This window comes from Marinobacter sp. EN3, assembly GCF_000475315.1.
Classification (GTDB): Bacteria; Pseudomonadota; Gammaproteobacteria; order Pseudomonadales; family Oleiphilaceae; genus Marinobacter; species Marinobacter nauticus.
In genome coordinates, this window is record NZ_AXCC01000052.1 from 57,672 (window position 1) to 173,014 (window position 115,343).

The 115,343-nt window shown below is 58.8% G+C and carries 105 protein-coding genes (2 of these 105 cut by a window edge); 51 read left to right on the plus strand and 54 right to left on the minus strand.

Going from position 1 to position 115,343, the window contains the following annotated elements; translation table 11 throughout:
• From Q675_RS32870 to mobI, 8 genes are all read right to left on the minus strand, one after another.
• On the minus strand, window positions 1-540 hold the 5' end (the start) of the coding sequence (locus tag Q675_RS32870; RefSeq protein WP_023011720.1) for a DNA-processing protein DprA. The gene continues 843 nt to the left of window position 1, outside the view; 540 of the gene's 1,383 nt are visible here — the first part of the coding sequence; the start codon lies at window positions 538-540; its stop codon lies beyond the left edge, outside the window.
• A 3-nt stretch (window positions 541-543) separates the two neighbouring features.
• Entirely contained in the window at window positions 544-2,640 is a 2,097-nt protein-coding gene (locus tag Q675_RS32875) for a RecQ family ATP-dependent DNA helicase (protein ID WP_023011721.1), read from the minus strand.
• Window positions 2,641-2,781: 141 nt separating this feature from the next.
• Window positions 2,782-4,452 carry an ATP-binding protein gene (locus tag Q675_RS32880; protein WP_023011722.1) on the minus strand — a complete coding sequence of 557 codons (1,671 nt, stop codon included), beginning with the start codon at window positions 4,450-4,452 and terminating at the stop codon, window positions 2,782-2,784.
• Window positions 4,453-4,492: 40 nt separating this feature from the next.
• Window positions 4,493-8,074 (minus strand): BREX system P-loop protein BrxC, encoded by a 3,582-nt coding sequence (gene brxC / locus Q675_RS32885; RefSeq protein ID WP_023011723.1) that lies wholly within the window; start codon window positions 8,072-8,074, stop codon window positions 4,493-4,495.
• A gap of 43 nt (window positions 8,075-8,117) precedes the next feature.
• The gene (locus tag Q675_RS32890; protein ID WP_011784100.1) at window positions 8,118-8,708 is read right to left on the minus strand and encodes a DUF1788 domain-containing protein; all 591 of its coding nucleotides are present in this window, start codon (window positions 8,706-8,708) and stop codon (window positions 8,118-8,120) included.
• A 17-nt stretch (window positions 8,709-8,725) separates the two neighbouring features.
• Window positions 8,726-9,340, minus strand: a complete 615-nt coding sequence (locus Q675_RS32895) for a DUF1819 family protein (RefSeq protein WP_022988852.1) — start codon at window positions 9,338-9,340, stop codon at window positions 8,726-8,728.
• Window positions 9,337-9,546: a helix-turn-helix domain-containing protein gene (locus tag Q675_RS32900; RefSeq protein WP_008174223.1), complete on the minus strand. Its 210-nt coding sequence runs from the start codon at window positions 9,544-9,546 to the stop codon at window positions 9,337-9,339. Before Q675_RS32900 ends, Q675_RS32895 begins: the two co-directional genes overlap by 4 nt.
• Before the next feature lie 249 nt (window positions 9,547-9,795).
• Window positions 9,796-10,386 (minus strand): conjugative transfer protein MobI(A/C), encoded by a 591-nt coding sequence (mobI, locus tag Q675_RS32905; RefSeq protein WP_227499589.1) that lies wholly within the window; start codon window positions 10,384-10,386, stop codon window positions 9,796-9,798.
• A 758-nt stretch (window positions 10,387-11,144) separates the two neighbouring features.
• Between mobI and Q675_RS32910 the strand changes: the two genes are divergently transcribed.
• Genes Q675_RS32910 through Q675_RS32920 form a run of 3 tightly spaced genes read left to right on the plus strand, consistent with a single transcriptional unit; the run spans window position 11,145 to window position 13,307 of the window.
• Window positions 11,145-11,336: a helix-turn-helix transcriptional regulator gene (locus Q675_RS32910; protein WP_031209892.1), complete on the plus strand. Its 192-nt coding sequence runs from the start codon at window positions 11,145-11,147 to the stop codon at window positions 11,334-11,336.
• 11 nt (window positions 11,337-11,347) lie between these two features.
• On the plus strand, window positions 11,348-13,072 hold the full coding sequence (locus Q675_RS32915) for a DUF927 domain-containing protein (RefSeq protein WP_023011725.1): 1,725 nt from the start codon (window positions 11,348-11,350) through the stop codon (window positions 13,070-13,072).
• Window positions 13,065-13,307, plus strand: coding sequence for a helix-turn-helix transcriptional regulator (locus Q675_RS32920; protein WP_023008356.1), 243 nt, complete (start codon window positions 13,065-13,067; stop codon window positions 13,305-13,307). Before Q675_RS32915 ends, Q675_RS32920 begins: the two co-directional genes overlap by 8 nt.
• A gap of 10 nt (window positions 13,308-13,317) precedes the next feature.
• On the opposite strand, the gene Q675_RS32925 is transcribed toward Q675_RS32920, so the two are convergent.
• Complete coding sequence (locus Q675_RS32925; protein ID WP_022987607.1) at window positions 13,318-14,559, minus strand: tyrosine-type recombinase/integrase; 1,242 nt, start codon at window positions 14,557-14,559, stop codon at window positions 13,318-13,320.
• Between the two features lie 185 nt (window positions 14,560-14,744).
• Window positions 14,745-15,614 carry a YicC/YloC family endoribonuclease gene (locus tag Q675_RS32930; RefSeq protein ID WP_023011726.1) on the minus strand — a complete coding sequence of 290 codons (870 nt, stop codon included), beginning with the start codon at window positions 15,612-15,614 and terminating at the stop codon, window positions 14,745-14,747.
• Window positions 15,615-15,796: 182 nt separating this feature from the next.
• On the opposite strand from Q675_RS32930, the gene rph reads away from it, so the two are divergent.
• Complete coding sequence (rph, locus tag Q675_RS32935) at window positions 15,797-16,513, plus strand: ribonuclease PH (RefSeq protein WP_011784093.1); 717 nt, start codon at window positions 15,797-15,799, stop codon at window positions 16,511-16,513.
• 157 nt (window positions 16,514-16,670) lie between these two features.
• On the opposite strand, the gene Q675_RS32940 is transcribed toward rph, so the two are convergent.
• Window positions 16,671-17,477, minus strand: coding sequence for an exodeoxyribonuclease III (locus Q675_RS32940; RefSeq protein WP_023011727.1), 807 nt, complete (start codon window positions 17,475-17,477; stop codon window positions 16,671-16,673).
• Between the two features lie 81 nt (window positions 17,478-17,558).
• On the opposite strand from Q675_RS32940, the gene pyrE reads away from it, so the two are divergent.
• Complete coding sequence (pyrE, locus tag Q675_RS32945) at window positions 17,559-18,197, plus strand: orotate phosphoribosyltransferase (protein WP_011784091.1); 639 nt, start codon at window positions 17,559-17,561, stop codon at window positions 18,195-18,197.
• A 3-nt stretch (window positions 18,198-18,200) separates the two neighbouring features.
• Window positions 18,201-18,848, plus strand: a complete 648-nt coding sequence (locus tag Q675_RS32950; RefSeq protein WP_023011728.1) for a DUF4124 domain-containing protein — start codon at window positions 18,201-18,203, stop codon at window positions 18,846-18,848.
• 65 nt (window positions 18,849-18,913) lie between these two features.
• Here Q675_RS32950 and Q675_RS32955 read toward each other — a convergent pair whose 3' ends face one another.
• Complete coding sequence (locus tag Q675_RS32955) at window positions 18,914-19,333, minus strand: hypothetical protein (protein WP_011784089.1); 420 nt, start codon at window positions 19,331-19,333, stop codon at window positions 18,914-18,916.
• Between the two features lie 263 nt (window positions 19,334-19,596).
• On the opposite strand from Q675_RS32955, the gene Q675_RS32960 reads away from it, so the two are divergent.
• Window positions 19,597-20,094, plus strand: coding sequence for a fibronectin type III domain-containing protein (locus tag Q675_RS32960; RefSeq protein WP_023008362.1), 498 nt, complete (start codon window positions 19,597-19,599; stop codon window positions 20,092-20,094).
• Window positions 20,095-20,107: 13 nt separating this feature from the next.
• On the opposite strand, the gene Q675_RS32965 is transcribed toward Q675_RS32960, so the two are convergent.
• Complete coding sequence (locus Q675_RS32965) at window positions 20,108-20,446, minus strand: DUF2782 domain-containing protein (RefSeq protein ID WP_011784087.1); 339 nt, start codon at window positions 20,444-20,446, stop codon at window positions 20,108-20,110.
• Between the two features lie 85 nt (window positions 20,447-20,531).
• Here Q675_RS32965 and polA point away from each other — a divergent pair, with 85 nt between their 5' ends.
• Both polA and Q675_RS32975 read left to right on the plus strand, forming a co-directional pair.
• Window positions 20,532-23,258, plus strand: coding sequence for a DNA polymerase I (gene polA, locus Q675_RS32970; protein WP_023011729.1), 2,727 nt, complete (start codon window positions 20,532-20,534; stop codon window positions 23,256-23,258).
• A gap of 199 nt (window positions 23,259-23,457) precedes the next feature.
• Window positions 23,458-23,826 (plus strand): hypothetical protein, encoded by a 369-nt coding sequence (locus tag Q675_RS32975; protein WP_023011730.1) that lies wholly within the window; start codon window positions 23,458-23,460, stop codon window positions 23,824-23,826.
• A 37-nt stretch (window positions 23,827-23,863) separates the two neighbouring features.
• On the opposite strand, the gene Q675_RS32980 is transcribed toward Q675_RS32975, so the two are convergent.
• The 3 genes from Q675_RS32980 to Q675_RS32990 form a co-directional block, all read right to left on the minus strand.
• Window positions 23,864-25,300, minus strand: a complete 1,437-nt coding sequence (locus Q675_RS32980) for an OmpP1/FadL family transporter (protein WP_023011731.1) — start codon at window positions 25,298-25,300, stop codon at window positions 23,864-23,866.
• Between the two features lie 146 nt (window positions 25,301-25,446).
• The gene (locus tag Q675_RS32985) at window positions 25,447-26,568 is read right to left on the minus strand and encodes a PilT/PilU family type 4a pilus ATPase (protein ID WP_023011732.1); all 1,122 of its coding nucleotides are present in this window, start codon (window positions 26,566-26,568) and stop codon (window positions 25,447-25,449) included.
• A 17-nt stretch (window positions 26,569-26,585) separates the two neighbouring features.
• Window positions 26,586-27,620: a type IV pilus twitching motility protein PilT gene (locus Q675_RS32990; protein WP_022987595.1), complete on the minus strand. Its 1,035-nt coding sequence runs from the start codon at window positions 27,618-27,620 to the stop codon at window positions 26,586-26,588.
• Window positions 27,621-27,672: 52 nt separating this feature from the next.
• Between Q675_RS32990 and Q675_RS32995 the strand changes: the two genes are divergently transcribed.
• The 10 genes from Q675_RS32995 to Q675_RS33040 all read left to right on the plus strand — a co-directional run bounded on the left by Q675_RS32995 (window position 27,673) and on the right by Q675_RS33040 (window position 36,745).
• Window positions 27,673-28,386, plus strand: coding sequence for a YggS family pyridoxal phosphate-dependent enzyme (locus Q675_RS32995; RefSeq protein ID WP_031211612.1), 714 nt, complete (start codon window positions 27,673-27,675; stop codon window positions 28,384-28,386).
• A 61-nt stretch (window positions 28,387-28,447) separates the two neighbouring features.
• The gene (gene proC, locus Q675_RS33000) at window positions 28,448-29,281 is read left to right on the plus strand and encodes a pyrroline-5-carboxylate reductase (RefSeq protein ID WP_023011734.1); all 834 of its coding nucleotides are present in this window, start codon (window positions 28,448-28,450) and stop codon (window positions 29,279-29,281) included.
• 22 nt (window positions 29,282-29,303) lie between these two features.
• Window positions 29,304-29,888 carry a YggT family protein gene (locus Q675_RS33005; protein ID WP_022987592.1) on the plus strand — a complete coding sequence of 195 codons (585 nt, stop codon included), beginning with the start codon at window positions 29,304-29,306 and terminating at the stop codon, window positions 29,886-29,888.
• 218 nt (window positions 29,889-30,106) lie between these two features.
• Window positions 30,107-32,071, plus strand: a complete 1,965-nt coding sequence (locus Q675_RS33010; RefSeq protein WP_023011735.1) for a dynamin family protein — start codon at window positions 30,107-30,109, stop codon at window positions 32,069-32,071.
• Window positions 32,072-32,243: 172 nt separating this feature from the next.
• The gene (metX, locus tag Q675_RS33015; protein WP_023011736.1) at window positions 32,244-33,392 is read left to right on the plus strand and encodes a homoserine O-succinyltransferase MetX; all 1,149 of its coding nucleotides are present in this window, start codon (window positions 32,244-32,246) and stop codon (window positions 33,390-33,392) included.
• Window positions 33,389-33,991 carry a methionine biosynthesis protein MetW gene (gene metW, locus Q675_RS33020; RefSeq protein ID WP_022987589.1) on the plus strand — a complete coding sequence of 201 codons (603 nt, stop codon included), beginning with the start codon at window positions 33,389-33,391 and terminating at the stop codon, window positions 33,989-33,991. The genes metX and metW overlap by 4 nt, the downstream gene beginning before the upstream one ends.
• A complete protein-coding gene (locus Q675_RS33025) occupies window positions 33,988-34,437 on the plus strand; it encodes a DUF4426 domain-containing protein (protein WP_022987588.1) in 450 nt (149 codons plus the stop codon). Before metW ends, Q675_RS33025 begins: the two co-directional genes overlap by 4 nt.
• Window positions 34,438-34,441: 4 nt before the next feature.
• Window positions 34,442-35,041: an RdgB/HAM1 family non-canonical purine NTP pyrophosphatase gene (gene rdgB / locus Q675_RS33030; protein WP_023011737.1), complete on the plus strand. Its 600-nt coding sequence runs from the start codon at window positions 34,442-34,444 to the stop codon at window positions 35,039-35,041.
• A gap of 4 nt (window positions 35,042-35,045) precedes the next feature.
• Window positions 35,046-36,194 carry a radical SAM family heme chaperone HemW gene (gene hemW, locus Q675_RS33035; RefSeq protein WP_023011738.1) on the plus strand — a complete coding sequence of 383 codons (1,149 nt, stop codon included), beginning with the start codon at window positions 35,046-35,048 and terminating at the stop codon, window positions 36,192-36,194.
• Window positions 36,194-36,745, plus strand: coding sequence for a hypothetical protein (locus tag Q675_RS33040; RefSeq protein ID WP_011784072.1), 552 nt, complete (start codon window positions 36,194-36,196; stop codon window positions 36,743-36,745). Before hemW ends, Q675_RS33040 begins: the two co-directional genes overlap by 1 nt.
• 2 nt (window positions 36,746-36,747) lie before the next feature.
• On the opposite strand, the gene trmB is transcribed toward Q675_RS33040, so the two are convergent.
• The 3 genes from trmB to Q675_RS33055 all read right to left on the minus strand — a co-directional run bounded on the left by trmB (window position 36,748) and on the right by Q675_RS33055 (window position 39,386).
• Entirely contained in the window at window positions 36,748-37,464 is a 717-nt protein-coding gene (trmB, locus tag Q675_RS33045) for a tRNA (guanosine(46)-N7)-methyltransferase TrmB (protein ID WP_011784071.1), read from the minus strand.
• 71 nt (window positions 37,465-37,535) lie between these two features.
• Window positions 37,536-39,068 carry a YifB family Mg chelatase-like AAA ATPase gene (locus tag Q675_RS33050; RefSeq protein WP_023011739.1) on the minus strand — a complete coding sequence of 511 codons (1,533 nt, stop codon included), beginning with the start codon at window positions 39,066-39,068 and terminating at the stop codon, window positions 37,536-37,538.
• Window positions 39,069-39,134: 66 nt separating this feature from the next.
• On the minus strand, window positions 39,135-39,386 hold the full coding sequence (locus Q675_RS33055) for an accessory factor UbiK family protein (RefSeq protein WP_011784069.1): 252 nt from the start codon (window positions 39,384-39,386) through the stop codon (window positions 39,135-39,137).
• Between the two features lie 378 nt (window positions 39,387-39,764).
• On the opposite strand from Q675_RS33055, the gene glnK reads away from it, so the two are divergent.
• Entirely contained in the window at window positions 39,765-40,103 is a 339-nt protein-coding gene (gene glnK, locus Q675_RS33060; protein ID WP_011784068.1) for a P-II family nitrogen regulator, read from the plus strand.
• A gap of 67 nt (window positions 40,104-40,170) precedes the next feature.
• Window positions 40,171-41,442 (plus strand): ammonium transporter, encoded by a 1,272-nt coding sequence (locus tag Q675_RS33065; protein ID WP_011784067.1) that lies wholly within the window; start codon window positions 40,171-40,173, stop codon window positions 41,440-41,442.
• A gap of 63 nt (window positions 41,443-41,505) precedes the next feature.
• Here Q675_RS33065 and speE read toward each other — a convergent pair whose 3' ends face one another.
• Window positions 41,506-42,387 carry a polyamine aminopropyltransferase gene (gene speE, locus Q675_RS33070; protein ID WP_011784066.1) on the minus strand — a complete coding sequence of 294 codons (882 nt, stop codon included), beginning with the start codon at window positions 42,385-42,387 and terminating at the stop codon, window positions 41,506-41,508.
• Between the two features lie 138 nt (window positions 42,388-42,525).
• Between speE and speA the strand changes: the two genes are divergently transcribed.
• Window positions 42,526-44,439: a biosynthetic arginine decarboxylase gene (gene speA / locus Q675_RS33075; RefSeq protein ID WP_023011740.1), complete on the plus strand. Its 1,914-nt coding sequence runs from the start codon at window positions 42,526-42,528 to the stop codon at window positions 44,437-44,439.
• A 27-nt stretch (window positions 44,440-44,466) separates the two neighbouring features.
• On the opposite strand, the gene Q675_RS33080 is transcribed toward speA, so the two are convergent.
• Window positions 44,467-45,504 carry an AraC family transcriptional regulator gene (locus Q675_RS33080; RefSeq protein WP_031211617.1) on the minus strand — a complete coding sequence of 346 codons (1,038 nt, stop codon included), beginning with the start codon at window positions 45,502-45,504 and terminating at the stop codon, window positions 44,467-44,469.
• 235 nt (window positions 45,505-45,739) lie between these two features.
• On the opposite strand from Q675_RS33080, the gene Q675_RS33085 reads away from it, so the two are divergent.
• Window positions 45,740-46,339, plus strand: coding sequence for a sigma-70 family RNA polymerase sigma factor (locus Q675_RS33085; RefSeq protein ID WP_014420382.1), 600 nt, complete (start codon window positions 45,740-45,742; stop codon window positions 46,337-46,339).
• The gene (locus tag Q675_RS33090) at window positions 46,336-46,974 is read left to right on the plus strand and encodes a ChrR family anti-sigma-E factor (RefSeq protein WP_023011742.1); all 639 of its coding nucleotides are present in this window, start codon (window positions 46,336-46,338) and stop codon (window positions 46,972-46,974) included. Before Q675_RS33085 ends, Q675_RS33090 begins: the two co-directional genes overlap by 4 nt.
• A 34-nt stretch (window positions 46,975-47,008) precedes the next feature.
• On the opposite strand, the gene Q675_RS33095 is transcribed toward Q675_RS33090, so the two are convergent.
• Window positions 47,009-47,743, minus strand: a complete 735-nt coding sequence (locus Q675_RS33095) for an SDR family NAD(P)-dependent oxidoreductase (protein ID WP_023011743.1) — start codon at window positions 47,741-47,743, stop codon at window positions 47,009-47,011.
• Between the two features lie 176 nt (window positions 47,744-47,919).
• On the opposite strand from Q675_RS33095, the gene Q675_RS33100 reads away from it, so the two are divergent.
• The 3 genes from Q675_RS33100 (at window position 47,920) to Q675_RS33115 (ending at window position 52,637) form a co-directional block, all read left to right on the plus strand.
• Window positions 47,920-49,695: an acyl-CoA dehydrogenase C-terminal domain-containing protein gene (locus Q675_RS33100; RefSeq protein WP_023011744.1), complete on the plus strand. Its 1,776-nt coding sequence runs from the start codon at window positions 47,920-47,922 to the stop codon at window positions 49,693-49,695.
• Between the two features lie 260 nt (window positions 49,696-49,955).
• On the plus strand, window positions 49,956-50,747 hold the full coding sequence (gene tcdA, locus Q675_RS33110; RefSeq protein WP_023011745.1) for a tRNA cyclic N6-threonylcarbamoyladenosine(37) synthase TcdA: 792 nt from the start codon (window positions 49,956-49,958) through the stop codon (window positions 50,745-50,747).
• Between the two features lie 21 nt (window positions 50,748-50,768).
• On the plus strand, window positions 50,769-52,637 hold the full coding sequence (locus Q675_RS33115) for a cation:proton antiporter (RefSeq protein ID WP_011784056.1): 1,869 nt from the start codon (window positions 50,769-50,771) through the stop codon (window positions 52,635-52,637).
• A gap of 15 nt (window positions 52,638-52,652) precedes the next feature.
• On the opposite strand, the gene Q675_RS33120 is transcribed toward Q675_RS33115, so the two are convergent.
• From Q675_RS33120 to Q675_RS33135, 4 genes are all read right to left on the minus strand, one after another.
• On the minus strand, window positions 52,653-53,633 hold the full coding sequence (locus tag Q675_RS33120; RefSeq protein ID WP_023011746.1) for an NADP-dependent oxidoreductase: 981 nt from the start codon (window positions 53,631-53,633) through the stop codon (window positions 52,653-52,655).
• An 81-nt stretch (window positions 53,634-53,714) separates the two neighbouring features.
• Window positions 53,715-54,185: an acyl-CoA thioesterase gene (locus Q675_RS33125; RefSeq protein ID WP_023011747.1), complete on the minus strand. Its 471-nt coding sequence runs from the start codon at window positions 54,183-54,185 to the stop codon at window positions 53,715-53,717.
• Window positions 54,182-55,270, minus strand: a complete 1,089-nt coding sequence (locus Q675_RS33130; RefSeq protein ID WP_031211619.1) for an SMP-30/gluconolactonase/LRE family protein — start codon at window positions 55,268-55,270, stop codon at window positions 54,182-54,184. Before Q675_RS33130 ends, Q675_RS33125 begins: the two co-directional genes overlap by 4 nt.
• Window positions 55,271-55,371: 101 nt before the next feature.
• Window positions 55,372-56,166 (minus strand): alpha/beta fold hydrolase, encoded by a 795-nt coding sequence (locus Q675_RS33135; RefSeq protein WP_023011749.1) that lies wholly within the window; start codon window positions 56,164-56,166, stop codon window positions 55,372-55,374.
• Window positions 56,167-56,550: 384 nt separating this feature from the next.
• Here Q675_RS33135 and Q675_RS33140 point away from each other — a divergent pair, with 384 nt between their 5' ends.
• The 3 genes from Q675_RS33140 to Q675_RS33150 all read left to right on the plus strand — a co-directional run bounded on the left by Q675_RS33140 (window position 56,551) and on the right by Q675_RS33150 (window position 59,748).
• Complete coding sequence (locus Q675_RS33140) at window positions 56,551-57,591, plus strand: AraC family transcriptional regulator (RefSeq protein WP_022992139.1); 1,041 nt, start codon at window positions 56,551-56,553, stop codon at window positions 57,589-57,591.
• Entirely contained in the window at window positions 57,588-59,024 is a 1,437-nt protein-coding gene (gene cls, locus Q675_RS33145; protein WP_023011750.1) for a cardiolipin synthase, read from the plus strand. Before Q675_RS33140 ends, cls begins: the two co-directional genes overlap by 4 nt.
• Before the next feature lie 64 nt (window positions 59,025-59,088).
• Complete coding sequence (locus tag Q675_RS33150; RefSeq protein WP_023011751.1) at window positions 59,089-59,748, plus strand: GntR family transcriptional regulator; 660 nt, start codon at window positions 59,089-59,091, stop codon at window positions 59,746-59,748.
• A gap of 12 nt (window positions 59,749-59,760) precedes the next feature.
• On the opposite strand, the gene Q675_RS33155 is transcribed toward Q675_RS33150, so the two are convergent.
• Window positions 59,761-62,007 carry a patatin-like phospholipase family protein gene (locus tag Q675_RS33155; protein WP_051995633.1) on the minus strand — a complete coding sequence of 749 codons (2,247 nt, stop codon included), beginning with the start codon at window positions 62,005-62,007 and terminating at the stop codon, window positions 59,761-59,763.
• Entirely contained in the window at window positions 61,985-62,593 is a 609-nt protein-coding gene (locus tag Q675_RS33160; protein WP_023011753.1) for a hypothetical protein, read from the minus strand. Before Q675_RS33160 ends, Q675_RS33155 begins: the two co-directional genes overlap by 23 nt.
• 239 nt (window positions 62,594-62,832) lie before the next feature.
• Between Q675_RS33160 and Q675_RS33165 the strand changes: the two genes are divergently transcribed.
• Complete coding sequence (locus Q675_RS33165; RefSeq protein WP_023011754.1) at window positions 62,833-63,198, plus strand: hypothetical protein; 366 nt, start codon at window positions 62,833-62,835, stop codon at window positions 63,196-63,198.
• A 13-nt stretch (window positions 63,199-63,211) separates the two neighbouring features.
• Here the strand turns inward: Q675_RS33165 and Q675_RS33170 are convergent, their stop codons facing one another.
• Complete coding sequence (locus Q675_RS33170; protein WP_023011755.1) at window positions 63,212-65,959, minus strand: ATP-binding protein; 2,748 nt, start codon at window positions 65,957-65,959, stop codon at window positions 63,212-63,214.
• A gap of 117 nt (window positions 65,960-66,076) precedes the next feature.
• On the opposite strand from Q675_RS33170, the gene Q675_RS33175 reads away from it, so the two are divergent.
• Entirely contained in the window at window positions 66,077-66,310 is a 234-nt protein-coding gene (locus tag Q675_RS33175; protein WP_023011756.1) for a DUF2789 domain-containing protein, read from the plus strand.
• A 9-nt stretch (window positions 66,311-66,319) separates the two neighbouring features.
• Here Q675_RS33175 and Q675_RS33180 read toward each other — a convergent pair whose 3' ends face one another.
• The 7 genes from Q675_RS33180 to Q675_RS33205 form a co-directional block, all read right to left on the minus strand.
• On the minus strand, window positions 66,320-67,705 hold the full coding sequence (locus Q675_RS33180; protein WP_023011757.1) for a GGDEF domain-containing protein: 1,386 nt from the start codon (window positions 67,703-67,705) through the stop codon (window positions 66,320-66,322).
• Between the two features lie 11 nt (window positions 67,706-67,716).
• Complete coding sequence (gene xerC, locus Q675_RS33185; protein WP_011784042.1) at window positions 67,717-68,691, minus strand: tyrosine recombinase XerC; 975 nt, start codon at window positions 68,689-68,691, stop codon at window positions 67,717-67,719.
• Window positions 68,688-69,437 (minus strand): DUF484 family protein, encoded by a 750-nt coding sequence (locus Q675_RS33190; RefSeq protein ID WP_023011759.1) that lies wholly within the window; start codon window positions 69,435-69,437, stop codon window positions 68,688-68,690. The genes xerC and Q675_RS33190 overlap by 4 nt, the downstream gene beginning before the upstream one ends.
• A gap of 18 nt (window positions 69,438-69,455) precedes the next feature.
• Window positions 69,456-70,382, minus strand: a complete 927-nt coding sequence (dapF, locus tag Q675_RS33195) for a diaminopimelate epimerase (RefSeq protein WP_031211627.1) — start codon at window positions 70,380-70,382, stop codon at window positions 69,456-69,458.
• Between the two features lie 14 nt (window positions 70,383-70,396).
• On the minus strand, window positions 70,397-71,647 hold the full coding sequence (gene lysA / locus Q675_RS33200; protein ID WP_011784039.1) for a diaminopimelate decarboxylase: 1,251 nt from the start codon (window positions 71,645-71,647) through the stop codon (window positions 70,397-70,399).
• 35 nt (window positions 71,648-71,682) lie between these two features.
• Window positions 71,683-71,877 (minus strand): LPS translocon maturation chaperone LptM, encoded by a 195-nt coding sequence (lptM, locus tag Q675_RS0119350; protein WP_022992130.1) that lies wholly within the window; start codon window positions 71,875-71,877, stop codon window positions 71,683-71,685.
• Window positions 71,878-71,948: 71 nt separating this feature from the next.
• Window positions 71,949-74,798, minus strand: coding sequence for a class I adenylate cyclase (locus tag Q675_RS33205; protein ID WP_011784037.1), 2,850 nt, complete (start codon window positions 74,796-74,798; stop codon window positions 71,949-71,951).
• A gap of 127 nt (window positions 74,799-74,925) precedes the next feature.
• On the opposite strand from Q675_RS33205, the gene Q675_RS33210 reads away from it, so the two are divergent.
• Window positions 74,926-77,370 carry an EAL domain-containing protein gene (locus Q675_RS33210; protein ID WP_023011761.1) on the plus strand — a complete coding sequence of 815 codons (2,445 nt, stop codon included), beginning with the start codon at window positions 74,926-74,928 and terminating at the stop codon, window positions 77,368-77,370.
• 72 nt (window positions 77,371-77,442) lie between these two features.
• Here the strand turns inward: Q675_RS33210 and Q675_RS33215 are convergent, their stop codons facing one another.
• The 3 genes from Q675_RS33215 to argH all read right to left on the minus strand — a co-directional run bounded on the left by Q675_RS33215 (window position 77,443) and on the right by argH (window position 81,701).
• Window positions 77,443-78,045 (minus strand): DUF2931 family protein, encoded by a 603-nt coding sequence (locus Q675_RS33215; protein ID WP_023008373.1) that lies wholly within the window; start codon window positions 78,043-78,045, stop codon window positions 77,443-77,445.
• A complete protein-coding gene (locus tag Q675_RS33220; RefSeq protein ID WP_023011762.1) occupies window positions 78,045-80,147 on the minus strand; it encodes a T6SS phospholipase effector Tle1-like catalytic domain-containing protein in 2,103 nt (700 codons plus the stop codon). The genes Q675_RS33215 and Q675_RS33220 overlap by 1 nt, the downstream gene beginning before the upstream one ends.
• Window positions 80,148-80,291: 144 nt before the next feature.
• Window positions 80,292-81,701 carry an argininosuccinate lyase gene (gene argH / locus Q675_RS33225; RefSeq protein WP_023011763.1) on the minus strand — a complete coding sequence of 470 codons (1,410 nt, stop codon included), beginning with the start codon at window positions 81,699-81,701 and terminating at the stop codon, window positions 80,292-80,294.
• 119 nt (window positions 81,702-81,820) lie between these two features.
• Between argH and Q675_RS33230 the strand changes: the two genes are divergently transcribed.
• From Q675_RS33230 to Q675_RS33255, 6 genes are all read left to right on the plus strand, one after another.
• Window positions 81,821-82,879 carry a sensor histidine kinase gene (locus Q675_RS33230; protein ID WP_023008376.1) on the plus strand — a complete coding sequence of 353 codons (1,059 nt, stop codon included), beginning with the start codon at window positions 81,821-81,823 and terminating at the stop codon, window positions 82,877-82,879.
• Window positions 82,876-83,634 carry a LytR/AlgR family response regulator transcription factor gene (locus Q675_RS33235; protein ID WP_014420353.1) on the plus strand — a complete coding sequence of 253 codons (759 nt, stop codon included), beginning with the start codon at window positions 82,876-82,878 and terminating at the stop codon, window positions 83,632-83,634. Before Q675_RS33230 ends, Q675_RS33235 begins: the two co-directional genes overlap by 4 nt.
• An 85-nt stretch (window positions 83,635-83,719) precedes the next feature.
• On the plus strand, window positions 83,720-84,661 hold the full coding sequence (gene hemC / locus Q675_RS33240; protein WP_011784032.1) for a hydroxymethylbilane synthase: 942 nt from the start codon (window positions 83,720-83,722) through the stop codon (window positions 84,659-84,661).
• On the plus strand, window positions 84,642-85,454 hold the full coding sequence (locus Q675_RS33245; protein ID WP_023011764.1) for a uroporphyrinogen-III synthase: 813 nt from the start codon (window positions 84,642-84,644) through the stop codon (window positions 85,452-85,454). The genes hemC and Q675_RS33245 overlap by 20 nt, the downstream gene beginning before the upstream one ends.
• Window positions 85,455-85,464: 10 nt before the next feature.
• Window positions 85,465-86,580: a uroporphyrinogen-III C-methyltransferase gene (locus Q675_RS33250; protein WP_206769614.1), complete on the plus strand. Its 1,116-nt coding sequence runs from the start codon at window positions 85,465-85,467 to the stop codon at window positions 86,578-86,580.
• The gene (locus tag Q675_RS33255) at window positions 86,577-87,818 is read left to right on the plus strand and encodes a heme biosynthesis HemY N-terminal domain-containing protein (protein ID WP_023011766.1); all 1,242 of its coding nucleotides are present in this window, start codon (window positions 86,577-86,579) and stop codon (window positions 87,816-87,818) included. Before Q675_RS33250 ends, Q675_RS33255 begins: the two co-directional genes overlap by 4 nt.
• Window positions 87,819-87,897: 79 nt before the next feature.
• Here Q675_RS33255 and Q675_RS33260 read toward each other — a convergent pair whose 3' ends face one another.
• The 3 genes from Q675_RS33260 to rho form a co-directional block, all read right to left on the minus strand.
• The gene (locus Q675_RS33260; RefSeq protein ID WP_023008379.1) at window positions 87,898-88,890 is read right to left on the minus strand and encodes a CDP-6-deoxy-delta-3,4-glucoseen reductase; all 993 of its coding nucleotides are present in this window, start codon (window positions 88,888-88,890) and stop codon (window positions 87,898-87,900) included.
• A gap of 14 nt (window positions 88,891-88,904) precedes the next feature.
• Window positions 88,905-90,392 carry a 4-hydroxy-3-polyprenylbenzoate decarboxylase gene (gene ubiD, locus Q675_RS33265; protein WP_023011767.1) on the minus strand — a complete coding sequence of 496 codons (1,488 nt, stop codon included), beginning with the start codon at window positions 90,390-90,392 and terminating at the stop codon, window positions 88,905-88,907.
• A gap of 165 nt (window positions 90,393-90,557) precedes the next feature.
• A complete protein-coding gene (gene rho / locus Q675_RS33270; RefSeq protein ID WP_023011768.1) occupies window positions 90,558-91,820 on the minus strand; it encodes a transcription termination factor Rho in 1,263 nt (420 codons plus the stop codon).
• A gap of 355 nt (window positions 91,821-92,175) precedes the next feature.
• On the opposite strand from rho, the gene moaB reads away from it, so the two are divergent.
• From moaB to Q675_RS33290, 4 genes are read left to right on the plus strand one after another with little or no spacing between them, the layout of a single operon-like run.
• On the plus strand, window positions 92,176-92,748 hold the full coding sequence (gene moaB / locus Q675_RS33275; protein WP_014420345.1) for a molybdenum cofactor biosynthesis protein B: 573 nt from the start codon (window positions 92,176-92,178) through the stop codon (window positions 92,746-92,748).
• Between the two features lie 12 nt (window positions 92,749-92,760).
• On the plus strand, window positions 92,761-93,975 hold the full coding sequence (glp, locus tag Q675_RS33280; RefSeq protein WP_022992120.1) for a gephyrin-like molybdotransferase Glp: 1,215 nt from the start codon (window positions 92,761-92,763) through the stop codon (window positions 93,973-93,975).
• Window positions 93,976-93,977: 2 nt separating this feature from the next.
• On the plus strand, window positions 93,978-94,238 hold the full coding sequence (moaD, locus tag Q675_RS33285; protein ID WP_022992119.1) for a molybdopterin converting factor subunit 1: 261 nt from the start codon (window positions 93,978-93,980) through the stop codon (window positions 94,236-94,238).
• Between the two features lies 1 nt (window position 94,239).
• The gene (locus tag Q675_RS33290; protein WP_022992118.1) at window positions 94,240-94,686 is read left to right on the plus strand and encodes a molybdenum cofactor biosynthesis protein MoaE; all 447 of its coding nucleotides are present in this window, start codon (window positions 94,240-94,242) and stop codon (window positions 94,684-94,686) included.
• A gap of 171 nt (window positions 94,687-94,857) precedes the next feature.
• Here Q675_RS33290 and mobA read toward each other — a convergent pair whose 3' ends face one another.
• Both mobA and trxA read right to left on the minus strand, forming a co-directional pair.
• Window positions 94,858-95,448 (minus strand): molybdenum cofactor guanylyltransferase MobA, encoded by a 591-nt coding sequence (mobA, locus tag Q675_RS33295; protein ID WP_022992117.1) that lies wholly within the window; start codon window positions 95,446-95,448, stop codon window positions 94,858-94,860.
• A gap of 57 nt (window positions 95,449-95,505) precedes the next feature.
• Entirely contained in the window at window positions 95,506-95,832 is a 327-nt protein-coding gene (gene trxA / locus Q675_RS33300; RefSeq protein WP_011784020.1) for a thioredoxin TrxA, read from the minus strand.
• Between the two features lie 249 nt (window positions 95,833-96,081).
• Between trxA and ppx the strand changes: the two genes are divergently transcribed.
• Complete coding sequence (ppx, locus tag Q675_RS33305) at window positions 96,082-97,632, plus strand: exopolyphosphatase (protein ID WP_413771519.1); 1,551 nt, start codon at window positions 96,082-96,084, stop codon at window positions 97,630-97,632.
• 12 nt (window positions 97,633-97,644) lie between these two features.
• On the opposite strand, the gene Q675_RS33310 is transcribed toward ppx, so the two are convergent.
• Window positions 97,645-99,591 carry an ATP-binding cassette domain-containing protein gene (locus tag Q675_RS33310; protein WP_031211634.1) on the minus strand — a complete coding sequence of 649 codons (1,947 nt, stop codon included), beginning with the start codon at window positions 99,589-99,591 and terminating at the stop codon, window positions 97,645-97,647.
• Window positions 99,592-99,633: 42 nt separating this feature from the next.
• On the opposite strand from Q675_RS33310, the gene Q675_RS33315 reads away from it, so the two are divergent.
• The 3 genes from Q675_RS33315 (at window position 99,634) to Q675_RS33325 (ending at window position 101,415) form a co-directional block, all read left to right on the plus strand.
• Window positions 99,634-100,176, plus strand: a complete 543-nt coding sequence (locus Q675_RS33315) for a DUF2390 domain-containing protein (protein ID WP_011784017.1) — start codon at window positions 99,634-99,636, stop codon at window positions 100,174-100,176.
• Entirely contained in the window at window positions 100,167-100,547 is a 381-nt protein-coding gene (locus tag Q675_RS33320; protein WP_023011771.1) for a DUF4124 domain-containing protein, read from the plus strand. Before Q675_RS33315 ends, Q675_RS33320 begins: the two co-directional genes overlap by 10 nt.
• A 136-nt stretch (window positions 100,548-100,683) precedes the next feature.
• Entirely contained in the window at window positions 100,684-101,415 is a 732-nt protein-coding gene (locus tag Q675_RS33325; RefSeq protein WP_022992112.1) for an FKBP-type peptidyl-prolyl cis-trans isomerase, read from the plus strand.
• Between the two features lie 93 nt (window positions 101,416-101,508).
• Here Q675_RS33325 and Q675_RS33330 read toward each other — a convergent pair whose 3' ends face one another.
• Together Q675_RS33330 and Q675_RS33335 are read right to left on the minus strand one after the other, a co-directional pair.
• Complete coding sequence (locus tag Q675_RS33330; protein ID WP_011784014.1) at window positions 101,509-101,988, minus strand: Rsd/AlgQ family anti-sigma factor; 480 nt, start codon at window positions 101,986-101,988, stop codon at window positions 101,509-101,511.
• A 105-nt stretch (window positions 101,989-102,093) separates the two neighbouring features.
• Window positions 102,094-102,600 carry a disulfide bond formation protein B gene (locus tag Q675_RS33335; RefSeq protein WP_011784013.1) on the minus strand — a complete coding sequence of 169 codons (507 nt, stop codon included), beginning with the start codon at window positions 102,598-102,600 and terminating at the stop codon, window positions 102,094-102,096.
• Between the two features lie 102 nt (window positions 102,601-102,702).
• Here Q675_RS33335 and fliL point away from each other — a divergent pair, with 102 nt between their 5' ends.
• A complete protein-coding gene (fliL, locus tag Q675_RS33340) occupies window positions 102,703-103,158 on the plus strand; it encodes a flagellar basal body-associated protein FliL (RefSeq protein WP_011784012.1) in 456 nt (151 codons plus the stop codon).
• Window positions 103,159-103,188: 30 nt separating this feature from the next.
• Here fliL and rmf read toward each other — a convergent pair whose 3' ends face one another.
• The 4 genes from rmf to Q675_RS33360 form a co-directional block, all read right to left on the minus strand.
• Window positions 103,189-103,404, minus strand: coding sequence for a ribosome modulation factor (rmf, locus tag Q675_RS33345; RefSeq protein ID WP_011784011.1), 216 nt, complete (start codon window positions 103,402-103,404; stop codon window positions 103,189-103,191).
• 111 nt (window positions 103,405-103,515) lie between these two features.
• Window positions 103,516-105,072 (minus strand): glutamate--cysteine ligase, encoded by a 1,557-nt coding sequence (gene gshA / locus Q675_RS33350; RefSeq protein WP_011784010.1) that lies wholly within the window; start codon window positions 105,070-105,072, stop codon window positions 103,516-103,518.
• Window positions 105,073-105,137: 65 nt separating this feature from the next.
• Complete coding sequence (locus Q675_RS33355) at window positions 105,138-107,462, minus strand: Tex family protein (protein WP_011784009.1); 2,325 nt, start codon at window positions 107,460-107,462, stop codon at window positions 105,138-105,140.
• A 52-nt stretch (window positions 107,463-107,514) separates the two neighbouring features.
• Window positions 107,515-109,248, minus strand: a complete 1,734-nt coding sequence (locus Q675_RS33360) for an EAL domain-containing protein (protein ID WP_023011772.1) — start codon at window positions 109,246-109,248, stop codon at window positions 107,515-107,517.
• Between the two features lie 146 nt (window positions 109,249-109,394).
• Between Q675_RS33360 and rep the strand changes: the two genes are divergently transcribed.
• Window positions 109,395-111,413: a DNA helicase Rep gene (gene rep / locus Q675_RS33365; protein WP_011784007.1), complete on the plus strand. Its 2,019-nt coding sequence runs from the start codon at window positions 109,395-109,397 to the stop codon at window positions 111,411-111,413.
• Window positions 111,414-111,463: 50 nt separating this feature from the next.
• Here the strand turns inward: rep and Q675_RS33370 are convergent, their stop codons facing one another.
• Window positions 111,464-111,877, minus strand: a complete 414-nt coding sequence (locus tag Q675_RS33370; RefSeq protein ID WP_011784006.1) for a c-type cytochrome — start codon at window positions 111,875-111,877, stop codon at window positions 111,464-111,466.
• Between the two features lie 197 nt (window positions 111,878-112,074).
• Here Q675_RS33370 and Q675_RS33375 point away from each other — a divergent pair, with 197 nt between their 5' ends.
• Window positions 112,075-112,416, plus strand: coding sequence for a hypothetical protein (locus tag Q675_RS33375; RefSeq protein ID WP_011784005.1), 342 nt, complete (start codon window positions 112,075-112,077; stop codon window positions 112,414-112,416).
• Window positions 112,417-112,425: 9 nt separating this feature from the next.
• Window positions 112,426-113,523: a phospholipase A gene (locus tag Q675_RS33380; RefSeq protein ID WP_011784004.1), complete on the plus strand. Its 1,098-nt coding sequence runs from the start codon at window positions 112,426-112,428 to the stop codon at window positions 113,521-113,523.
• A gap of 177 nt (window positions 113,524-113,700) precedes the next feature.
• On the opposite strand, the gene Q675_RS33385 is transcribed toward Q675_RS33380, so the two are convergent.
• Together Q675_RS33385 and bfr are read right to left on the minus strand one after the other, a co-directional pair.
• Window positions 113,701-115,053: a phosphomannomutase/phosphoglucomutase gene (locus Q675_RS33385; RefSeq protein ID WP_023011773.1), complete on the minus strand. Its 1,353-nt coding sequence runs from the start codon at window positions 115,051-115,053 to the stop codon at window positions 113,701-113,703.
• Between the two features lie 180 nt (window positions 115,054-115,233).
• Window positions 115,234-115,343: the 3' end of a bacterioferritin gene (gene bfr, locus Q675_RS33390; RefSeq protein ID WP_011784002.1), read on the minus strand. The gene runs 367 nt beyond the window's last position; 110 of the gene's 477 nt are visible here — the last part of the coding sequence; its start codon lies beyond the right edge, outside the window; its stop codon occupies window positions 115,234-115,236.

A 115,343-nucleotide genomic window follows, 5' to 3' on the forward strand; every position in this document is an offset into this window, starting at 1 on the left:
AAGGGCACCCAGCATGGCGGCTTCATCGACGCCTTTTGCACCGCCCGATACGACAGATCGCCCATCGTTTGCGGACTTAGCTCCAAGATCGTGGCTAAACTGAAGGTCCGCGTCAGAAGTCTTACGGGAGCCGATGACAGCAATGCCACCTTGGCTCAGGAGATTGCGGTTGCCACACCCGAAAAAGACAGGGGGGGCATCATTGCCGAGGCGTGCTTTAAGGCGTTTGGGGTAGTCACTGTCTGAGCGCGTCAACACCCATAAGCCGGAGCGGGTCCATTTTTCCATCGCCATTGCCAGGGCGGACCCACGATTGAGCAGGGTTTGAATGCGGTCGGATGTAATCTTGGAGTCTGTCCATCCCGCCAGTTTTTGACTGAGGTCCCCTGTCAGGAGATCCTCGGGGACCATTTCCTGGTTCTTCAACCAGAAGGCAAAACGCCCCCACTCTTTATTCGTGAGAGGCTTTGCTTCTGAGCTTGTTGACCTGGAAAAATAGGCGGTCAGCAACAGGATTGCCTGTGTTTTAGCAGCGAGCATTCATCAATCTCCCGTTGCAGAAGAGGCAAGAGCGACCGGATAGACTTCGCCACTGCCTTGTTGCCGAAGTAAGGCTGCCAGAACGGTCATGGTCCAACCGGAATCGACGACATCGTCCACCAATAGGACTGGGCCGGAAGGGAGGCCTGCATCAACCGCGAACACGCCATCCAGGTTGCTGCACTGGTGATAGCGGTTGTTCTGTAGTTTTTGTGGTTCGTTATCCTGCACTTTGGAAATTACCGGGTGGAATGGCAGACCCAGTTTATTCGCCAGCCGCCGCGCAAAATCCGGCACCAGTTCCGGGTGCTTGAGCGAGGGTACGCAGGTGACCCACTCAGGCCGTGGCGTTGGCTGCCAACGCTGCTGAATCATTTCCGCCATGGCGTCCACTAATTCATCCCGGAAATAGCCCCCATGTTTGTCCTGTTCGACCAAACCGCCCCATGCTGCGTCAGCCCACCGACTAAGTACTCTGCCTTCCTGCGCTCTGAGGTTTTGTGGCAGGTTCCCGCGCAATCCGTATTGCGGAAACCCATTGGCGGCCACTTGAACCTTGGGTTTGAAAACAAATTCTGAGTGGCGAAGGAACTGCGCTGCAGCAATGACTCTTTGGCGATCGGGCGAGGCACTGACCAGCGGCGCACCAAGACAGTTAGCGCACTTGCCACAGGGTTGCGCCTCCGGGTCATCAAGAGACCTTCGCAGATATTCCATCAAGCAGCCCGAAGTTGTCGTGTACTCCTGGATTTCTTGCCACTCCTGCTCTCGCATATTCGTGAGCCGCTGGACTTGGTCATGATCCAGCTGGTAAGCAACCGGTGTTCTTGTCCATTGGCTGCCCGCTTTGTATACAGGCGCAGGGTTCTCCACGCTCAGAAATTTAAGGACTTTTTCGATTTGCCCTTTACGCATATTCAAGTGTTCTTCCAGTTTCGGTACAGATAAGCCATCACTGTCTTCGAGAACGGAAAGCACCTGGTTAATTTGGGATTGATTCGGGAATGCGGAGCGACGGAAGAAGTCGTGAATACGCTCATCCTCCGCCCCTGAAAGCAGAATGCCGAGAGATTGATCAATACCGCGTCCGGCCCGGCCTACTTGCTGGTAATAGGATACGATGGAGCCGGGTGTTTGGTAGTGAATAACAAAGTGAAGATCGGGTTTGTCGTAACCCATGCCCAGTGCCGTCGTGGCTACAAGCACCTTCAGCTGATTGTGGAGCAGCAAATCTTCCAGATGCTCCCGGTACTGATCGGAGTTCTCGAAATCAGAATGCTCAATGCCGCTGTAGTAGGCCTTGGCATCAATTCCCTGACTCAACAGCCAGCTTTTTACCTGTTCTGCATCTCGCTTTGTAAGCACATAGACGATTCCAGCCCCCTGCAGAGTCGGTATTGTTTCAGACAGCCAGGCGAGACGACTTGCCTGATCTGCAAGGGCAATGTTTTGAAGGGACAAGCTATCGCGAACCAAAGGGCCGCGAAGCACCTCGATATCACCCAACTGATCAACAACATCTGTAATGACCCGATTATTGGCGGTGGCCGTTGTACCTAATACCGGCATGTTGGGGGGCATCTGGCGCAAAATATTGAGCAGGCGACGATAATCCGGTCTAAAGTCGTGTCCCCAGTCCGAGATACAGTGCGCTTCATCCACAACCAATAAGCCTACGTTATCCAGAATAGGGTGGAGCGCTTGCTCAACAAACTGCTCGTTGGCCAGCTTTTCCGGTGAGATCAACAAACAATCCACCTGGTTTGTATGTACCTGCTGGATCAATGCTTCCGCTTGATCACGGTTGGTAGAGTTGATGGTGATCGCGTGAATACCCAGTCTTCGAGCTGATTCAATCTGATTACGCATCAAGGCCAGCAAAGGCGAAACAATGATGGTGGGCCCATAGCCCTGATCACGCATGATTCGGGTCGCTATGAAATAGACAGAGCTTTTGCCCCACCCGGTTCGTTGAACCACCAGTAGCTTTTGGCGCTGATTTACCAAAGCATCAATGGCTTCCCATTGGCCACTACGGAAGCTTGCGGCTGCGTTTCCCACCGCAGTACGCAGCAATGCTTCAGCATCGGTTCTGTTCATACGTCATCCTTATGTAGCGTTGGGAAGTCAATTCGCTCAAATATCACTATGGGGCTCGGCTCCAAACAATGGTGCTGACAGCACGAAAATACGCGCGGCGCTCGTATCCGCTCGTATATTTCGTGCGCCGCACGTATTTTATCAGCTTCGCTCATATCGGGTCCCCTTCCCCTGGCCTACCGGGCGTATCACGCCCTTGTCTTTCAAGCGTTTGAGCAGTCGGGTGGCCTGGTAGGGGCTGATATGGCACAGATCGGCGGCATCCGCTCGTTTGATGCTGCCGTGGGTATCGATGAAGTTGAGCACCATCTGCTCCTGCTGGATAGCATCGAAGCCCGCCTGGCGTACATAGGCGGCCTTTTGCCCCGCCCCCCGGTAAACCTTGGCGCTCAGGGTGTAAGTGCGGCCCTTGCCGGTGCCGTAGGCTTCCACCATACCGGCTTCCACCAGTTTCTCCAGCGTGCCCCGGACCACGGTTTCGGGCTTTTGCACGGATTTGGCCAGGTCCGCCGTTCTTAAGCGCCGCTCATTGCGCAGCCGGGACAGGATAATCAGGCTGTCGATGGGCATGGCGGCACCAGTCTGTTCCTCGCGCTCGACGATCATGCGCAGGAATTCGGCGTCCGCGTCCGCTGCGCTCATGCGCACGGAGACGGTGTGAGCGGACGACATGGAGTAGTCGGGGGCGGTGCGCCCGTAGCGGAGCATACCCTCGAAGATGCGGTCGATGCCCCGGCCAGTGCGTTCGGCCAGGCCGATGCGCTTGATAATGTCAGCCAGCAAGGGGTTACGGGAGCGAGGGTCAGCCACCAGCAGGTTGTCCAGGTTGACGCCCTCCACAAAACCACCGGGATTGCTGATGCTCAGGCCGTCATCGTCCAGTTTGACGTGTACGGCGCCCAGGGCGCTGTAGTCGCGGTGAACCAGGGCGTTCACAAAGGCTTCCCGGAAGGCCCGGCGGTCGAAGTTGGGGATGGGCACGCGAAACAGCCCGACCTGAATTTCCTCTTCCTCCACCCGGGCGCGGAATAGCAGCTCTACCTCTTCAAACGTCTCTAATAGCGGCTTGCGGTAAAACTCGTTGACCAGCACGTCGGTGCCGCGTAGTACCTGGAAGGCTACCTCGTGGGAGGGCAGGTGTTGCCGGAGCTGCATTTCGTTCCCCAGCAGCAACAGGCCTGCAACCGTGGGGCGGCGCATGCCTCCCACGCTCACAGTCAGCCCCAGGGCGCCGTCCAGCTCATCGTCCGCCAGGGGCATCAGGCTCTGGTCGCCGCCGTACTTCTTGATGGCGTTGCGGATCCGGATGCGCTGAATCGGGTCCAGGTCGTCAACCGCCAGGTTTTCCACCGGCAAGGCCGAGGGGTCGGTTACCCCCAGGCTGGACTGGCGCTGAACAAACTCATGGGGGTAGAAGGGCACGGCCTCCGGAGTACCGTCCATTCTCAGACGCCGACGTTGCAGCAGACCATCCGAGGTGGACACCAGCTGCCGGGACTTGGGCACCTGGATCCTGGCAATAGGTTGCCCTTCCAGCTCTAGGGACTCAACGCGCACGGCCAGCGAGGGAATGGTCTTGTTGGCAATCAGCGCGGGCAGGCCGGCGAGGTTGCGATGATTGGCATGCAGCCCAGTCGGGGTGCCATCGTCTTCAACGCCCAGGAACAGGTCGCCGCCCTCGGTGTTGGCCAGGGCCACCACCGCACCTACCAGATCCCGGTCCGGCAGGCTTTTGACGTCGCTCTTGAACTCGACGGCAAGGCTTTCGCCACCGCGAATGAGCGCCCGGATTTCCTGTTCGGCTTCGTGCATGGCTATCCCCAACTTTGACCGATTAGACGGTTCGGCACGCTTAGATCTGGACCTTGCGCCCTTGCTGGACTTCAACCAGCAGGGCCTCGCGCAGGGCATTCAGATAGCGCTCCACATCCCCCTCGTCGGCCAACCAGGCCTTGTCGAACGCGACACGGAGGTTGCGGGTGTGAACGTAGTCGGCTGCCGATTCCTTGACCTCATGAGGCCCCCGGTTATCCTGGTCTTCACTCTGGCTACCTGGGTGCTGATCGGGGTCGTCTGCCGGTGCTGATTTCTGATTGGCCAGCGCCACCATTTTGCCCAGCAGCTTCTGGTAGCCCTCTTCTTCAAAGTACCGGGTACGGTCCTTGATCACGGCAATCAGGCGCTCCTGCCCGATGTAGTCGACCAGATCCCGGAACGGTTTGTTGAGCTCCTCCTGACGGGGCTCCGGCAGGGACTGATATTCGTCCATGCTTTGCATGCGTTCCTGCATGGTATTCAGGGAGGTTTCTGCCTGAGCTCGGGTTTGCTGCACTTTCTCGTCGATGCGCTCCTGCAGGCTATCCAGTTGGCCCTTGAGCTGCTGAATGCGATTCCCTTTGTAGCAGTTGGGGTCGTTCAGGATGGTGCGGATCTGCTCGATCTCGTCCCCGGACACATAGATGAAGTTGGGCTCCTGGCTCTGCAGGAAGGACCGAGCCTGGTTATAGATGTCTTTTTGTGATCCGCCCATAAACTTGCGGATGGGATCGATGACATCCTCTTTCAGGTCCAGCAGCTGGTCTTCCTGCTTGCCCAATTCCGTCAGGTGCCAGGTGTAGGGCTTTCCGGCGACCTCTTTCAGCGTCACCAGGGCAGGTTTCAAGGCATTAAGAAACGGGTACTGGTCGACCTGTGCTACCCGCCGGTCCAGGTCGTGGTACATGTCCTGGAAGGCTTCGCCGGCCTCTTTGCCCAGGGCCTTGGCTTCGCTGCTGCGGGGCGGGCTGTCGAAGAAGTCCTCGTAGAATGACTTGAGGGCTCGGACCTGAGAGGCGGTGAACTCAATCTGTGGTTCCAGCACCACGTTGCCGTGGCCGTGAGTGTTACGCAGGGCGCGCTCCAGCTCGCTGTCCTCCAGGATATTCCCGTCGAGACGAACTTCCACCTTGCCACGGGCACACAGGTTGGCCAGGGTGCAGAGAATCGCGGCGTAATACCAGCCATAGGGTTTGCGTTCGAACTTTTCCAGCAGGCTCTTGAGGGTGGTGCGGACACCGCCCCGGTTGTTGCTCTGAATGAACGCCAGCACTTCCTGCTCGGATTCCGCCAGGGTCGTGGCGTCGTTACCGAAAAGGCCATCGTCTGTACGGTTGAGGCAATTGCCGATGTCGTTTTCCGTGTAGGAAACGCCGCGCAACATGCGGAGGTTGGGGTAAGCCCGTGAGATCAGCTCATGGAAGCCCCGAATAATACGGGTCTGGGCGTCCTCATTCGCCACTTCCACATCGGCGCCGCCGATAAGCAGCCTGGACTTGCCAATAAGGATCTGAACCTGCTGCCGGAGCCTGGCCTCGCGCTCACGGTTCTGGAACCCCTTGTCATTCAAAATCCGCTTGACAGCTTCCTGCTGGGTGACCGACATATTCTGTGAGATATATTTTTCGGTGCGCTTGAGCATAAGCAGCTCCCGCACCAGCCGCTCGTCCTCCGGCATGAGCACGAACAGCTCGTCCGCCTTGTAGGTCGAGGCTGTACGTAGCATCTGTTCATTGTCGGTATGCTCGTGGAAGGGGCTGATCACATTAATGGAGAGCTCGTATTCACGCCCATGCAGGCGATCATCCAGTTTGCGCGAATAGGAGTAATCCTGCCCCTGGTTCTGGGAGGAGCCGGCGTCATAGCGAATCTTGCGCTGCTTGATGACAAAGTCGAATACGATTTTTGCGAGTTCGTCCGCAACGTCCGATGACTCGACCTCTGTGTTCTTGATCTCCTGTTCGACGTCTTTCTCTTCGTCCGTCAGAAACTCGTACTGATCGCCATTGCGCTGGATGTAGGTCTGTTGCTCCAGAAGACTCAGGGCTTCTTCCACCTTATTGCGAAGCGCCGGCAGATCCTGATCGAAGGCATCCAGCATCAGCACGCAGAGGTTGCGCACCGTGGGCTTGAATTCCTTGACATATTTGACCAGGAACAGGGCCTTCAGCAACCGGATGGCGAAGGCATTATCGAGGTGGTTTTCGGCCTGAATAATCGCCCGCTGTATTTGTGATTTCAGTGCGGAGCGGATGCCTTCAAACATCAGGTCAAAGGTGGCCAGCTGGCCCACCTCATGGTTGCCGATGTGGATGGCCACCTGTTGGAAAACCCCTAGCATGGAGCGCTCACCGACGGAGCTGTGCTTACCCTCGAAGGCGTTGTGCTGTGACAGGTTCTGGATCGCCGATTGAAACAGCGCGAACTGGTAGGGAACGAAGGGGTAGCTGTGGATGAAGTGGTCCCTGTCCCGGAAGTTCCGGTAGGTGGCCGATCCATCCGCGAAGTCAAACAGGGTTTTGAAGTTGTTCGCCTGTGCGTGATAGACGTCCGACAGCTGATTGACGCCTTCTTCGGTCTTGGTTAGCAGGCGCTTCTGGATGACCTCTGCCACGTCCGCGCTGGACAGCTTCATACGGTTATTGAACCGTGCCTGAATTTTCGAGAAATCGTTGCCTTGCTGCTTGCCCATTTCGCCAACCACGTTTTTCATTTCTTCCTGGGCGGTGACGATAATCCAGGCCCGCCCACGACACTTGGTGGCGAGGCTCTCGGCAATGGTTTGCAGGTTGGTCATCAGCTTGGTGTTGTCGGCAATGTACTGGCCAACCTCGTCCACAAAGAAGTTCAGGCGGAACTCTTTGTGGCCACCCTCTTTTGCCTGCTTCTCGATATAGGTGTTCACATTGTCCGCGAAGTCCTCTATCGAAACTCGGTATTCGCTGCGGTACTTGTCCAGAATGCCCGCTGCCGACTGCGGGTCGCCACCGGTCACAGCGGCGTAGGCTTTGGCGATATTCGCGCCTTCCAGGAGGGCCTGCTCCCGGCCTTTCTGCCAGGGGCGGCCGGCGATGGTCTCGTACTCGGCTTTGAATTGTTCGTACAGGCCACGGCCGTCCAGATCGCGCTCAAACTGGGCAATGTGCCCTTGTTTGCCGTAGTAGCCGCACATTTCGTCGAAGACTTTAACGAACACGGCCAGAAGCGCATCGATTTGGGTTTTGCTGATGACATCGGCTTTCTGGTCGATGTTGAACAGAATGCTCTTCGCCGGAATTGAGACAGCTCGCTTCAGGTCGCCCCGGAGAATTTCATTCTCACTGCACTTGGGAAGGAACAGGTCCAGGGTAGTAGCACCGTCCATCTCCCGGTTTTCAAGCAGAAGGGCCAGCATCTTGAGGAGGTGCGACTTACCTGAGCCGAAGAAGCCGGATACCCAGACCCCGTTCGCCCCTTCGTAGTTATTGTAGGCGTCCAGGAACTCTTCGAGGCGTTTCTCGACTTCGTTGGTCAGTACGTATTCTTCAATTTCGAGGCGAAGACTGGCTTCATCGTCGGCTTTGATAACGCCTTCAATGGGGCGGTCAACGGGCTTTAGAAAAATATTCTTCAATGTCATTGTACTTTCCCTTAATGATTACGCCTCGAATCGTATCGTCCGCTCAGGCTTCGTAATGAAAGATGTTGAACGCACGGTAGTACTTGTCGTCATGCAGCCTGCCGAACAGATCCAGCGATGCACCGGTTTCCAGCGAGTGGGTATAGGACCCCGGAAAGAACATCACCGTTGGCTGGTCTTTGGCGGTGCTCTGCAAGTTGTTGAGCACGTTATGGGAGCGTATGTAGGGGAAAACCTCGCCCACCCCTGAGAGAAACAGCACGTCAAACTCAACGGACTGGAGTTTTGCCGCAATAGCGGGCACCAAATGGGCTTCCGGGTCCAGCACTCCCTGTAGCAGTTCTTTCAGCTGATCCTTTGAGACCGTGGGCTCGAGCTCCAACACCTGCTCCCAGATGTCTCTTTCTTTCAAAATATCGACGGCCAGGTCGTACAGATTGATACTCAGGATCCGGATGCCCGCCTGCTCCAGCCGGTTAACCAACTGCCGCTGAAGACGCTCCATCTCGACCGCTTCTTCAGGCCGGTAGGGACAGATGAAGAAAGGCACTTCATTACCCAGTCCCTGTTTGTTCAGGAACCGCTGGCCGGAAACCACGCTAAACAGGTGCTGTAGTCGCTCCTGCATCGGCATTTTGGCAATGTCCTTTTTCAAGCTGACATCCCCCTGATATCGGATTCATAGACTGGGAAGTAGAAAAACTCGTCAGGATTGTTCTGACGCAGCAACTCAACCAGCCTGGGGCTGAGCAGAACTGCGTTTATGGTTTTGTCCTTAGCTAACAACCCTGCCTCCCGCAGCATTCTGAACAGGACCTGCCGCAATTTATCGCGCGTTGAGGCGCTGGCATTATCCAGTTCGTCATGCCATTCCGATTTACGGTTATAGAAGGCATCGAAATCCTCAAAACTGAGATCCAGCTTCATCGCGACAAACCGTTCGTGTAGCACTTCCACCGCAAAGTCCGCGATAAAGCGGTACAGGCGGCACACGGCAACCCACAGAAGGTGAGCCTGGTCCTGGTGGTTTGCCTCGGCCAGGAAAGTCAGTTCGCTTTCGGTCAACGTCTTCAGGCGTGCAATCGCCTCTCTACAGGTGCGCTTTGCCGTGCTTTCTGTTCTGGCCTGTAGCAGGTTGTCATGTAGAGCTTGAGTCCGCACATCTTCCCAGTCACGGAGCGACAGGTACAGCTCGGCCAACTTCACCGATTCGCGGTGATACAGGCTGCCGGACGTGAAGGAGATGCGATACCGGCCTTGGGTCATTCGGAACGCTCACCTTTGCTCGTCTCAGCGGCTCCACCGCCCTTGACCCACTCATCCACTTCGACTTTTTTGAACTTCCAAAATCGCCCCATGCGGTGGGCGGGCATTGCGTGCTTGTCGATCCAGCGGTACACGGTGTCATTGCTGACACCGAGGTGCTTGCCAATTTCGTCTACGGATAACCAGCGATCTTCCATCTCGGCCATGTTTTCGCTTCCTATGGGCGATGGTGTTGCCACCTTATCTGAGGCGGCACGGTCTCATGGGCGGAACAGCCCTACACTACATTGACTGATCAATATATAGAGGTACCACGCTGCATTCAACCGATTTGACCCGGATAGACCAGCAAAGAACGGCATATATAGCCACCTGAAATCTGGGCGATCCCATCAATAGCCCCACGCAATCAACACCTGCGGTGTGAGCGGCATGCCTTTTACCGCCAACAGCCCTCATCCCTCCTCGTTGGAGGGGCTTGAACTCCCGCTGGTCGCCTCCTTCAGTCCACCGAGGTGCTCCTCCAGATTTTTCAGGAGGCGCTCGCTTTTCCGCACGATTCGACAAAGCTCCGCCTGGTTGGCATTGAGCCTTCGCAACATTTCAAAACCGTCCTCAGTTTCCATGATGAGCGGTTTCTCCCAGTCCTGTGCCCGCGTGAAGGCCGGTTTGTGATAGCGGAACCGACCTTCTTTGCGGATGTACTCACTGAAAACTGATCGGCCCTCGCCACTCTTCTTCGGGATAAAGCGGTTGTAGTACCAGGACAATTCCAGTTTTCTTTTTCTGAGTCGAACGCGGCAGCCGAAGTGCCCGGGATAGCCGGGTGTCTTGTCGGTACGATGAGCCATGTTGTGGGACCAGAAGTGATCACAGAGCCGCTGCGCCAGATAGCGGTACCTTGCTTGCTCCACGTCCGCTTGCTGGTGAATCGCCGTCAGAAACTGACGGCATTGCGTTATGGCGGCTTTGATACCACGTTGGTGGTTCACATTTTGGGCTCGGCTGACCGCCTCCCACTCTTCGCAGATTTCCTGGTGAGTCATTCGTTTGCTCATGGCTGGCTCCTCGCTATGGATTTGCCAACAATCGTAATCCGTCGAGTGCTTTGAGCTGCCATGTGCTTTTGTCCTTTTTGGACACAAAGGCGGGGGCGGAGGCAGATTCCTTCCTCCAAGCCATGGGACCTTTCCAATTCCTGTCCACGTGACTACCTGATTTGGGACTTTGCCGCTGCGCTCCCACGCGCCATGAAATAGCTCGCATGGGCTGAAGGATCCGCGCTCCATTATTTATTTGGGACCCTGGCCTCCCACCTCAGTGAAAACACCGGTATCCGGTGGCTTGATGGAACCGGACTGACTGTCGTCGCTACGACAATTCCCGCTACTTCCTCGGGGCACTTACAAAGGGCTTGGAAGAGACCTTTTGGAGCCCCGTTGTGATATGGACATGCCCCGTAAAATAACAGGGCCTCGAAAAGGCTCTTTAAGAGGCTGTTTTGATCACGTCCAGCATTGACTTTCACATGTGAAAGTCAATGCGCATTACCGCTTCACAAAATGATGCCGTGATGGTGGCGGGTAACAGCGATTGCTTACATTTCGCCAGATTTTGCTCGTAAACCGATGAGGCTCCCATGAAAATCGCCTTAATGACAGAAGTTAACCTTTAATTTCATCTAGTTATAATTTTTTTCTCTTTGCGCCCAAAATGGCCAATTTCACGGTTCTGGTCCTGACTCCTGATTACTAATAATCACTCCTGCCGTTAATCAACGAACCAGGAGTAGATAATGAAACACATGTTTTCTAGCGAGACCAACGAGCGCTTGCTCACATACGAAGAAGTGTGCGCCGTCACTCAGCTATCGCAAGCCACGCTACGTCGATACGTCCGATCAGGTCGCTTCCCCGCCCCCATCAAGCCAAACCCGCAAGGTCGAGCCGTCAGGTTTCGGATCCAGGATGTTAGAAACTGGCTGGATCGGTTGTGACGGAGGGGCAAATGAAATTTCAATTGAGAGACTCTGGCCTGTACTGCTTCAGCTCTGATGAATGGCAAAGAGTTGGTGGATGGATTGAGGTTATTGCCAGAACCCGACTCTCCAACAAGAAGCACGGTCACGGTGCGCTGCTGCAGTGGAAAAATATGGACAACGTCCTGCTCCGCGAGGTGGTGTATGCGCGCAACCTGAACGGCGATAACGCCCGACAGATACGGGAGCTGCTCGTGGACAGCGGCTATCCGCTGGAGCCTGGCAATATCAGTTGGGCACGACTACAACGCTACCTGCTTGAGGAAATGGCAAAGGCGCCGCCGGCCACAACCGTCGACCGTACAGGTTGGCACGGCCCCATCTTCGCGACGAGTAGCTGGACGGCAGGTCAGGCGGATGAGCAGCACTACTTCGTCGGGCAGCTATCAACCTCCCCTCTACTTCAGGAAAACGGTTCTCTCCAGGATTGGCAAGCTCAAGTGGGGAAGCTGTGTGAGGGCAACCCGCTGGCGATGTTCAGCATTGGGGTAGCCCTTGCGGCACCACTGCTGAAGCATGCGGAGATTGAAAATGGGGCTTTTCACTTCGGCGGCAATAGCTCCAGCGGTAAAACGACACTACTGCAGGCGGCCGCGAGCGTGTGTGGTGCACCAACGTTTGTGCGGAACTGGGTATCGACTGCCAATGGCTTGGCAGCCGTGGCTGCTGAGCACAATGACATGTTGCTGGCATTGGATGAAATTGGCCTGGCGCGCCCGGAAGATGTCGATGTAGCGACGTATCATATAATGACCGGTGCCAGTAAGTTGCGTGCGAATATATCAGGGGACCTTACTGCACAAACGCACTGGCGAACTCTGGCTTTAAGTACCGGTGAGGTATGGCTATCGGAAGTATTTCAGGAAATAGGCAAGTCGGTTAAAGCCGGCCAAGAAACCCGACTTGTCGAGATTCCGATTTTTGGGAGGTTTGGAGCCTTTGACAAGTTGCATGGATTCAACAGTGCCCAAGAGTTCGTGGACACGTTGAAAAGCCGTACCGGGCACTACCACGGCACACTGTTCCGGCACTGGCTCGAGCGTCTTACAGAAGATGTGAATGACCTACCCAGCTACATCCAGAATGAGGTTGCCCGGTTGACGGAGCAATGGAAGACCCCTCATATGGCTTCGCAAGTCGTCCGAGTGATCAGGCGGTTCGCACTGATCACCGCTGCACTATGCCTGGCATGTCGGAACTATCTCCTCCCCTGGACGGAAGCGGAGTCGGTTCGAGCAGTACACCAAGTCGTTGGAGCCTGGCTTCGGAGCCGGGGTCACATCTTCAATTCGGAGGAGTACCGCCTGTTGGCCCGCCTTCGCGATGCTATTTACAAATGGAATCACCGTCTCGTTGACATAGAGCGGGGGGATTACGGAAGAGCAATTGGTCTGCGACGCAAAATGGCCGGTGAGACGCAGTGGCTGATACCCAAAAATACTCTTATCAAGGAGCTTGGCCTTCGAAGTCGATACACCCGGGAAATTGAGCCGCTGATCCAGAGAGATTTCCTGGAAACCAATGAACAGAGCCGTGGCACCATGAAAATCAAGCTACGGGATCGATCGGAGCGTTTTTTCGCCCTGTGGCCTGATCGCATCAAGGCGTATTGGGAAGCGCTACCGGATGGAGATGGACTTTCCCAGTTTCCCACTTATCCCAGTGTTGATTCGGAGGTAACGGAGAATGAGTAACAAGACCTTCAGTCCGCCTTCGGAGGAGGTGCGCGCCAAGCTGCTGGCTCGTTCTGGACAGTGTGAGCGGCTGGTTCGGGAGTCGGACCGTCGAGCGATTACAGCCGTCAGCCGGACGCAGTGGTGGACCTTGGAACGAAAGCGAGTGGCTCCGGCACGACTCAAGCTGGGATGCAACTCAGTGGCCTGGCGCCTGTCGGATCTGTTGGCCTGGATTGAGCAACAAGGGGCCTGATCTGGCCCCTTTACCCTCCAGAGCTGACTTCACCTCTCACGATGGGCGCCAGCCACTCGCAGAGCGCCTCGTGAGCCGCTCTTCGCTCTTCAAAGTACGCATGCTTGTTATAAACCCGGTCCGTCCGGTTGCCGGGCAGTTGATTCAGGCAGCGCTGAGCCAGATTGTCATCAAAACCAAGCTTGCCCAGCTTCGTCCTGGCCGTGCCACGCAGATCGTGGACGCGGCGCTTGTCGAACGAAAAGAACTTTTTCTCAAAGAGTTTCTTGAGCGCATGGTTCAGCGTGTTTTCACACACAAACGGCGTCCGTGCTTTTTTACTGATCCTGCGAGCTGGAAATACCCACTCACTACCGCAGGAACGTACCTTCAGCTCATTCAGCCATTCCACGGCGGGCTCCGCCAACGGGATATCGATGGCCCTTCTCTTTTTGGTCCTTTCCTCGGGCAGGTACCAGATACGGTTCTCCAGATCGAATTCCGACCAAGGCGCTGCCAGCAGCTCCATTTTTCTCGTACAGGTCGCAATCAACAAAGCACAGGCCAGGTAGTTTTCACGGCTGAACTGCGCCGGAATCACCCGGAGTTTGGTGAAGAACTCGGTGACTTCGTCTTCATTCATTGGGTAGTTGGCGGCCTTCTCCTCCCCGCCGGCGTCCCTGGGACGGAATGGCGAGGCTGGATTGAACCTGGTGACGTCCAGTTTGATGCCATGATCAAACAGGTTCCTCAGCAGGCGCATCAAATCATTTGATAGGGTTGGGCGGGGCTTATTGTCGTCATAGCCAGTGGCCACGTCCCGCAGGATTTCACTGATATCCACTGGTCGGATCTTTTCAAGTTCCACCTTTCCGATGCGCCAGGCGACCTCACGCTCGTACAGGCTCTTCTCTTTATGGTGGGACGCGATTTCTCGTTTGCGAAGCTCGTAGTAGTCCGCGTACAGGTCATTGAGCGTTTTGAAGGGGTTTTGGTTGACCTTCTGCCGCTCCTGAACCGGGTCAGCACCCTCACGCTTGATCGCCAACCTCAGCTTCGCCGCCTCATCACGGGCGTCGGCCAATGACCAGTCGTCCACCTTGCCGATGGTGTATTCGCGCCGGAGCTTGGTAGCTGGGGTGGTATAGCGCAGCATCCAGTAGGCATCGCCGCGCTTCGGGGTCATGAGGTAGAGACCATTGCCATCGGCATGCCGCACGGATGGCTTCTCTTTGATCAGTTTCTTGACGGTCTTGTCGTGTAGCTTGCCCACTTTCCTGCCTTAAAAAAATTGGGGAGTACAATCTCGCCGATACAATATAGCGAGAAAATACTCCCCAATCTACTACCCATCACTACCCAAACTTGGCAGAACTTACACGAACATTATGAGCGTCAAAATTACATAACTATTTGATTTATAATGCCATCAAGAACAACGTCGAACCCCCAAGAACATCACTCAATATTCTGCACCTGCTCCCGCATCTGCTCGATCAGCACCTTCAGGTCCACCGCTGCACGGGTGACGGCGGCATCGATGCTCTTGCTGCTCAGGGTATTGGCTTCCCGGTTCAGCTCCTGCATCAGGAAGTCCAGGCGCCGGCCGATGGCATCGTCGTTTTGCAGGGTGTCGGTGACTTCGCTGATATGGGCATCCAGGCGGTCCAGCTCTTCGGCCACGTCGCTCTTCTGGGCCAGCATGACCATTTCCTGGGCCACGCGCTCCGGGTCCAGCTCCACTTTCGCCTTCTCGAACCGGTCTTTCAGATTCCGCTCCTGGGCGGCCAGCAGTTGCGGCATTTTCTCACGCACCTCAGCCACCAGCTTACCCATGGTGGCCAGACGATCCTCGAACAACGGCCTCAGGCGCTCGCCTTCCCGTTCGCGCACACTCGTCAACTCAGCCACGGTATCGGCAAACAGATCTGCCGCTGCCTCCTTCGCCGCGCTGTAGTCCTTTTCGGGCAGAGACATCACCCCCGGCCAGCGCAGAATATCGAGCGCATTGATGTGGGCCGGGTTATCCAGCATACGGTTGATATGATTGGCCGCCTCGTTCACAGCTCGGGCCATCTCATCACTGATTTCAAAGCCCTGGACATCACTCTCGGCCGACTGCAGGCGCATGGAGACATCGACCTTGCCCCGCTTCAAGCCCTGCTTGCGCAATTCCTCCCGAAACCGGTTCTCAAGCTCACGAAAAGCCTCCGGCAATCGGAACGAAGGTTCCAGATAGCGGTGATTCACGGTACGAATCTCACAAGTAAGAGTACCCCAGTCACCCTGGGCGTCCTTGCGGGCAAAAGCAGTCATGCTGCGGATCATAGTGACTCCAGTGTTCGTCAAAGGAACATCGAGTTTAACAGGCAAACACCCGGAGCGGCGAACCCGACCAAAGGGGCACGCAGCCTCCCCCGCCGGGCGCTTGCTACGTGCTATACTCGTTGCCCTTTCAAAACGCCCGACCGGCACCAGCCGGACATTCATATTCAAAAACAGGACACACTATGCGACCAAGCGGCAGAACGCCTGAGCAACCCAGAGACGTCCGCATCACCCGGAACTACACGCGCCACGCCGAAGGCTCGGTATTGGTGGAATTCGGCGATACCAAGGTGATCTGTACTGCCTCTGTCGAAAACAAAGTGCCACCGTTCCTGCGCGGCGAAGGCAAAGGCTGGATCACCGCCGAGTACGGCATGCTGCCCCGCTCCACCGGCAGCCGCATGGGCCGGGAAGCTGCCCGTGGAAAACAGGGTGGCCGCACCGTGGAAATCCAGCGCCTGATCGGCCGCAGCCTGCGCGCCGCAGTGGACCTCGAAGCGCTGGGCGAACACACCATCACCATCGACTGTGACGTGATCCAGGCCGACGGCGGCACCCGCACTGCTGCGATCACCGGTGGCTGCGTGGCCCTGGTAGACGCGCTGAATCACCTGGTAAAAGAGAAACGCCTGAAGAAATCACCTCTCAAACAGATGGTGGCGGCGGTATCTGTCGGTGTCTACAGGGGCACCCCGGTAGCCGATCTGGACTACCCGGAAGACTCCGAAGCTGAAACTGACATGAACGTGATCATGACCGATCAGGGCGGCTTCATTGAAATCCAGGGAACTGCGGAAGGTGCGCCGTTCGAGCAGGCAGAACTGGACGCCATGCTGGCGCTGGCAAGGAAAGCGATTGATCAGTTGTTTGAACTGCAGAAAGAAGCTTTGAGCGCATAGGCCTGACGGCCTACTGAAAGCTAGCGGGTTCGGAGGGGGAAGCCTTTCCGGGACCGTCTCCGGCCAGGGATGGCCGGAGTCGAGCGCACAGGGATGTGCTTGTAGCGTGTTCCGGAAAGGCTTCCCCCTCCGGACACGCGACCGACTATCCCAAAGCTCAGAAGCCGATTTCGATATCGTAATCCATGATCACCGGGGCATGATCAGAGAACCGGGTCTCGTCATCAATCCAGCCATCGCGAATGGTCTTTCGAATACCCGGCGTCAGCAGGTGATAATCCACCCGGATACCCGCTTTCTTACGGGAACCCTCAGTCTGCTCCGGCCACCAGGTGAACTGATTGCTCTGCTTGTTGATCTCGCGGAACGCATCAATACAGCCCATTTCATCAAACAAACGATCCAGCCATGCGCGCTCATGGGGCAGGAAACCGGAGAAATCGGTCTTGTGATAAAGCGGGCTTGCGTCGGTTACATGGTGAGCGGTCTGCAGGTTCGCGCATAGAATAAACTGACGACGTTTGCGCAGGGTTTTCTGCATATGGATGCCGAAGGCTTCCATAAACTCGTCTTTGTGATCGAGCACTGTCAGGTCGTCTTCACCGATCAGTTCTTCCTCGCGGCCGAGGGCGCAGGGCGCGAGCACGCAGGCAACGGAAACCTTGTCGAAGTCGGCCTGGATAAAGCGGCCTTCCCGGTCTGCCTGCTCATTGGCAAAGCCATACATGATGGCCTTCGGAAAATGACGGGTGTAGATGCCGACACCACCATGTTCGTTCAGTTCACCATCAATGAAGTAGGCCTCGTAGCCTTCCGGAACCAGGTTCCTGTCTTCAATTTCGTAGGCGCGCATGCGGTGGTCCTGCACACAGACCACATCAGCGTCCTGTTCGGCAAGCCAGTCAAAAAAACCCTTTTCAACAGCCTGCTCAAGACCATTGACGCTGATTGATACTACCCGCATACGTGTTCCCTGATTCGGTTTGTGTGTATGATACCGTTTTTACGCTTTAATTAAAGATCAAACCCCGCCAGAAGCCTTGCCATGCATGACTATCAGCAAAAATTCATTGAGTTTGCCATCCAGCGGAATGTGCTGCGTTTTGGAGAATTCACACTCAAATCCGGGCGCACCAGCCCCTACTTCTTCAATGCCGGACTGTTCAACACCGGAAACGACCTGCTTGAGTTAAGCAAGGCCTATGCCGCTGCGATAGCACGCAGCGGGCTGGATTATGACATCATTTTCGGGCCTGCCTATAAGGGCATTCCGTTGGCCACGGTAACTGCCATGGCACTTGCAACAGACGGTAACAGCAAACCTTTTGCCTTTAACCGCAAAGAAAAGAAAGATCATGGTGAGGGTGGCAATATTGTTGGCGCCCCACTACAAGGTAAGGTACTGATTGTTGACGACGTGATTACCGCAGGCACGGCCATCCGGGAATCTATCGACATCATCCGGGCCGCCGGAGCCGAACCGGCCGGCGTGCTGATTGCCCTGGACCGACAGGAAAAGGGCAACGGTGAACTGTCCGCCATCCAGGAAGTCGAGAAAGAGTTCGGCATCCCCGTTGTCAGCATCATTCGTCTTGAACAGGTACTGGACTACCTGAAGTCCAATCCGGAATTTGCCGGCCATGCGGAGAACGTGGCCAGCTACCGGGACCGCTACGGAGTCTGATGAATGCGTCACCATCTGACCGTTTCTCCTGTTGTTGCCGGCGTTGCGGCCTTCGGACTGCTGTTTGCGGCCGGCGCCCAGGCAACCATGTACCGTTACACGGATGAAAACGGACGGCTGGTTATCAGCAACACCATTCCCCAGGAAGCGACCAAACGTGGTTACGATATCCTGAGCAACAACGGCCGGGTGGTCGAAACCATTGCCCCCGCCCCCACCGCGGAAGAAATCGCCGCCCGGGAAGCCGAGAAAGAGCGCCAGAAGCAACTGGAACTCCAGCAGGAGCAGGATCGTCTGCTCCTGAAACGCTTCAGCCATCCGGATCAGGCTGTGCGCGCCATGCATCGCAAGATCCGCGAACTGGAGGGCATTATCCAGCTGAAGCGCGGGAACATTTCAGCAATTTCCAGCCAGCTCGACAGCGAGCAGAGCCGCGCGGCGGATATGGAGCGCGCCGGCCGGGACATCCCGGAAACGACGCTGGAAAAAATCCGCAGGCTCGAAGCCCAGATTCGAGATATCGAGCGGGAGATTTCCGCTCAGCGGCAGGATATCGGCGAAATGAAAAGGGCCTACGAAGAAGACATCAAGCGTCTGGAAGAAATCACCGGGGAGACACGAACACTCCCCCTGGAGCCGGAAGAAAACTAAGCTCCACTAATGACAAAGGGCGCTCAACCGAGCGCCCTTTGCGTCTGACTCACCAACTCGTCGAATCAAGCAGTGGCGGCAGTGGTTTTCTTGGCCGCAGGCTTGCGAGCAGTGGTCTTGCGCGCAGCCGGCTTCTTGGCCGTTACGGACTTCTTGGCATCCTGAGCGGCTTCTGAAACATCGTCGGCTGCTTCAGAAACGGCGTCCGCACCTTCGGCAGCTTCTTTTTCCAGCTTCGCAACCAGCTCAGCGGCGAAATTGCCAAAGCGGGAGTTCAGCGAACGCAGCTGCTCGAACAGGTTCTCGGAGTAGCCGTTGTAACGCTTGCGCAGGGTCTTTACGCTGTACTCACGCGCTTCCGCTTCCAGCTTTTCTGCATAATCAAACGGCTTGGACGCCAGCTTCTTCTGCTGCTCTTCAGCCGCGTTGATGCCTTTCTCAACGATGTCTTGCAGCTGTTCCTGATAGGATTTCAGTTTACCCATGGTGGTTCTCCCTGTTTTCCGAGTCGTTTCGGCACCGCGTTTTGCAGAGCCTTTGGTAACTTTCACCTATCAAAGTACGGCTAAAAATTAGAATGTTCATACTAAACACAGATAGGGGTTTTTACCGATTATTCACTTGATCACAGAATACTCGCTGGCATAATCGCACACTGTTTTAACGAAGCCCGTCTCCCGGTTGTATTCAGGCTCCATACGAACGAATACCAGAAGGCGCACCTGCAGCGCCCCGTATGCGAGTAGTTATGAAGAGAACGCTTTATCCCAGTCCGCTGTCACGAACCGCGGCCACACTCCTTTGCCTGTTTGCCATAGTTCTGGCCGGCTGCCAGGAAGACACGCGAGCCAGTAAACTGGATTCGAAACGCGCTTCGGAGGTGGCAGACAGCCGCCTCAAACAGGCGCAGGGCGACCTGCTTGCCACGCTCGGCCAAAGCCAGCCGGACGACCAGGAAACGCCACAGCCACCTGGCGCCGACATCCCGAAAACCCTGGTCTGGAATCCACCGCTCACCCGTGAAGACGGCTCAGCACTGACGCCTGGTCAGATTGCCGGTTACCGCATCTATTACCGACTGAAACATCAGGAGAGCTTCAGCGTCATTCCGCTGAACGATGGCAGCAAAAACCGATACACCCTGTCGGAGATGGAGCCCGGCGCCTACGAGTTCTCGATCACAACCATTGATGTGGATGGCCTGGAAAGCAGGCGATCAGATCCGGTTGAGGTCAACCTGATCTGACCGGAAGGACGGGTTACCAGCGGAAGATCACCCAGCTGGGCACAAGCAGGTCGGACTCGGTATCCTGAACCCAGCCACCGCCGTCGGCCGGCACCAGGTAGTATTCCGGGCCAATTTCAGGCACCACTTTGATCTCCATCAGCTGGCCATTCACCCGATACTCATAAAACACTTCTTTCTCGCCGGGGCGAATAACAATCTCCGCACCACCCTCCGGCGGCTGGTAATCGGAAATAACCACAGGTTCCTGAGGGGTAACCACCGGGGTGGCATCCAGAGCCCCTTCATCCTGGGCCAGCAACGGCGCGGAGAAGCAGCCCCACAGCAGGGCGGAACAGGCGAATCGTTTCATTTTCGTGGTACCCTTTGGTTCATCTTTCTGGCTAGAGTTGCACAAGCTAATCCACGCTTCAATCAGAATCCGGACCTGTTTTGATATGACTGAACAAACCAACCCTCCCGTGGTTCTGGTGGACGGATCGTCTTACCTGTTCCGTGCCTACCATGCCCTGCCGCCACTGACTACCAGCAAGAATCACCCGACTGGCGCCATCAAAGGCGTAATCAGCATGTTGCGGCGGATTGAACAGGACTTTCCGGGCTCAAAAACCGTGGTGGTATTTGATGCCAAGGGTAAGACTTTCCGGCACGACATGTATGAGGAATACAAAGCCAATCGCCCCCCCATGCCGGATGATCTGGCGGTACAAATTGAACCCATTCACGAGATTGTCAGGGCGATGGGCTTACCACTGTTGATCGTGCCCGGCGTCGAGGCCGACGATGTCATCGGCACCCTGGCCCATGAAGCCACCAGCAAGGGCATCGATGTGGTCGTGTCTACCGGCGATAAAGACATGGCTCAACTGGTCAGCGACCACGTTACCCTCATCAACACCATGACCGAAACCGCCATGGACCGGGACGGGGTCGTTGAAAAGTTTGGTGTTACCCCGGAGCAGATCATCGATTACCTCGCCCTGGTGGGTGACAAAGTCGACAACATTCCCGGTGTAAACAAATGCGGCCCGAAAACCGCCGTCAAATGGCTACAGAGCTACGACAACCTCGACAACCTCATTGAGCATTCCGACGAGATCAAAGGCAAAATCGGCGAATACCTGAGGGAAGCAACCGACACCCTGCCCCTGAGCCGGGAGCTGGCCACCATCCGGACCGATGTGGAACTCGAATTCGGGCTGGAGGATCTTCAGGAACGCCAGCAGGACGACGCCAGTCTGTTGGAGCTCTTCAAAGAGTACGAATTCCGCACCTGGATCGCGGAACTGGAAAACGGCTCCTCATCAGACGAAGGCTCCCAGAGCAGCCAACCACAGCCGAAACCTTCGGTGGAAAAGCAGTATCAGGTCATTACCGAGCAGGCGGACCTGGACCAGTGGCTGAAGAAACTCAAAGATTCCGATCTGTTCGCCTTCGACACCGAAACCACCAGCCTCCGCTACATGGATGCCGAAATTGTCGGCGTTTCGTTTGCTGTTGAGCCGGGAAAGGCCGCTTACGTGCCACTGGGCCATGATTATATGGGCGCGCCGGAGCAACTGGACCGCGACTCTGTGCTGGAACAGCTGAAGCCGTTGCTTGAAGACCCGAAACACAAAAAGGTCGGGCAGAACCTCAAGTACGACAAAAACGTGCTGGCCAACCATGATATACAGCTGGAGGGCATCGCCGAGGACACCATGGTGGAGTCCTACGTACTGAATTCGGTCGGCACCCGCCACGACATGGACAGCCTGGCCCGAACCTATCTTGATGAAGAAACCATCACCTACGAATCGATTGCGGGCAAAGGCGCCAAGCAACTGACGTTCAACCAAATCGATCTGGAAAGCGCGGGGCCCTATGCCGCCGAAGACGCTGACATCACCCTGCGCCTGCACCAGACTCTCGCCCCGAGGCTGAAAGACACCGGCAAGCTGGAATCCGTCTACCGGGAAATCGACCTGCCGCTGGTGCCGGTGCTGTCCCGGATGGAACAGCGGGGCACCCTGATCAGTGCCAGCACGCTACGCCAGCACAGCCAGGAACTTGCAGAGCGCATGGCTGAACTGGAGAAGGAAGCCCACGAGGTTGCCGGCGAAGCTTTCAACCTGGGCTCCACCAAACAATTGCAGGCCATCCTTTACGACAAACTTGGCCTGCGGGTCATCAAGAAGACACCAAAGGGCGCGCCATCGACGGCCGAGCCGGTTCTGCAGGAGCTGGCCCACGAGCACGAACTGCCCCGGCTGATTGTCGAGCACCGCAGCCTGAGCAAGCTGAAGTCCACTTATACTGACACCCTGCCCGAGCTTATCCACCACCGCACCGGGCGAGTGCACACTTCCTATCATCAGGCGGTGACAGCGACAGGACGCTTGTCTTCATCGGAACCCAACCTGCAGAACATTCCGATTCGGACCCAGGAAGGCCGACGCATACGCCAGGCATTTATTGCCCCGAAAGGCTACAAGTTGCTGGCCGCTGACTACTCCCAGATTGAGCTTCGCATCATGGCTCACCTGTCTGGCGATAGAGGTCTACTGACCGCGTTCGAACACGGCGAAGACATTCACAAGGCCACCGCAGCCGAAGTCTTCGGCGTGACAGTGGATGAGGTAACCGGCGACCAGCGTCGGAGTGCCAAGGCGATCAACTTCGGGCTGATCTACGGCATGTCGGCGTTCGGCCTTTCGCGCCAGCTGGAGGTGGACCGAAAAACCGCCCAGGAATACATCGACCGGTATTTCGAGCGTTACCCCGGCGTACTCAAATACATGGACAACATCCGCAAACAGGCCCATGACGACGGCTACGTGGAAACGCTCTACGGCCGCCGCCTGTACCTGCCGGAGATCAACGCACGTAACAAGCAGCTGCAGCAGGCTGCCGAGCGCACCGCCATCAATGCGCCCATGCAGGGCACGGCCGCCGATATCATCAAGCGGGCCATGATCGAGGTAGACAACTGGCTGCGCAGCGAACACGCGAGCGATGCCTGCATGACCATGCAGGTCCACGACGAACTGATCATCGAAGTTCGCGAAGAAGCCGTAGACAAAGTCAAAGAAGGCCTGGTCAAGCGCATGTCCGCCGCCGCCAGCCTGGATGTGCCACTGCTGGTGGAAGCCGGTGTGGGTGACAACTGGGACCAGGCTCACTAAATACTCCGCAACTTCGGATAACGCCCTGTTTCTGAACAACATCCCGCCTCCGGGCACAGAAACAGGGCAGACTCTCCGCTCACACTCTCGCAGACACCAGCAAAGACGGCTATCGGCACAGAGGCACGAATTCTGCATTATCCTTCGCTGTCTCGGGGCCCTTCGCCCCATGCAGTGACACCAATGCGAGGTCCAAGCGATGAATTCCGCAACCAGCGAACGCAACTGGCTGTTCGACCCCAGTCTCCTGAAACTCGTGCATCAGTGCCGCCGGCTTATCCAGTCAGAATTCGGCGTGAAACTGCATCTTAATGAAGACGGCCTGGAGCAACACCTGGCCGAGTACGCCCGTAAAACCCGTTCAAAGCATCTGGTTCATACCTGGGAAGCGTTGAAACAGCGAGTGCCGGAGCTGAATACCGACCATATCGACGAGGAGCCTGCGCCACGGATGTACCGCGGACAACCCATAGCGGAGGAAGGTGCCAAAAAAGCTACAGAGGAACTGTCGGAACCTGACTGCCCCCGGCAGAAAAAGGTGATCTACCGGGGCCAGGTGGTGGGCTGATTCCGGAAGGAATCAGCCTCAGAGGGCTATTCGAGAATCAGAAGGCTTTGCTGACTTCGAATGCGGCGCTCCAGGCGCTGAGTTCATATTCAGCCTGGTAGTTTGCATTTGAGATCGGCTGGCCCGTCGGATCAGCGTGACTGTACTCACGATCATCAACCTTGGCGTCGTCGGCAAAGATCAGCGTGCCTACCGCCACATCAACCGTCCAGCCACTTTGCACGTCCTTCCACTGAGTACCCAAGGTGAGCCAATGGCGATCTTCAGAGGGAATACGAGCGGTAACATACTGGTCGACCGGTGATTCATCAAAGGCATAGCCAGCCTTGAGAGCCCACTCGGGCGTAGCCTGCCAAATACCACCCACGTTGAACTGCCACGTGTTCTTCCACTCTTCGGTGATGTGGGTGATGGGCATATCACCTACTCGACCAATCTCAGCCGAAACCTCACCCGATTGCCCCTCACGACTGTTGATGTCGAGTTCTTCGAATCGACTCCAACGGGCATAAGTAGCACCCGCCAAAAGGGTAACATTATCAGTCAATCGATGGCGCAAGCCCAGCGTGGCGCTTTCAGGAATCGCGAGAGGTACCGTAACGTTTTCGGTCAGGGTCTGCGGTGCCAAACCAAAGGGAGACTGAGCACTCGGAGCCGGATAGCCCTCAAGCTCAATTTCGCCTTCAAGCTCGAACTCGGTGCCTGTTTGAGCAGTCAAACCGATTTGAGTCTGCTCAGACAGCTCGTACAAAAAACCAACCCGGAAATTGATTGCAACATCATCGCCCTCAATATCCGCATACGGAGCTCCAAATGCTTGCTCATACTGCGTTGCAAGCCCGTTGGCTTGAGCTGGTGGCAACCCCCGTTGAACCAACCCACCTCGAATATCCTGGAACTTACTGAGTCGGCCCTCGGCGTACATGATGTTCAGCGTTGCCCCCATTGAAAGGCCTTTGCCGTTATTAATGGCAATAGAGGGCGTAAAGGCAATCGCCGTCAGCTCGGTCTTGTCGGCAAAGTAACGGCCCACAAAGTCATTGTCGTAGTCTGCCGCCAGACCGTATGGCGCATGGATGCCGAAGCCTACATCGATGGAATCGTTGATTTCGTGGGTCAGATAGAAATTCGGCAGAACCGCAGGATCAGCAATATCACCACCGCGGGATCCCTCTACGTCACCGCCGAGCTGGTTAACCGCTTTCGCACCACTTTTCGCCTCAGCATCAATATCCAACACCGCCGCACCAAACGAAATATTGGTGCCAGAAAGCTGGCTCATACCGGCCGGGTTGAACAGAACCGTGGTGGCGTTCTCGGGGTTGGCGGCAGCGCCGGCATTGGCCACACCCATCTGGCTGGCGCTCTGCTCGTTCAGGGAAAAACCGCCGGCCAGAACACTGGCTGGTGCTGCTACGGCTGCCAGCGTCGCCAAACGGATCGCTTTTACGAGTGCGTTGGTATTTTTGTGCATGGTGTCTCCTTTTTTAGAATCGCGCGGAGTATACGCAGCACATGGCAACTGCCTCAAATGCCAAAGCTACTGGTTCGCGCCGCTAACCAATTACAACTTTGGTATTAGATGTCGCCCCCGGTGAACGGGGGCGGAAGACGAGGACGTCAGTCGTCCTGAATGGTGAGTTTGTCGACGGAGGAAGACAGCTTGTCTGCACCCTGGGCGTCGGCACCCAGCTTGATCATCAGGCGCAGATCGTTGGCGGAATCTGCGTGCGCAAGGGCATCTTCGTATGTGATGGAACCCTCAGCATACAGTTTGTACAGAGCCTGATCGAAGGTCTGCATGCCAGACTCGTTCGATTTTGCCATCAGCTCTTTGAGTTTGTGCACTTCGCCCTTGCGGATCAGGTCAGCCACCAGCGGGGTGTTGATCAGCACCTCGATAACGGCCTTCCGACCTTTGCCATCCGGTGTGGGTACCAGCTGCTGGGCCACAATAGCCTTCAGGTTGAGGGACAGGTCCATCCAGATCTGGTTGTGCTGCTCGGGCGGGAAGAACTGGATAATCCGGTCCAGGGCCTGGTTGGCGTTGTTGGCGTGCAGGGTGGCCAGGCACAGGTGGCCGGTTTCGGCGAACTGCACGGAGTATTCCATGGTCTGGCGGGTACGCACCTCACCGATCAGGATCACATCCGGCGCCTGGCGCAGGGTGTTTTTCAGGGCCACTTCGAAACTTTCGGTATCAATACCCACTTCCCGCTGGGTCACGATACAGCCCTGGTGCTGGTGCACAAATTCGATCGGGTCTTCGATGGAAATGATATGGCCGCGACTGTTGCGGTTACGGTGCCCCAGCATGGCCGCCAGCGAGGTGGACTTACCGGTACCGGTGGCGCCCACAAACATGATCAGGCCCCGCTTGGTCATGGCCAGGTCCTTGACGATTTCCGGCAGTGCCAGGTCGTCAATCTGCGGGATCTTCACTTCTATACGCCGCAGCACCATGCCGCAAAGGTTGCGCTGGAAGAAGGCGGACACACGGAAACGGCCGATACCCCGGGCGCTGATGGCAAAGTTGCATTCGTGGCTTTCGTCGAATTCGGCGCGCTGCTTGTCGTTCATGGCGCCGTACACCAGCTCGCGGGTCTGTTCCGGTGTCAGCGCGTTCTTGGTGACCGGCAGAACCTTGCCGTTCACTTTCATGCTGGGTGGTACGCCTGCTGTAATGAACAGGTCTGAACCACCCTTCTCGACCATCAACCGCAACAGTTTTTCGAATTCCATCTTGCTACCTACTTATCTCAGAAGTTATCCGGCATCTTGGCCTTGGCACGGGCCTGTTCGCGAGAGATGAGGCCCTTCTGCAGCAAACGCTCCAGGCACTGGTCCAGGGTCTGCATGCCAATGGAGCCACCGGTCTGGATAGACGAGTACATCTGGGCGATCTTGTCTTCCCGGATCAGGTTCCGGATAGCCGGGGTACCGATCATGATTTCGTGGGCCGCAATCCGGCCGCCACCCATTTTCTTCATCAGGGTCTGGGAAATAACCGCCTGCAGGGATTCCGACAGCATGGAACGAACCATGGATTTTTCTTCCGCCGGGAATACGTCTACCACCCGGTCAATGGTCTTGGCCGCGGAGGTGGTGTGCAGGGTGCCGAATACCAGGTGGCCGGTTTCGGCGGCGGTCAGGGCCAGGCGGATGGTTTCCAGGTCCCGCAATTCGCCCACCAGGATGATGTCGGGGTCTTCCCGCAGGGCCGAACGCAGGGCTTCGTTGAAGCCCAGGGTGTCCCGGTGCACTTCCCGCTGGTTCACCAGGCACTTCTTGGATTCGTGCACGAATTCGATCGGGTCCTCGATGGTGAGGATGTGCTCGTAACGGGTGTCGTTGATGTAGTCCATCATCGCAGCAAGGGTGGTGGACTTACCGGAACCGGTGGGGCCGGTGACCAGCACCAGGCCGCGGGGCACCGAGGAGATATCCTTGAAAACCTGGCCCATGCCCAGATCTTCCATAGTCAGAACCTTCGAGGGGATGGTCCGGAACACTGCGCCGGCACCGCGGTTCTGGTTGAAGGCGTTAACCCGGAAACGGGCCACGCCGGGCACCTCGAACGAGAAGTCGGTTTCCAGGAACTCTTCGTAATCCTTACGCTGCTTGTCGTTCATGATGTCGTAGATCAGCCCGTGCACTTCTTTGTGCTCCATGGGCGGAAGGTTGATACGACGAACATCGCCATCAACACGAATCATCGGGGGCAAACCGGAAGACAGGTGCAAATCCGACGCACCCTGTTTGGCCGAGAAGGCAAGCAGTTCAGTAATATCCATAGGATTCCTCGGAGGGCTTTTTCTTTTAGTCCAGAAGCGGCAAACTCACACTATGAGCAGCATAGCAGACAACATCGGGAGCGTAACCCGACGCATACAAAAAGCAACACTGAAGGCGGGGCGCGACCCCGACAGTGTGCGCCTGTTGGCAGTCAGCAAGACCCGGCCACCGGAAGACCTGCGCGCCGCATTCGAAGCCGGCCAACAGGCATTCGGTGAAAACTACCTTCAGGAAGCGCTCGACAAGATCGGCGCGCTGGAAGACCTGGATGGCATCGAATGGCACTTCATCGGGCCTATCCAGTCCAACAAAACCCGGCAGATGGCCGAGTCCTTTGCCTGGGTACACAGCGTGGATCGCCTGAAGATTGCCCGCCGGCTGAGCGAACAGCGGCCGGAGTTTTTGCCGGCCCTGAACATTTGCCTGCAGGTGAACATCAACAACGAAGACAGCAAGTCCGGCTGCACGCTGGACGAACTACCGGAGCTGGTATCGGCAATCAGTGACCTGCCAAACATCAGCCTGCGCGGGCTGATGGCCATTCCGGACCCGGACCAGCAGGAATCGGAGCTGCGGCTGAGTTTCCGAAAACTGGCCGGCACCCTGAAACACCTGAAACAGGACCACCCGGACGCCGGCCCGCTGGATACCCTTTCCATGGGTATGTCTGACGACCTGGAACTGGCCATTGCCGAAGGTGCCACCTGGGTTCGGGTGGGCACCGCCCTGTTCGGAGCCCGGGCGAAGCAACAGAGCCTGAGCTGACCGGCCCGGTTCCTGCTATCATCCGGATCAACGAATCCATCGACCAAGCCCGGAGTTTACCGTGAGCAACTCATCCACCATTTCCTTTATCGGTGCCGGCAATATGGCCAGTGCCATCATTGGCGGCATGCTTGATAACGGCTACCAGGCCGGGAACATCTGGGTCAGCGCGCCCGACGACAGCCACCTGCAGGCCCTGCGCGACCGCTTCGGCGTAAGCGTGACCACCGACAACCGCTACTGCGCCCAACAGGCCGACATGGTGGTGCTGGCGGTGAAACCCCAGGTGATGGCCGAGGTTTGCCGGGATATCGCCCCGGTGGTGCAGAACACTCGCCCGCTGATGGTGTCTATTGCCGCCGGCCTGGGGTCTGACACCCTGGACAGCTGGCTCGGTGGTGGCCTGCCCCTGGTGCGGGCAATGCCCAATACGCCGTCACTGGTTGGCAAGGGCGCCGCCGGCCTGTTCGCCAATGCGGCGGTAACAGCCGAACAGAAAACCATGGTGCAGTCGGTATTTGAAAGCATCGGCTCTGCCCTGTGGGTAGACGATGAAGAACAACTGCATGGCGTAACCGCGCTGTCCGGCAGTGGCCCGGCCTACTTCTTCCTGATGCTCGAAGCCCTGGAAGCGGCCGCCACCGAAGCCGGCATTGCCCCGAAAACAGCCCGGGAGCTGGCCATCCAGACCATGGCTGGTGCCGCCGAGATGGCTGCCCGCAGCGAACACGACCCGGCCCAGCTAAAACGCAATGTGATGTCGCCCGGCGGCACCACGGAGCGGGCGATCAATACCTTCGAAGACGGCGGCATGCGAGACCTGGTGCAGAAAGCCTATAATGCCGCCTTCGAACGCTCGCAAGAAATGTCCAAAGAACTGGCAGACAAACAGTAACCGATAACGGAGACACAGCTTCATGCTGGCAGACATTGTCATTACCATCCTGCTGATCGCGTCCACCTTCTACATGACCATCGTGTTGCTGCGCTTTCTGCTGCAACTGGCGCGGGCGGATTTCTACAACCCCATTTCCCAGTTTGTGGTGAAGGCCACCAACCCGCCGCTGCGCCCCCTGCGCCGATTCATTCCCGGCTGGGGCGGCATTGACGGCGCCGCGCTGGTACTGGCGGTCATTATCCAGGCCATCACCTTCTTCCTGATCCTGGTCGCCCTGAACGGTGGCATCCCCGCCATCAACCCCATCACCCTGCTGGTGTGGGCGGTGCTGAACGTGCTCAGCCTGATTGTGAAGATCTACTTCTGGTCAGTTATCGCGGTGGTTGTGGTGAGCTGGATTGCGCCCCAGAGCGGTCACCCGGCTATCCAGCTGGTGGCGCAGATTACCGAGCCGGTGATGCGCCCGGTCCGCAACATGATGCCCTCCATGGGCGGGCTGGACCTGTCTCCGATCATCGTGTTCCTGATCCTGAACGTGATTACTGTGGTGATCGATCACATGAAGGTGGCTGCCGGCCTCGGCTCGATCGGCCTCGGGATGTAAAACAGGTCTCGAAAATACATTTTGTTACACAAAAGTCGAAACACAGACTTTTTGAGAGCCGGAAGATCAACCTTTTGATTTTCCGGCTTTTTTATTTTGTCATTCTGTGCCTTCCGCCTTGATCCGCGACAGGTTCAGGCGCCAAAAACCGGCAAAGCGGTTATGATTAACGGCATTTAATCTGAGAGCACCCGGAAGTCGCGCAGAAGGATAAACCGATGAAAATGCAGGGAACTCTGTCGCAGCAGGTTGAGGCCTATCATAACTGGAAGAAGGAACTCATCCGGCAGATCGGCCGTTACCGGCTGTGGCTGCAGGACAACGACCTTTTCTCAGAAGACGTCAGCACCCGAATCCGTAACGGCCTGGAGCTGCTCATTGAAGATGAGCTGACCATCGCCTTTGCCGGGGAATACTCCCGTGGCAAGACCGAGCTGATCAATGCCCTGTTCTTCTCCGGCTATGGCCAGCGCATGCTGCCGTCCCAGGCGGGCCGCACCACCATGTGCCCCACCGAGCTGTTCTACGACCGCAGCGCCAACCAGAACTACCTGCTGTTGCTGCCGATCGAAACCCGCACCGGCGAGCTCTCCCTGCAGCAACTGCGCAAGCAACCGGAGCACTGGGTCCGGCACGACCTGGACGAACACGACCCCGAAGTGATGCGAGAAGTGCTGGCCGAAGTTGCCCGCACCAAGAGCGTAACGCCCCAGCAGGCCCGTAAACTCGGGTTCGATGAAGACATGCTGGAGCACGACCGCAGCAACCCCGGCAACGTACTGGTACCGGCCTGGCGTAACGCCCAGATCAGCATTCGCCACCCGCTGTTCGAGCGCGGCCTGCGTATTCTCGATACCCCGGGCCTGAACGCACTGGGTTCCGAGCCGGAACTGACCATCAGCATGCTGCCCCGGGCCCACGCCATTATCTTTGTGCTCAGTGCCGACACCGGCGTAACCGCCAGCGATATGGCGATCTGGAACGAGCACATCGACACCGAGTACGCCGACCACCGGGCCGGCCGCTTCGCGGTACTGAACAAGATCGACGTACTCTGGGACGACCTGCAGGGCGAGCAACATACCAACGATGCCATCGAACGGGTGCGCGGCTACACCGCAGACCACCTGGGCATCCGCCAGCAGGACGTGATTCCGCTGTCTGCCAAGCAGGGCCTGATCAGCCGTATTCGTAATGACGATGCCCTGTTTAAACGCTCCAACATCGACCAGCTCGAGCAACTGATTGTCCGCCGCATACTGATGCACAAGGAAGAGCTGATCACCCAGAACCTGATCAACGATCTCCTGGGGATGCTGCAGAACAGCCAGGCGGCCATGCAAATCCGGCTGTCGGCCCTGGAAGAGGAACGCACGGCCTGTACCGGCGCCACCGTAGACAAGGCCTCCATTGCCCGGCTCGCCGAACGGGCCCACAAGGATTACGACTTCTACTACAAGAAGCTGATTACCCTGCGCTCATCCCGGCGGCTGATGGACTCCCAGGGCGAGATGTTGCGCAAGCTGGTGAGCGAGGAACGCTTTGAAACCCATGCCGCGCAGGTGCGGCTGAAAATGTCGAAAAGCTGGACGACCGCGGGCATGAATGCGGCGATGGATCACTTCTTCGAGCTGCTGGAAGCCGACCTGACCAACCTGCTCAGCGAGGGCCACCTTGCGGAAAAAATGGTTGGCGCCATCTACCGCCGCTATAACGAAGATAACCGGGCACGGCACCTGGAGCCTATCCCCCTGCGGGCCGGCCGCCATGTGATCGCAGTGCGGGAATTACGCAAGAAAGCCAGGCGGTTCAGGGTCAGCCCCAAGAACCTACTGACCGAGCAATCCCTGCTGGTTCGCCGGTTCTTCAACGTGATGGTGGGTGAAGCCCGCACCCTGCATGCCCGGGTACGAGCTGACGTGGAGCGCTGGCCCCATGAGGCCTTGCTGCCGATCATGCAGTACTCCATGGAGCAGAAGCAGTTGCTGGAGCACCAGATCCGCCGCCTGCGCGACATGGTGCGAACCGACCGCGACACCCGGAGTGAACGGGAGCGACTGGACCACACCATTGCCGACCTGCGCAAACAACTGGAGCTGGCCGATGCCATGATGCGGCAAATCCGCAAACCGGCCCCCACCCTGTTGCAGCAGAAGGTGGTCAATATTTCCGGAGCTGTCTGACATACCGGAGCCCGGGCAGCACACCCCCGGGCTCCGGGCCTTGCTCGCCGGCACCGCGCCGGTTGCAGCAACCACCCCCCGCCTTTAAACTGCAGTGCTGGCGCGTTTTTTCCGCGCACCCCATGGCCTATGGCCAGAACCTTGTGGACCGGATCAGGAACTCAACACACCCATGCCCGATTCCCTGCCCTCGGATTCCGTTGGCCTTGTCAGCCCGCAGACCATCCATTTTGACGCCCCGATCGATCTGGCTTGCGGCCAGTCCCTCGAGAACTACGACCTGGTGGTGGAAACCTACGGCACCCTGAATGCCGATGCGAGCAACGCGATCCTGATTTGCCATGCCCTGAGCGGGCACCACCATGCCGCCGGCTACCATTCGATGGAAGAGCGCAAACCCGGCTGGTGGGACAGCTGCATTGGCCCCGGCAAACCGATAGATACCAACCGCTTCTTTGTGGTCAGCCTGAACAACCTTGGCGGCTGCCACGGCAGCACCGGGCCCGGTTCCGTCAATCCGTCCACCGGCAAACTCTACGGCCCGGACTTTCCGGTTATTACCGTAGCAGACTGGGTAAAAAGCCAGGCCCGGCTGGCCGATCATCTCGGCATCCAGCAATGGGCGGCGGTTGTGGGCGGCTCCCTGGGCGGCATGCAGGCCCTGCAATGGAGCCTGGATTTCCCGGAGCGGGTGCGGCATGCAGTGGTGATTGCCTCGACCCCCCGGCTCAGCGCCCAGAACATCGCCTTCAACGAAGTGGCCCGCCAGGCCATCACCTCGGACCGGGAATTCCACGAAGGCCGCTACTACGAACACGACGTCCTACCTCGCCGCGGGCTAATGCTGGCGCGCATGGTCGGCCACATTACCTACCTGTCCGATGCGTCCATGGGTGAGAAATTTGGCCGGGAACTGCGGGAAGAGGCCTACAAGTTCGGCTTCGATGCCGAATTCCAGGTGGAAAGCTACCTGCGCTACCAGGGCGAGCGTTTCTCCGAAAGTTTCGATGCCAACACCTACCTGCTGATGACCCGGGCGCTGGACTACTTCGACCCGGCCTACGAGCACGGCGGCGACCTGTCAAAGGCCCTGGCACCGGCACAGTGCGAATACCTGGTGCTGTCATTCAGCACCGACTGGCGGTTCTCGCCGGAACGGTCGGAAGAGATGGTGAATGCCATGATCTCCGCCCGCAAGAAAGTCAGCTACGCGGAAATTGATGCACCCTGGGGCCACGATGCGTTCCTGATCCCGACACCCAGATACACCGACATCTTCACGGCCTACATGGACCGTGTTGCCAGGGAGGTTGGCGCATGAGACCAGACCTCGAAATCATCCAGCAATGGGTTGAACCCGGCCACCACGTACTGGACCTCGGCTGCGGCGATGGCACCCTGCTTGATTTCCTTCAGCGGGAACGGGGCGCCAGCGGCTTTGGCCTGGAGATCAACCCGGACCACATCACCACCTGCATGGGCAGGGGCGTGAGCGTGATCGAGCAGAACCTGGACACCCAGGGCCTGGATAACTTCGATGACGGCATGTTCGATGTGGTTTTGATGACCCAGGCCCTGCAAGCCGTTCGCCGGCCAGACAAGGTCATCGAAGAAATGCTGCGGGTAGGCCGGGAAGGTATTGTCACCTTCCCCAACTTTGCCCACTGGCGACTGCGCTGGGGCCTGGCCCTGAGCGGCCGCATGCCTGAATCCAATGCGCTGCCGTATAAGTGGTATAACACGCCGAATATCCGGCTGTGCACCTTCAAGGATTTCGAGGCCCTGTGCCGCCAGAAAGGTATTCGAATCAAGAGCCGGCGGGTGGTCGACGGCCAGCACCAGAACAGCTGGCTGGCCAGGCTGTGGCCGAACCTGCTGGGAGAAATTGCCATCTACCGCATCACACGGGAGAACCCATGATGATCACACGTACTGTTTCAAAACTGGTGTTTCTGGCCTTTGCCCTGTTGATGGCCGTGCAGGCCCAGGCCGGGGAGAAAGATTTTGGCGACTACCAGGTTAACTGGAGCGTTTTTCCCAGCACCTTCCTGGACCCGGAAGTTGCCAAGGCCAACAAATTGCAGCGCAGCAAGGGCATCGGCATCGTCAATATTTCCATCATGGCCGAGAACGAACACGGCCAGCCTGCGCCTGTGGGTGGCCAGGTTGAAGGCCAGGTGTCCAACGACATCCAGCAGGTAAACTTCCTGGCGTTCCGGCGCATCCAGGAAGGCGATGCGGTGTACTTCATCGCCCAATACCAGTACCGGTCCGGCGACCTGATGACTTTCAACATTACCGCCCGCCCCACCGGCCACCAGCAGGACCTGCCGGTGCGGTTTTCCCACACGCTGTTTAACGACTGAGCCTATGTCACAGAAACTCGTCATCGCCAGCAACAACAAGGGCAAGATCGCCGAACTGACTGATCTGCTCGCGCCACTTGGCTTGCAGCCGGTCGCCCAGGGTGAGCTTGGGGTATCAGAGGCCGAAGAACCGGCCGTTACCTTCGTTGAGAATGCCATTATCAAAGCCCGCCATGCAGCGAGAGTCACTGGCCTGCCTGCGCTGGCCGACGACAGTGGCCTGGCCGTGGATGCCCTGGACGGCCGCCCGGGCGTTCGCTCCGCCCGCTTTGCCGGCGAAGAGGCAACCGACAATGATAATGTCGAGGCGTTGCTGGCAGCGTTGAAAGACACGCCGGAAGCAGAGCGCAGCGCTCAGTTTCACTGCGTTCTGGTTTATCTCCGCCATGCTGACGATCCCACGCCGATCATCTGCCATGGTCGCTGGCCAGGCCGCATTCTTGCCGAGCCGCACGGGCAAGGCGGCTTCGGTTACGACCCGGTCTTTCTGGTACCGGAGCATGGATGCAGCGCTGCCGAGCTGACACGGGAGCAGAAAGGCAGGATCAGCCATCGGGGACGGGCTCTGGTCAGCCTTCTGGACCAACTCAGGGCGGAGCTTTAATACTGTGACCGCCACCCTGCCCGTGGCGGTCTGCCCGCCCTTGAGTCTGTACATTCACGTGCCCTGGTGCGTGCGCAAATGCCCGTACTGCGACTTCAACTCCCACGCTGTCAAGGGAGAGATTCCCGAACACGCCTACCTGAACGCCCTTCTGGACGACCTGGATCAGGATCTGAGCCTGGTACGGGAACGCCCCATTGAAACCGTGTTCATCGGTGGCGGAACCCCGTCCCTGATGAGCGGCGCGTTCTACCACCGCCTGTTCGAGCGGCTCCGGGAACGGCTAACATTCAGCCCCGAGGCCGAAATCACCCTGGAGGCCAATCCCGGCACGCTGGAAACTGGTCGATTCGAGAGCTTCCGGGAGGCAGGCATCAATCGGCTGTCCATCGGTGTTCAAAGCTTTGACCCGGCGCAACTGAAAACCCTGGGCCGGATTCACGACAGCGCGTCGGCCCACAGCGCCATTGAAGCCGCCCGCAAGGCCGGTTTTGATAACTTCAATGTCGACTTGATGCATGGCCTGCCCGACCAGACACCGAGTCAGGCTCTGGATGATTTACAGGCAGCGTTGAGCTACCAGCCCCGGCACCTGTCCTGGTATCAGCTCACCATCGAGCCCAACACCGAGTTTTTCTCCCGACCACCCGCCCTGCCGGACGATGACCGGCTCTGGGAAATTTACCAGCGCGGGGGAGATCTGCTGCGCCAGGCGGGGATGGACGATTATGAAGTCTCCGCCTGGAGCCTGCCGGGCGCTCAGAGCCGGCATAACCTGAATTACTGGACCTTCGGGGATTATCTGGCCCTTGGGGCAGGCGGCCATGGCAAGGTGAGCCTTGCCGACGGACGCATCCTGCGATACTGGAAGACCCGGCAGCCCGACGCATATCTCAACCGGATCGGCTCCCGCACCGCTGGCAGTGAAGCCATAGAGCCGGAAGACCGGCCCCTGGAATTCATGATGAATGCGTTGAGACTAAAAAGCGGCACCGACGAAAGACTGTACGGTGAGCATACAGGTTTACCACTGTCGTCCATTGCGGTAAAACTTGAGCAGTTACGAAATGAAAACCTGATCGTCCCCGACCGTCTGCAGGCGACGGCAAAGGGGCAAAGATACCTGAACAGCCTGCTGGAGCACTTTCTCTGATGGACTCAGCCCAGCGCCCACCGCTTATTCCCATGCGCCCGATGAAGCTGCCCATGAAGGTTTCCCTGGTGGCTGCACTGGCACTGTGGCTGGTTCTGGTGGCGTTGAACCAGCCACTGCATACGTCCGCCGCGCCTCAGGGGATTGTCAGTTTACAGCTGGCCGGTACCGCCGAGCAGACTCACGCCATTCTGCGCAGCTGGCGTGACGGCAATCTCGCCATGGCACGGCTATCACTGTGGCTCGACTTTGTGTTCATCGTGGTCTATCTGGCCGCGCTGCTTCAATTAACCCGCCACTTCACCCGGGACAGACCGGGTATCCGGGAACGGATGGTCGCCCGCTGGGTGCGCGCCCTTTTTGTCATCGCAGGCATCAGCGATGTAGCGGAAAACATTGTTCTGCTTAATAACTTCAATCCGCCTTCAGACTCCCTGAGCCTGACCGCCACCATTCTGGCGCTGGTGAAATTCACCGGCCTGATACTTGGCATGGCGGGCCTGGTGGTCATCCGTGCTTCCCGCCGCAGGCCCCTGACTCACTCCCACTGAACTCAGTTGGTGCGATAAAACAACAAATCCCATACTCCGTGGCCAAGACTTTCGCCACGCTTCTCGAACTTGGTGATCGGGCGGTCATCAGGCTTGGGCGAATAACCACCTTGCTCCTGGGTATTGGCAAAGCCTTCTGACGCACTCATCACTTCCAGCATATGCTCAGCGTAGTTCTCCCAGTCAGTGGCCAGGTGCAGAATACCGCCCACCCGGAGTTTATGGCGGATGCGCTGTACAAATTCCGGCTGGATCAAGCGGCGCTTGTGATGCTTTTTCTTGTGCCACGGGTCCGGAAAGAACACCATCACCCGATCCAGACAGGCATCCGGCAGACACAGGTCAATCACATCATTGGCATCAATGCTGTATACCCGCACATTCTCAAGACCACGCGATTCCACTTCTTTCAACAAGGCGCCGACGCCAGGCAGGTGCACTTCCACGCCGATAAAATCCTGCTCGGGTGCCGCTTCGGCCATATCGGCAAGGGATTTGCCCATCCCGAAACCGATCTCCAGGTTGAGCATGTTATCGCGGCCAAACACCTCACGGGGGTCGATCATGCCATTGTCACGGCTCAGTCCGTACTTGGCCCAGTTGCGATCGAAGGCCTTCTTCTGACCTTCGGTCATCCGCCCCTGGCGCAGTACAAAGCTGCGAACACCGCGGCGTGTGGTGACCGGATTCGTATCCTGAGTCTCGTTCTGGTCAGTCATTCTGCGTCCTCAAGCTTCAAAGCGGATCTCGTGGAATAAATCTGGCACACAGTTTACCAGAGTCAGTAGCTTCAGGCGGAGACAACCGACCCCTGGCCAGTCTGACGGTCGAGTTGGCGGTAACCCAGCGCCTCCATCAGGTGCGACTGGCTCAGGTGTTCAGCACCCTCCAGATCCGCCAGGGTGCGGGCCAGTCGTAATATTCGATGGAGCGCCCGGGCCGACAACCCCAGTCGCTCCATGGCCCGGGTCAACAACCGCTCACTGGCGGCATCCAGCCGGCAAGCCTGATCCAGCAACGCTCCCGAGAGGGCCGAGTTGAGCATCCCACGAGCCTCCTGCCGGGCCCTGGCAGCCAGAACCCTGGCCCTGACACTGGCGCTACTCTCACCGGACACCCCGGAACCGAGCAAGACCTCTCCGGACTGCACCGGAACTTCCACATGCAGATCGAACCGATCCAGTAACGGCCCCGAGATCTTTGCCCGATAACGCATCACCTGTGCCGGCGTGCACTGGCACTCGATATTGGGGTGACCACTGTAACCACACGGGCATGGGTTCATGGCGGCCACAACCTGAAATCGCGCTGGGAAAGTGACCTGCCGCGCCGCCCGGCTGATGGAGATTTCGCCTGTTTCCATAGGCTCCCGCAGCACTTCCAGGACCCGCCGTTCAAACTCCGGCAGTTCATCGAGAAACAACACCCCCCGGTGCGCCAGAGAGATCTCGCCCGGGCGAGGACTGCTGCCACCGCCCACCAGCGCCACCGCAGACGCCGTGTGATGAGGCGCCCTGAATGGTGGCTGACGCCAGCCACCTGGCTTTAGCGGCTGGCCCGCAACGGAATGCACGCTGGCCACCTCCATGGCTGCCTCATCTGGCAAACCTGGCAGAATGCCCGGTAACCGGCTCGCCAGCATACTTTTACCGGTTCCGGGAGGGCCGAAAAACAGCAGATTGTGACCGCCAGCTGCGGCCACCTCCAGCGCCCGACGGGGCACTTGCTGGCCTCGCACCTCTGAGAGATCGGCCACAGACACCGCTGCGGCACCGTCTCCCGGCGTTTCAGATCGAGGAACAGGAACCAGTCTGGCACGGCCCGCCAGATGCTCACATACTGACAGCAGATGGCTGGCGGCAAGCACATCATCACGGCTGGCAAGGGCAGCTTCCTCGGCGTTGTCCTGAGGTAGCAACAGCGAACGGCCTGCTTCGCGAGCCGCCAGTACCGCGGGCAATATCCCCTTGAGGGGCCGAAGCGCACCATCCAGGGACAGTTCTCCGAGAAACTCGTGGCTTTCGAGGCTTTCGGGGGGAATCTGGCCGGAGGCGGCCAGGATGCCCAGGGCAATGGGCAAATCAAAACGGCCACCTTCTTTGGGCAGGTCAGCAGGCGCGAGGTTGATGGTGATTCTACGGGCGGGGAATTCGAAACCGGCATTCAGCAGTGCACTGCGAACCCGATCCTTGCTTTCCCTCACTCCGGTTTCCGGCAGCCCGACGATGGATAATGCCGGCAGGCCACCAGACAGGTGCACCTCAACGGTAACCGGGGGAGCAGACACGCCAATGCTGGCGCGCGAATGGACAATAGCGAGCATGACAACCTTCCATGGCACAGAACAATCAGTCGTTGCGGGCAGCGACCCTGCCGCCCGGGCAAACCATCAGGAACTCTGGCGTTGCTCCAGTTCGGCAACACGTTTTTCCAGGGCCTCAACCTTTTCACGGGTTTTCATCAGGACCGCCTGCTGGGCATCAAATTCTTCCCGGGTCACCAGCTCCAGCCGGGACAGAACCGACATCACCGTGGCCCGGGCCTGGGTTTCAAAATCTTCCCGGGCTGCCCGAGCCATATCGGGAACAAACTGGCCAAACTGACCCTGCAACTGAGAAAAAATTTCCTGGGGCCCTTTCATCAATCACCTCTCGTATCGGTTTTTCGGCGATATCAGACTATTTTCCGTGTCGCCGGGGTGTTTGCGGGAGTGTATCACACCCTACCCCCTGCCATACTGTACCCGGTCGGCATTATAATGGCCGCGGCCGATGGCCCGACTGCGCTGTTTTGAGACAATCGCAGGCACAATGCACCACAACAGTGCATCAAGCTGCGCCATTTCGGCACAGACAATAATTAAGAGTTTGTTTTAAAAGCTATTTTTTGCGTTGGCATACCCGATGCTAAAGCCCTCGTACGCAATCCGCACAATTGATGTGCGAGGTGGCAGCATCCCGAACTCAACAACCGGCCGACGGGCCCTCACTGTTGGGACGGCTTTACCAAGGAGAAAGCAATGAAACTTGTGACAGCGATCATCAAGCCTTTCAAATTGGATGATGTCCGTGAGGCACTATCCGAGATTGGCGTACAAGGCGTAACCGTCACTGAAGTCAAAGGCTTCGGTCGGCAGAAAGGCCACACAGAGCTCTATCGTGGCGCGGAATACGTGGTGGATTTCCTGCCCAAGGTCAAAGTGGAGATCGCCATTGGCGACAACCTGCTGGACCAGGTCATCGAAGCCATCACCAAGGCAGCCAATACCGGCAAGATCGGCGACGGCAAAATATTCGTGACTGAACTGGAACAGGCTATCCGGATCCGGACAGGCGAAACCGGCGAAGAAGCGGTCTGATCCAGAACTGACACCCAGCCAACGCAAAAAACTTATAACCTGAAGAGCCTTGTGCGGAGGGCTTCCTATGGAAAGCAATCTCTTTCACCTGCAGTATGCAATAGATACCTTTTATTTTCTCGTGTGTGGCGCATTAGTCATGTGGATGGCCGCAGGCTTTGCCATGCTCGAGTCCGGCCTGGTGCGTGCTAAAAACACCACCGAAATCCTGACCAAGAACGTCGCGCTCTTTGCCGTGGCCTGCACCATGTACCTGGTGTGCGGTTACGCCATCATGTACGGCGGTAACGTCTTCCTCTCCGGCATCGCCGATGTGGACGTGGACGGCGTACTGGGTGACTTCGCCACCCGTGAAGACGGCTTCACCGGCGGCTCCATCTACTCAGCGGCCTCTGACTTCTTCTTCCAGGTCGTGTTCGTGGCCACCGCCATGTCCATCGTGTCCGGCGCGGTTGCCGAGCGCATGAAGCTGTGGGCGTTCCTGGTATTCGCGGTCTTCATGACTGGCTTTATCTACCCGCTGGAAGGCGCGTGGACCTGGGGTGGCGCCGATGTGTTCGGTATGTACAACCTCGGTGATCTTGGCTTCAGTGACTTCGCCGGCTCCGGCATCGTACACATGGCAGGTGCCGCTGCGGCCCTGGCTGGTGTATTGCTGCTTGGCCCGCGTAAAGGCAAATACGGCCCCAACGGTGAAATCCGTGCCTTCCCGGGCGCCAACATGCCGCTGGCCGCTCTGGGTACCTTCATCCTGTGGATGGGCTGGTTCGGTTTCAACGGTGGTTCTGTACTGAAACTCGGCGACGTCGCCAGTGCCAACTCCGTGGCCATGGTGTTCCTGAACACCAACGCAGCCGCTGCCGGTGGCGCTATTGCCGCCCTGATCACCGCTCGCCTGATGTTTGGCAAGGCTGATCTGACCATGCTGCTGAACGGTGCGATCGCCGGTCTGGTAGTAATCACCGCCGAGCCATCCACCCCGAGCGCGCTGACAGCCACTATCTGGGGCGCCCTGGGCGGCATCCTGGTGGTACTGAGCATCGTCACTCTGGACAAGCTACGCATCGACGATCCGGTCGGCGCCATCTCTGCCCACGGTGTCTGTGGTCTGCTGGGCCTGCTGCTGGTACCGGTTACCAACGGCGATGTCAGCTTCAGCGGCCAGATCATCGGCGCCCTGACCATCTTTATCTGGGTATTCGTAGCCAGCCTGGTCGTCTGGGGTATCCTGAAGGCTGTCATGGGCATCCGTGTGACCGAAGAGGAAGAGTACGAAGGTGTCGACCTCTCCGAATGCGGTATGGAAGCCTATCCGGAGTTTGTCAGCGGCAAGCAGTAACACCGCTACCTACCGGAACAAAAAAGGGCGCCCTTGTGGCGCCCTTTTTCTTTAGCCTCCGGTTCAACCCTCTTCCGGGCGAACCTCATCTTCCAGCGCATCCACCATAAACTGCGGCATGGCCAAGGCACCGTGGTGCACCCCGGCATTGTAGTAACGGGTGACAAAGGGGCGGTTGTTGGCATCTTCCTCGCGGAAATACTTCAGCGGGTTTTCCTTGCTGCCCATGGTGCAGCTCCACCAGCCCGTGGGGTATACCGGCTGGGGGAATGGCAATGTCTGCACATGGCCAAAACCGGCTTTGTGCATGTCATCGTGAATGTCCTTGATGATGGTATTGGTGTGCAGCAGGGGGGATTCGCTCTGCTGCACGATGATACCGCCCTCCCTCAGGGCCAACATGGCATCGCGATAGAAATCCAGTGCGAACAGGCCTTCCGCAGGACCCACCGGGTCGGTACTGTCGATAATCAGCACATCAATGCTGTTCGGCTCGATATCACGCATCCACTGGATGCCATCACCGAAAAAGAAGTTGGCACGGGGGTCGCCATTAGCTTCGCACAGTTCTGGAAAATACTTCTCAGACATGCGGGTTACCCGCTCATCGATCTCCACCTGCCAGGCTTCCTGCACTCCAGGGTGTTTCAGCACTTCTTTCAGGGTGCCGCAGTCGCCACCACCGACGATGACCACTTTTTTCGGGTCCTTGTGGGTGAACAACGCAGGATGGGTCATCATTTCGTGGTACAGGAAATTGTCCCTGGTGGTCAGCATCACACAGCCGTCCAGAACCATCAGGTTGCCGAAGGTTTCGGTTTCATAGATTTCGAGTTTCTGAAATGGCGTCTGCTCTTCATGGAGCTTGCGCTTTACCTGCAGGGAAAAAGCGGTGCCCTGGTCCTGAAATACCTCGGTGAACCAGCCTTCGTTCAATGCGGTCATGTCTGTCTCCCACTGTGTGCCGCTGCAATGTGCCGGGGCATCTGAAAGGGGCGTATTGTAGGTGCAGTGGTCAGCTCCTACAATGCAGCCTGTTACCGGCCCGCCGGCCGCCCCGGGTTTCCTGACAGGATAGCAACAATGGCTGAAACCGCTGCATCACCAGCCCACAAGGTCTACAACATCGCTCACTGGAGTGACGGATACATTTCAGTCAACGGTCAGGGCGAGGTTGAAATCTGCCCGGACCGGGGCAGAAGCGACGCCCGCATCAACCTGCCGGCGCTGACTCGTTCGCTGGCCGAAGCCGGTGTGCCCCTGCCGGTTCTGATTCGCTTTACCGATATCCTGCATGACCGGGTCAACAAGCTCTGCAATGCCTTCAACAAAGTCACTCAGGAGCAGGGCTACCGGGGCCGCTATACCGCGGTTTACCCCATCAAGGTAAACCAGCAGCGCCGGGTGGTGGAAGAACTGCTGTCAGCCGAACCGGCCGCCTCGGCCAACCAGGTGGGCCTTGAAGCCGGCAGCAAACCGGAGTTGATGGCAGTACTGGCGCTGGCAAAGCAGGCAGGTTCGGTGATTGTCTGCAACGGCTACAAGGACCGGGAGTACATCCGCCTGGCACTGATCGGCCAGAAACTGGGTCACCGGGTGTTTATCGTGGTGGAAAAGCAGTCGGAACTGCCACTGATTCTGGAAGAAGCAAAGAAGCTGGGCATTTCCCCGCTGATTGGCGTGCGAGCCCGGCTGGCGACTATTGGCAAGGGCAACTGGCAGAATACCGGGGGCGAGAAATCCAAGTTCGGTCTGTCTGCCAGCCAGGTGCTGGATGTGGTGGATACCCTGAAACAGGCCGGAGCCCTGGGCACCCTGCAACTGCTGCATTTCCATCTCGGCTCACAGATTGCCAATATCCGGGACATCCAGACCGGCTTGCGTGAGTGCGCTCGCTTCTACACGGAACTGCACGCGATGGGCGCCCCCATCGGTACCGTCGATATCGGCGGCGGCCTGGGTGTCGACTACGAAGGAACCCGTTCCCGCAGTAGCTGCTCCATGAACTACAGCGTATTCGAATACGCCTACAACGTGGTGCACGTGCTGCAGTCCGAGTGTGACCGCCAGGGTATCCCGCACCCGGACCTGATCAGTGAATCCGGCCGGGCGCTCACCGCCCATCACTCGGTACTGGTCACCAATGTGATTGACCGCGAATACCCGGACAACCGCGAGCCTACGGAACCCGCTGCTGAGGCCCCCGCGCCGCTGCAGGATCTCTGGCGAGACCTGGAAAGTCTTCAGGATGAGGACTCGCCCCGCTCACTGGCGGAAATCTATCACGACATCCTGCACGCCATGGCCGATGTCCACGCCCAGTTTGCCCACGGTTTGCTGTCCCTGCAGGAGCGGGCCCAGGCCGAAACCCTGTACGTGCGCTGCTGCCGGATGCTCCGGGCCGAGCTGGACAGCGCCAACCGGGCGCACCGGGAAATCATCGACGAGCTGAACGAGAAGCTTGCGGAGAAACTGTTCGTGAACTTTTCCCTGTTCCAGTCCCTGCCGGATGTCTGGGGCATCGATCAGATTTTCCCGGTGATGCCGATCAACGGGCTTAACCGGTCACTGAACCGGCGGGCCGTGATCCAGGATATCACCTGTGATTCGGACGGCCGGATTGATCAGTACGTGGACGGCCAGGGCGTCGAAACCACCTTGCCACTGCCTGAACACGACCCGGAGTCCCCTTTGCTGATGGGCTTCTTCATGACCGGCGCCTATCAGGAAATCCTTGGCGATATGCACAACCTGTTCGGGGATACCCACTCGGTGGACGTGAAACTGGATCAACAGGGGCAATATCAGGTGGGGGAACCCATTACCGGGGACACCGTGGCGAAAGTACTGCGTTATGTGAATTTCGAGCCCGCCAACCTGCTTGAGGCCTACCGGCAGAAGTTCCGGCACAGCGGCCTGGCTGCAGAGCTGCAGCAAACGCTGCTGGCCGAGCTGTCCTCCGGGCTTGAGGGCTATACCTACCTGGAGGAAGGATAAAACGTCAGGACGGACGAAAAGGCGTGATCAGATCTGATTGTCCCGGCGCCAGGCCGAGGGCGAGACTCCTTCCCACTTGCGAAAGGCCCGGCCAAAATTGGACGGGTCGCTGTAACCCAGATGCTCGGCGATCTCGTCAATGCTCATCGCCGAATGGCGCAACAGCAGCTCCCGGGCCCGCTGATGTCGCACACTCTCCTGAAGACCATGAAAGCCTCCACCCTCGGCGGAGAGCTGCCGCCGAAGCGTTCGTGGCGACACCCCCATTTGCTGCGCCACATCCTCGAGGCCGGGCAAACGACCATCCCGGGCAGACTCCAGCAAACGCAAGACCCGATCGCTCACCGAGGCAGATGCTTCCATCTGGCGCATTTCTTCCTCGCACTGGGCTTCTGCCACCCGGCGGGCAACCGGATTGGACAGTGACATCGGTAACCCCAGAAACGACTTGCGAAAACGCAACTGGTTTACTCCCGCCGAGAACGTGACCTTGCCGCCGAACAGATACTGGTAGCGCTCAACATCCTCGGGGCGAGGGTAATCCACCAGGCACCGCCCGCCATCCAGTAACTGAGTGCCGAATAACAGGTAATTCACGTCCATCAGGGTGGCCATCACCACTTCGATATTAAACCGATGAAGCTTCTCGGTGTCGTGGTGAATCTCCAGCTGAATCACTGCATCCTCATCCTCGACGAAGAACGCCAGCGACATGTAGGCAAACCGGATTCGGAAATATTTGATCAACACCGCCAGCGCCTGCTCCAGGGTGTCGCAACTGATGGCAGCCTGGGACAGGGCTCCGTGCGCGGTGAACTTCAGACGTTTGCCGTATTCCAGCCCGAGGCATTCATCGCCACAGCGGGTCAGTGCCTGCTGGCATAACGCCGTGAACTGATCAAGTGTAATGAAATTGTCGGGATGACTGAGCTGGCTGTTTCGAATACCGGCCACTGACACCAGATCGGAACGACGCACCCCACGCTCCTCTGCCAACTGGCAGAGAATTTCAGCGTAATGCACCCGCATAACGGGCAAAGAGCCACTGGAGAGCGTTGCGTTCATGGTCTGGAATTTTTGATCGTTGTTTTACCGATCAGACTAGCCCCTGCCGGGGCAACCGGCAATAACCCCGGTGACGCAGTTCTTCCGGCCTTCAGGCCATCCCGACAATTTTTTCGGAATCCATGAATCCGCCCGGTAATCCATTGCGTAAACATTCTCACTGACAAATCTGTGACGAGTGCATAGAATGATGACCATAGCCAGCTCAAATACGATAACTGTCAAGGAGCGCCCGGTGACAACACTGGAGCAGCAACCAACGAAAACCGAAGGGCGCAAAGACCCTTGGGGTGTTTTGTTGGAAAAAGTCGGCAAACATCAGGATCGGGCGGCTTATCATGCTTTGTTCGAGCACTTTGCCCCGCAGATCAAGTACTACGCAATCTCGAACGGGCTGGCCAGCCACGCGGAAGAGCTGGTGCAGGAAGTCTTCGTATCTATCTGGCGCCGTTCCTGTCTTTACGACTGGCGCAAAGCGGCCGCTTCCACCTGGATTTTCACCATTGCCCGGAATCAGCGCATTGATATGCTGCGTAAAATGCAGCGGACCAGTGCTGAGATGGCGGTGGAAACCGAGGATCTCTGGCAGATTCCGGGTGATAACGAAGACGAACCAGTTACCTCCCTGCACCGCCTGATGTCCGAGCGGCGTATCCGGGAGTCGCTGAGCCAGCTCCCGGAAGAGCAGATTACCGTAATCGCGAAGGTATATATGGAGCACAAATCCCACCAGATGGTGGCAGATGAGCTCAACATTCCTCTCGGCACCGTGAAAAGCCGGGTTCGCCTGGCACTGAACAAACTGAAAGTGATTTTGCAGGATCAAAACGTATGACACGGCACCATCCCGACAGCCTGAGTCTGATGGAGTACAGTGCGGGCAACCTGAGCGAGCCCCATGCACTGTGCATCCGCCTGCATCTGGAGCAGTGCCCCCACTGCCGTAGCCGGGTCGATACTCTGAACAGTCTGGGCGCGGTCATGATGGATCACCAGCCAAAGGTGACGGTGGCTGATTCGAGCTTTGATCAACTGATGGCGCGTATCGATAGCTCCCCGCAAGCATCATCCCCGGTGGTTCCCCAGCCAAAGGTGAGCCCTCTGCAGAAACTGCTCGGGGATGACATCAATGCGCTGCCCTGGAAACGTCAGCTTGCGGACGTGAGTGTGCTCGACATTACCGACAAGTTTCCCGGCCAGAACGAGCGGGTCGTCCTGCAAAAACTGGTAGCGGGCGGCAAGGCGCCGGCCCATACCCACCGTGGCGATGAAACCACGATTGTGCTGCAAGGGGCATTTGCCGACCAGAAGGGCGTATTCAATCAGTGGGACTTTGTGGTTCTGAACGAACAGGACGAACATCGTCCGGTGGCCGTCGGTTGCGAAGACTGCATCACGCTGTCAGTGCTGAGCGCCCCCCTGAAGCTGACCGGGGCCTTCACCCGTCTGCTCAATCCGTTCCTGCGTTAACAGCGTGCTGCGGCACCGCCGCAGCATGACTTCGCTACCATGGCAGATCACTGCCATCCCAACTGATAAAACGCCCATTATCCCTGGCATCGAGGCTTTCCAGAACCGAAAACAGATTGCTTGCCGTCTGCTCTGGCTCGTGCACCGTTAACTGCTCCAGCGACTGCTGAAATGGTTGGCTCAGCGACGACAAGGTGGTGCCCGGGTGCAGGGAAACGCATGCCAGTGGCGCGTAACGCCTCGACAATTCAATAGAAAGGTTCTTCACCACCATATTCATCGCCGCCTTGGAGGCGCGATAGGCGTACCAGCCCCCTAACTGGTTGTCCGAAATAGACCCCACTTTCGCAGACACCGCGGCAATACGCTTGAAGTGCTTTCCCCTCAGCACCGGAGCCAGCCTCTGCATCAGCGAGACAAACCCGAGGCAGTTCACCTGGTAGCTCCGCATCATGCTTCGGCCATCGATATCCTCCAACCGTTTCTCCGGAAACATCTGGCCATCGTGCAGCAGGCCTGCGGCATAAATAACGGTTTGAACCGGACCAGAAGCTTCCAGCACAGCCTTGAACTCGGCGACATCAAGCCGCTGCTCGTCCTCTGCATCCCAGGCCATCAATCTCACGCCAGAGTGATTCTTCAAATCGTCCGGCGCCGTCTCCGGCCTCCGGCACAGCCCAATCAGGCTCCGGTCCGGATAGCTGCTCAGATAACGTCGGGCCAATGCCGCACCGATGGCACCGGACACCCCCGCAATAACGGTCGTCATTCACCGATCTCCCGATTATCAATCAAGCCCATGTCGTTGATACGAAAAATCAATGCGTTCGGGCCATCCTGAAGCAAACCAAATAATTCAAACGCCCGTATGAAGAAAGGCTTCCAGATCAGAACGACGATATCCGGCGGTCGTTTAGACCGTCAAATCAAAACAGGAGAGTATCCATGCAATACCAGGCACCAGCGAACGATCTTCGCTTTCTGTTGTTTGATGTGTTGGGTGCAGACAAGCTGCACGAGCTGGAAAAATATGCCGATGCCACACCGGACCTGATCTCCGCGGTCATTGATGAGGCCGGCAAGCTGGCGGCAGAGGTCATTCAGCCCACCAACCAGGTTGGCGACCGTCAGGGCTGCAGCTACGACCCCGAAACCAAACTGGTCAAGACTCCAGACGGCTTCAAAGAGGCCTACCAGAAGTTTGTCGAAGGTGGCTGGACCGCGCTGGACGCGCCACTGGAGTTTGGCGGCCAGGGCCTGCCTCACACGCTGAAATTCGTGGTGGACGAGATGGTGTGCTCCACTAACCTGTCGCTGGGCATGTACCCCGGCCTGACGCATGGTGCCATCAGCGCCCTCTTTGCCCACGGCTCGGAAGAGCTTAAGCAGACGTATCTGGAAAAACTGATTTCCGGCGAATGGACCGGCACCATGTGCCTGACCGAGCCCCATTGTGGCACCGATCTGGGCCTGATTCGCACCAAAGCCACGCCGAATGATGATGGCAGCTACGCGATTGAGGGCACCAAAATCTGGATCACCGGCGGTGAGCACGATCTGGTGGACAACATTGTCCATCTGGTGCTGGCCAAGTTGCCGGGCGCGCCAGACACCACCAAAGGGATTTCCCTGTTTGTGGTACCCAAGTTCCTGCCAGACTCCGGTGAGCGCAATCCGGCCTTCTGTGGTGGCCTGGAGCACAAGATGGGCATCAAGGGTTCCGCCACCTGCGTCATGAACTTTGAAGGCGCCAAGGGCTGGCTGGTGGGCGAGCCCAACAAAGGCATGAGCGCCATGTTCACCATGATGAACGAAGCTCGTCTGATGGTGGGCATGCAGGGCCTGGGCCTGGCGGAAATGGCCTACCAGGAGAGCCTGGCCTTCGCCAAAGAGCGTCTGCAAAGCCGCTCCCTGAGTGGCCCGAAAAACCCCGACGGCCCGGCCGACCCGATCATTGTGCACCCGGATGTACGCCGCATGCTGATGCGCCAGAAAGTGCTGAACGAGGGCATGCGTGCACTGGCACTGTTTACCGGCCATCAACTGGATCTCTCGGTGGCACACCCGGACGAAAAGGTTCGTGAAAACGCCGACGACCTGGTACAGCTGCTGACGCCGGTGGTCAAAGCCTTCCTGACCGATGAGGGCTACAACAACGCCAACTGGGGCCAGCAGGTGCTGGGTGGCTCCGGCTTCACCCAGGACTGGCCGCTGGAACAACTGGTACGCGATGGCCGTATCGCCCGTATCTACGAGGGCACCAACGGCATCCAGGCGATGGATCTGGTGGGCCGCAAACTGTCGCAGAAGGGCGGGCAACTGGTACGCGCCCTGTTTGCCGAGCTGACGGGTTACCTGAAAGACAATCCTGATGCGCCCTACCGGGAAGAACTGAAAGGCGCCGTCAAGGGTCTTGAGCAGGCCACTCTGTGGCTGGCCCAGAATGCCCCGAAAGATCCGGAGCAGGCTGGCGCTGCGGCAACACCATATCTGCGTCTGACAGCCCTGACCGTCATCGGCTATCTGTGGTCCCGCATGGCTGCGGTGGCTGGCCAGCAGCTCGAAGCAGGCGCAGGTAACAAGCCACTACTGGAAAGCAAGCAGGTATCCGCCCGTTTCTATTTCGAGAAACTGATGCCCGAGGCGGACTGGCTGCTACGGGATATCCAGTCCGGCAAAGACAGCCTGATGGCCCTGGAAGATGAGCAGTGGATGGCCTAAGCGGCAGAGTTTCCGGTCAGGCCAAAAATTCTGGCCGGAAATGACCGACAAATGGCAATTTGTGACCTTCATCAAGACAGATCAGAAATTGATAATAGTCACGTTGATTAGTGTCTCTGAACTAGTCCAACCCGCCTCCTTGCGAGGCTGGTACCTTCTTGAAGCCGCGCTTTGCGCGGCTTTTTTTATGAATGCTTTTCGCCAGTCCTGCTACACAAGTACAATGCACGCTGCATTTTTAATACTCCAGTAGAGACCGCATGACCACCGATGACTACCATCTCCGCTTTGGCGGCATAGAGCGTCTGTACGGCCGCAAGGCCCTGCATGCTTTCCGCCATGCTCACATCGCCATTGTTGGTCTCGGTGGCGTCGGTTCCTGGGCGGCAGAAGCTCTGGCGCGTAGTGGTATCGGCACCATCACCCTGATTGATATGGACGACATCTGTGTCTCCAACACCAACCGGCAGCTACACGCTCTGCAGGGCCAGTATGGTCGAACCAAAACCGATGCCATGGCGGAGCGGTTGCGCGCCATCAATCCCCAGGCGGATATTCGGGTGCACTTTGGCTTTCTCACGGTGAAGAATGTCGGCGAGCTGATCACCGAAGATATGACCGGCGTGGTGGATGCCATCGACAGCGTGAAGGCAAAAGCGGCGCTGATTGCCCACTGCCAGCGGCGCAAGATTCCGATCGTCTGTGCCGGTGGCGCGGGAGGCCAGATGGACCCGACCCAGATCCAGGTGGCCGACCTGGCAAAAACCACACAGGATCCATTATTGGCCAAGGTCCGTAATATGTTGCGCCGGGAATACGGTTTTTCCCGAAACCCGAAACGGCGCTTCGGCGTAGAAGCTGTATACTCTCTGGAACAACTGACCTATCCCGCCCCGGACGGCGAGGTATGTCAACAGAAACCGACAAGCGACGGCCCGGTGCGGCTCGACTGCGCCACCGGTTTTGGTGCTGCCAGCCCGGTGACAGCAAGTTTCGGCTTTTTCGCAGCGTCCCGGCTGCTGAATCGCATCGCCCGCAAGGCCAACGCCTAAATCAACCATCGGGGCCCTTTTATGGCCGTAAGCACCACGTTAATTCTGGCCGGCATCGGCGTTTCTTCCCTGGTTTGCCAGTGGCTGGCATGGCGGGTACGCATGCCGGCTATCCTGTTCCTGCTCGCCGGTGGCATCCTTGCCGGCCCGGTGACCGGGTTCCTGCAACCGGAAGCCATTTTTGACGACCTGCTGTTTCCTGTTATCTCCCTGGCAGTGGCCATCATCCTGTTCGAGGGTAGCCTTACCCTGCGCTACGAGGAAATCAAAGGCCACGGCAAGATGGTGCGCAATCTTATTCCTGTGGGTACCATCGTCACCTGCATTATCGGCACCCTGGCCGCCCGCTGGATTCTCCAAGTATCCTGGGAAGTTGCCTTGTTGTTCGGTGCTATCTCCGTGGTCACCGGGCCTACCGTGATTGCCCCCCTGCTCCGGGCAGTACGCCCCACCTCCAAGCTGGCGAACATCCTCACCTGGGAAGGCATCATCATTGACCCGGTAGGCGCACTGCTGGCCGTTCTGGTGTTCGAGGGCATCGTTTCCTGGGGCCAGGGTAATGTTTTCAGCCACTCCCTCTACATTTTCGGCAAGACTCTGCTGGTTGGCTTTGCCATCGGTGCCGCCGCCGGCTACCTGAACGGCCTGGTCCTCAGAAAGCACTGGATCCCGCAGTACCTGCATAACGCCGGCACGCTCACCTTCATGCTCGGTGTCTTTGCCATCTCCAATGAACTGGCCCACGAATCCGGCCTGCTCACCGTCACCGTGATGGGCATCTGGATGGCCAACATGAAGCAGGTTCCGGTCGACAGCATTCTGGAATTCAAGGAATCCCTCAGTGTCTTGCTCATTTCGGCCCTGTTTATCATTCTGGCCGCCCGCGTGGAGTTTGCTGCCATCGCCGAACTGGGCTGGGGCCTGGTTGCTGTGCTGGCTATCCTCATGCTGATTGCACGCCCCGCGAGCATCTTCCTCTCGGCCATTGGCACCACACTGAACTGGAGGGAAAAGCTGTACCTGAGCTGGATTGCTCCACGTGGCATTGTCGCTGCAGCGGTCTCAGCGCTGTTCGCATTCCAGCTTGAGCGAATCGGGTATGAGAGTGCCGGCGTACTGGTACCACTGGTGTTTATGCTCATCATCACCACCGTTACCCTGCAAAGCCTCACTGCCCGGCCCGTGGCAAAACTGCTGGGGGTTCAGGAACCGCCCGCGCACGGCTTCCTGATTCTGGGCGCCAACCCGGTGGCCCGGCTGGTGGCCCAGGCTCTGAAAAAGCATGACATTCCCACCATGCTGACCGACACCAACTGGGAGAACGTGCGTCAGGCGCGCATGGAAAACCTGCCGGTGTATTTCGGCAACCCGGTGTCGGAACATGCCGCCACACATATGGACCTGACCGGGATCGGCAACCTCCTGATACTGTCGCCATACAAGCAGATGAACAGTCTGGCCACCTACCATTTTCTGGACTGGTTCGGAGATGATTCGGTATTTGGTCTGGTGGAAGGCGACCAGGATCAGCGGGCGCGGCTTCAGACCGCAGGCAAGGTGCAGCGAACCCGGGGACTGTTCGATGGCGTCAGCTATGCCAAGCTGGCGAGCCTGGTCAGCCAGGGCTACACCGTGAAAACCACGCAGCTAAGCGAAGAGTTCAGCTACCAGCAGTTTCTGAACCAGTATCAGAACCAGGCCCTGGTGTTGTTCGTACGCGACAGTCGGGACCATATTCACCCGGTCAAGGACATGGAAACCCTTGAGCCAGGTGATGACTGGGTACTGATCAGCCTGGTTCCCCCACAACCCCAGAAGGAACGTCGGGACCGGGAAGAACCTGCCGGTGAGAAAGGCGACAAAACGGCAAGCGGTGCCGCTCCAGCCTGACGCTATTCGCAACCGTCAGCGGCAGTCGAGTACCAGCTTGCCACGGACGTGGCCGCCCTCCAGCAAAGCGTGGGCGGCCTGTACCTGATCCAGCGGGAAAGCCTGGTCAATGTGGACCCGCACATCGCCGTCTTCAATGAGCTCGGCAATTTCGTCCAGGTGAAACACGTCCGGCCTTACGGTCATACCGTGGGCCCGAAGCCCCATGGCCTCGGCGGCACTGACAATGTCATCGGCGGTCACGGTAGGAATGGTCACCAGCACGCCGGTTTCTGACAAGGTATGCAGAGAGCGCTTGCCGGTTTCCCCTCCCACCAGATCCAGTACCACATCCAGGCCATAGCACTCCTCGGCAACGTCGGTGGTGTGGTAATCAATCACTTCGTGCACGCCCAGCTCTGCCAGAAAATCCCGATTGGCCGGTGAGGCTGTCGCCACCACATGGGCGCCACGCTCCAGCGCAAACTGAACCGCAAAATGGCCGACACCGCCAGCCCCGGCGTGAATCAGTATCTTCTGACCGGATTCCAGCCTGGCCACCTCAAACAGGGCCTGCCAGGCCGTCAATGCCGCCAGGGGCACCGCGCCGGCAGTCACCAGATCAAGCTCATCAGGGACGATGGCCAACTCATCAGCACGAGCCAGTGTGTACTCCGCATAAGCACCACCGCCGGCCGGAAAGCCCACCATACCCATCACCCGGTCGCCCGGGGCCAGGGTGGTCACGCCCTCAGCAACGGCGACGACCTCACCGGCAACGTCGTACCCGGGCGTCCAGGGCAGCCGGTTTTCGATCTGTCGGGCGGCGAACCCCAGCCCCTTCCGGGTTTTCCAGTCAATCGGGTTCAAACCGGCGCCATGCACTCGGATAACCACTTCACCCTCCCGGGGCTCAGGCACCGGAGCCTGCGCCACCTGAAGCACCTCCCGCTCACCAAACTCGCCGTAGATCACGTGCTGCATAAGGATTGATTCACTAACGTCGGTAGGTTCCATGGTTGCCTCCGGAGTGCATGGGGTCAGATGTCCCTCGAAGGGCATCAAGGATGAGACTAGCAGATATTTCCGGCGACGGCCCTAGCGCGGCAGGCCCCGGCCGCCGGGCACCAGGGCGCCGGACAGAATATCGACAAAGGCTTTCGGAGCCCGAGCCGGGCGCTGGGATTTCATATCAACGCAGGCGTGAGTAGACAGCCCCCGCAACAGGGTTTTGCCATCGGCCCGGCGAATCAACTGGAATTGGCGGGCCGAGCGAAAACGACCATCCCAGTCCGTCAGCCAGGTGCCCAGCACCAGCTGGTCGCCGGCATTAGCCGAAATCAGGTAGTCAACGTCGGTGTGGGTAATGGCCATGGCCTTGCCGGTTTCCTCGTGCAGGGCCCAGGTCATGCCCAGACTCTCGATGTGTGCCCAGCTCACTTCCTCCAGCCAACGGATGTACACCACGTTATTGGCATGGCCAAGTCGATCGGTATCTTCGGCCTGAACCGTGATTTCCAGGGTGAACGGGCCGGGCAAATCCCAGCTCAGGGCGGGGGCATCAGTCATGGGGTTGCTTCTCCAAGGCCAGGGATGGCCTGCAACGGTAGCCGGCCAATACGGTCGTTGTGAAGTGAACCAAAGTATAGAACACCGTCGTGGGGATTAACTGAGGTAATCTCCTGCAGATGAGTACCGCGAGTGTCGTGCAGGCTGGTCAGCATCTGGCCCTTGCTATCGAAGGCGACGACCAGACCGTAGTTCTGGGGCTTGGGCTTCAGGCTGTCCGGCAACTTGGCAACCAGATCCTTCAGCCAGGGGGACTTGTGCATGGCATCGACCCGGGGATTACGCAGGGTCGGGAAGGCGACCCAGTAACGGCCCTCACCGTCCACCGCCAGGTTGTCCGGAAAACCCGGCAGGTTGTCGGCAAATACCTCAGCCCGGCCAGCCTTGGGACCGCCGATCCAGTACCGGAGAATGCGGTATTTCCAGGTCTCGTTCACCAGTACATAATCGCCCTGAGGGGATACTGCCACGCCATTGGCAAAATGCAGGTTACCCAGCAACACCTCGGTTTTCCGGGTTTTCGGGTTGTACCGCAACAACCGGCCGTGAGGACGCATCTCCAGCAAGTCGAGTACGTAATCAGGCTGCTGGAAGCGGGAACTGGCGTCGGTGAAATAAATTCGGCCATCGGGGGCGATCACCACATCATCCGTGAACCGGAAGGGGGTGCCCTCGGCCTCTCGGGTAAGCACCGTGATGTCACCCTGAGGGGTAATGGATAACAGGCCTTTCCAGGCGTCGGCGACAATCAGATTGCCGTTGCTGTCAAACACAAGTCCAAGCGGCCTGCCACCGGTTTCCAGCCAGTGTTCCACCGTACCATCAGGGTGAACACGAACAATCCACCCATCCTGGGTACCGGTGTAGAGCACACCATCAGGGCCGATGGTGGTGTCTTCCGGGCCGTACACCTCGCCACGAGCAAGCAGATCCGCCAGCCGCAACCGTTCATTGGGCGCCAGCACACCGGTCATGGCCGGTGGAGAGGGCGCTTCCCAGGCTTTACTGTCGATCGGAGACGGGGTCAGCAGAAAGCTGCCAAGCAACAAAAAGACAACCAGCAAGCCAACCAGCAACCATTTCATCATGCGCGCCCGTTCCCTTTTATGATTCTTTGTCCGCAGGCGACCCGGCGGATAACCCCGTGAGCCTAACCTTAGCAGACATCACAGGGTTTCTGACAAGATCAGGCCTGTTCCAGAAAACGCCGGCACAGCATGGCGAAAGCGTCCGGTTTTTCTGCGTGCAGCCAGTGCCCGGTGCCTTCAATGATTTTCAGCTCGGCGCCCGGAAACAGGGTACGAATCGTGTCCCGGTGTTTCTCCTGGATGTAGGCCGAATCCGCTCCCTTGATAAAAAGCACCGGCCCCTCAAACGGTCCCTGCCCTTCCGGCGCCGCCGCCAGCTTGCCATAACAGGCATCAATGACAGGCAGGTTCAGCCGCCAGCGAAATGTCACCTCATCATCGGCCTGCTCCTGGGCCGGAATACGCTCCAGGTTTTTCAGCAGGAACTGGCGCACGCCCGCCATTTCAACAAACTCTGCCAGGCGGGCGTCCGCCTCGGTGCGGGATTTCACGCCACGAAGGTCCATCTGCTGCATGCCTTCAAGGATGGCGTCGTGGTGGGCCTTGTAGGTAACCGGCGAGATATCCGCCACAATCAATGACCGCACCCGCTCCGGATGACTCAGAGCAACCTGCATGGCGACCTTGCCGCCCATGGAGTGGCCCAGAAGGCTGGCTTTTTCAATACCCTGGGCATCCAGATAGGCAATGACATCCTCGGCCATAGCCGGATAGTCCATGTCTTCAGTATGGGGAGAGCTGCCGTGATTGCGTTCATCCAGAGCATGGATCTGCCAGCCGTCCTCAAGCCGGCGGGCAATACCACCCAGGTTTTCCAGGGAACCAAATAGTCCGTGCAGCAGGATCAAGGGATCTCCCTGACCGGAAATACGGTGATTCAGTGCAACACTCATGGTCTGGCAGCCTCCGGTTGTCGGATCAAACCGGATACACTACCACTGCCAGTTTACGGGGCAAGGGGAATTTGGTGCCAACCCGACAGGCAGAAAAAAGCCGGGCAGGGCCCGGCTGGAAGGTCACAGACATACGCCTGAAAGATCAGCAATAGAAAATGCTGTCCAGGTATTCAGCGAGTGCCAGAACGTTTTTGCGCTCCATTTCGCTATGGGGTACAAAGATTTCCTGTTCCATACAACACCTCCACTTTGCAACGCATTACTTCAACCTGATAGCCAACATGCTATCGTTGAAGTAGTGGCAACCCGTTGACTTGCTGTCCCAATCATTTGACATTTTGTATCAGTCCACCAGATAACAAACGGGAGCAGAACCCAGGCATGCAGCCCCAGACCGAATATCCGGAATCGCCCCAGGTGGCGGCATCCAGCACACTGGCGCTGGTGCATTATCTGGAAACACGGGGTCTTCTGGATCGTGTCCGGGTGGAACAGGCTACCGGGCTGACACTGGCGACTCTGAAAGATCCGGACCTACGGGTACCCGCTTCTGCCCATTACCGTTTGTGGGAACTGGCCGAGCAGTTGACCGCCGATCCGGGCGTCGGCCTGCATGCCGGCCAGGTCATCGACCCCGAGCGCATGGGACTGGTCGGCCATGTGTTCTTCAACTGCGACACTCTGGGCGAAGCCGTGGTGCAGTATGTCCGGCTGCACCGACTGATCAACGAATCAGTCACCCTGAGTTTTGAGCAAACCCCGGACCAGGCCATCCTGACCTGGCAGCCGGATCGTCCGGATCATTACTGTCGCCAGGACATGGACCGCACCCTGGCCGCCGCCCTGTGCCGGACCCGGCATTTTATCCATCGCAGTATCGAGGCTGACTGGCTGGAAATTGCCCATCCGGAGCCAGCATATGCCGCTGAATACCGCAAACTGTTCGGTGGCACCGTCCATTTCGGCTGTGGCGTTACCCGCATGGCGTTTGACAGCAAGCATCTGGGCCACCCCATCCCGCACCGGAACCCCTATGTTTACTCAGCGGTGCTGAAACAGGTAAATGCGGTCATGGCCCGGCTACAGACCCGCCGCTCGTTCAGCCGAAAGGTGCGGCGCCTGATTTCCCGTCAGATGGCCACCGACCGGATTGATGCCGACACCCTGGCCCGGCAGTGTCATATGAGCCGCCAGACCCTGTACCGAAAACTCAAGAAAGAAGGCATGAGTTTCCACGACCTGGTGGAGCAGGTCCGCAAGGACAAGGCCCTGCGCTATGTCGCCGACGACCAGTACGCGCTTGGCGAAATCGCCTTTCTCCTGGGGTTCTCCGAGCTGAGTGCCTTCAGCCGTGCGTTCAAGCGCTGGACCGGTATTGCCCCGGCCCAGTTCCGGGCCAGTCATCAGGGACACGAGTCATGATCACAGAGAACCTTTCGCTACTGGCCATTCCGCTGGCAGCGCTGTACCTGGCGGCGCTGGCCTGTGTTTACCGCATCCTGCTCACCTATCGGACGGCCCAGGGAGCCATAGCCTGGATTCTTGCGCTGGTGGGCCTGCCCTACATTGCCGTGCCCATGTTCCTGCTGTTTGGTCGTTATCGCTTTGGTGGTTACGTCAAGGCCCGCCGCATGGGTGACAAATCCCTGACCAGCCTGCTCGATAATTTTGAAAGCCAGACCACCTCCATCACCAATCCGGGCCAGGAGCATTTCAGCGATGAATTGCAGGTCTTGTGCAAACTCGGCCGGCAACCATTCACCGCTGGCAACCACTGCACACTGCTGCGAGACGGCGAAGCCACCTTTGAAGCCCTGTTCGATGCCATGGAAGACGCCCGCCATTATCTGCTGCTGGAGTTCTACATTGTCCGCTCAGACCGGGTCGGTCAGCGCATCAAGGCCATCCTTGAACGCAAGCTGGCCCAGGGCGTGGAGGTCTGGTTCCTGTATGACGACATTGGCAGCGCGTTTCTGTCCCGCAAATGGCTGAACGAGCTGTCTGCCGCCGGCGCCCGCATTGCCTCGTTTGGTGACGGCAACATCCGACGTCGGCGCTTCCAGATGAACTTCCGTAATCATCGCAAGCTCCTGGTCTGCGATGGCAAGGTGGGATTTGTCGGTGGCATCAATCTGGGCGACGAATACCTGGGCACCGCCATGGACCAGGAACCCTGGCGCGACACCCATTGCCGGATCGAAGGGCCGGCTGTCACCGGCCTCCAGCTGGCCTGGCTGGAGGACTGGAACTGGGCCAGCAATACCCGGCCGGAACTGAACTGGGCGTCCGTGTCTCAGCCTCCCGGCGACCAGGAAGTACTGGTATTGCCCACCGGCCCGGCAGACACCTGGGAAACCTGCACCCTGTTCTTCCTGAACTGCATCAACAACGCGCGCACCAGGATCTGGATTGCCTCGCCCTATTTTGTGCCGGATTTCCAGATCATGAATGCCCTGCAGTTGGCGGCGCTCAGGGGGGTGGATGTTCGCATCCTGATACCGGAGAAAACCGACAGCCCACTGGTCCGGCTGGCCGCCTATTCCTATCTGGTACAGGCCAGTCAGGCCGGCATCGGCATCTATCGTTACCAGCCCGGCTTCATGCACCAGAAAGTGGTTCTGGTGGATAGCCGCTACGCCGCCATCGGCACCGCCAACCTCGACAACCGGTCCATGCGCCTGAACTTCGAGATTACCGCCGTCAACACCAGCCCGACGTTCATCCAGCAGGTGGAAACCATGCTGGAGGAAGATCTGGGCGCCAGTCGGCCCATGACCGAAAATGACTATCGCCAGCGCTCCATCCTGTTCCGGCTGGGCTGCCGGGCGGTACGACTATTGGCGCCCCTGCTTTGATCTGGCCCCGGGCGGGCGCTTGTGCGAACATGAGCGCTCGACTGATGCTGTAAACGACCATTTCATGAACGTATTCAAACCCAGAGAAACCCTGACTGAGCAGGTCGCTCGTCACATTGAAAACCTGATTGCCTTCGAGCAACTCCGTTCCGGCGAGCGCATCTATGAAAGTACCATGGCCAAGCAGATGGATGTCAGCCACGGCTCCATCCGGGAAGGCCTGCTGCTACTGGAGAAGCGTCACCTGGTGCGTAACGTGCCCCGCAAGGGCGCGTTCGTCACGCCCCTGGACGAACACTTTGTCCGCAGTCTCTACGAGACCCTGGAACTGTACCTGACTCACACTGGGCGAAAGCTGGTGCGTCAGTGGCAACCGAATGACATGCAGCGGCTGGAATCCCTGTACGAGCAGATGCGTGACCGTTTTCAGAACAACGATCTGATGGCGTTTCTGGAGCTGGGTATTGAATACACCAAAGCCTCACTGGTGTACGCCGACAATTACTTTATTGTCTCGGCCATCGAGGATCTCTGGCCCTCTGCCAAGCGTTGCGCCTTTGTCGCCCTGCGCCATGGCGGCAAACAGGTTCTGGAAGACAACCTGGTGCACATGGAAGAATCCATCCGGATAATACGGGAACGGGACGAACAGGCCCTGTCCGATATCCTGCACCGCTATGCCGTGCAGCAGTGTGAGCAGGTGCTGTCCGCTCTGAACAGCTGATACCGCGAAAACTCAATAGAACAGCTGAGTGAACGAGAAGCCGATATTTAGGTATGCGGTCCATTCGTCTTCGTTGTTATAGGCGGCCGAGAGCTGTACCGGCCCCAGGAAGGTATCCACCCCGGCAAAGACACTCCAGGATCGCACCAGCCCCGACCAGGTGGCGTCGTCCATCTGCTCCCAGGCATTGCCGGTCTCAAATCCTACGCCGGTGAACCAGGGCAGTACCGGCCCGCCGAACTCACGCCGGGCCCAGGCCGCCAGCAAAGCCGCATCATTTCCAGTGATCTCCCCCGGGGCATAGGCGGACAACTGCCGAAAGCCACCCAGGCGCGCCGCGTTCTCCACACCCGGTTCACCGCTGATGACCTGCCGGGTATACAACAAACCGGTGAGATTGAAACGTTGCCAGGTGCCAGTTCCCAGCAACATACCGGTGAGGGCATCGAACTCCCGGTCACTGCCGAGCTCTTCTCGCTCTACTCTGGCCCGGATACCGGCAAAAGCACCGGATTTCGGATAGAAGGCATCACTCAGGGAATCATGCACCAGTTGCAGGCTGCCGTAGCCCTGATGCACCTTACCGGAAGGTGCAACTGGAACGCCCACTTCGTCATCCACGGTGGCATAGCCACGGACATAACCCAATCGGATCTCGCCATCGCCACCCAGTTCCATGCCAAGGGCCAGATCCACTTCCCGAAAGGTCACATCAATCTCGGAAATACGGTCGCCGTTGTCGTAGATACTGTAATCATCACGGCGATATTCCACCCCAATCACCGCAAACCGGTCATAACCATAATCCAGCGGCTGGTACCATTGGCTGCGCACCCAGGGCTGGGTACCTAACTGAAGCCCGGTCTGCCATTCCGCCCCAAGGCGATTGAGTTCGGTCATCCGCAATCCGGAGGCCAGATTGAACCGGGTATCGCCGTCGAAGTTGTCCTCGTAATTCAGGCCAAACGACAGGTAGTTGGGCCCCCAGCTCTTCTCCCTGGCTTGAACGATCAGCACCGGGCCGGCCTCGGAAGGCCGCATGGACCAGGACACCGCCTCATAGTAGCCCAGGCCATAGATGCGCTTGAGGTCGGCTTCCAGTTGCTCGACATCAAGCGGCTCACCCTCTTTCTGCCGGATCCGCTCGCGCAGAAAATCACTGGCCAGGCGGTCGCCTTTACGGAATTCGATCCGGACGACCGGCCCCGGTGCCAGTTTCTCGGCCCGGAGCCGTGCACGGTAATCCCGCCACTCCGAGTCAGACACCGCCAGCCGGTTCAGGGCCACAGCATGATCCCTGGCTCCACTGGCCCCCAGCTCAAACAGCACCGGCGCGTCGTAGAAATCGGCAGAGGTGTGGCCTTGCAGATCTGGCTGGATCAGAATGTCGCGATCGGTTAACAGGCCCAGCTGTAATTCGGTGTTGCGCCGGGTCATCAGCGTGGTGAGCTGCCCGACCACTGAAAAAGCTTCGCGCATGTCCTCTGTGGTCATGAGCGGATCGGTGATATCCACGGCAATGACCACATCAGCCCCCATGTCCCGGGCCACGCTGACCGGTAGGTTGTTGGCCACCCCACCATCCACCAGTAATCGCCCGCCTCTTTCCACCGGGGCGTATACGCCGGGAATGCTCATGCTGGCACGAATCGCATCAGCCAGGTTTCCGTCGCCAATCACCACTTCAACACCGGTTTCCAGATCAGTGGCCACAGCCCGAAAGGGGATGGGTAGCTGATCAAAGTCATCCACCAGGGCGGCGTTACGGGTCAGCTCATTGAGAATAAACCCGAGATTCTGGCCGGTAACCAGTCCGCCACCAAACCGAACGCCCTCGGAACCGACGCCAATACCCGGCACCAGAGGCAGGCGCCAATCGTCCTGCTTTCGGCGCACCGGCTTGTAGGCCCGGCCCGGGTCATCGCGAAAGCTGGACAGCCAGTCCAGCCCGATAAATCGCTGTTCGATTTCTTCCACCGGCATCCCGGTGGCGTACAGGGCGGCAACGGCCGATCCGGCACTGGTACCGACCACTACATCAACCGGCACCTGCATTTCTTCCAGTACCCGCAGTACCCCGACATGGGCCATGCCTTTGGCACCACCGCCACTGAGCACCAGACCTATGGTTGGTCGAGCATTACTCGCATCAGCATCGGCCAAAGCATGAGGGAACCCGGGCAGGACAAGCAGAATGCACAGCAACCAGGACGGCCAACGAGTGCTCACAATCCCGTCACGAGGTCTGTTTTTTGTCATCGTCGGCCAGTGACAGATGGGAGGTATCCGGCACGACCGGTGGGGGGAGATCCCGTTTTATACCCAGATCACTGCCGGCAGGGGCCAGTGTCCAGTCATCAAGATGCTCAAACATCGGTGCCTCAGCCTCCTGATGCTCAACCAGAGTCACCCCGACCGGGTCCAGGCTCAGGCCGGAACCGGCCAGAATATCATCCACCTTTTCGCCGGCCACTGGCAGGCGATCGCCCGGTTCAACGGCTGGAGTGTTACCGGATTTCGCTTCCGGTTGCGCCGGCTTTGGTGCCGGAGACTGTGGCGGGACTGGCTGTGAGGCCGGAGTCTGAGCAGAGGGCGCCGGTGCTGGTCTGGCCGGCTCGGCTCCGGGCATCGGCTGCGCATACGCCACCATTCCGTGTTTTTTCAGCACCGCCAGATACTTCTCGGCCTGAACCTGCTCAAGCTTGTTACGAATGACGACCGGTTGCCCACTGAACATGCGGTCCAGCTGCTCGACGCTGGCCTTGAACAGGGCCCGGGCATTGTTGCGAGCGGTTTCCAGATCGGTGCCTGGTGTGCACTCTCCTTTGAACACGAGCTGGTACATGGCTATCCCTCTGCTTTTACAACAACTGTTGGTCAATGATAGCTGAAATCACAGGCCACAACAGGCATTAACCAACACAGGGCCTTACCATCCGGAAATCATTTCAGCATTGCAAACAATTGAAAAATCCAGCGCCCACAGGAGGAAAAGTACGCCACACTCTGCAATAATCAACTGTAACCAAACTTTACACTTGGTTACACTAGCAAGAATCACAGATTACCTTTCGGGAGCCTCACATGCGCACCTTTACTACCGCCCTTCTTTCTGGTCTGGTGCTCGGCTTGTCATCGGCGCAGGTATCCGCCGAAAACCTGGATGTATTGATGAGCCAGGTTTTTCAGGCCAATGAAGCCACCTACATAGGCTATGAAAGCATCGAGCGCGAGGACATTCCCGCCCGGGCCAGCGTAGACCGGAAATACCTGATTGTGGATTTCCGCTTTCCGAACCAACAGCCGGCCGCCGAACAACTCCAGGCCAGCGTACACAAAGTGTGCATGACCCTGCTGAAAGATCGTGAACTGATCCGCTCGCTGTCGGATTCCGGCTACGACATGGTGGCCGTGGCCTTTGACCGCCAGTCCCAGTTTGACTGCCTCTAGCCTGTAGCCCGGGCTATTCCTGTCCCAGTAGGCGGGGGAATGCATCCAGGGCGGTATTCACCGCGTCCAGATTAAAGGCCTCCACATCCGCCAACAGCTTCTCACCGTAGCGCGTGACCGACGATGAGCGATGCCGCTGCCCCCATTCGATAATGCGGACCGCGAAATCCTTCATCTGTTCCGGGTCGCCGCTCTCGCGCACTTCCTGCCATTCATTACCGAAGTCTTCAGCCAGTTTTTCCCGCAGCCAGCCCCGCTCATGCATACTCATGGTCTGGGCCAGCAGGCGCTCGGATTCCTCCGGCGCGCCATCGTCATCAGCCTGCTCCACCGTCGCTTCTACTCTGGGCAGTACCACCTTGAACGTCGAGCCCACATTGGCTTCACTTTTCACGGTCAGTCTGCCGCCCATCATTTCCACCAGTTTACGACTGATCGCAAGCCCCAGCCCGGTACCGCCATAACGCCGGGAACTCTGGCCTTCCTGCTGCTCGAAGGCTTCAAAAATGCGCTCCTGCTGGTCCGGGGCTATGCCGATACCGGTGTCAGCTACGGTCACCACCAGCCGGTAGTAACAAACCTCGGAATCGGCATCCGCCGGCTCGCCCAGCGGCTTGGCGACCGCTCGCACGGTAACCCCGCCGTCGTGGGTGAATTTGATGGCATTGCCCACCAGATTAAACAGCACCTGTCGCAAGCGGGTTTCGTCCAGCATCATCGCCGAGGGCATACCCGATCCCACGCTCACTTCCAGGGTAATGCCCTGCTCCGTCGCCCGCAGGTCAAAGATGTGGCGGACATCACTGAGCAGCCGGCGCACGGAAACAGGGCCGAAATCCAGGCGCATCTTGCCGGCCTCGATCCGCGACAGGTCCAGAATGTCATTGATCAGCATCAGCAGGCTTCGACTGCCCGCCCGGATGGCATTGAGGTAATTGCGCTGTTGGGGATCTGTGACCGAATTGTAGAGCAGATCGCTGTAGCCAATCACCGCGTTCATAGGCGTTCGGATTTCATGGGACATGTTGGCCAGGAATTCGCTCTTGGCACGGCTCGCAGCCTCCGCCTCCCGGGCCAGCCGCTCCGCCTCAAGCTTGGCGGCACGGAGTTCATCCTCACTCCGGCGCAGCGCGTTCTCGGACCGGATTCGCTCATCCACTTCCAGTGAAAGTTTGCGGTTCCAGTACAGGAAGATCAGCACCACCACGATGGCTATCAGAATGATCCGCCGAACCACGGTGTAATCGGCTTCCTGTTCGATATCCAGGTGAATCCAGCGATTATAGATGGCTTCGGTTTCGGACGTCGGCAGACTGCCCAGCGCCTTGTTCAGAATGCGGTGGAGCTCAGGCTGGGCCGGGCTGACCGCCAGTCCCAGATCGTACTGGTAAGGGGTAATACTGGTAATCCTCAGGTTCGACAGACCGAGCCGTGCCACCGTGTAGCTTACCGCCGGGATATGCGTCACCATCACATCCAGATCGCCGTTGGAAAGCGCAAGCAGCCCGTCTTCCACGGTCTGCTGGGGATAGAGGTCGAGATTCGGATGATTGATCAGCAGATAGTCATGACTGGCCTGGCGGTTTACCACGCCGACCCGCTCATCCCGAAGTTCACGCAGGTCTCCGATAAAGCGACCGGCGTCGCGGATCGCCAGCGCAATGGGCACGTTGACATAGGCCCGGGTGAACAGGAATTCCTGCTCGGTACGAGGCGTGCGGGACATGCCGGGAAGCACGTCCAGCTCACCGGATTTCAGTTTTTCCTCGGCGTCGGCCCGACTGTCTACCGTCACTCGCTGGAAGCGAATCCCCAGATCCTTCTCCAGCCGGCTGAGCAAGTCGGCGACCAGCCCCGTGGGCCGGCCATCCTGTTCAAACTCGAACGGCGGCCAGTCCGGCCTCAGTCCGACGGTAATCTCCGAGTTACTGGCCAGCCATTCCAGTTCACCGGCGGTCAGGGCCACGTTTCGGGTCTCGACTTCAGGCAGCTCCCCCGCCAACCAGGACTGGCGAATATTGCGATGTTCCTGATGGGTCAGTGACGATACCGTGCGATCAAACACCCGAAACATGCGCTCCTGCTCAATGGGAACCTGCAGCACCACATCCACAGGTCGCCGATCCAGCAACACCGCCAGCCCGACACCATTGATCATCGCCGATTCGAGGTAGTCAGACACCACCGGAACCGGCCCGAGAAAAGCATCTGCCTCGCCCGACATAACCCGGCTGACCGCCTCACCCAGGCTGGAAACCGGTACCGGCGTAAAGCTTTCCACCGGGTCCAGCAGCGGAAACTGATTGGGGTCGTCGCCGACAATGACAACCTTCGCTGCCTCCAGATCAGACAAAGTCCGGATTGCCGGGTCGCCGGCATTCACAAACACCCCGTAGGTGAGTGACATCAAGGGCGCTGTGTGTCGCACGCCGGGAATAACCGGGGCGCCGGGCAGTCGGGTGGTCAGGATCAGGTCCGGCTCTGGCCGCTCAGTGCCCAGCATCTGGTTCATCAGAAAGGGCTCAATGGGCAATCCCAGCTTGGAGGACAAGCGGTTGAGGTAGTCCACCCAGATGCCCGCCATGCGCCCCTCCCCGGTATCGAACACCAGCGGCACCTGGGTATGCCTGACCCCCACATTGAAGCCATCCTGTTCTGCAAGCCAACGCAGATCTTCAACGCCCAGTACGGGCGCCGGCGAATTCTGGGGTGGATCCGCCAACACGGCCCCTTGAAAAAGCAGCAACAGGAGGCAAAACATGAACTGTGAACGAGACTTCACTGGATATCCTCGGCGGGTCCACTACATTTCAGGAAAACCATACCTGCAAACGGGCAGGATTGCATTTTGCCAATGAGCTGATGGAGGTACGTAACCATGGACACCAGCAAACACAGCCTGAGCACCCTGTTCGAACAACTGGGTCTGCCCTCCGGTCAATCGGAAGTCGAGCATTTCATCGCCCGACATTCACCATTACCCAGTGAAGTCGCTATCCAGGATGCGCCCTTCTGGTCAGAGAGCCAATCCCATTTTCTGGAGGAAGGGCTGGAAGATGACAGCGACTGGGCGGAGGTGATTGATGAACTGGATGCCCTGCTAAGGCGCTGATTGGCTGGGTCAGAGCACCGACACCCGATTTCGGCCCTCATCCTTGGCCTGATAGAGGGCCCGATCAGCCCGGTCAAACACCGACTCTTCGGTGTCGTCGTCCTGAAAACCGGTCAGCCCCGCTGAAAAGGTAATGCTTACCGGCTCGCCGCTGAAATGGAACGGCAGGCCGGATACATGTTCGCGCAGGGAATCCAATACCTTGCGGGCTTCATCTGTGGGCGTTTCCGGCAGAAGCACCACAAACTCCTCGCCACCGAACCGGGCGATAAAATCCGTCGACCGCAGGCGAGTGCTCATCTCCCGGGCCACCAACTGCAGCACGCGATCCCCTGCCTTGTGGCCATAGGAATCGTTGATGCGCTTGAACAGATCCACGTCCAGCACAGCCACCGTGAGCGGGTGCCGGTAGCGCAACCAGCGATTGTATTCAAACGACAGCCGTTCCTGCCAGGCTTCACGGTTGGGCAGCTGGGTGAGCAGATCGGTCAGGGCTCGCTGACGCTCTTCACGCACCTGGGCCTGCATCTGTTCCGAATGGGCCTCCATGGCCGCGACTTTCTCCTGCATGGCTTCCAGTTGGTTCGCCAGCAGTTTTTCACGCTCGCTTTCCGACGTCCGGAACCGCTCCAGCGCACTGCCAATAAATTCCAGGCGTTGACTGACCGACTGCTTCAAAGCTTGAATATCCTCGCTGGCGCGGATGTCATCCCCCACCTTGTCCAGCTCGGCACGGATTTCCCGGTCCAGCGTTGCTGTGGCGTCCTGCCGGCCAGTCTGGACATCGCTCTGCTGGGCAAAATGCTCCCGTAACGCCTGCAAGCGCTCATCCAGGCGTTTCAGGAAGGCCTCGAATTCGCGCTGGCTGCGGGTGATGGCGGCGATCACCAGGTCGGCGACCCGGTTCAGCCCCTCCCGGAGCACTTCCCAGTCGTTGCTGGTCAGCAAGGTCTGCTGTAATTCCCGGGCTTCTGCTTCTGCGGCCGGCTCCAGGGAAGCCTGTTGCAACAGTTGCCCCAGTAACTGGCCGATGCGGCGTGCAATTCGCCGTCGCTGTGTGGTATCCGCCAGATCCACACCTTCTGCCGGGGCTTGCGGTTCCGGTGTGGGCGACACAGCCTGAGGCCCGGCCTGCTCGTCCAGCAGGGTAATCTGCCGGTCAATCTGGTCCTGCAGCTCCCGCCAATGCTGCAGGTTGATCTGTTTCTTACGGATATCCTCCCGCAACCGACCCAACAATTCGTCCAGCTCCGGTCGCTGTCCTTCAGAGGCCAGACTGGTTCGTACCAGCATTCGTTCCAGCAGATTACGTTCGGATTCCCACTGTTTTTCCCGATGCTCTGCTTCTTCCAGTTCCCTGAGATATTTCTCTTTCCAGGAATCTTCAGATGCCATGAACTACTCCCTTACTGGCCGGCACGATGCTCTTCCTCTTCACACCCTGTGCGATCGGTCGTTCGGCGGCGCGCCCGGGGATGGCTCTGATCATAAACCCGGGCAAGATGTTGAAAGTCAAGATGAGTATAGACCTGGGTTGTGGCAATGTCCGCATGACCCAGCAATTCCTGAACCGCGCGCAGGTCGCCACTGGATTCCAGCATGTGACTGGCAAAGGAATGCCTGAGCAGGTGGGGGTGCAAACGCTGGTCCGCGCCGTGCAGAATACCCCAGCGAGACAGGCGACTCTGGATACTGCGCCGGCTCAGACGGGTACCCCGCTGGCTGACAAACAGTGCCTTCTCACCCTCGGTGACCAGTGCCCGCCGGCAGGACAACCACTGTTGCAACGCCGCCACGGCCTTACGGCCGACCGGCAGCACGCGCTCCTTGTTACCTTTACCGAGAACGCGGATTTCTGGGCCCTTCAGATCCAGAGCCGACAGATCGGCCCCGGCCAGCTCCGCCAGCCGAAGGCCGGAGGAATACATAAGCTCGAACATGGCCAGATCACGGATTTCGAGGGGGTCTTCGGGGGTGGCATCCAGTAACTGGCCAATCTGATCAACATCCGCAACGCGGGGCAAACGCCGACCACTTTTCGGCGCCCTGATGTCCAGAGCCGGATTATCGATGGCAAGCCCTTCGCGAAGCAGATACTGGTAGAAACGCCGAATCGACGACAGGTGCCGGGCAATGCTGCGTCCGCTCAGCCCATCCCGGCTGAGCCGGGCTACGTAGCGCCGAACATCGTGGGCAGACAGCTCTGACCAGTCGTTGAGGCCGTTATCTGCAAGCCAGGCGACCAGCCGCTGAAGGTCGCGCTGATAGTGTTCGCAGGTACGGGGTGAATGCCGTTTCTCGGATTGCAGATGACGAATGAAGCCGGTCAGCGCCGCCAATTGGCTCGCTGATCCTTTGTGGTCACTCGCCGCCACGCTCACCCCTGGCCGGTCTCCGCGGTCAGATCCGTCACCGGAGCGCCGGTACCATGGCGCTTGAGCATGGGCGGCAAAAGCCGGCTCAGGGTGTCACTGATGTAGCTCAGGAACAGCGAGCCCATGCTCTGATCAAAGTAACCGGGTTCACAACTACCGACAGCAAACACACCCACCAGACCTTCGTGGCGCAGGGGCACAAGGGCAACGGAGGCGATGGGCTCGTCACGGTCCGGGAACAGGAATTCACGCTCATTCTCGCGGAACTGGCCACAAACGGCCCGCTCCCCTTCCAGCAGGCTTCCCAACCGTTCGCGTGCCGCGGCCGCATCCACCATATGCAGGGCACCCTGTGACTGAAGCTGACCGGTTTCACTGAACAGAAGTACCGACGCGGCATCCAGACCAAAATCACCCCGGATACTGTCATCAATGGCAGCCGCCATATCCTGCAGGTTACGGGCTTCAATCACCTGCATCAGCAGGCGTTTGCTTTTCTCGAACAACCGGTCGTTGTGGCGGGCGATGGACACCAGTTCCACCAGCTCCCGGCGTAACGTGTCCCGCTGTTCCCGGAACAGGTGCACCTGACGCTCCACCAGGGAAATCGCCCGGCCGCTGTCATGGGGCAGAGTCAAACTGCGCAGCAGCTCGTCCTGGTCGATAAAAAAGTCCGGATTGGCCCTCAGATATTCTGCGACCTGTTCCCTGGTGAGTTCGCCGGCCTTCTGGCGGGCCGTTTGTTCTGTCATCGTGTTCTCCTGATCGGTTCAGGCCCCGTTTTTATGAGGTCGGGTGTTCGGGCGGGCACTCCTGCGGCGCCGGGGCTGGGGTTCGCCAGGCAGCCGCAACTGGCCTTCAAATACCGTGGTTGCAGGACCTTCCATCATAACAGGGGTACCTTCCCCCTGCCATTCAATGACCAGCCTGCCGCCACGCAACTCGACTTCGACCCGACTGTCCAGCAAGCCGCGGAGACAACCGGCCACCACCGCTGCACAGGCACCGCTGCCGCAGGCGAGTGTTTCGCCGGAGCCCCGTTCAAACACACGCAACCGGGCATGGCGGCGATCAATCACCTGCAGAAAACCAATGTTGGCCCTGGCCGGAAACCGGGGATGCTTTTCCAACTGCGGGCCAAGGCTTTCCACCGGCGCCGTATCGACATTGTCCACCACCAGCACTCCGTGGGGATTACCCATGGAGATGGCTGACAGCTCGACCGTCTGACCATTCACGTCGACGGTATACACATCCTTGCGCTGATCCGCTGCAAAGGGGATCGCGGGGGGGTTGAGCTCCGGCACCCCCATGTTGACCGCTACCAGGCCATCCCGACCCACTTTGAGCTCAATCACACCCTTGGCAGTCTGGACCCGGATAACACGCTTGTTGGTCAGGCGCTGATCGCGCACAAAGCGGGCGAAGCAGCGGGCTCCGTTGCCGCACTGTTCCACCTCCGAGCCATCGGCATTGAAAATGCGGTAGCGAAAATCAACATCCGGAAGCCCCGGTGGCTCCACCACCAGCAGCTGATCAAAACCGATCCCGAAATTGCGATCCGCCAGCTCCCGGATGGTGTCCGGGGCCAGCCGGAATGGCTGGCTGATGGCGTCGACCACCATGAAGTCGTTACCCAGCCCGTGCATCTTGGTAAAGCGCAGGACCGGACCCTGGCCACGTCGTTGCTGAGACATCTCGTTCCCCCCGCTCATTCCGGCAGGCAACTTTCCGGCGCCAGTTGGTCGTCCAGAGTCTCCCGGCGCCGAACCACATGCACCTGATCTCCGTCCACCATCAACTCCGGGGGCCGGTTGCGGGTGTTGTAGTTAGAGGCCATAACAAATCCGTAGGCCCCAGCCGAGCGCACCGCCAGCAAATCGCCGGCTTTCAGGCGCAGAGCGCGATCCTTGCCGAGGAAATCGCCGGTTTCGCACACCGGGCCCACCAGGTCCCAGGGCCTTTCCTCACTGTCCTGATGGGGCTGAACCGGAATAATGGCCTGCCAGGCACTGTAGAGTGCCGGCCGGATCAGATCATTCATGGCCGCATCGATGATGGCGAAATTCCGGTGTTCGGTGCACTTCAGGAATTCCACCCGGGTCACCAGAATGCCCGCATTCGCGGCAATGGAGCGGCCCGGCTCGAGCACCAGTTCGAGCTCCCGATCACCCATGCGTTCATTAAGGGCTTTCACATAATCTGCCGGTTGCGGCGGGGTTTCCTGGTTGTAGGTCACACCCAGACCGCCCCCCATATCCAGATGGCGGATACGGATGCCCTGCTCTGCCAGGGTGTCGATCAGAGAAAGCACCCGGCCCAGGGCATCCAAGAACGGCGAAACAGACGTCAGCTGTGAGCCGATGTGGCAGTCCACCCCGTGGATATCCAGGTTGGGCAGGCTGGCCGCCCGGGCATAGACTGCCGGCGCCTCGGCGATATCGATGCCGAACTTGTTTTCCTTCAGGCCGGTCGAGATATAAGGATGAGTGCCCGCATCCACGTCCGGATTCACTCGCAGGGAAATGGGCGCTTTCACTCCCAGTTCGCCAGCCACCTTGTTCAGGCGATCAAGCTCGGTGTCGGATTCGACATTGAAACAGCGAACGCCGGCCTCCAGGGCCCGCTTCATTTCCCATTCCTGCTTGCCAACGCCGGAAAAAACCACTTTACCGGCATCCCCGCCGGCACGAAGCACACGTTCAAGCTCTCCGGCCGAGACTATGTCAAAACCGGCCCCCAGACGAGCCAGCACATTGAGCACGGCCAGATTGCTGTTCGCCTTGACCGCATAACACACCAGATGAGGGCGATTCTTCAGGGCCTCATCGTAAGCACGGTAATGGCGCTCCAGCGTCGCCCGGGAATAGATGTAGGCTGGCGTACCAAAGCGCTCGGCGATATCGGCAACGGCAACGTCTTCGGCGTAGAGTTCGCCGTTACGGTAATTGAAGTGATCCATGCTGTTCCTGAAAGCTTAAGGTCGGGTGGTCTGGCTCAGGGCTGTTCATTGTCCTCATCGGCATTTTCGCCCGCCTCCGCAGCTGCCTCGGTGTCACCAGTCTGCGATGGTACGGCGTCGGGCACCGGCGCGTTCCGGTACAGCGGCCCTTTCTGGCCACAACCGGATACCATCAAAACCACAAACACCGAGAGCGCGACGGCCAGGCGGCGCACAAGCCCAAGCTGCATACCCAATCCCCTGAGTGAATAATGGCCGAAGTATACCCGACACCCGGGCCGCACCGCGAGGATTCACATGTTCAGGACAGGTGCTGGTTTAGGGCATCTTCCAACTGCGCCCGGTAGAACAGGTACTGGCTGGTCTGGATATCGCGCTGATACAGCTGTGGATCGAGATCGTGGGGCAGATGCAGGTCAGTCAGATACACCGGATAGGGGTCCGGACTCTGCCGCAGGGAGCGGATGTAATGGGCCACCGCCGGAATCAACCGGTCGCCATATTCCTGCACGGTAAACTCCTGATCGTTGCAATACAGATCAAAGCGCAGAATGCTGTCACCCTGTTGCACGCCCACCGCCTGCACTTCGAGGCCGGACAAGGGCATTCCGGCGACCAGTTCTGGCCGCGGATCGGCCAGCCATCGGCCATCCCTGCGTACCAGTTCGTAACACCGGATACCGGCGACCGGCTCCAGATTATCTGCCTGGCGCAACTGCCGGCGCTCAATAACACTGTCCAGAAATCGCAATAACGGTGCCAGTAGATGACGGCGTTGCTGGGCCTTCAGCTGGCGATGCCACAGACTGCCATACTCATCCACCACCCAGAGCTGGCCCTGGTCTCCCTGCAGCTGCCAGAATACCTGGATGTTACCGGCTTCGGAGGCTTCACATACCGCTTTCAATAGGGGAGCATCCTGCAAAGCATAGCGATCCGGCACCACCGGCAGAAAACTGTCCTGGGGCTGGAACAAGGCATCCATCAATGCCGCGCGGCTATCCAGGGCAACAAACCCCGGCTCCTGCCCATTGAACTGGAGCAGAAAATAACGCTGATCCATCTCGATGATATAACGCAAGGGATGGGGGCCGGTGCCGCCTGCAAAAAACTGTCGGAGCACATCGGCAAACAACTCACTCACACGCCGGGCAATGGCCTGTCCGTGCCCCCGGCTGGGCGCCATCACTCGGATATCCGGCAATTCCGCAGGGTTGATCGCCACCTGAGCGAGCACATTCTTCAAACACTGGATCAGGGTATCCCCAGCCGCGTAATGCTGCAGACTGACTTCGTGCCAGCTGTTCAGGGTAATCTGGTCGATGGTCACCACCAGGTTGTCCCGGGCCCCACTGAACCCGAGCGAGTCGTTGCGGGCGCTGAGTTTATGCAGCCCCCGCTCGGTCAGATGAGCCTGTGGGTCCACCGCCACATTCAGCAACAACAGGTTGCGTAACGGCCGTACTGCACGGGACAGGGCCTGCCGGGGCGCCGGGGGCATAGGCACCGGCAGGAAACCAGCCAGCACATCCAGTATTTCCTTCAACTCGCTGACCGACGCCACGCTCTGGCCCGCTCGCACATTCAACCGTGTACTGCGACTGAGCAGCCCGTTGCAGTAACACCAGACAAGCAACTCAGCCAGGTTGCCGGCGCGGCGAATAACCGGCTGCCAGAAGGCGTCGGACGGATCTTCAAGATCCCGGTACAACAACCAGCCGTCTCCGGCTGCCCCCTGTTCACTGCGATGGTGAAACGACAGATTCTCTTCTGCCAGCGAGGGCACCAGCCCAGGATTGATCAGCTCGACCTTACCGGCCTTGCGCTGGAAGGCGGCATAGAGCTTGCGGCCCAGCAGGTTGATGTCATTGGCGCTGATCGACGCCTGTGCATCCTGTTCCCGGGCCAATCTGGCCAGCAAGCGGTAACTGTGGGTAAGCTCGGCAACCACCCGCCGGCGTAACCCCATCACTTCCTCGGCACACCAGCGCTGACGATCGTCCAGCCTGCCCAGATCCTCCGATGACCAGCCCCAGCCTTCAACCAGGCTGCGCAACAACTCGACCCGCCAGGGGTCACCTACCATACCCGCCCGGCTGAGCGGCAAGCCGGATTTCAGGTACAGGCTTCGGCGCACCAGCTCCAGCCGATCTGCGCCGTCACGGGCCAGCAACCACTGCTCCAGTCTCTGGTACAAAAGCACGTAGGGGTCCAGGGCATCGGCGCTAATCACACCATTGTGAACCGCCTGCTTGAAGCTGGCCGAGAGCAGTGGTCGCTCCCGGTCGGTGGCGTAACATTCAATCAACAGCAGCTTGAGGATGGCTTTCCAGGGCGCATCGATTCCTTTGTAGAGCTGCCAGATGCCAGCGCCAGGCAGTTCTGCGGGAGGAATGTCCGGCACCGCGCCAAAGTCGATGTAATCCCTGGCCTGGATAAACCGACACTCCACCAGCTGTCGCCGGCAGTGGTCGTAATCGGCCTCCCGGTCTACCGGGATCAGCCACCACAACGGATATTGGCCGGCGAGGTGAATGCTGGTGCGGTAGAACTCATCCAGCAACAGAAAATGCTGGGCGCTGCCGCAGTTTTCCCCGGTGACTTCCACGCGCTGTCGCCCGGCCCGCCAATCGGCGGCAGAGAACACAAACACGTGCAGCTCCACCCCCAGGCCACCGGCCCATTCCGACAGTTTTTCGGCTTTTCGCTCCAGGCACCGAATGCCCGACGCCGGCAAATCCTGACGGTGGCAGAGCCAGACATCCAGATCACTGGCCACCGAGTGGCCGAGGGTGCCAGGGCTTCCCATCAGGAACAGACTGTCCAGATCAGGCTTTCGAGTGCCCTTGTCACGATAGTGAAAGCTACGGGCGTAACGGCGGGCGGCGTCCAGCACTTCCTGGCCGGGCGTGTAACCACTGAAGCCGTCCGGGCAGTTACCATCCAGATAGCCAGGCAAGGCCGGATGGTTACGGTGAAAAACCAGCGGCAACAACTCCAGCACCATCTGCTGCCGGTAGGTCAGTGCCGAGCACGCCCGCTGCCAGCGCTGCTGGTTAACCAGCAGAAACCGGTCCCGCAGGCGCCTGAGCGTCTTTCGGTCGATTCCATCCTCGAAATCGAGAACTATGGGCGCGGCGTGAACGGTCAAGAGAGCTCCGGCAAGAGGTTATTTTCGGCAAGATAGTCAGTATGATGAATGAATCGTGGCAAAACCTGTAAAAAAATAAAAGCACAGGCAGTGAACACGCTGCCAGCCCGAGCGAGGCACCCGAGCTGTGAAAGAGTTTCTGATTCAACGCTACCGGCCCGATCCGACGGGCCCCGTTATCCGGCCCACCCTGCTTCGGGTGGATGACGATGGCCGGATCATCCAGGCTGATCGCCATGCAGAAACCATGTTTGGCTACGACATCAGCGATCTGACCGGGCAGAAAGTCCAGCATATTCTGGCTTCCCGCCAGGACGATCCCTTCGCCCCCGCCCACCGACACCGGCTCGACAATGGCCAGACAGTGCTGGTGACGTTTCGCCACAAGGATGGCTTTTTCTTTACTGCCCTGCTCGGGCTGCGAATGGAGGTCCGGGATTCAGACCAGGCCGCTACCGCCTCGATTACCCTCAGAGACAGCGATGCCATGGATAGCCGGATTCAACGACTGGCGGAACAGAATGCCGGCTTTGGTCTCTGGGAACTGGACATGCCCAGCAACGAGATCAGCTGGTCCGAAGGTATGTACCGCCTGCTGGAACTCAAAGCCGGCAGCGAGCTGACACCGGAACAGGCGCTGTTTTACTGCCAGACAGGCCAGAACCGGGTACGAGCGATGTTCAGGCGCTGTATGCGCACCGGCCAGCCGTTCAGCATGGACCTGACCATTCTCACCAGCCGGCAACGGCCACAACGGGTTACTCTGGCCGGTCGTGCTCTGAAGAACGGCGGCCGGGTGCAAAAACTCGGCGGCGTGATGGTCAACCACAGCGAGGCCATGGTCCACGATCTGGAAAAACAACAGGCTCAGCAGATTCTTCAAGCCACGACCGCCGCATCCTCTGATCTGGTGGTAGCCATCGACACCGAATTCAGGCTGTTGCATTTCAACACCCCCTGGTGCCAGCAGTTTCAACACGCCTTTGACCTGACGCCAAAGACCGGAGACAACCTGCGCAGCCTTTTGAAGGACTTCCCAAATGAGCGGAGACTGATCGAACGGCTATGGCAACGGGCCTTCGACCGTGAGCATTTTGTGGCAGAAATGCCCCTGAACCGCCAGGGAGAGGGACTGCCGATTTACGAATTTCACTTCCAGAGCATCCGCGGAGACCGGGGTGAGGTCACCGGGGCCGTTCATGTCGCACGCGATATCAGCAACCGGATCCAGCACACCAGCAACAGCGATTACCGCATGCGACACGATCCGGTCACCGGACTGATGAATCGCCGTTCTTTCATCGAACACCTGGAACGGGCCATGGGCCATCGCCACAAACGCCAGAGCACCGACGGGCTGCTGTTTCTGGATCTGGACAACTTCGAACAGTTCAACGAGGACGCTGGCAGCGGCACCTGCGACCGCTACCTGCGGGAACTGGCCGCCATGCTCGGGCTGCGCGTGCGACAGCGCGATGCCCTGGCACGACTGGCCGGCGATACCTTTGCGCTGTTCATCGAGAACTGCCCGGAACCCAGAGCGCGAAAGATCGCCGAGGAAATCCGCGAACAGATTGCCCAGTTCCAGTTTGAATGGCAGGGGCATACCCTGCAGACCACTACCAGCGGCGGTCTGCTGATTCTGGACAGTGAGTTGCCGGAACGGGCCGACACGCTGCTCACCCAGGCTGCGGACCTGTGCCATACCGCCAAGACTTCAGGCCGGAACCGGATCCACACCGCCCATGCACTGCCGGATGCCGCCGGCGATACTGGTACAAACAAGCAGCTGGAACAGCTCCGCCAAGCCCTGGACCACCATCAACTGATCCTTGAGTTCCAGGCTCTGAAGCCGGTGGCGAGTGTGACCTGGGGCGACCATATTGAAATACTGTGTCGCATTCCCGGTCAGGGACCGGACGACACCACACTCCTGCCCGGACAGTTCCTGCCCCTGGCCGAGCGCTTTGACCTGGCCAAACGGCTGGACCGTCAGGTCATTCGTCAGGCCCTGGACTGGCTGGGGCAGCACCGACTGCTGGAACCAAGGCTGAAATACTGCGGCTTCAACCTGTCTCTGGCCTCGGTACTGGATGACACCTTTGCCGATTTCATGGAACAGCTACTGGCACCCTCACCGTTCCGGGCGGAGTGCTTCTGCCTGGAGATCCGGGAAGCCCATGCCACCCAGTATCCGGACGAAGTGGCCGTGCTCTGCGATGCACTGCATCGAATCGGTTGCCGGGTGGCTCTGGAGGGCGCTGGTGCCTCCGTGGAAAGCTACAGCCTGGCCGCCCAGCTGCCGGTGGATATCATCAAACTGGATAGACGGGTGATGGATCATCTGGAGGATGACCCGGTTCAGCAAGTAATGGTGGATGCCCTGCATCGTATTGCAGAAGCCGCAGGCAAGGAGACCGTTGCCACCTTTATCGAGAGCGACGAAACCCTGAGAAAGGTCCGTACCCTGGGCATCCATTTTGGCCAGGGTTACCGGTTATCAAGGCCCCGACCGCTGGCGGAGCTGAAGCCGGTAGGGGTTGAGCTGAGTACGGGCTGGATCGGCGGCTAAGTTATGTTGAGGGCAGGCTTCATTCTACCCCGACCTCACACTGGATCACTTCAGAACCGCTTCCGCGGCTGCTTACCAGCCCTCCGTCGGGATTCCGTGTTCCCTGAGGTAATCGCCGTTCCTTTCGAGATAGCCTTTTGTGCGTTCCGTGAACCGGGAAGGGTCACCCGGCAACTCCGTGGCCTGCATGCGCATCACCTCGATCTCGTTGCCAATCTGGTTCGAAATCCAGACCACCACGGTACCGCCGGGCGCCAGGCCAATGGTCAGGAGGTTCCGGGGGCCTGAGCGCACATCAACCTGCGTAACATAGGTTGCCGGCTCCCGCATTCGGTCCAGCAGGTCTTCCGGCACCTGAATGATCTTGGTGTAATATTTCTGCTCCGCGTAGGAAAACCACTTGACCAGAATCAGTTCCGGAAAGGGGTCAGCTCTGCCCCCAGGCCCGGTTGGGCCACGGGCCCCCTTCCAGCAGCACCCCACCGTGCCTATCGGCTGGCGCCAGCTCCGCTCACCCGACTTCTCCAGGAACATATCAGTCACCCACACTTCGTAGTGCTGTGGCGCCGCTATCCTGACCATCCAAAGAGTGTCGTCCGCCTTCGACCACGCCGAACAGCCGCTGCCCAACAGGGCGATGGCCATGACTCCCATGGCCAGTATTTTCTGAATCATTAGTCGCCCTCTGTCTGTGGATACACCAGGCGCTCGCCTGAAGGTGCTGGTGCATTGGGATGAAACCCCTGCAACTTCGCAGGCAAGCCCGCCACCATGGTCTCAATAGCGTTGTAGTGCGCCGAGTAATGGATATAGCGCTGGAGCAACAAGTTCTCATGTTCCGTGGTCAGTGAGGGGGCGTCATTCCCTTGTACAACCTGTTCCAGAATTTGTTGAAGGATGGGTTCAAGTTCACCCTGTATCAACACGGTCTCATCAGTGGGATCAACTTCTCTCAGTGGCACTTCCTGTTCTACCGCCAATCGGTGCATCAACCGAAGAGGCACCCGTGAATACTCCCCCCGCACCTGGCGCAGCATCCGCAACACCAGTTCTACCCGGCCATCCTGGGCCGGGTGCTCGTGGCGCAGGGTGACAATGTCCAGCCGGGCTGGCCCTTCCGGGCCCTGGTCTTTCGGCCATGCCTGCAATTGCTCGGATTGCCGTACCGGCAGATTATATGGGCCAATCCAGCCTGCCGTCTCTATCTGTTGCCGCTTGGCCTCCAGGTTATCCCATTGGAGGGTTTGGTCCGGCCTGCTCAGCCGGTCGCGAGGCACCTGTAACCTGAGGCTTAACAGCACGTCCTCTCGCTGGCTGTCGCCGTAGCCACCGCCAATATCGGAATGAACACCCGGCAGGGAAATTTCCCGGAAGTTGGCCGGCAAGCTGCCGTCGCGGCTTCGCAGACTGTTCAGGGCAAAGTTCCTGCGGTGCTCATGGGCCGCGGTCAGGTGCACCGCCTGGCCCACCTTGCCTGGATCCAGGTACAACTCCACCGGGTGGTTGCGGTTGTTATGGGCCAACGCATCACCAGCAGCGAGGTTAACGATGGCGGCCACGGAGTCGAACAGCCCCACGAAGCGAATTTCTACCGTCTTCGGCCAGAGGATACCGCTGTCAGCCAGCATCTGGGCCAGCAGACCATTCTCCCCCTGATTTATCTCGTGTGCAGTATGGCGGCCAGCCGCCGCGCCCCGGCTGAAGCCGAACAGGTCCAACGTAAGTTTGTCGATGGGTTTGTCCAGACGGTCGGCGGGCAGGTTCTGCAAGACTTCTTTCACCCGCAAGGCCAGTTGCGAGAAAGCATAGTCCACCTGTGCGATAACGCCGGCCTCCCCCATGCCGGTGGCTGCGCTATACATCACATCATCCTCGCCAGTCTTGGTGCCAGCCCCAGGAGCATAAATTTTACGCCGGTAGGTGCTGGTACCCTCCTCCTCTTTTTCGTCTTCGACGTACAAATCCCACAGCTTCGCCACATTGCTGGCCGCATTGGCGTAACTGTCGCCCAACATCAGACCCATCCGCCGCTCACACTCTTCCCGGCCGATGGTGTTATTTTCGTAGGGAATCAGGCACTCCTGCTCCAGCTGCTCAACGAAGGCCCGGGTATTGGCGGCGTTGTTCATGGTGCCATCGGTAAACAGGCCCACTTCCAGGTGTATCTTTGGGGCGGGTGCCTGAGAGGAGTCTGCCTTAGCGTCTTCGGTTGCGGATGCTGCAGACATCAACACGGGAGCCACCAGTGCGGAAGCCCCTAAGGGCAGGCTCAGCCGATGGTCATCCACGCTACCTTGAGCCGCCCGCTCCCGGCGCTGACGCTGCCGGTAGTTCATTGAGAACATGTTCACTTCCAGCGACCCGACACCCCAGGATTCGGATTGGCGCAACTGCTCGCAGGTAATGCCACAGTTGTTCAGCTCTGCTACTGCACACTCAATCTCAGATGGAACGTTCAGCCAACTGCCCTCTATCCGCCACTGGCCACCGGCAGGCAGACTGTTGTCTGGCCGCCAGGTCACCATCGGCGAGAAAGGCTTATTCCACTCCGAACAGACCAACATCAACTCGCCGTCTCTGACCGCCCGATGGACAGTTTCCGCTAGGTTCCGTCGGTCACCAGAGCCATACCTGAACAGCGATTGCATGCTTGAACGAAGATGGTTGTCCTGCTCAACCAGGAGGCGGGCCCTGTCGGCAGCAAAAAAAGGAGTTTCAACAAAGGGAATGTCGAGGACCTTCAATTCTGAAGGCCTGACCAGTTTCACAAAGCTCATCGTCAGCGTCCTTGTTGACGGTAGCAAGCAGGTAAAGTTAGTCGGACAATCCTAGCCGATATTGTGTATTTATGACAAAACCGCACTTTACGGTTTTGTCATAAACTTTTTTTCTAAACTGCCTCGCCCATGACAGCCAATCGACTATGCCAGAGTTTTCCGAGCGCGGGCCACCGCTGCACGTACCTGGTTTGGCGCAGTTCCACCCAGATGATCACGGGCCTGCACGGAACCTTCCAGGGTCAGCACGTCGAACACATCTTCGCCGATCACATCGGAGAACTGTTGAAGTTCCTCCAGCGTCATATCTGACAGGTCACGACCTTCGGCGACACCGAAAGCAACTGACTTGCCGACAATCTCATGGGCATCACGGAACGGCACGCCTTTCTTGACCAGGTAATCAGCCAGATCCGTGGCGGTGGAGAAGCCCCGCTTGGCGGCTACCCGCATGTTGTCGGCCTTGGCCCTGATGGCCGGGATCATGTCGGCGTAGGCCTTCAGGCAGCCCTTGATGGTATCGACCGTGTCGAACAGCGGCTCTTTGTCTTCCTGATTGTCCTTGTTGTAGGCCAGCGGCTGGCTCTTCATCAGGGTCAGCAGGCTGATCAGATGGCCGTTTACCCGGCCGGTCTTGCCACGCACCAGCTCGGGTACATCCGGGTTTTTCTTCTGGGGCATGATCGAGGAACCGGTGCAGAACCGGTCCGGCAGGTCGATGAAATCGAACTGGGCGGAGGTCCAGAGCACAAGCTCTTCACTGAACCGGGACAGGTGGGTCATCAGCAGCGCGGCGAAACTGCAGAATTCAATGGCGAAATCCCGGTCGGAGACCGAATCCAGGCTGTTTTCAGTGGGCCGGTCAAAGCCCAGCAGTTCGGCGGTCAGATTGCGGTCAATCGGGTAAGTGGTGCCGGCCAGGGCAGCAGCCCCCAGAGGCATCACGTTCACCCGCTTGCGGCAATCCTGCAGACGATCGGCATCGCGCACCAGCATTTCGTACCAGGCCAGCAAATGGTGGCCAAAGGTAACCGGCTGGGCGGTCTGCAGGTGGGTAAAGCCGGGCATAATGGTGTCTGCCTCGCGCTCGGCCAGGTCCAGCAAGCCAGCCTGCAGGCGCTCCAGTTCCTCGGCAATCACGTCGATTTCATCGCGCAGGTAGAGGCGGATATCGGTGGCGACCTGATCATTCCGGCTGCGGCCGGTATGCAGTTTCTTGCCGGTGATGCCGATGCGATCGGTGAGCCGGGCTTCGATGTTCATGTGCACATCTTCCAGGCTGACGGACCATTCGAAGCGCCCGGCTTCGATGTCTTCCTTCACGCCCTTCAGGCCGTCGATGATCTGGTCGCGCTCGGCGTCCGTCAGCACACCCACCTTCGCCAACATGGTGGCATGGGCGATGGAGCCGGTAATATCATGATGATACAGGCGCTGGTCGAAGCCCACCGAGGCGGTGAAGCGTTCAACAAAGGCATCGGTAGGCTCGCTGAAGCGGCCACCCCAGGGTTTTTCGGAGGATGTGGTCTGGTCAGACTTTTTCTGATCCGTCATGGTCTATCTTTCCTGCTGACAGCCCGGCATCATCATGCCGGCAATGGATAAGTTAAAAGTTGCGGCAGTATAGCATTCCGGCCCCGGTTAAGGAGACTCCCCTGAAACCCGACAAAGGCATGAACCACAAGGACACCGACAGCTTCTACGTGCCCGATCTGTGTCGTGTGCGGGCCGTGTTCATGCTGTTGATTACCAGCGAACTGCTGGTTCTGGTGCTGGCCATCGTGCAGGCACAGAACAGCTGGATCGACTGGAACTACTTCGGTCTGCTGTCCCTGTTCGTGCAATGGACCACCCTCACCAGCGCCGCACTGATCTGTCTGTTGCGCCCCCGCCTGGCCCGCATGAGCAACAGCCGCGCCACGATGACCATCGCCGCCATTGTCTTGCTGGACGTACTGGCGTTCAGCCTGTTTGCCGACAGCGTATTGCACCCGCAGCCGGGCGTGGCGCTCTGGCAGGGCATTGCCAAGAAGCTGTTACTGGCACTGCTGATTGTCCTGATGGTGCTGCGTTATTTTTACCTTCAGCACCAGTGGCAGCAACAGCGTGAGGCGGAAATGCAGGCCCGGCTGACCTCCTTGCAGGCCCGGATCCAGCCACACTTTCTGTTTAACAGCATGAACACCATTGCCAGCCTGATTGCCACCAATCCGGAGCAGGCGGAAGAAGCTGTGCTGGATCTGTCGGAACTGTTCCGGGCCAGCCTGCGCACCGACGACCAGCTCATTCCCCTGAACCGTGAGCTGGAACTGTGCCAGCGCTACCTGGCGATTGAGTCTCTGAGACTGGGGGAACGCCTGCAACTGGAGTGGGATATTCAACCCGGGCTCGGGCAACAGGTAATACCACCCCTGACACTGCAGCCGCTGGTGGAAAATGCCATCTATCACGGCATTCAGCCGCGGCCGGAAGGCGGTGTCGTCCGGGTCGAAGTATCGGCCAAGGATCACTTTGTCTACCTTCTGGTGCAGAATCCCGCGCCGGAATCTACGGAACGCCAGCATCAGGGCAACCGGGTCGCCCTGAGTAACACCCAGGCCAGACTACAGGCACTGTTTGGCGAACCGGCCGTGCTCAAACACAGCCGCCAGGGCAATACCTACACCGTCACTCTTCGCCTGCCCCGGCGCAGCATCAATACCAGCAACCGTCAGTCACGAAACAGGCCATGAATATCGAAGACAGCAAACGCGTACTGATTGCCGATGACGAACCTCTCGCCCGCCAGCGCATTCAGCGCCTGCTGGAAGCCCTGCCGGATTACCGGGTTTGTGGCGAAGCGGTGGATGGCAACGACACCTTGCGCAAAGTGGCCGAACTGGAACCGGACATCCTGCTGCTGGACATCCGCATGCCCGGCATGGATGGCATGGAGGCAGCCGACCAGCTCAGCAAGCTCCAGAATCCGCCCGCAGTGATTTTTTGCACCGCCTATGACCACTATGCCATCCAGGCGTTCGAGGTTCGCGCCGTCGCCTATCTGCTCAAACCGGTCCGGCGTGAGGCGCTGGCCGATGCCCTGGCCCGGGCCGGCAAGCTGAACCGGGTACAGAGGCAAGCCCTGGCGCAAAGTACCGATGCCGGTAACGACCAACTGGCGGTGCGCACGCACCGAGGTACCGAACTGATCGACCTGGCAGATCTGTACTACTGTGAGGCCGACCAGAAGTACGTGACCCTGCACCACAGCCACGGCGAGACAGTGTGCGACTACACCCTGAAAGAACTGGAGCAGGCTTACCCGGATCACCTTCTGCGCATCCACCGACACACACTGGTTGGCGTGCGCTTTATCCAGGGGCTGCGGCGGTCGTCCGATGGCCAGAATCAGCTGGCACTGAAAGGCAATGCCACCCTGCTGCCGGTCAGCCGCCGCCATGCCAGTACGGTCCGCCAATGGTTACACGAACACCAACCCTCCCCCTGAGGGGGTAGGCGGGGGTTCACCGCGGGACTTTTTTTCTGCCACAAGGTAACCTTGGGGCACATTTTCCCGAACGACAGTGAGTGACATGTCCAAACGTACCCTTCGCATTGCAACCCGCAGCAGCGCACTGGCGCTGTGGCAGGCGGAATTCATCAAGGCCGAGCTGGAAAGGCTGCATGACAACGTTGACGTTGAACTGATCAAGATAAAGACCCAGGGCGACAAGATCCTGGACGTCCCCCTGGCCAAGATCGGCGGCAAGGGCCTGTTCGTGAAGGAACTCGAAGAAGCCATGCTGGACGGCCGTGCCGATCTGGCCGTGCATTCCATGAAAGACGTGCCCATGGAATTCCCCGAGGGCCTGGGGCTGGTCGCCATTTGCGAGCGTGAAGACCCCACCGATGCCTTCGTCAGCAATCAGTATGAACACATCGACCAGCTGCCTGAGGGCGCGGTAGTAGGCACCGCCAGCCTGCGTCGGGAAGCCCAACTGCGGGCCAACCGCCCGGATCTTCAGATCAAGGTACTGCGTGGCAACGTGAATACCCGGTTGGCGAAACTCGATGCCGGTGAATACGACGCCATTGTACTGGCCAGCTCCGGCCTGAAGCGTCTCGGCTTCCACGACCGTATCCGTTACTGTCTGCCAGACACGTTTTCCCTGCCAGCCGTTGGCCAGGGTGCTTTGGGCATCGAATGCCGGGTCGGTGACACGGAACTTCTGGAGCTGATTGACCCGCTCAATCACACCGACACCTGGGACCGCGTCAGCGCTGAGCGGGCGCTGAACCGTCGCCTTGAAGGCGGTTGCCAGGTGCCCATTGCCGCCTATGCCCTGCTGGAAGACGATAACACCCTGTGGCTGCGGGGCCTGGTTGGCGCAGTCGATGGTACCCAGATTTTCCGGGTGGAAGGCCGTGCCCCGCGCGCCGAAGGTGAACGCCTGGGCCGTGAACTGGCTGAACAGCTGCTGTCCATGGGGGCCGACAAGGTGCTGGCTGAAATCTATGGCCACACCCCGCGCTGAGTTTCAGCAACCGTCTGAACTCCAGGGCCGGCGTGTATTGATCTGCCGGCCCGAGCCCGAAGCCAGCCGCCTCGCCGAGGCCTTTCGCAAGGCCGGTGCCGATGCCCGGGTGATGCCGATGATGGCGCGCGAGCCTTTACCGGAAACCCCGGAGCAGCGCGGCATCCTGCAGCAGTTGGACAACTTTTCCCACATCATCGCGGTCAGCCCCTATGCCGCCCGCCGGCTGATGGAGGAAATCGACCACTGGTGGCCTCAACTTCCCGCCGGCCTGCAATGGTACGGAGTGGGCGCCGGCACCGCCGCGGTCTTTCGCGAACATGGCCTGAAACCGAGAATGCCCGCCGAAGGCTGGACCAGCGAAGCGTTGCTGGCGCTGCCATCACTGCAGCGCGTTGACGGAGAGAAAGTTCTGCTGGCTCGGGGCGAGCATGGCCGGGAACTGATTCGTGAGACCCTGGCGCAACGGGGCGCACGGATTACCACCCTGCCCCTGTACCGGCGCGTGCTGCCGTACTATTCTGCAAAACAGGTGAAGGCTCTGGTTGCCGACTTCCACCCCGAGGTGGTGATTGCGCTTTCCGGCGAAACCCTGAACAATCTGGTGGAGCTGGGCCACAGATACCAATTGGCTCTGACGCCCGACATAATCGTAGTACCTGCGGAGCGTGTAGCGGAACAGGCGCGCGCGCTGGGCTTCCGCAAGCCACTGGTGCCCGGTAGCCTGAACGATGACGACCTGGTCATCAGTGTTGCTTCCTGCCTGTCGCAGGAGGCCGGTGACAACGGATAACCAAGTAAGGATGCCCGTGACTGAAACAACAAAACAACTCCCCGCTCCCGTACAACCCGCCAGGCCAGAACGCCCACGCTTGTGGCCAGTGTGGATTGTGGCGGTTCTCGCGCTGATTCTGGCGATTGCCCTTGGGCTCTGGAACTGGCAACAGTGGCAGAAGCACCAGGCCACCCTGCAGGTGGTTCAGGACCTCCGGCAGGATACCAACCAGCTGGAAAGCCTTTACGGCAACCGCGGCAGCGAACAGAGCGAGCGGCTTCAGGCACTGGAAAACCGCGTGGCGGAACAGCGGGAGCTGATTGCCACCCAGCAACGCCAGATCGATCACACCGCCCGCGAATTGCTGGAAGCCGGCAACCGCACCCGCACCGACTGGCTGCTGGCGGAAGCCGAATATCTGCTGCGTATTGCCAACCAGCGCCTGCTGATTGAAAAAGACATCCGCGGTTCACTGTCCGCCCTGGAATCGGCCGACGAGGTGTTGCGGGAATCCGACGATATCGGGGTTTATCCGGTACGCCAGCAACTGGCACGGGAAATCCAGTCCTTGAGAGGCATTCAGGGTGTCGACCGCACCGGGCTATACCTGAGACTGGAGGCTGCCATCGCCAGCGTCAACGATCTCACCGACCAGGCCCTGATCAGTGATCAGGCGCCGGGATTCGACATGGTCGAAGACCAGAATGCGCCGTCTGACGGCAGCAACATGTTCACCAGAGGCTGGAACCGGTTCCTGGGCACCCTCAAGGAAGTCGTTGTGATCCGCCGGATGGACGAACCGGTAAAACCCCTGTTGTCTCCGGACCAGAGCGCCTGGGCCCGTCTCAACCTGCAACTGATGCTGGAAGAAGCTGAAATGGCGGTCTTGCGGGGCAATCAGCCACTGTATGAACGCGCTCTGAACAAGGCCATCACCACCATCAACGACTGGTATGACGGCACCAACCCGGCCATTCGCGGGCTCAACGAGACCCTGAACGAACTGGCCGAGCGCAACGTAGACCCCGAACTGCCGGATATCAGCCAGTCCCTGAGCCTGCTGAAGGAGCGGTTGGCGGGGCGCCTGGCCACAGGCGACAACGATGCCGACAGCAAGGCGGCCAACGGGGGCGATGAGTCATGATCCGCGTATTGCTGATCCTGCTGCTTGCCCTTCTGGTGGGCACCGGGCTTTCCCTGGGGTTGACCTACGATCTCGGCTATATCCGCATCAGCCTGGGCAACTACCTGATTGAAACCAATTTCTGGGTCGGGTTGGGGCTGATTCTGGTGATCATCCTGCTGACCGTCACCCTCATCAACACGGTGCGCCGCTTCCGCCACGGCACCGGTGTGATGGCTGGTTGGATTGCCCGCGGTAATGAGCGCCGGGCCCGGCGCCGGACCACACGAGGCCTCCTGGCTCTGGCCGAAGGCAACTGGCCCCGCGCCCGCAAACTGCTGACCAGCTCCGCCAGCCATGCCGATACCCCCCTGATCAACTATCTCGCGGCGGCCCAGGCCGCGTTCGAGTCCGGCGACCATGAAGCGGTCGATGAACTGCTGCGCAAGGCCTTTGAAAGCACACCTGGCTCCAGCATGGCGGTGGGGTTGACCCAGGCCCAGCTGCAACTGGCCGGCAACCGGCCCGAGCAGGCTTTGGCGACCCTGCTGCGCCTACGCAAGGAATCTCCACATCACCCGTTTGTCCTCAAGCTGCTGAAGAACGCCTATCTGCGTCTGGAGGACTGGCGCGAGCTGTCCCGTCTTATTCCGGAACTGCGCAAGCGCAGCGTGGTGCCAGAGAGCGAACTGAACGAGCTGGAACGTCAGGTCTGGCAAAACCTGCTGGAACAGGCCGCCGAGGAATGCCAACGCAGCCGCAAGGAAAACCCCGAAGCCAGCCTGGAACCGCTGACTCGCCTGTGGGACGAACTGCCGGGCTTTGTGCGCCGGGATGAGTACACCATCCGCGACTACGCCCGACTGCTGGCGGGACTGGGTGATGAGGCCCAGGCAGAAACGCTGCTGAGAAAGGTACTGCGTAACCACTGGAGCGACGAGCTGATCAACCTGTATGGCCGGATTCAGGGTCAGGATCCGGAGGAACAGCTATTGATTGCCGAACAGTGGCTGAAACATCGCACCAACAACCCCGAGCTGTTGCTGGCACTGGGCCGGCTCAGCCTGCGTAATGAGCTGTGGGGAAAAGCACGGGAGTACTTTGAAACCAGTCTGAAATTACGCCGTAATCGTGAAACCCTCGCGGAGCTGAGCCGGCTGAATGCCCATATGGGCGAGGAAGAAGCCAGCATCAAGCTGCTGATGCAGGGGCTGGAAACCGACCATGGCCTGCCCGACCTGCCCATGCCCCGGGCCTGAGACTTCGCAGTCTTTGATTCAGACAAACAACAAGGGCCGGCAAATTGCCGGCCCTTGTTGATAGCGCCCACTGAAACTGTCAGCTGCGGGGAGCATACTCCAGAACATCCGAGAAAAAGGCCTGCTCCGGAAGGCCAGCCTCCACCAGCGCATCCATCAGGGTATACACCATGGTGGGCGAGCCACTGGCATGAACTTCCACGTCCTGCCAATCGAACCCTGAAGCCAGCACAGCCCTGACCAGTTGGTCGTGGTGACCGCCCCAGTCATTGTCTTCATCGTCTCCCACCACCGGCAAAAAGCTGAACGGCGCCCACTCCTCCTGCCACTGCTGCGCGAGAGAACGCAGGTACATGTCCTCGTGCTTGCGCACGCCCCAGAACAGTTTGACTGGCTTCTGGTAACGGGTTTCCCGCAGGTAATCCACCAGGCTTTTCATCTGAGCAAAACCGGTACCCGCCGCCACCAGCAGCAGGGGTTTGTCCGGCATACTGGCCAGGCAGGCCTTGCCATGGGGCAGTTCCACCGTCACATCCTGGCCGGAAGTCAGCACATCGATGACTTTCTGGGCCGAGATCCAGTCGGGCGAAGCCTGGATGTGCAGTTCGATCTGCTCTGCTGAGGGGCTGCTGGCAATCGAGAAATAGCAGGGGTCAGCTCCGGGCAGAATCACCGACAGATACTGCCCGGCATGGAAAGCCACATCCCTCCGCCGGGGAAGCTGCAAGGCCACCCGGTACACATCGTGACTGATGGAACGTACGTCGATTACCTTCGCCTGGTACTGGCGGGGCTGGTAATTTCCTGATGCCATAACGGCGGGTATCTCCAGTTCAAGGTCGGCGAGCGGCCGTGTCCGACACATCATCAGTGGCTCGCCAACCGCGATAGAATGTTGATTTCGGGTATTCAGCGCCCGACCTTTCAGCAACCGGGCCTCACAGATTTCGCACACGCCGTTTCGGCAGGCTGCCGGCACCCGTATTCCGGCTGCGGTCGCTGCAGACAACAGGTCTTCAGCCTGATCCGCACCATAACCAAGCCCCGATGGCTGCAGGCGTATCCGAAACACTCTCTGCCCCCTTGTCAGTCGGGGCGGGCACCGGGAACTTCAATCCCCAGGCTGTCCCAGATGTCATCCACCCGCTGTTTAACCTCATCGGTCATGGCGATGGCAGTGCCCCACTCCCGGTCGGTCTCTCCGGGCCACTTGTTGGTGGCGTCCATCCCCATCTTCGAGCCGAGCCCAGACACCGGCGAGGCAAAGTCCAGATAGTCAATCGGGGTGTTTTCCACCAGGGTGGTGTCCCGGGCCGGATCCATCCGCGTAGTAATGGCCCAGATCACGTCTTCCCAGTTACGGGCATTGACGTCGTCATCGGTGACAATCACAAACTTGGTGTACATGAATTGCCGCAGAAATGACCATACCCCCATCATCACCCGTTTGGCATGGCCGGGATACTGCTTCTTCATGGTGACGACGGCAAGCCGGTAGGAACAGCCTTCCGGCGGCAGATAGAAATCGACAATTTCCGGAAACTGCTTCTGCAGGATTGGAATGAACACCTCGTTCAGCGCCACTCCGAGAATCGCCGGCTCGTCCGGTGGCCGGCCAGTATAGGTGCTGTGATAGATCGGATCCCGGCGGTGGGTAATGCGTTCCACGGTAAACACCGGGAACTGATCCACTTCGTTGTAATACCCGGTGTGATCACCAAACGGCCCTTCCGGCGCCATATCGTCCGGGTAGATAAAGCCTTCCAGTACAATCTCGGCACTGGCCGGTACCTGAAGATCGCTCAGGCCCGCATTCACCAGTTCCGTTCGACTCCCTCGCAGCAATCCTGCAAAAGCATATTCAGACAGCGTATCCGGCACCGGGGTAACGGCACCCAGAATGGTGGCCGGATCAGCACCCAGTGCGACCGCAACCGGATAGGGCTTGTCCGGGTTGGCCTTACGGAACTCCTGGTAATCCAGGGCGCCCCCCCGATGGCTGAGCCAGCGCATAATCAGACGGTTACGACCAATCACCTGCTGCCGGTAGATACCCAGGTTCTGACGTTCCTTGTTGGGGCCACGGGTAATCACCAGCGGCCAGGTCACCAGAGGACCGGCGTCACCCGGCCAGCAGTGCTGGACCGGTATCTGGTACAGATCCACCTTGTCTTTTTCAATCACTACATCCTGGCAGGGTGCCGAGCGCAACACCTTGGGGCTCATGCGCATGACCTGCCGGAATAATGGCAGTTTTTCAATGGCGTCCTTGAAGCCCTTGGGGGGATCCGGCTCTTTCAGAAACGCCAGCAGCTTGCCAATCTCCCGCAACGCTGCCACATCGTCCTGCCCCATGCCCAGTGCCACCCGTTTCGGTGTTCCGAACAGGTTGGCCAACACCGGCATATCGTAGCCTTTCGGATTCTCGAACAACAACGCCGGACCACCGGCACGCAGGGTGCGGTCGCAGATTTCGGTCATTTCCAGGTGGGGGTCAACTTCGGCAGTAATGCGCTTGAGCTCACCCAGCTTTTCCAGCTGGCTGACAAAGTCCCGAAGGTCGTTGTATTTCATGGTGTGCTCCGTTTCTGGTCTACGGTACTACGGAGTTTTTTCTGGTCTGGATTCAGACCTGAGTTCAGGTATTGGCCTGAGCAGCTTGAATGCTGGGGAGGGAATCCGCCCCGACCAGCCGGACATTCCATAAGAATGCCCGCCGGTCGGAAATCGGAGTCAGTATCACCGACGCTTCATGGACTGGAAGAACTCGTCGTTGGTCTTGGTGTCCCTGAGTTTATCCAGCAGGAACTCGATGGCGGCGGTATCGTCGTCCATGGAGTGCAGTAGTTTGCGCAGAATCCACACACGCTGGATGTCGGCTTCGGACATCAACAGGTCTTCGCGGCGAGTGCCGGAGCTGCGGATGTTGATGGCCGGGTATGTCCGTTTTTCGGCAATCTTGCGATCCAGATGGATCTCCATGTTGCCGGTGCCCTTGAACTCCTCGTAGATCACCTCGTCCATCTTGGAACCGGTATTCACCAGCGCGGTCGCAAGAATGGTCAGGCTGCCACCTTCTTCCACATTACGGGCAGCACCGAAGAAACGCTTGGGCTTTTCCAGGGCGTGGGCATCAACACCACCGGTCAACACCTTACCGGAGGAAGGAATGACCGTATTGTAGGCACGGGCCAGACGGGTTATGGAGTCCAGCAGAATAACCACATCTTTCTTGTGCTCGACCAGGCGCTTGGCCTTTTCGATCACCATCTCGGCCACCTGCACGTGACGGGCCGGCGGCTCGTCAAAAGTGGAGGCGATGACTTCGCCGCGCACAGTGCGCTGCATCTCGGTCACTTCCTCTGGCCGCTCGTCAATCAGCAGAACCATTACATGGCACTCTGGATTGTTACGGGTGATGGACTGGGCAATGCTCTGCATCAGCAGCGTCTTACCGGCCTTGGGCGGGGATACGATCAGGCCTCGCTGCCCCTTACCAATGGGCGCCACCAGGTCCAGAACCCGTGAGGAGAGATCCTCAGTGCTGCCGTTACCAGCTTCAAGCGTCAGACGCTCATCCGGGAACAGCGGCGTCAGGTTCTCGAACAGAATCTTGTTGCGGGCGTTATCCGGCTTGTCAAAGTTGATCTCGTTGACTTTCAGCAGGGCAAAGTAACGCTCACCGTCTTTCGGGGGCCGGATCTTGCCCGAGATGGTGTCACCGGTGCGCAGGTTGAACCGGCGGATCTGGCTGGGGGAAACGTAAATATCGTCCGGCCCGGCCAGGTATGAGGCATCGGCGGAGCGGAGGAAGCCGAAACCATCCTGCAGAATCTCCAGTACACCGTCACCGTAAATGTCTTCGCCGCTTTTGGCGTGTTTTTTCAGGATGGTGAAGATCACATCCTGTTTGCGCGAACGAGCCAGGTTGTCGAGGCCCATTTCTTGCGCGATATCGAGCAATTCGGGCACGGATTTCTGCTTGAGTTCAGTAAGATTCATAGTTTGTTGGATTTTCAGGAATGGAAGTAAACGACTGTTGGAATGACAGGGGCGCCCCTGAACGTGTTGATCGAATCAAAAATGAAACAAAGGTGCTGGCAGATGGAGCAACCGGTGTAGATGGAAGCCGGATATTAAATGCCGAAGCCAGAGAGTGGGAACAACTGTTCGCCGGGCAACGGCATCATCGGCCACCTTTAGCGCGAATGTCAAGCCCCTGAATAAAATTAAGCCAGTTTTTGGCATGGGGTTCACTGGTTCTGGAGCTCCCTCTGATGGGTTACTCCCTTCCCAACCACGCAGCAGATCAGGATACTGAGCCTATGATTGATGACAGACTTCCGGAGCCTACCCCATGAGCAGTGATCGCACCAGCGAACTGAAGCCCCTGAACATCGCCCTTCTGACCGTCTCGGACACCCGAGGCCCGGATGAAGACACGTCTGGCCAGTTTCTCGAGGACAGCGTTGTCGAGGCCGGTCACCGGCTTGTGGCCCGCCGCATCCTGCCGGATGACATCTACCTGGTCCGGGCCCTGATGTCACAATGGATTGCCGATCCGGAGATTCACGCCGTCATCATTACCGGCGGCACCGGCTTCCACGAACGTGACAGTACGCCGGAGGCGGTAGCGCCCCTGCTGGATAAAACCATCGACGGATTTGGTGAGGAGTTCCGGCGACTGTCCGCGTCTGAAATCGGCACCTCCACCATCCAGTCCCGGGCCTTTGGCGGCCTGGCCAACCATACGGTTATTTTCTGCCTGCCCGGCTCAACCGGGGCTTGCCGAACCGGCTGGAACGGCATTCTGGCAACCCAGCTGGACAGTCGCCATGGCCCCTGTAATTTCTCTGCTCTGGCCCTGCGCAAGCCGGACCGCCCCTACCAGCGGGTTCAGGAAGTGATTGGCCAGCGTGCCGAGCGATAAACAGGAGGACACATGGTGGCTAACGATCTGACATCGGTTGACGATGCACTGCAACATATTCTTGACCGGGCGCCGGCCATCACCCGAACCGAAGCCGTTGCCTTAACGGACAGCCTCGGCCGGGTTCTGGCGGAGAACCAGTATGTTCCCGCGGATGTGCCGCCAGCGGATAACAGCGCCGTGGACGGCTATGCGGTATGTCTGGCCGATGTCGCCGCCGGCAAACCGATGTCCGTATCCGCCAGAATCCCGGCCGGCGTTGCCCCCGGAACACTGGCACCCGGCACAGCGGCACGGATTTTTACCGGCTCCGAGATTCCCGAAGGGGCCGATGCGGTCGTGATGCAGGAACGGGTGGAACGCACCGACGACATGATTCTGATCCAGGCCGAGGTTTCAGAGGGCCAGAACATTCGCAGGCAGGGCCAGGATCTTGCCCGGGGCGATCTGGCGCTGGCGAAGGGCAAGCGCATTCGCCCCCAGGAAATGGGCCTGCTGGCCTCCATGGGAATCAGCCAGGTTCCGGTCATGGGCCGGCTAAGAGTCGCGGTATTGACCACCGGTGATGAACTGGTGGAGCCGGGCCAGCCACTTGATTCTGGCCAGATATACAACACCAACCGATTTACCCTCATGGGCCTGTTGGCCGAGGCTGGCTGCGAGCTGGTTCTGTGCGAAACCCTTGAAGATACCCGGGAAGCCACCCGCAGCACGCTCGAGTCTGCTGCTGCCAAGGCCGACCTGATCATCACCAGCGGCGGCGTATCGGTCGGTGAGGAGGACCACGTTCGCGCGGTACTGGAGAAATCCGGCAAGCTGTCACTTTGGCGCATGGCAATCAAGCCCGGCAAACCACTGGCGTTTGGCGAAGTGGCAGGCATACCGGTACTCGGTTTGCCGGGCAATCCGGCAGCGGTCCTGGTCACTTTTCTGGTGGTGGCGATGCCTTACATTCGCAAACGCCAGGGCCGGCAGGACCTCCTTCCCGTGGGCGAATCTCTGCCCGCTGGGTTTGACGTAACCTCCACATCTGTCCGCCGCGAGTTTGTACGGGCCCGGAAGCAGGGTTCAGCAGCGGGTCTGGAGGTTGTCGCCTACCCCAACCAGAGCTCCGGCGTCCTGAGTTCCGCCTGCTGGGGCGACGGCCTGGCTGTGGTGCCGGAACACACGGCCATCCGCGCCGGCGATTTGATTACATACTATCCGTTCACCGAATTACTGAGTTAACGATGACAGAACCAACACTGACCGTGCGTTTTTTCGCCCGACTAAGAGAAGAGCTGGGTACCGAAAGCCTGACCCTGCCGGCATCAGAGCACCAGACGGTCGCGGACCTGCTTACCCACCTGGCCAGCCGGGGCGGTGCCTGGGCCCAGCTGACCGGTGGCCAACCGGTGATGGTGGCCATCAATCAGTCCATGGCAAAGCCGTCCAGCCCGGTACAGCCAGGGGATGAGGTAGCCTTTTTTCCACCGGTCACCGGAGGTTGAGATGATTTCAATCCAGACCGACGATTTCGATGCGGGTGCAGAATATGAGGCGCTTCGCGGGACCGGGCCGGGCACCGGGGCCATTGTGACCTTCTCAGGTCTGGTGAGGGATTCCGGGGATCTGTCCGGGGTAACGGGACTGTTTCTGGAGCATTATCCGGGGATGACCGAGCAGGTGATTCAGGGGCTGATTGATGAGGCGGGCCGGCGCTGGGATGTGCAGCGGGCCCGGGTGATTCACCGGGTCGGGCAGTTGGCGCTGGCGGACCAGATTGTGTTTGTGGGGGTGTGCAGTGCCCACCGGGGCGATGCGTTTGCGGCCTGCGAGTTCATTATGGATGCTTTGAAGACGTCGGCGCCGTTCTGGAAGAAGGAGATTACCCGCGAGGGTGAACATTGGGTGGAGCAGAAAGAGGCTGATGTTGCCCGGAGTCGGAACTGGGAGTGAGACGCTTATTGGAGTTTGCCGCCCGGCCGCTGGCCTAGTGGGACCTCCGAAAACCGCTGTGAATACGTCCCTGTACGCTTGCTCTCCGCCATCCATGGCTCCGAGCATTTTCGGAGATCCCACCAGACCAGCACCCTACATATGCAGTCAGCTGATCCAGCCGAGATCATATTAGCGTTCCAACCCCCTAAAATCATTGCGATTCCTGAACACTTCGTCGGTTTCAGGACAATTAACCGCAACCGCCCCCACCGATTCGGCAAATCCCATCACCCGGCGGTTGTCCGAGGCCAGCCAGCGATCCAGTTCCACCATTACATTTACCGGATACACACCGTGCAACGGGTGCAGGCGGCCGTTATGTTCGGCAATAGCCGGGCGGTCGGGTTGGGTTTGCCAGGCGGTGACCAGGGCGCTAAGGGTTCCCGGGGTGATTCCCGGGGTATCACAGGGGCAGACCAGCACAGCTTCGGCACCCTGAGTTTCCGCGGCTTTCAGGCCCGTGAGCAGGCCCGCCAGAGGGCCCTGGTCGCGTAGTTCAGGAGGATCCTCAAGGATACGGCCGGGAGCCAGGCGTTCGTAGTCCGGCAGCGAGCGGTTGGCGCTGACGAAGACGGCCGGGGTGATGGTCCTAAGGGCCTTCAGCACCCATTCGGCCATGGCTCTGCCTTGCCAGGATACGAGGCCTTTGTCCTGGCCGCCCATGCGGGTGCCTTTGCCGCCTGCCAGGAGCAGGCCGATGATTCTGTCGGGTCGGGTCATGGCATAAAAAAACCGCCCGTGAAGCGTTGTTCAGGGGCGGTTTCCTTCAACAGCGGATCAGAGGTTGCTGTCGAGGAAGGCAGCCAGCTGCGATTTGGACAGCGCGCCTACTTTGGTGGCATCCACGTTGCCGTTCTTGAACAGCATCAGGGTCGGGATACCACGGATGTTGAACTTGGGCGGGGTCTGCTCGTTTTCGTCGATGTTGAGTTTGCAGACCTTCAGCTTGCCGTCGTATTCGTCAGCGATTTCTTCCAGAACCGGAGCAATCATTTTGCACGGGCCACACCACTCGGCCCAGTAGTCTACCAGTACCGGAACGTCAGACTTCAGTACATCCTGCTCGAAGGAAGCGTCGGTGACATTAACGATATTTCCGCTCATTACCTTTTCCTGATTCAGGCGCTCCGGGGCTTGGTTTCCGGCCCTGCTGGAGTCGCTATTGACTGTAGTGGACGGTGTTCTCTTTACGGACCGGCCGCCCACCCGGATTAAGACAGACCATTACTTTACGCGATTGCCGGCCCCGATGTGAAGCCGGTTGTATCCACCCCCGGGTTGATCCGTGTCAGTAATGTCCGCAGCCAATTACTGACACACCAGGGAAGTTTCACTTATAGTACGGCCAAGTTCATACCACACAGGACGCCTATCAACGTGACGGCCGCATCCACTGCCGAGAAGCCTGAAACCTCCCCGGACATGCTGGCAGCCATCGATATGGGCTCCAACAGTTTTCATATGGTCGTCGCCCGCCTGGTGCACGGCGAAATCCGCACGGTTGAGAAGATGGGCGAGAAAGTCCAGCTCGGCGCCGGGCTGGATCAGTGCAATCGGCTGACTGAGGAAACCCAGCAGCGGGCCCTCGAATGCCTGAGCCGGTTTGCCCAGCGCCTTCAGGGCATGCCCCCGGAAGCAGTCCAGATCGTCGGCACCAACGCGCTCCGGGTCGCCCGCAATGCCCACGATTTCATTGCCCGAGCCGAGGAGGTACTGGGCTATCCGGTAGAGATCATCGCCGGGCGGGAGGAAGCGCGACTGATCTATCTCGGTGTTTCCCACACCCTGTCAGACGATTCCGGCCGCCGGCTGGTGATTGATATTGGCGGTGGCAGCACCGAGTTCATCATCGGACAGCGTTTCGAACCCCAGGAACTTGAAAGCCTGCACATGGGGTGCGTTTCGTTCCGCAACCGCTACTTTCCGGATGGCAAGATTACCCGGCGCCAGATGGACAAGGCCATTACCCATGCCGAGCAGGAACTGCTGAATATCCGCCAGCATTATCGCTCGGTGGGCTGGCAGAGCGCGGTGGGCTCTTCCGGCTCGATCAAGGCGATTGCCAACGTGCTGGCAACCCTTAAGATTACCGACGGCTCCATTAACCGCGACGGCATGGAAGAGCTGCGCAAGCGCCTGGTGAGCATGGGCAAGGTGGAGAAACTGGCCGAACTGGGGGTAAGGGAAGATCGCCAGAGCATTTTCCCGGCCGGCTTTGCCATTCTGATGGCGGCGTTCCGTTCACTCGACATCCAGACCATGACCTTTGCCGACGGCGCCCTGCGTGAAGGCCTGCTGTACGACATTGTCGGACGCATCCAGCACGAGGACGTTCGTGAACGCACGATTGCGGCGCTGCAGGAGCGTTACCACGTAGACCAGGCTCACGGCGCAGCGGTCGAGAAGACCGCGATTGCCGCCTGGGAACAGGTGGCAGGGCAATGGGGCCTGCGCACCGCTGCCGATGAAGACGTGCTGCGCTGGGCTTGCCGGCTGCACGAGATCGGCCTGACCATTTCCCACAGCCAGTACCACAAGCACGGCGCCTACCTGTTGCGCTATTCCGATTTACCCGGCTTCAGTCAACCGTTCCAGAAGGATCTGGCCACTCTGGTTCGGGGCCATCGCCGGAAGTTCTCGGCGGCAGTTTTCGAGGGTATCGAGCCCGAGGACAAACCCCGCCTGACCTACCTTTGCGTGCTGGTGCGGCTGGCGGTGCTGATCCAACACCCACGCAACCTGGAAGAACCCCCTGCCTTCACCCTTCACGGCCACGATAACCGCCTGGTAATCGAGTTCCCCGAGGGCTGGCTGGACAACCGCCCGCTGACCCTCGCAGACCTGGAGAACGAACGGGACTACCTGGCACGCCAGGACTTTACCCTGGAGATCTTGGGCCGGTAACACTGGCTGGCCTCAGCCAGCCAGTTCCGCCTCCAGGCTCTCCACCGTTTCGCTCACCTCCAGCCACTCAGCTTCAACGTCTTCCAGCTCTCGCTTCAGTTCGGTCTGCTCCGCCAGCAGTTCCTTGAGTCGAACCTTTTGCTGGTCATCGTAAAGCCCTGGGTCGGCCAGGTTTTGCTCCACCGTGGCGAGCTTTTGCTGCAACTGCTCCATACGGATCTCAAGCGTTCCCTGTTTTTTTCGCCACGGGCTGAGTTTCTGTCGCAGTTCAGCTTCCTGGCGCTTGCGGGCCTTGCGTTCGTCCGCCGTCAGGGTCGCGGGTCCGGCGGTATTAACCGACTTTTCCTGCCCCCCGACCACTTCACGCCGGGGTGGCGATTCCTCATCTTTCCGACGTTCCGCCAGCCAGCGTTCGTAATCCTCCAGGTCGCCCTCGTACTCGCCAACAGCGCCGTCGCATACCAACCAGAATTCATCCACCGTATTGCGCAGCAAGTGGCGGTCGTGGGATACCACCACGATGGCGCCATCGAAGTTCTGGAGCGCCATGGTCAGGGCCTGTCGCATTTCCAGGTCCAGATGGTTCGTGGGCTCATCCAGCAGCAGCAGATTGGGTTTCTGCCAGGCGATAACGGCAAGCGCAACCCGGGCCTTCTCACCGCCCGAAAACGAGCGAATGGGCGCAAGTGCTTCGTCGCCGTGAAAATCGAAGCCGCCCAGGAAGTCCCGGACTTTCTGCTCCGATGCGGTTGGCGCCAGACGCTGCAGATGCAGGAACGGGCTGGCGTCGAGATCCAGGGACTCCAGCTGATGCTGGGCGAAATAGCCGATGGCCAGATGTTCGCCACAGGTGCGCTCACCACTGAGCAGGGTTCCGGTGCCGCGAAGGGCATCCATAAAGGTGGACTTACCGGCCCCGTTCGGCCCCAGCAAACCAACCCGGGTGCCGGGCAACAGGGTGACATTGATGTTCTTCAGAATGGGCACATCCCCATGGCCCGCGACCCCGTGGCGAATGGACAGCAATGGATTGGAGACCTTGTCCGCGACCGGGAACTCGAAACTGAAGGGTGAGTCCACGTGCGCCGGCGCAATCTTTTCCATCCGTTCCAGTGCCTTGACGCGGCTCTGGGCCTGCCGGGCTTTGGTGGCTTTGGCCTTGAAGCGATCAATAAAGCGCTGGATTTCGGCAATTCTGGCTTGCTGGCGTTCGAAACTGGCCTGCTGCTGGGCCAGTCGCTCGGCGCGCTGACGCTCGAAGGCTGAGTAATTTCCCGTATACAGCACCAATTGCTTCTGATCGAAATGCACCAGATGAGTAGCCACCCGGTCCATGAAGTCCCGGTCGTGAGAAATAAACAGCAAGGTACCCGGATACTTTCTGAGCCAGTTCTCCAGCCACAGACAAGCATCCAGGTCCAGGTGGTTGGTGGGCTCATCCAGCAACAGCAGATCGGATGGACGCATCAGTGCCTGGGCCAGGTTCAGTCGAATACGCCAGCCACCGGAAAATGCGGAAACCGGGCGCCCGGCATCGCTGTCGGCGAAGCCCAGGCCCCTGAGCAGTGTCTCTGCCCGGCGCGGTGCGGACCAGGCTTCGTGAATATCCAGCTCCCCGTGCAGACGGGCAATGGCATGGTCATCACCACCCGCTTCCGCCTCGGCCAGCGCCCGCTCCATTCGCCGCAACTCGGTGTCGCCATCCAGCACAAAATCCCGGGCGGATCTGGACGAAGCCGCGACTTCCTGAGCCATATGGGCAATCCGGCAGCCACCGGGCAACGCCACGCTGCCTTGCTCGGGTGCAAGCTGCCCCAGCAAGAGCTGGAAAAGACTGGATTTGCCGGCACCATTGGCACCAACAATGGCAACGCGCTGCCCCGGTTGCACGGTCAGGTTCACGTTTTCTAGCAACCAGACGCCGCCCCGTTGTAAACTGAGATCGGTTATCGTTAACATAGATTTAATCTATCCATGGATTACTGCCAGGGAAGCGCCAACATGACCGTTCAACAAGCGGAGCCGCTGGAACTTCCAGAACACATGGAACCAGACAATCCGTTATGGCGTTATGCCCTAGCCCAATGGCAGGATCCACAGGTGGCTGAGGCCTGTCTTGAGCTGCAATCCGAGGGATGGAGCGTAAGTCGCATCCTCTGTGCCGGCTGGCTCGCCACGCAGGGTCAGTCGTTCTCTGGCGTTGAGGACGCTAAGGTAACAGAGTGGCGAAGCCGTGTAACCGGTTGCCTTCGCTCCGCCCGCAAGTCTGTTCCCCGAGCCAATGATCATGGCGTGGAGCTGCGGGACACTCTGGCCAAGGCAGAGCTGCTGGCCGAACAGCTGGAGCTGGCTCTGATCTGGCAAACGTTGAAAGAATCCGAAGCGGAGCGCGGAAACATGCAGAAATCAGGCACCATCATCGAGCAGAATCTTGTCGCTGCCGCGCCGTCCGACAACATTCCCACGCGGGTAAAATCTCATCTTGAACTTCTGGCCAGCCGGCTTGCAGGCCAGACCACCAGAGGCGGCCCATCATGTTCATGAAATGGCTGATCCGGCTTTCGTTTCCAGCGCTCGGCCTTCTGCTGCTGCTGATTTTCTTCGGCCTCGGCGATCCCGACCAGGTCTCGGAACCGGTGAAAACCGAGCAGGCGACGACGATTCCCTCCTTTGAGGGGTTGCTGCCATCGCCGATTCCCACCGAAGGCCCGGATATCGTTTTCAAGTGGCAGGACACCGATGGCAACTGGCACTATGCCGATCAGCCCCCGGCCCAGGGCCCCTGGAATGCCTTGGCCATTGAGCGCCCAGACCCCGTGCCCCGGAAGCCGCAGACCATCAGCCCGGAAGATGACTGGCAGTCCCCCTACCAGGCCCCCTATTCGCTCAATGGCTCACCCGCCAGCGGTTCCTGACGCGGGTTGCGCATTGCCGCGAAATGAGTCTCTGATTAACACATGTTCAGTGGCATCCCGCTGCTGAACCCGTTACCTTGTTCACTTTCAGAATCCAGGGTCAGAGAGCCCAGAAACACGTGAAAAGGATGAAATGATGAAGAAAACGCTTTTGGCTATCGCCGTTACCGGCCTGATTGCCGGTTGCTCAACAGCTCAGGAGCCGGCAAACGACCCGGCCCTTGAAACCACCCCTGAGAAAGTCAGCTATGGCATGGGATTGGTGCTGGGTGAGCGCATGAGCAATGACTTGCCGGATCTCCAGATGGACCAGTTCCTTCAGGGCATCCAGCATGGCCATGCCGGTGATGAAGACAGCAAGCGACTGACCCGCGAGCAGATCCAGGAAGCGCTGATGGCCTACCAGCAGGAGCTCCAGCAAAAGCAGGAGCAGCAACTGGAAGAACTGGCTCAGAAGAACAAGGATGCCGGCGAGGCTTTCCTGGCTGAAAACGCCGAGCGTGAAGGCGTTGAGACCACAGAGTCCGGTCTCCAGTACGAAGTGATTGAAGAAGGTAACGGTGAGCGCCCAACCGCCGAGGATCAGGTGGAAGTCCACTACACCGGCGAACTGATCAACGGTGAGGTGTTCGACAGCTCCCGTGAGCGCGGGCAAACCGTGACCTTTGGCCTGAACCAGGTGATTCCTGGGTGGACAGAAGGTCTGCAGCTGATGAGCGAAGGTGCTCGGTACAAGCTTTATATCCCGTCTGACCTGGCCTACGGCCCGGGCGGAAACCAGGCTATTGGCCCTAACGAGACCCTGGTATTCGATGTCGAGCTGATCGCCGTGAATCCGGGGCAGGACGACGCCGGTTCAGACGAATAAGCTCTGGCCAGCACTCCGGCAGGCAATAAAAAACCGGCACCATTTCTGGGGCCGGTTTTTTATTGCGGGTAATGCGGTTCCGGGTAGAGGCAATCAGGCCGAAGCCACCTTGCCCGCATGGGCGTTATGCAGATTCTCAATCAGGAAATCTTCCATCTCGAAGCGTGACTCCAGCACTTCTCCAAGCCGTGACAACTCGTTGAACAATTCCTTGACGTCGACCTCGGACAGCTCCCGGCCATCCAGACGATCATTGAAGTTCAATGCCACTTCCGTGGTCTGCTCGATCCGGGGATAGAGCTTTGCTGCCAGTTCGAGACCGCCATCGTTGAACTCACGGGCCTCCTGAATCAGCTGTTCGTAGACTTCAAAGTGGCCGGCCGAAACATAATCCACCAGCACTTCGCACAGGCGGACGAATTTTTCGCGGAGGGCATCGGTCTGGGAAAAATCACTTTCTCCAGACAACTCGCAATACTGAACCAGAAGCTCCTGGCGCTCCTTCAGCCAGCGATCAATCAGCTCGCTGACACCACCCCAACGCTCCCTGGCATTCCGGCAATTCTCCAACATGACGCCTGTCTCCCCTCGGTCAATCCGCCCGTTCTCTGGATCTAGTCTTGATAATTATTATGTGGCATTCAAGTTACCCCATGGTCATGGTCAGCCGCAACTGTTTCAGCTCTGCAACCAGTCCCGGGGAGAATAGCGTCGCAGCATCACAAACAGCCCCAGTACAATCAGCAGGCTAAAAAAGACCGCGGTCCATCCGGGGATACTCAAACCGAGAAAACGCCAGACCACTTCGGCGCAATCACCCGTGCCTTTCAAAGCGGTTTGCAGCACTTCAAACCAGGGTAGTACCTCGAGCATGTAATCAACCGAGGGACCACAGGCAGGCACCTGGTCCGCCGGCAGACTCTGTAACCATAGCTGACGCCCCGCCACCGCCAGACCAGCGCCGGCGGCAACAATCAGTAACAGCCCGTAGACCCGGTTGCCGAACCCGCGGGGTCCGTGCAGAAACGCCAACAGACTCACCAGCCCTGCACCCATAAATCCGAAACGCTGCAACCAGCACAACGGGCATGGCTCCAGACCCATCACGTGCTCCATGTAAAAGGCCACCGCCAGCAACCCGGCGCACACCAGAAATACCAACCCGAATATCCATCTGCTTGTCAAAACGCTACCCCGGAATCATGATGTGGACTGCACAAGCTTCCATGGCCTGATATTCTCAGAGAAAAACCAGCGTGCCATGAAACACTGAACCAATCCTAACCCATGACTAACGCCAAGCCTATGACCATTCTCAGAAAACTGACGCCGGCCCTGTTACTGACCCTGTGCGCACTGATGCCTTCCCTGCCCACCATGGCCGAGGAAGCTGATGAAGAAACCGAAGTGAAGGGGGTAACCGACTATATCGCCATGGAACCGGCATTCGTCACCCATGTCGGCAAACCGGATGCGAAAGTGGCCTATCTCAAAGCCTCCGTAACCATTCGGGCCTCCCGCGAAACCACCCGGCCGGCGGTAGAAGCGCACATGCCCAGGTTACGGCACGAACTGGTGATGCTGTTTGGTGAGCAGACGGATCTTGACCAATTGTCTTCCATGGACGGCCAGCAGGCGCTGCGGGAAGAAGCAACCAAACGGATAAACGGAGTGCTGGAGGAGCAGCAAACCGGTGAGACCATTACCGGAGTGCTGTTTACCGAGTTTGTGGTTCAGCGCTAGTTGCGGCGTCCACCGGGCGGTGGCACCGGATCAGGCGATGCGTGAGAACAGATCATCATCCTGTTGCGGGCGCTGTTTCCGGGCCTGACCGGCATCATCCCAACCGGCTTCCCAGGCGGCAATAATGACCTCACCACGGTATGGACAGCGGGTTTTGTCCATGCCCATCTCTCCGGCCATGTATCCCTGCCGGTAGGCCTTGTTCAATGCTTCTACATCCCAGCCGAGCTTGATATCCGTTGCCATGGGCCACCTCCTTACCTGATGTAATAGAAAGTAACAGCAGGTAACAGATCCAGCAAACCGGACAGCCGGTTCTGTGCGTCACGTCCCTTTCCGGACGTGACGCAAGCGGCGTCAGGATTTCAGGTAGGCCTCCAGAAACTCCGGAAATGGCTGACTGTCCGCAGCTTCCTGCTCTTTCTGCTCGACCAGGGACTGCGCACTCATGGCACGGAAGTCCGCCAGCACCTCCGGTGCCAGTGGCTCCGAATTCAGGGTTTGCTGGTGTTCACGGGATATCGCCTGCACCCAGTCGCGATGGCCCAGGCCTGACTGCCCCATGGCCTCAAGCACTCGAGCGGAAGGCACCGCCCAATCATTGCCCTCGAGTTTCGACCGTTGAGCCGCCAGCGCCGACCTGTAGGTATCGCTATGATTCCAGCCATCCAGCAGCTCTGCCAGGGGCTGCAAGCGCTCCAGCCATTCAACGGCGGCCTCGCCCACAGGCACACGCTGTCCACCCCGGCACAGACTGAGTGAATGCAGGCGACCGCTGGCGACGACGTCCTTGTAATTGTCATCAAGCCGTTCGCACTCATCGTCTTCAATACGGGGAGAATCGGTGAGCAGGCAATCCAGCAGGAACAGGTCGAGGAAATCGATCTGCTCGCGGTTCACGCCCACCGGCGAGAACGGATCCAGGTCCAGACAACGCACCTCAATGTATTCCACACCCCGGGCATCCAGAGCCTGGATCGGCTTTTCACCCCGCTCGGTGGTGCGCTTGGGACGTACCGCGCTGTAGTACTCGTTCTCAATCTGAAGCACATTGGTATTGATCTGGACAAACTCGCCATTGCGCCGGGTGCCAATGGCTTCATATGCTGGCCAGTTGGTGTGGATGGCGCGATCCAGTGTCCGGGTATAAGTGCTCAGCTCATTGAAGCAGATATTCAGCGAGGCCTGGGCATTGTTGTGGTAACCCAGATCCCCCATGCGCAAAGACGTGGCGTGCTGGCCAAACCAGGTGCGATCATCGAACCGTGCCAGGTCGTGCCGGACGCCGGCCACAAAACTGGCATCCAGTGCCGGCGAGGCGCCAAACAGCAGCATCAGCAACCAGCTGCGGCGGCGGAAATTCCGGATCAGCCAGAAGTACTGGTCTGATTTGAAATCCCTGAGGCTATCCTTGTTGCCCACCAGTTCCTGCCATTTGCGCCAGAAACTGTCCGGCAGGGAAAGATTGTAATGGGCGCCGGCAATACTCTGCATAATCCGGCCATAACGCACCGCCAGACCCTGACGATACACATGCTTGAGCCGGCCAGTGTTGGAGCTGCCGTACTCGGCAATGGGAATGCTGGCATCGCCGTCAATCTCGCAGGGCATGCTCGCGGCCCAGAACACTTCGTTATCCAGGTTCTGCTGGACGAACCGATGTATATCCCGCAACGAGGCCAGCATAGCTTCAGTATTGTCGAAGACCGGCGTGATCAGTTCCAGCAGGGCTTCCGAGTAGTCGGTCGTGATACGGGGGTGGGTCAGTGCGGAGCCCAGGGCTTCCGGATGTGGTGTCTGGGCAATGAAGCCATTGGCATCGACGCGCAGGCCTTCCTTTTCGACCCCTTTGAGGAAACCGTCCCAGTCACTGGCGGCAAACTGTTGGAACAGGGAGTGGCGGGATTGTGCCATGTTGAGCTCCTGTTGCAGCCGTTACGCCCTTGTGAGACGTAACGGCTGTGAATCAGTGGAAGGGGTTAACGGCCGTTCTTACGGGCAGAGGCCATAGCCTGGGCCAGAGCGCCAGCCATGGCACCTTGAGGTGCGCCCTGGCCGGCCTGAGGTTTGCGCCCTGCACTGCGGCCAGAGTTCCGGTCTGCGCCCCGGGCTGGCTTGTTGTCCGCCCCCGGCTGGTCATCCATACGCATGGACAGGCCAATCCGCTTACGGGGAATGTCCACTTCCATCACTTTGACCTTGACGATGTCACCGGCCTTGACCACTTCTCTCGGATCTTTCACGAAAGTATGGGACAAGGCCGAGATGTGCACCAGGCCATCCTGGTGAACGCCGATATCCACAAAGGCACCGAAGTTGGTGACGTTGGTTACCGAGCCCTCCAGCACCATACCGGGTTTGAGGTCGTTGAGGGTTTCCACCCCTTCCTCGAAATGGGCAAAGCGGAATTCCGGTCGCGGGTCCCGGCCCGGTTTTTCCAGCTCGGAGATAATGTCCTTGATGGTGGGCAGGCCGAACTGCTCGGTTACGTAGTCCTGTGGGTTAAGACTGCGCAGGAACGCGGAATCGCCAAGGATATCCTCCACCCTCTTGCCATTTCGCTCAGCAATGGCCTCAACCACACCGTAGGCTTCCGGATGCACGGATGACCGGTCCAGAGGGTTTTCGCCCCCGGCGATACGCAGGAAGCCCGCAGCCTGTTCAAAGGTGCGATCACCCAGTCGAGACACCTTCAGCAGCTGTTTGCGACTGGTGAACTTGCCGTTCTGGTTCCGGAAATCCACGATGTTCTGGGCAATGCTCGGATTCAGGCCAGACACCCGCGTAAGCAGTGGCACCGAGGCGGTGTTCAGATCCACGCCCACGCCGTTTACACAGTCCTCAACGACCGCATCCAGGCTACGGGACAGCTGCACCTGGGACACATCGTGCTGGTACTGTCCCACACCGATAGACTTGGGCTCGATTTTCACCAGCTCGGCCAGTGGATCCTGCAAACGACGGGCAATGGACACCGCACCACGGATGGTGACATCCAGATCCGGCAGTTCCCGGGAGGCAAATTCCGAGGCGGAATAGATCGACGCCCCGGACTCATTCACCACAATACGGGCCAGCTTCAATTCGGGGTAACGTTTGCAGAGGTCGCCCACCAGTTTCTCGGTTTCCCGGGAGGCGGTGCCGTTACCGATGGCCACCAGTTCGATTTTGTATTTCTGACACCAGGCTGCCATCTGGGCAATGGACTGATCCCATTTATTCTGGGGCGCATGGGGGAAAATGGCGCCGTGATCCACCACCTGGCCGGTACCGTCGATTACCGCCACCTTGACCCCGGTACGCAGGCCGGGATCGAGCCCCAGCGTTGGCCGCGGACCGGCCGGAGCGAGCAGGAGCAGATCTTTCAGGTTGGCAGCAAAAACGTTGATGGCTTCGGTTTCAGCCGCTTCACGCACCTGGGCGATCAGATCGGTTTCAATCTGTGTCGACAACTTCACGCGCCAGGTCCAGCGCACCACATCCGACAACCATTTGTCGGCGGCCCGGCCGTTATCCCGAATGCGCCAGTGGGCGGCGATTCGCTGCTCGGCGGGATGGGGTTGACGGCGATCCTCCTCAGCATCGCCCATAACAATCGAATAGGCCAGAATGCCCTCATTGCGGCCCCGAAGAATGGCCAGCGCCCGGTGCGACGGAACCTTTCTCAGCGGTTCAACGTGGTCGAAGTAATCCCGGAACTTGGCGCCTTCATTTTCCTTGCCTTCTACCACAGTGACTTTCAGCTGGCCTTCCTGCCAGACGAAATCCCGCAGGGCGCCAAGCAATTCAGCATCTTCGGCAAAACGCTCCATCAGAATGTAGCGGGCACCGTCCAGAGCGGCTTTGATATCCTCAACGCCGGCTTCCGGGTTGAGGTAACCGGCAGCGACGGTTTCCGGATCCTGGGTGGGATCGTCGTAGAGGGTATCGGCCAGCGGCTCCAGACCTGCTTCCCGAGCAATCTGCGCCTTGGTGCGGCGCTTGGGCTTGTAGGGCAGGTAAAGATCTTCCAGGCGGTTCTTGGTGTCGGCAGCTTCGATGGAGGCCCGCAGCTCGTCGGTCAGCTTGCCCTGCTCCTCAATGCTGTTGAGGATGGTGCCCCGGCGGTCTTCCAGCTCACGCAGGTAGCGCAACCGCTCTTCCAGAGTCCGCAGCTGGCTGTCGTCCAGAGAACCCGTTACTTCTTTTCGGTAGCGTGCAATAAAGGGAACGGTAGCGCCTTCATCAAGAAGGGTAACGGTGGCATTAACCTGCTGTTCACGTACGCCGAGCTCTTCGGCAATGCGCCGGGAAATACTGTTCATGCTGCCTCGATCTGGTATCGCATTCGGAATTAATGCGCAAAGGTACAGCGGCTTACTTCTGCAGGCAAGCGGACTGGTTCTGGCGGTTCATGAATTGCACCAGATCGTTCCAGGGCATCGGGCGGGCGTAATAGTAGCCCTGGATTTCGTCACAGTGTTGCTGGCGCAGGAATTCCAGCTGGCCATCGGTTTCCACCCCTTCGGCCACCACGCTGATCTGCAGGCTGTGAGCCAGACTGATAATGGCCCGGATAATATGCTCGGCATCGGCAGACTGGCCCAGTTCCTGGACAAAGGACTTGTCGATCTTCACCAGCGAGATTGGCAGGTGCTGCAGATTGCTCAGGGAGGAAAAGCCGGTACCGAAATCGTCCAGTGCAAAACTGATGCCCAACTGATTGAGCTCCCGCAGGCAGCGCTGGGCGTATTCCGGGTCGTGCATCATGGCACTTTCGGTCAGCTCCAGTTCCAGCAGGCTGGTATCGACGTTGGCATTGAAAATGATACGGAAGATGGTTTCGGTCATCTTGCGATCGTGGAACTGCCGGAACGACAGGTTGACCGCAAACACCAGTCCGGGAAAGCCCAGCTCGGTGGACTCCTGCAAGCGCTTGCAGGCCTGCTCGATAACCCAGTAGCCGATGGGCACAATCAGACCACTGCGCTCGGCCACCGGGATAAACTCATCGGGGCCCACCAGGCCGCGCTCCGGGTGATTCCAGCGCAACAGACACTCGACCCCGCGCACCTCCTCGGTCGCTAGGTCAATCCGTGGCTGATAATACAGCTCCAGTTCCTTGCCCCGCAGGGCATTGCGAAGGTCGGCTTCGAGCCGGAGCTGATAGCCTGCGGAAATGTGCAGCTGCCGGTCGTAAAACCGGTAACTGGTACCCGGATCGCGTTTGGCTTCGAACATCGCACGGTTAGCCCGCCGGAGCAGTTCTTCCGGGCTGTCACCGGCCTCCGGATAGGTGGCCACGCCCAGGCTGGCGCTGACCACCACATTCTGGCCATCCACCATCACCGGCTCATCCAGCGCCGAGACCACCTTGCGAATGATCTGGGTGATATCCAGCGAGTCTTCCACTTTCTCGACGATGATGGCCAGTTCGTCACCACCGATGCGCATCAACGAGTCCACCCGTCGCAACGTCTGCCGGAGCCGCTCCGCCAGCCGAAGCATGAGCTGATCACTCTTCTGGTAACCAAAGGATTCGTTGATATTACGGAAATCATCGATATTCAGGTGCAACAGAGCCAGGCGATGATTCGCCCGCTCAGCCCTCAGCACCGCCTGCTGCAACCGATCGAAGAACAGGTCCCGGTTGATGAAGCCGGTGGCCACTTCACGGCCAAGCTGGCCATTTGCCGACTGCGTGAGCTGGGAGCGGTACCACAGGCATTTAATGGAGCGCCGGAAATTCCAGGGATCTAACTCACGGCGGCTCAGATAGTCCGATGCACCATTTTCAACCAGGTACCGGGCTTTTTCTCCGCAGGATTCGGCGCTCATGGCCAGAATGGGTATGTCCTCACTGGATACCGACAGATATTGCAGAAACGACGCTTCCGAGCCGCCATGGAACACGCAGTCCCACACGATCACATCGAAGCTGGCGTTGGAAATAAGATCATCACAGTCCACCAGATCCGGGCACCAGGTGGCGTCACTGCAGATTTCGGAATCATCCGCGAGCATGGCGCTGAACCAGAGATAGTCGGCGTATTCCGGTGTCAGCACCAGAAGGCGCAAACAATCAGGCCTGGTGTCGGTGGGCAGTGTCATCTGGCGAGATCCATATATCGGTACAGAACAGCGTAGTCCATTACATAAAGAATAGCTGATAGATCGGCAAGGTACAGCATGCCGGCCTGGTGTAGAATAGCCAGACGCTAAAAACCCATGCCCCGTTCCCCTTTGGCACCAACACTGTGAACAAGCTCAATCCCAGACAACATGAAGCGGTACGCTACGCCGACGGCCCCCTGCTGGTGCTGGCCGGTGCCGGCAGCGGCAAAACCAGCGTGATTACCCGCAAGATTGCCTATCTGATTGAGGAACTGGGCATCCCGGGGCGACACATTGCCGCCGTCACCTTTACCAACAAAGCCGCCCGGGAGATGAAAGAGCGTGTGGGCCGCATTGTCGACCGGGGCAAAACCCGGGGCCTGATCGTATCAACATTTCACAATCTTGGCCTGAACATGATCCGGGAGGAGCACACCCACCTGGGCTACCACCCAGGCTTCTCCATTTTCGACGCCGAAGATGCCAAGGCGCTGCTGCAGGATCTGATGATGCGCGAAGCCAGCGCCGAGGCCGGCGACGAGCTGAACGATGTGCAGATGACCATCTCGTCCTGGAAAAACGCCATGCGCAGCCCTGCGGAGGCCTACAGCAAAGCGGCAGACGAGCGTGAGCAGCGCATTGCCATCGTTTACAAGCACTACAACGAATACCTGAAAGCCTACAACGCGGTGGATTTCGACGACCTGATTCTGCTGCCGGTGCAGCTGTTCCGGGACAACCCGGAAGTGCTTGCCAAGTGGCGCCGGAAAATCCGCTACATGCTGGTGGATGAGTACCAGGACACCAACGTGTGCCAGTACGAGCTCGTAAAACAGCTGGTGGCCGAGCGGGCGGCGTTTACCGTGGTGGGCGATGACGACCAGTCCATCTACGCCTGGCGCGGCGCCCGGCCGGAGAACCTGGCCCAGTTGAAAGATGACTTCCCGAGCCTGAAGATCGTCAAACTGGAGCAGAACTACCGCTCCACCAGCCGGATCCTGCGCTGCGCCAACACGGTGATCGCCAACAACCCCCACGTGTTCGAGAAGGCGCTGTGGAGTGACCACACCATTGGCGAGGAAATCCGCATCATCCGCTGCCGCAACGAAGATGCCGAAACCGAGCGGGTGGCCACCGAGATCCTCGATCAGAAGCTGAAAAACGGCCTCGACTTCAGGGATTTCGCAGTCCTTTACCGGGGCAACCATCAGGCACGGCTGCTGGAAATGAAACTGCAGGCCTACCAGATTCCCTACCGCATCTCCGGCGGCCAGTCGTTTTTCTCCAAGAACGAGATCAAGGATGCGATGTCGTACCTGCGGCTGATGATCAACCCGGACGACGATGCGGCCTTCCTGCGGGTGGTGAACGTGCCGCGCCGGGAGATTGGCCCGCGCACCCTGGAACAGTTAAGTCACTATGCCCGGTCACGCAATGTCAGCCTGTTCAAGGCCCTGGGGGATATGGGGGCGGAAACCCACGTCACCGAGAAGGGGCTGGACCGACTAAGACGGTTCGCCCACTGGGTCGACAAAACCTGCGAGCGCCTGTTCTCGGAAGACCCGATCCCGGTCATCAAACAGTTGTTCACTGACATCGAGTACGAAGAGTGGCTGCACCAGCATTCCGGTAGCCCGAAACAGGCCGAACGCCGGATGGAGAACATCTGGTACCTGGTGGAGTCGATCCAGCGCATGCTGGACGACGGCAAGGGCACGGCCGATGAAATCGGCATTGAGGACGCCATCGCCAAGCTGGTACTGCGGGACATGATGGAGCAGCGGGAAGAGGAAGACGACAGCGACAAGGTTCAGTTGCTGACCCTGCACGCTTCCAAGGGGCTGGAGTTTCCCCATGTGTTCATTATGGGCCTGGAGGAGGAGATTCTGCCGCACCGCAGCAGCATCGAGGAAGGCAACATTGAGGAAGAGCGCCGCCTGATGTACGTGGGCATTACCCGGGCCAGGGAAACCCTGGCGCTGACTTACGCGGCCTCCCGAAAACAGTACGGGGAAAAACTGGAGACCATTCCCAGCCGCTTTCTGGATGAGTTGCCGGAAGAGGATGTGAAATGGGAGGGACTGGGCGACCAGGACAAAGAAGCGAACCAGAAAAAGGGCAAGGCGACTCTCAGCGCCCTGATTGGCGATCTGGGCCTGTAGAAACAACAAACCCCGCTCGGGGCGGGGTTTGTCCGGTCGTTACAGATTGCTTACTTGCTCTGCTCAACCATATGCTCAACGGCAGCGGTGATTTCCTCATCCGGGCAGTTGGCACAGCCACCTTTGGCCGGCATGGCGTTGAAGCCATTGATGGCGTGATCAATCAGGGTATCGATACCTTTCTCAATGCGCGGAGCCCAGGCAGCGGTATCACCGATCTTGGGAGCGCCGGCTGCGCCGGTGGTATGACACGCCATGCACACGGCGTCGTAGACTTCACTGCCAGAACGCGGGCCGGAGCTGGCTGTCTCAGCAGGTGCAGCAGCCTCGCCACACTCTTCACCCTGCAGACACACTTCGCCCACCGGCTTGATGCGCTCGCGGATTTCGTCTTCAACACTTGCCACTGCGGCGCCGGCGGCCAGGCCAAAACCAAGCAGAACAACAGCCAGGACTCTCTTCATCTTCACAATGCACCTCGCATTTGAGCGTTATAATCTTTCGGTCGCCGCATTATAGCGATTGAGCCTCCGCAAAAAAACCAGAGAGCAAAATCAGAATTTGATTTCAACCATTTTAATGACAGTTTCGTAGGTTGTAGCTCCTTTGCCATGGATTCCGGTTACCATAGCGTTCATTCACTCAAACCCAGAGTCGCCGCATGAACCAACAGCAACAGACGACCCCGGACAAGCGCCGAAAAACCTTACTGATCCTGGAGTTTTCCAGCCTGGCGGTACTGCTGATCTCGATGGCCTGGTTCAGCAACCAGTCAAGCGATGGCACCCCGCTTTCTGCCGGCTGGCTGCTGATTCCGGCGTTTGCCAGCCTGGGCGTTTTTCTGAGTTTTATCGGGTTGATGTATCTACGCTGGGTCGCCTCGGCGAACGACCAGCGCCGCCCCCGCCATCGCGCGATCTTCGCCCTGCTGACCCTCACCCTGCTTGGGGTCTGGATTTACGGCATTGCCAACACCTGGATAAGCCTGAGTACCGCCCAATAAGGAGCCCCCATGACCCCCAGCCTCAAGCTGCTACCCCTGATTCTGTTGGGCACGGCCAATCTGGTTGTTGCCCAGGATCGGCCAGAGGAACCCGATGTTAACTGCGCGCTGATCAAGGAAGGTGTGCAACGGCTGGCCTGCTATGACGCCAAGTACAACCCTCAGGCCGAGCGTGACCAGGCCAGCGAGGAACAGCTGGAAGAAGCCGAGGCGGATGCAGAGGAACTGGTGGCCGACAAGAAAACCCGGGAGAAGATCGTGGGTAATGCCCTGGAAGACGATCCTGATGACGGGGTGATGGCCGCGCTGGTGGACAACTATCTTTCTGCCGAGCGGGCGATCTTCTCGTTTACCGGCAGTTTCGTGACTCATCAGCCCAATTACATTCTGCCGATCACCTGGGTGGACGACCCCAATGCCTTGCCCGCAAGCCCGCGACTGGGAGCTATCGATTATGACTACAACCTGGAAAACGAGGAAGCCAAGTACCAGATCAGCTTCAAGGTTCCGTTGCTGACGGGCATTTTCGACGACCGCACAACCTTCTGGTTTGGCTACACCCAGAAATCCTTCTGGCAGGTCTACAACCAGGATGAATCGGCGCCTTTCCGGGAGACCAACTATGAGCCGGAGCTGTTTTTCAGGCACGCCCTGAACTGGGATCTCGGTCCCGGTACGCTCAGTGCGGTGTCGGTGGGCTTTAATCACCAGTCAAACGGACAGCCTGACCCCCGGTCCCGGAGCTGGAACCGGATTATGGGTTCCGTTGCCTATAGTGTGGATCGCTGGCTGTTTATGGTTCAGCCCTGGTATCGCTTGCCGGAAAACAGCAGCAGCGACGACAACGAAGACATAGAGAGCTATCTGGGCCACGCCAGTTATCACGCGGTTTACAAGCTGACGGAAGATCGGACGTTTTCTTTGAAGCTGCTGAATAATCTGAGGTCGGATAACCGGACGTCGGTGGAGTTCGGGTACAGCTTTCCCATGGGGGATACGCTGAAGGGGTTCTTCCAGTATTACAACGGTTATGGGGAGAGCCTGATTGACTACAACGAGCGGATTGAGCGGGTCGGGTTTGGCATTATGCTGAATGACTGGCTCTAGTAATATCTTCCAACATGCTCTGACTTTGGTGCAAGGCCAAGTGGGGTGGAGGGCCTCCGTAAACACGCTCCTTCGGCCCATCCCTGGGGCGCTTGAGCTCCGCCATCCCTGGCTCCGCACAGTTTCCGGAGGCCCTCCACCCCACTTGTCCCCAAACTCAGTTCGGGGTTTCAGGGGTTAGGCGTTCAAACGCTCCATTTCCGCCAGTAGTTCTTCGGTTTTCGCTTCCATCAACGCTTTATCTCCACGGGCCTCAACATTCAGGCGAACCACCGGTTCGGTGTTGGACATGCGCAGGTTGAAGCGCCAGTTTTCGAATTCCACGCTCAGGCCGTCAACATGGCTGACGGATTTCGCGCCCACGCCGTACTTGGCTTCGATGGCGGCGATGACTTTCGGGGGGTCGCTGATGGTGCGGTTGATTTCACCGCTGGCCGGGTAGGCTTCGATGCGGGCGTCGATCAGGGATGACAGGGTCTGGCCGCTCTGACACAGGCGCTCGGCCACGAGCAGCCAGGGGATCATGCCGCTGTCGCAGTAGGCGAAGTCGCGGAAGTAGTGGTGGGCACTCATTTCGCCCCCATAGACGGCGTCTTCGTCGCGCATTCTCTGTTTGATGAAGGCGTGGCCAGTCTTGCTTTCGATGGCTTCGCCGCCAGCAGCTTCAACCAGATCCAGAGTGTTCCAGGTCAGGCGGGGATCGTGAATGACTTTGCCGCCACCGGTCTTGCGCAGGAACTGGTCCGCCAGCAGGCCGACGATGTAGTAGCCTTCGATGAAGCGGCCGGTTTCGTCGAAGAAGAAGCAGCGGTCGTAGTCGCCGTCCCAGGCAATGCCCATGGCGGCGCCATTCTGGAGTACGGCATCGGCAGTCGCGGAGCGGTTTTCCGGCAGGATCGGGTTGGGCACACCATTCGGGAAGTGACCATCGGCTTCGTGATGAACCTTGATGAAGTCGAACGGCAGATGCTGTTCCAGTTCGTCGATCACCAGGCCAGCACCACCGTTGCCGGCATTACAGACGATGGTCATGGGTTTCAGTGAGCCAGCATCAATATAGCCCAGCAGATGGTCGACGTACGCGCTCATTACTTCCAGGGTTTCGTATTTGCCCTGCTCTGCGGCGTCAAAGAACGGTTCCAGCACCCGGTCCCGGATGTCGTTCAGGCCGTTGTCCGAACTGATCGGCCGGGATTCCGGGCCCACCATTTTCATGCCGTTGTGGTCTTTGGGGTTGTGGCTGGCGGTGACCATGATGCCGCCGTCCATCTGGTAGTGACTGGTGGCAAAGTACACCTGTTCGGTGCCGCACAGGCCAATATCAAACACATCGGCGCCGGCCGCCATCAGGCCGGAGCTCAACGCGTCGGCGATTTCGGGGCTGGACAGCCGGATGTCGTAACCGACGATGACTTTTTTGGCGCCGGTGATTTCAACGTAGGCACGGCCGATTTTCTCAGCCAGGATTGGGTTTAGCTGGTCAGGTACTCGGCCACGCAGGTCGTAGGCTTTGAAGCAGGACAGGTCCATTTCAGTCTCCGGAGTGGTTTATTAACCGCGTTGGGCCAGCATATCTGGCCAATCTGGGCGACCATTCTACCTGTTTCGACAGACAATCGGGGAAGCACCCGGAAAAAGGCAGGGGGAACAGAGTGGAGAGAAAGCGCCACCGGCCCGCAGAGTGAGCCGGTGTCCGGAACGCCGGGGAGTTTACTCAGCAGCTGCCGACTGCAGCTGGATATAGTTCTGGATGCCCATCTGGGAAATCATTTCGAGCTGGGTTTCGAGCCAGTCGATGTGCTCTTCCTCGCTGTCGAGGA

Bases quoted from the DNA above. Each gene is read 5' to 3' on its own strand.
- Q675_RS32875 (WP_023011721.1), bottom strand. From the start codon at position 2,640: ATGAACAGAACCGATGCTGAAGCATTGCTGCGTACTGCGGTGGGAAAC.
- Q675_RS32880 (WP_023011722.1), bottom strand. From the start codon at position 4,452: ATGCACGAAGCCGAACAGGAAATCCGGGCGCTCATTCGCGGTGGCGAA.
- brxC (WP_023011723.1), bottom strand. From the start codon at position 8,074: ATGACATTGAAGAATATTTTTCTAAAGCCCGTTGACCGCCCCATTGAA.
- Q675_RS32890 (WP_011784100.1), bottom strand. From the start codon at position 8,708: ATGCCGATGCAGGAGCGACTACAGCACCTGTTTAGCGTGGTTTCCGGC.
- Q675_RS32895 (WP_022988852.1), bottom strand. From the start codon at position 9,340: ATGACCCAAGGCCGGTATCGCATCTCCTTCACGTCCGGCAGCCTGTAT.
- Q675_RS32900 (WP_008174223.1), bottom strand. From the start codon at position 9,546: ATGGCCGAGATGGAAGATCGCTGGTTATCCGTAGACGAAATTGGCAAG.
- mobI (WP_227499589.1), bottom strand. From the start codon at position 10,386: ATGACTCACCAGGAAATCTGCGAAGAGTGGGAGGCGGTCAGCCGAGCC.
- Q675_RS32910 (WP_031209892.1), top strand. From the start codon at position 11,145: ATGTTTTCTAGCGAGACCAACGAGCGCTTGCTCACATACGAAGAAGTG.
- Q675_RS32915 (WP_023011725.1), top strand. From the start codon at position 11,348: ATGAAATTTCAATTGAGAGACTCTGGCCTGTACTGCTTCAGCTCTGAT.
- Q675_RS32920 (WP_023008356.1), top strand. From the start codon at position 13,065: ATGAGTAACAAGACCTTCAGTCCGCCTTCGGAGGAGGTGCGCGCCAAG.
- Q675_RS32930 (WP_023011726.1), bottom strand. From the start codon at position 15,614: ATGATCCGCAGCATGACTGCTTTTGCCCGCAAGGACGCCCAGGGTGAC.
- rph (WP_011784093.1), top strand. From the start codon at position 15,797: ATGCGACCAAGCGGCAGAACGCCTGAGCAACCCAGAGACGTCCGCATC.
- Q675_RS32940 (WP_023011727.1), bottom strand. From the start codon at position 17,477: ATGCGGGTAGTATCAATCAGCGTCAATGGTCTTGAGCAGGCTGTTGAA.
- pyrE (WP_011784091.1), top strand. From the start codon at position 17,559: ATGCATGACTATCAGCAAAAATTCATTGAGTTTGCCATCCAGCGGAAT.
- Q675_RS32950 (WP_023011728.1), top strand. From the start codon at position 18,201: ATGCGTCACCATCTGACCGTTTCTCCTGTTGTTGCCGGCGTTGCGGCC.
- Q675_RS32955 (WP_011784089.1), bottom strand. From the start codon at position 19,333: ATGGGTAAACTGAAATCCTATCAGGAACAGCTGCAAGACATCGTTGAG.
- Q675_RS32960 (WP_023008362.1), top strand. From the start codon at position 19,597: ATGAAGAGAACGCTTTATCCCAGTCCGCTGTCACGAACCGCGGCCACA.
- Q675_RS32965 (WP_011784087.1), bottom strand. From the start codon at position 20,446: ATGAAACGATTCGCCTGTTCCGCCCTGCTGTGGGGCTGCTTCTCCGCG.
- polA (WP_023011729.1), top strand. From the start codon at position 20,532: ATGACTGAACAAACCAACCCTCCCGTGGTTCTGGTGGACGGATCGTCT.
- Q675_RS32975 (WP_023011730.1), top strand. From the start codon at position 23,458: ATGAATTCCGCAACCAGCGAACGCAACTGGCTGTTCGACCCCAGTCTC.
- Q675_RS32980 (WP_023011731.1), bottom strand. From the start codon at position 25,300: ATGCACAAAAATACCAACGCACTCGTAAAAGCGATCCGTTTGGCGACG.
- Q675_RS32985 (WP_023011732.1), bottom strand. From the start codon at position 26,568: ATGGAATTCGAAAAACTGTTGCGGTTGATGGTCGAGAAGGGTGGTTCA.
- Q675_RS32990 (WP_022987595.1), bottom strand. From the start codon at position 27,620: ATGGATATTACTGAACTGCTTGCCTTCTCGGCCAAACAGGGTGCGTCG.
- Q675_RS32995 (WP_031211612.1), top strand. From the start codon at position 27,673: ATGAGCAGCATAGCAGACAACATCGGGAGCGTAACCCGACGCATACAA.
- Q675_RS33005 (WP_022987592.1), top strand. From the start codon at position 29,304: ATGCTGGCAGACATTGTCATTACCATCCTGCTGATCGCGTCCACCTTC.
- Q675_RS33010 (WP_023011735.1), top strand. From the start codon at position 30,107: ATGAAAATGCAGGGAACTCTGTCGCAGCAGGTTGAGGCCTATCATAAC.
- metX (WP_023011736.1), top strand. From the start codon at position 32,244: ATGCCCGATTCCCTGCCCTCGGATTCCGTTGGCCTTGTCAGCCCGCAG.
- metW (WP_022987589.1), top strand. From the start codon at position 33,389: ATGAGACCAGACCTCGAAATCATCCAGCAATGGGTTGAACCCGGCCAC.
- Q675_RS33025 (WP_022987588.1), top strand. From the start codon at position 33,988: ATGATGATCACACGTACTGTTTCAAAACTGGTGTTTCTGGCCTTTGCC.
- rdgB (WP_023011737.1), top strand. From the start codon at position 34,442: ATGTCACAGAAACTCGTCATCGCCAGCAACAACAAGGGCAAGATCGCC.
- Q675_RS33040 (WP_011784072.1), top strand. From the start codon at position 36,194: ATGGACTCAGCCCAGCGCCCACCGCTTATTCCCATGCGCCCGATGAAG.
- trmB (WP_011784071.1), bottom strand. From the start codon at position 37,464: ATGACTGACCAGAACGAGACTCAGGATACGAATCCGGTCACCACACGC.
- Q675_RS33050 (WP_023011739.1), bottom strand. From the start codon at position 39,068: ATGCTCGCTATTGTCCATTCGCGCGCCAGCATTGGCGTGTCTGCTCCC.
- Q675_RS33055 (WP_011784069.1), bottom strand. From the start codon at position 39,386: ATGAAAGGGCCCCAGGAAATTTTTTCTCAGTTGCAGGGTCAGTTTGGC.
- glnK (WP_011784068.1), top strand. From the start codon at position 39,765: ATGAAACTTGTGACAGCGATCATCAAGCCTTTCAAATTGGATGATGTC.
- Q675_RS33065 (WP_011784067.1), top strand. From the start codon at position 40,171: ATGGAAAGCAATCTCTTTCACCTGCAGTATGCAATAGATACCTTTTAT.
- speE (WP_011784066.1), bottom strand. From the start codon at position 42,387: ATGACCGCATTGAACGAAGGCTGGTTCACCGAGGTATTTCAGGACCAG.
- speA (WP_023011740.1), top strand. From the start codon at position 42,526: ATGGCTGAAACCGCTGCATCACCAGCCCACAAGGTCTACAACATCGCT.
- Q675_RS33080 (WP_031211617.1), bottom strand. From the start codon at position 45,504: ATGAACGCAACGCTCTCCAGTGGCTCTTTGCCCGTTATGCGGGTGCAT.
- Q675_RS33090 (WP_023011742.1), top strand. From the start codon at position 46,336: ATGACACGGCACCATCCCGACAGCCTGAGTCTGATGGAGTACAGTGCG.
- Q675_RS33095 (WP_023011743.1), bottom strand. From the start codon at position 47,743: ATGACGACCGTTATTGCGGGGGTGTCCGGTGCCATCGGTGCGGCATTG.
- Q675_RS33100 (WP_023011744.1), top strand. From the start codon at position 47,920: ATGCAATACCAGGCACCAGCGAACGATCTTCGCTTTCTGTTGTTTGAT.
- tcdA (WP_023011745.1), top strand. From the start codon at position 49,956: ATGACCACCGATGACTACCATCTCCGCTTTGGCGGCATAGAGCGTCTG.
- Q675_RS33115 (WP_011784056.1), top strand. From the start codon at position 50,769: ATGGCCGTAAGCACCACGTTAATTCTGGCCGGCATCGGCGTTTCTTCC.
- Q675_RS33120 (WP_023011746.1), bottom strand. From the start codon at position 53,633: ATGGAACCTACCGACGTTAGTGAATCAATCCTTATGCAGCACGTGATC.
- Q675_RS33125 (WP_023011747.1), bottom strand. From the start codon at position 54,185: ATGACTGATGCCCCCGCCCTGAGCTGGGATTTGCCCGGCCCGTTCACC.
- Q675_RS33130 (WP_031211619.1), bottom strand. From the start codon at position 55,270: ATGAAATGGTTGCTGGTTGGCTTGCTGGTTGTCTTTTTGTTGCTTGGC.
- Q675_RS33135 (WP_023011749.1), bottom strand. From the start codon at position 56,166: ATGAGTGTTGCACTGAATCACCGTATTTCCGGTCAGGGAGATCCCTTG.
- Q675_RS33140 (WP_022992139.1), top strand. From the start codon at position 56,551: ATGCAGCCCCAGACCGAATATCCGGAATCGCCCCAGGTGGCGGCATCC.
- cls (WP_023011750.1), top strand. From the start codon at position 57,588: ATGATCACAGAGAACCTTTCGCTACTGGCCATTCCGCTGGCAGCGCTG.
- Q675_RS33150 (WP_023011751.1), top strand. From the start codon at position 59,089: ATGAACGTATTCAAACCCAGAGAAACCCTGACTGAGCAGGTCGCTCGT.
- Q675_RS33155 (WP_051995633.1), bottom strand. From the start codon at position 62,007: ATGACAAAAAACAGACCTCGTGACGGGATTGTGAGCACTCGTTGGCCG.
- Q675_RS33160 (WP_023011753.1), bottom strand. From the start codon at position 62,593: ATGTACCAGCTCGTGTTCAAAGGAGAGTGCACACCAGGCACCGATCTG.
- Q675_RS33165 (WP_023011754.1), top strand. From the start codon at position 62,833: ATGCGCACCTTTACTACCGCCCTTCTTTCTGGTCTGGTGCTCGGCTTG.
- Q675_RS33170 (WP_023011755.1), bottom strand. From the start codon at position 65,959: ATGTTTTGCCTCCTGTTGCTGCTTTTTCAAGGGGCCGTGTTGGCGGAT.
- Q675_RS33175 (WP_023011756.1), top strand. From the start codon at position 66,077: ATGGACACCAGCAAACACAGCCTGAGCACCCTGTTCGAACAACTGGGT.
- Q675_RS33180 (WP_023011757.1), bottom strand. From the start codon at position 67,705: ATGGCATCTGAAGATTCCTGGAAAGAGAAATATCTCAGGGAACTGGAA.
- Q675_RS33190 (WP_023011759.1), bottom strand. From the start codon at position 69,437: ATGACAGAACAAACGGCCCGCCAGAAGGCCGGCGAACTCACCAGGGAA.
- dapF (WP_031211627.1), bottom strand. From the start codon at position 70,382: ATGTCTCAGCAACGACGTGGCCAGGGTCCGGTCCTGCGCTTTACCAAG.
- lysA (WP_011784039.1), bottom strand. From the start codon at position 71,647: ATGGATCACTTCAATTACCGTAACGGCGAACTCTACGCCGAAGACGTT.
- lptM (WP_022992130.1), bottom strand. From the start codon at position 71,877: ATGCAGCTTGGGCTTGTGCGCCGCCTGGCCGTCGCGCTCTCGGTGTTT.
- Q675_RS33215 (WP_023008373.1), bottom strand. From the start codon at position 78,045: ATGATTCAGAAAATACTGGCCATGGGAGTCATGGCCATCGCCCTGTTG.
- Q675_RS33220 (WP_023011762.1), bottom strand. From the start codon at position 80,147: ATGAGCTTTGTGAAACTGGTCAGGCCTTCAGAATTGAAGGTCCTCGAC.
- argH (WP_023011763.1), bottom strand. From the start codon at position 81,701: ATGACGGATCAGAAAAAGTCTGACCAGACCACATCCTCCGAAAAACCC.
- Q675_RS33230 (WP_023008376.1), top strand. From the start codon at position 81,821: ATGAACCACAAGGACACCGACAGCTTCTACGTGCCCGATCTGTGTCGT.
- Q675_RS33235 (WP_014420353.1), top strand. From the start codon at position 82,876: ATGAATATCGAAGACAGCAAACGCGTACTGATTGCCGATGACGAACCT.
- hemC (WP_011784032.1), top strand. From the start codon at position 83,720: ATGTCCAAACGTACCCTTCGCATTGCAACCCGCAGCAGCGCACTGGCG.
- Q675_RS33245 (WP_023011764.1), top strand. From the start codon at position 84,642: ATGGCCACACCCCGCGCTGAGTTTCAGCAACCGTCTGAACTCCAGGGC.
- Q675_RS33250 (WP_206769614.1), top strand. From the start codon at position 85,465: ATGCCCGTGACTGAAACAACAAAACAACTCCCCGCTCCCGTACAACCC.
- Q675_RS33255 (WP_023011766.1), top strand. From the start codon at position 86,577: ATGATCCGCGTATTGCTGATCCTGCTGCTTGCCCTTCTGGTGGGCACC.
- ubiD (WP_023011767.1), bottom strand. From the start codon at position 90,392: ATGAAATACAACGACCTTCGGGACTTTGTCAGCCAGCTGGAAAAGCTG.
- rho (WP_023011768.1), bottom strand. From the start codon at position 91,820: ATGAATCTTACTGAACTCAAGCAGAAATCCGTGCCCGAATTGCTCGAT.
- moaB (WP_014420345.1), top strand. From the start codon at position 92,176: ATGAGCAGTGATCGCACCAGCGAACTGAAGCCCCTGAACATCGCCCTT.
- glp (WP_022992120.1), top strand. From the start codon at position 92,761: ATGGTGGCTAACGATCTGACATCGGTTGACGATGCACTGCAACATATT.
- moaD (WP_022992119.1), top strand. From the start codon at position 93,978: ATGACAGAACCAACACTGACCGTGCGTTTTTTCGCCCGACTAAGAGAA.
- Q675_RS33290 (WP_022992118.1), top strand. From the start codon at position 94,240: ATGATTTCAATCCAGACCGACGATTTCGATGCGGGTGCAGAATATGAG.
- mobA (WP_022992117.1), bottom strand. From the start codon at position 95,448: ATGACCCGACCCGACAGAATCATCGGCCTGCTCCTGGCAGGCGGCAAA.
- trxA (WP_011784020.1), bottom strand. From the start codon at position 95,832: ATGAGCGGAAATATCGTTAATGTCACCGACGCTTCCTTCGAGCAGGAT.
- Q675_RS33310 (WP_031211634.1), bottom strand. From the start codon at position 99,591: ATGTTAACGATAACCGATCTCAGTTTACAACGGGGCGGCGTCTGGTTG.
- Q675_RS33315 (WP_011784017.1), top strand. From the start codon at position 99,634: ATGACCGTTCAACAAGCGGAGCCGCTGGAACTTCCAGAACACATGGAA.
- Q675_RS33320 (WP_023011771.1), top strand. From the start codon at position 100,167: ATGTTCATGAAATGGCTGATCCGGCTTTCGTTTCCAGCGCTCGGCCTT.
- Q675_RS33325 (WP_022992112.1), top strand. From the start codon at position 100,684: ATGAAGAAAACGCTTTTGGCTATCGCCGTTACCGGCCTGATTGCCGGT.
- Q675_RS33330 (WP_011784014.1), bottom strand. From the start codon at position 101,988: ATGTTGGAGAATTGCCGGAATGCCAGGGAGCGTTGGGGTGGTGTCAGC.
- fliL (WP_011784012.1), top strand. From the start codon at position 102,703: ATGACTAACGCCAAGCCTATGACCATTCTCAGAAAACTGACGCCGGCC.
- rmf (WP_011784011.1), bottom strand. From the start codon at position 103,404: ATGGCAACGGATATCAAGCTCGGCTGGGATGTAGAAGCATTGAACAAG.
- gshA (WP_011784010.1), bottom strand. From the start codon at position 105,072: ATGGCACAATCCCGCCACTCCCTGTTCCAACAGTTTGCCGCCAGTGAC.
- Q675_RS33355 (WP_011784009.1), bottom strand. From the start codon at position 107,462: ATGAACAGTATTTCCCGGCGCATTGCCGAAGAGCTCGGCGTACGTGAA.
- Q675_RS33360 (WP_023011772.1), bottom strand. From the start codon at position 109,248: ATGACACTGCCCACCGACACCAGGCCTGATTGTTTGCGCCTTCTGGTG.
- Q675_RS33370 (WP_011784006.1), bottom strand. From the start codon at position 111,877: ATGAAGAGAGTCCTGGCTGTTGTTCTGCTTGGTTTTGGCCTGGCCGCC.
- Q675_RS33375 (WP_011784005.1), top strand. From the start codon at position 112,075: ATGAACCAACAGCAACAGACGACCCCGGACAAGCGCCGAAAAACCTTA.
- Q675_RS33380 (WP_011784004.1), top strand. From the start codon at position 112,426: ATGACCCCCAGCCTCAAGCTGCTACCCCTGATTCTGTTGGGCACGGCC.
- Q675_RS33385 (WP_023011773.1), bottom strand. From the start codon at position 115,053: ATGGACCTGTCCTGCTTCAAAGCCTACGACCTGCGTGGCCGAGTACCT.